Origin of the sequence: Candidatus Pantoea gossypiicola (assembly GCF_008632075.1) — a bacterium.
Lineage (GTDB): Bacteria > Pseudomonadota > Gammaproteobacteria > Enterobacterales > Enterobacteriaceae > Pantoea > Pantoea gossypiicola.
Genome location: NZ_VWVM01000008.1, coordinates 115344 through 230686 on the forward strand (window position 1 = coordinate 115344; position 115343 = coordinate 230686).

General features: G+C 55.6%; 111 protein-coding genes, 1 tRNA gene, 1 other RNA gene and 1 riboswitch (2 of these 114 cut by a window edge). Of the genes, 51 read left to right on the forward strand and 62 right to left on the reverse strand.

Annotation, left to right across the window (positions count from 1 at the left end; translation table 11 throughout):
- The 4 genes in view from yqiA to nudF are tightly spaced (at most 42 nt apart) and all read right to left on the reverse strand, a layout consistent with a single transcriptional unit that may run on beyond the window.
- Nucleotides 1–156: the 5' portion of an esterase YqiA gene (gene yqiA, locus F3I20_RS12380; RefSeq protein ID WP_150037706.1), read on the reverse strand. It extends 426 nt beyond the left edge of the window; only the first 156 of its 582 coding nucleotides appear in the window; it begins with the start codon at nt 154–156; its stop codon lies beyond the left edge, outside the window.
- A gap of 3 nt (nt 157–159) precedes the next feature.
- Nucleotides 160–987, reverse strand: coding sequence for a 3',5'-cyclic-AMP phosphodiesterase (gene cpdA, locus F3I20_RS12385; protein ID WP_150014772.1), 828 nt, complete (start codon nt 985–987; stop codon nt 160–162).
- Nucleotides 988–1029: 42 nt separating this feature from the next.
- Entirely contained in the window at nt 1030–1455 is a 426-nt protein-coding gene (locus tag F3I20_RS12390) for a DUF1249 family protein (RefSeq protein ID WP_008925735.1), read from the reverse strand.
- On the reverse strand, nt 1452–2087 hold the full coding sequence (gene nudF / locus F3I20_RS12395) for an ADP-ribose diphosphatase (protein ID WP_033734725.1): 636 nt from the start codon (nt 2085–2087) through the stop codon (nt 1452–1454). Before nudF ends, F3I20_RS12390 begins: the two co-directional genes overlap by 4 nt.
- A gap of 213 nt (nt 2088–2300) precedes the next feature.
- On the opposite strand from nudF, the gene tolC reads away from it, so the two are divergent.
- The 3 genes from tolC (at nt 2301) to F3I20_RS12410 (ending at nt 5749) form a co-directional block, all read left to right on the forward strand.
- Nucleotides 2301–3767, forward strand: coding sequence for an outer membrane channel protein TolC (gene tolC, locus F3I20_RS12400; RefSeq protein WP_150014774.1), 1467 nt, complete (start codon nt 2301–2303; stop codon nt 3765–3767).
- A gap of 142 nt (nt 3768–3909) precedes the next feature.
- On the forward strand, nt 3910–4581 hold the full coding sequence (locus F3I20_RS12405; RefSeq protein ID WP_150014776.1) for a DUF1190 family protein: 672 nt from the start codon (nt 3910–3912) through the stop codon (nt 4579–4581).
- A gap of 7 nt (nt 4582–4588) precedes the next feature.
- Nucleotides 4589–5749: a glutathionylspermidine synthase family protein gene (locus tag F3I20_RS12410; RefSeq protein WP_150014778.1), complete on the forward strand. Its 1161-nt coding sequence runs from the start codon at nt 4589–4591 to the stop codon at nt 5747–5749.
- A gap of 52 nt (nt 5750–5801) precedes the next feature.
- Here F3I20_RS12410 and ygiD read toward each other — a convergent pair whose 3' ends face one another.
- Together ygiD and ribB are read right to left on the reverse strand one after the other, a co-directional pair.
- The gene (ygiD, locus tag F3I20_RS12415; protein WP_150037705.1) at nt 5802–6587 is read right to left on the reverse strand and encodes a 4,5-DOPA-extradiol-dioxygenase; all 786 of its coding nucleotides are present in this window, start codon (nt 6585–6587) and stop codon (nt 5802–5804) included.
- Between the two features lie 234 nt (nt 6588–6821).
- Complete coding sequence (gene ribB / locus F3I20_RS12420; protein WP_150014782.1) at nt 6822–7478, reverse strand: 3,4-dihydroxy-2-butanone-4-phosphate synthase; 657 nt, start codon at nt 7476–7478, stop codon at nt 6822–6824.
- A gap of 110 nt (nt 7479–7588) precedes the next feature.
- Nucleotides 7589–7746: riboswitch (FMN riboswitch) on the reverse strand.
- 171 nt (nt 7747–7917) lie between these two features.
- On the opposite strand from ribB, the gene ubiK reads away from it, so the two are divergent.
- A complete protein-coding gene (gene ubiK, locus F3I20_RS12425) occupies nt 7918–8307 on the forward strand; it encodes a ubiquinone biosynthesis accessory factor UbiK (protein WP_150014784.1) in 390 nt (129 codons plus the stop codon).
- Nucleotides 8308–8344: 37 nt separating this feature from the next.
- Here ubiK and hldE read toward each other — a convergent pair whose 3' ends face one another.
- The 3 genes from hldE to F3I20_RS12440 form a co-directional block, all read right to left on the reverse strand.
- Nucleotides 8345–9769, reverse strand: a complete 1425-nt coding sequence (hldE, locus tag F3I20_RS12430) for a bifunctional D-glycero-beta-D-manno-heptose-7-phosphate kinase/D-glycero-beta-D-manno-heptose 1-phosphate adenylyltransferase HldE (protein WP_150014786.1) — start codon at nt 9767–9769, stop codon at nt 8345–8347.
- 70 nt (nt 9770–9839) lie between these two features.
- On the reverse strand, nt 9840–12692 hold the full coding sequence (gene glnE / locus F3I20_RS12435) for a bifunctional [glutamate--ammonia ligase]-adenylyl-L-tyrosine phosphorylase/[glutamate--ammonia-ligase] adenylyltransferase (protein ID WP_150037704.1): 2853 nt from the start codon (nt 12690–12692) through the stop codon (nt 9840–9842).
- Between the two features lie 33 nt (nt 12693–12725).
- On the reverse strand, nt 12726–14036 hold the full coding sequence (locus F3I20_RS12440; RefSeq protein ID WP_150037703.1) for a CYTH domain-containing protein: 1311 nt from the start codon (nt 14034–14036) through the stop codon (nt 12726–12728).
- 271 nt (nt 14037–14307) lie between these two features.
- On the opposite strand from F3I20_RS12440, the gene F3I20_RS12445 reads away from it, so the two are divergent.
- Together F3I20_RS12445 and F3I20_RS12450 are read left to right on the forward strand one after the other, a co-directional pair.
- Nucleotides 14308–14928, forward strand: a complete 621-nt coding sequence (locus F3I20_RS12445; RefSeq protein WP_150037702.1) for a TIGR04211 family SH3 domain-containing protein — start codon at nt 14308–14310, stop codon at nt 14926–14928.
- Between the two features lie 158 nt (nt 14929–15086).
- On the forward strand, nt 15087–16319 hold the full coding sequence (locus tag F3I20_RS12450; RefSeq protein WP_150037701.1) for a multifunctional CCA addition/repair protein: 1233 nt from the start codon (nt 15087–15089) through the stop codon (nt 16317–16319).
- Nucleotides 16320–16334: 15 nt separating this feature from the next.
- Here F3I20_RS12450 and bacA read toward each other — a convergent pair whose 3' ends face one another.
- The gene (bacA, locus tag F3I20_RS12455; protein WP_003848438.1) at nt 16335–17153 is read right to left on the reverse strand and encodes an undecaprenyl-diphosphate phosphatase; all 819 of its coding nucleotides are present in this window, start codon (nt 17151–17153) and stop codon (nt 16335–16337) included.
- A 191-nt stretch (nt 17154–17344) separates the two neighbouring features.
- Nucleotides 17345–17704 carry a bifunctional dihydroneopterin aldolase/7,8-dihydroneopterin epimerase gene (gene folB, locus F3I20_RS12460; RefSeq protein ID WP_013359068.1) on the reverse strand — a complete coding sequence of 120 codons (360 nt, stop codon included), beginning with the start codon at nt 17702–17704 and terminating at the stop codon, nt 17345–17347.
- 108 nt (nt 17705–17812) lie between these two features.
- On the opposite strand from folB, the gene plsY reads away from it, so the two are divergent.
- A complete protein-coding gene (gene plsY / locus F3I20_RS12465; protein ID WP_150014794.1) occupies nt 17813–18412 on the forward strand; it encodes a glycerol-3-phosphate 1-O-acyltransferase PlsY in 600 nt (199 codons plus the stop codon).
- Nucleotides 18413–18447: 35 nt separating this feature from the next.
- On the opposite strand, the gene tsaD is transcribed toward plsY, so the two are convergent.
- Complete coding sequence (gene tsaD, locus F3I20_RS12470) at nt 18448–19461, reverse strand: tRNA (adenosine(37)-N6)-threonylcarbamoyltransferase complex transferase subunit TsaD (RefSeq protein WP_150014796.1); 1014 nt, start codon at nt 19459–19461, stop codon at nt 18448–18450.
- 277 nt (nt 19462–19738) lie between these two features.
- Here tsaD and rpsU point away from each other — a divergent pair, with 277 nt between their 5' ends.
- The 3 genes from rpsU (at nt 19739) to rpoD (ending at nt 24145) form a co-directional block, all read left to right on the forward strand.
- Nucleotides 19739–19954 (forward strand): 30S ribosomal protein S21, encoded by a 216-nt coding sequence (gene rpsU, locus F3I20_RS12475; RefSeq protein ID WP_001144069.1) that lies wholly within the window; start codon nt 19739–19741, stop codon nt 19952–19954.
- A gap of 118 nt (nt 19955–20072) precedes the next feature.
- Nucleotides 20073–21818 (forward strand): DNA primase, encoded by a 1746-nt coding sequence (gene dnaG, locus F3I20_RS12480; protein WP_150037700.1) that lies wholly within the window; start codon nt 20073–20075, stop codon nt 21816–21818.
- 485 nt (nt 21819–22303) lie between these two features.
- Complete coding sequence (rpoD, locus tag F3I20_RS12485) at nt 22304–24145, forward strand: RNA polymerase sigma factor RpoD (protein WP_013359071.1); 1842 nt, start codon at nt 22304–22306, stop codon at nt 24143–24145.
- Between the two features lie 73 nt (nt 24146–24218).
- Here the strand turns inward: rpoD and mug are convergent, their stop codons facing one another.
- Nucleotides 24219–24737: a G/U mismatch-specific DNA glycosylase gene (mug, locus tag F3I20_RS12490; protein ID WP_150014800.1), complete on the reverse strand. Its 519-nt coding sequence runs from the start codon at nt 24735–24737 to the stop codon at nt 24219–24221.
- Nucleotides 24734–25318, reverse strand: coding sequence for a TetR/AcrR family transcriptional regulator (locus F3I20_RS12495; RefSeq protein WP_150037699.1), 585 nt, complete (start codon nt 25316–25318; stop codon nt 24734–24736). The genes mug and F3I20_RS12495 overlap by 4 nt, the downstream gene beginning before the upstream one ends.
- Before the next feature lie 138 nt (nt 25319–25456).
- Here F3I20_RS12495 and F3I20_RS12500 point away from each other — a divergent pair, with 138 nt between their 5' ends.
- The 8 genes from F3I20_RS12500 to ddlA all read left to right on the forward strand — a co-directional run bounded on the left by F3I20_RS12500 (nt 25457) and on the right by ddlA (nt 33151).
- Nucleotides 25457–26248, forward strand: coding sequence for an SDR family NAD(P)-dependent oxidoreductase (locus F3I20_RS12500; protein ID WP_150037698.1), 792 nt, complete (start codon nt 25457–25459; stop codon nt 26246–26248).
- Nucleotides 26249–26450: 202 nt separating this feature from the next.
- Nucleotides 26451–26526 (forward strand) — tRNA-Ile (locus F3I20_RS12505).
- Nucleotides 26527–26603: 77 nt separating this feature from the next.
- Nucleotides 26604–26930 carry a hypothetical protein gene (locus tag F3I20_RS12510; RefSeq protein WP_150037697.1) on the forward strand — a complete coding sequence of 109 codons (327 nt, stop codon included), beginning with the start codon at nt 26604–26606 and terminating at the stop codon, nt 26928–26930.
- 672 nt (nt 26931–27602) lie between these two features.
- Nucleotides 27603–28289 (forward strand): DUF1120 domain-containing protein, encoded by a 687-nt coding sequence (locus F3I20_RS12515; protein ID WP_150013495.1) that lies wholly within the window; start codon nt 27603–27605, stop codon nt 28287–28289.
- A 3-nt stretch (nt 28290–28292) separates the two neighbouring features.
- Entirely contained in the window at nt 28293–29033 is a 741-nt protein-coding gene (locus F3I20_RS12520) for a fimbria/pilus chaperone family protein (RefSeq protein WP_150037696.1), read from the forward strand.
- Nucleotides 29034–29051: 18 nt separating this feature from the next.
- Entirely contained in the window at nt 29052–31415 is a 2364-nt protein-coding gene (locus F3I20_RS12525; RefSeq protein WP_150037695.1) for a fimbria/pilus outer membrane usher protein, read from the forward strand.
- Nucleotides 31412–31963 carry a DUF1120 domain-containing protein gene (locus tag F3I20_RS12530; RefSeq protein WP_150037694.1) on the forward strand — a complete coding sequence of 184 codons (552 nt, stop codon included), beginning with the start codon at nt 31412–31414 and terminating at the stop codon, nt 31961–31963. Before F3I20_RS12525 ends, F3I20_RS12530 begins: the two co-directional genes overlap by 4 nt.
- Nucleotides 31964–32053: 90 nt before the next feature.
- Nucleotides 32054–33151, forward strand: a complete 1098-nt coding sequence (gene ddlA / locus F3I20_RS12535) for a D-alanine--D-alanine ligase (RefSeq protein ID WP_150013503.1) — start codon at nt 32054–32056, stop codon at nt 33149–33151.
- 20 nt (nt 33152–33171) lie between these two features.
- On the opposite strand, the gene F3I20_RS12540 is transcribed toward ddlA, so the two are convergent.
- The 4 genes from F3I20_RS12540 to F3I20_RS12555 all read right to left on the reverse strand — a co-directional run bounded on the left by F3I20_RS12540 (nt 33172) and on the right by F3I20_RS12555 (nt 38359).
- Nucleotides 33172–34593 (reverse strand): GGDEF domain-containing protein, encoded by a 1422-nt coding sequence (locus F3I20_RS12540; RefSeq protein ID WP_150013505.1) that lies wholly within the window; start codon nt 34591–34593, stop codon nt 33172–33174.
- Between the two features lie 269 nt (nt 34594–34862).
- Nucleotides 34863–36338, reverse strand: coding sequence for a SulP family inorganic anion transporter (locus F3I20_RS12545; protein WP_150013507.1), 1476 nt, complete (start codon nt 36336–36338; stop codon nt 34863–34865).
- Entirely contained in the window at nt 36335–36970 is a 636-nt protein-coding gene (locus F3I20_RS12550; RefSeq protein WP_150013509.1) for a carbonic anhydrase, read from the reverse strand. Before F3I20_RS12550 ends, F3I20_RS12545 begins: the two co-directional genes overlap by 4 nt.
- Nucleotides 36971–37549: 579 nt before the next feature.
- Nucleotides 37550–38359, reverse strand: coding sequence for a 5'-nucleotidase, lipoprotein e(P4) family (locus tag F3I20_RS12555; protein WP_150037715.1), 810 nt, complete (start codon nt 38357–38359; stop codon nt 37550–37552).
- Between the two features lie 106 nt (nt 38360–38465).
- On the opposite strand from F3I20_RS12555, the gene F3I20_RS12560 reads away from it, so the two are divergent.
- A complete protein-coding gene (locus F3I20_RS12560; RefSeq protein ID WP_150013511.1) occupies nt 38466–39173 on the forward strand; it encodes a purine nucleoside phosphorylase YfiH/LACC1 family protein in 708 nt (235 codons plus the stop codon).
- Nucleotides 39174–39371: 198 nt separating this feature from the next.
- Nucleotides 39372–41390 carry an NADPH-dependent 2,4-dienoyl-CoA reductase gene (locus F3I20_RS12565; protein WP_150013513.1) on the forward strand — a complete coding sequence of 673 codons (2019 nt, stop codon included), beginning with the start codon at nt 39372–39374 and terminating at the stop codon, nt 41388–41390.
- On the opposite strand, the gene rlmG is transcribed toward F3I20_RS12565, so the two are convergent.
- Complete coding sequence (gene rlmG, locus F3I20_RS12570) at nt 41391–42509, reverse strand: 23S rRNA (guanine(1835)-N(2))-methyltransferase RlmG (RefSeq protein ID WP_150013515.1); 1119 nt, start codon at nt 42507–42509, stop codon at nt 41391–41393.
- Nucleotides 42510–42592: 83 nt separating this feature from the next.
- On the opposite strand from rlmG, the gene F3I20_RS12575 reads away from it, so the two are divergent.
- Nucleotides 42593–43096: a M48 metallopeptidase family protein gene (locus F3I20_RS12575; RefSeq protein ID WP_013359120.1), complete on the forward strand. Its 504-nt coding sequence runs from the start codon at nt 42593–42595 to the stop codon at nt 43094–43096.
- Here the strand turns inward: F3I20_RS12575 and F3I20_RS12580 are convergent.
- The gene (locus F3I20_RS12580) at nt 43093–44781 is read right to left on the reverse strand and encodes a chloride channel protein (RefSeq protein WP_150013517.1); all 1689 of its coding nucleotides are present in this window, start codon (nt 44779–44781) and stop codon (nt 43093–43095) included. The two genes, F3I20_RS12575 and F3I20_RS12580, sit on opposite strands and share 4 nt — an antisense overlap.
- 146 nt (nt 44782–44927) lie before the next feature.
- On the opposite strand from F3I20_RS12580, the gene F3I20_RS12585 reads away from it, so the two are divergent.
- From F3I20_RS12585 to sstT, 3 genes are all read left to right on the forward strand, one after another.
- Entirely contained in the window at nt 44928–45914 is a 987-nt protein-coding gene (locus tag F3I20_RS12585; protein WP_150013519.1) for a Gfo/Idh/MocA family protein, read from the forward strand.
- 256 nt (nt 45915–46170) lie between these two features.
- Nucleotides 46171–47139: a TerC family protein gene (locus F3I20_RS12590; RefSeq protein ID WP_150013521.1), complete on the forward strand. Its 969-nt coding sequence runs from the start codon at nt 46171–46173 to the stop codon at nt 47137–47139.
- Nucleotides 47140–47374: 235 nt separating this feature from the next.
- Nucleotides 47375–48607 (forward strand): serine/threonine transporter SstT, encoded by a 1233-nt coding sequence (gene sstT, locus F3I20_RS12595; protein WP_033784084.1) that lies wholly within the window; start codon nt 47375–47377, stop codon nt 48605–48607.
- Between the two features lie 342 nt (nt 48608–48949).
- Here sstT and F3I20_RS12600 read toward each other — a convergent pair whose 3' ends face one another.
- The 5 genes from F3I20_RS12600 to uxaC all read right to left on the reverse strand — a co-directional run bounded on the left by F3I20_RS12600 (nt 48950) and on the right by uxaC (nt 54135).
- Nucleotides 48950–49258 (reverse strand): CcdB family protein, encoded by a 309-nt coding sequence (locus tag F3I20_RS12600; RefSeq protein ID WP_150013523.1) that lies wholly within the window; start codon nt 49256–49258, stop codon nt 48950–48952.
- The gene (locus F3I20_RS12605) at nt 49258–49497 is read right to left on the reverse strand and encodes a type II toxin-antitoxin system CcdA family antitoxin (protein WP_150037693.1); all 240 of its coding nucleotides are present in this window, start codon (nt 49495–49497) and stop codon (nt 49258–49260) included. Before F3I20_RS12605 ends, F3I20_RS12600 begins: the two co-directional genes overlap by 1 nt.
- 276 nt (nt 49498–49773) lie before the next feature.
- Nucleotides 49774–51264, reverse strand: coding sequence for a UxaA family hydrolase (locus F3I20_RS12610; protein WP_150013527.1), 1491 nt, complete (start codon nt 51262–51264; stop codon nt 49774–49776).
- A gap of 4 nt (nt 51265–51268) precedes the next feature.
- Nucleotides 51269–52717: a tagaturonate reductase gene (locus F3I20_RS12615; protein ID WP_150037714.1), complete on the reverse strand. Its 1449-nt coding sequence runs from the start codon at nt 52715–52717 to the stop codon at nt 51269–51271.
- A gap of 2 nt (nt 52718–52719) precedes the next feature.
- A complete protein-coding gene (gene uxaC / locus F3I20_RS12620) occupies nt 52720–54135 on the reverse strand; it encodes a glucuronate isomerase (RefSeq protein WP_150037692.1) in 1416 nt (471 codons plus the stop codon).
- Nucleotides 54136–54534: 399 nt separating this feature from the next.
- Here uxaC and F3I20_RS12625 point away from each other — a divergent pair, with 399 nt between their 5' ends.
- The 10 genes from F3I20_RS12625 to F3I20_RS12670 all read left to right on the forward strand — a co-directional run bounded on the left by F3I20_RS12625 (nt 54535) and on the right by F3I20_RS12670 (nt 61300).
- Nucleotides 54535–55839, forward strand: coding sequence for an MFS transporter (locus F3I20_RS12625; protein ID WP_150037691.1), 1305 nt, complete (start codon nt 54535–54537; stop codon nt 55837–55839).
- An 86-nt stretch (nt 55840–55925) separates the two neighbouring features.
- Nucleotides 55926–56702: a transcriptional regulator ExuR gene (exuR, locus tag F3I20_RS12630; protein WP_150037690.1), complete on the forward strand. Its 777-nt coding sequence runs from the start codon at nt 55926–55928 to the stop codon at nt 56700–56702.
- Nucleotides 56703–57024: 322 nt separating this feature from the next.
- Complete coding sequence (locus F3I20_RS12635) at nt 57025–57699, forward strand: DedA family protein (RefSeq protein ID WP_098052313.1); 675 nt, start codon at nt 57025–57027, stop codon at nt 57697–57699.
- Nucleotides 57699–58046, forward strand: a complete 348-nt coding sequence (gene mzrA / locus F3I20_RS12640) for an EnvZ/OmpR regulon moderator MzrA (RefSeq protein ID WP_150013535.1) — start codon at nt 57699–57701, stop codon at nt 58044–58046. The genes F3I20_RS12635 and mzrA overlap by 1 nt, the downstream gene beginning before the upstream one ends.
- Before the next feature lie 190 nt (nt 58047–58236).
- Nucleotides 58237–58611 (forward strand): DUF1090 domain-containing protein, encoded by a 375-nt coding sequence (locus tag F3I20_RS12645; protein WP_150037689.1) that lies wholly within the window; start codon nt 58237–58239, stop codon nt 58609–58611.
- 35 nt (nt 58612–58646) lie between these two features.
- Nucleotides 58647–58952, forward strand: coding sequence for an ElaB/YgaM/YqjD family protein (locus tag F3I20_RS12650; protein ID WP_089414886.1), 306 nt, complete (start codon nt 58647–58649; stop codon nt 58950–58952).
- A gap of 2 nt (nt 58953–58954) precedes the next feature.
- On the forward strand, nt 58955–59350 hold the full coding sequence (locus F3I20_RS12655) for a phage holin family protein (RefSeq protein WP_033733987.1): 396 nt from the start codon (nt 58955–58957) through the stop codon (nt 59348–59350).
- A complete protein-coding gene (locus tag F3I20_RS12660) occupies nt 59350–59634 on the forward strand; it encodes a YqjK-like family protein (protein WP_150013541.1) in 285 nt (94 codons plus the stop codon). Before F3I20_RS12655 ends, F3I20_RS12660 begins: the two co-directional genes overlap by 1 nt.
- 201 nt (nt 59635–59835) lie before the next feature.
- A complete protein-coding gene (locus F3I20_RS12665) occupies nt 59836–60249 on the forward strand; it encodes a DoxX family protein (RefSeq protein WP_150013632.1) in 414 nt (137 codons plus the stop codon).
- A gap of 76 nt (nt 60250–60325) precedes the next feature.
- The gene (locus F3I20_RS12670) at nt 60326–61300 is read left to right on the forward strand and encodes a glutathione S-transferase family protein (RefSeq protein WP_150037688.1); all 975 of its coding nucleotides are present in this window, start codon (nt 60326–60328) and stop codon (nt 61298–61300) included.
- Between the two features lie 295 nt (nt 61301–61595).
- Here the strand turns inward: F3I20_RS12670 and rnpB are convergent.
- Nucleotides 61596–61974, reverse strand: an RNA gene (rnpB, locus tag F3I20_RS12675) — RNase P RNA component class A.
- A gap of 33 nt (nt 61975–62007) precedes the next feature.
- On the reverse strand, nt 62008–62874 hold the full coding sequence (rsmI, locus tag F3I20_RS12680) for a 16S rRNA (cytidine(1402)-2'-O)-methyltransferase (protein WP_150013545.1): 867 nt from the start codon (nt 62872–62874) through the stop codon (nt 62008–62010).
- Between the two features lie 62 nt (nt 62875–62936).
- Between rsmI and F3I20_RS12685 the strand changes: the two genes are divergently transcribed.
- From F3I20_RS12685 to dolP, 4 genes are read left to right on the forward strand one after another with little or no spacing between them, the layout of a single operon-like run.
- On the forward strand, nt 62937–64976 hold the full coding sequence (locus tag F3I20_RS12685; protein WP_150037687.1) for a penicillin-binding protein activator: 2040 nt from the start codon (nt 62937–62939) through the stop codon (nt 64974–64976).
- Nucleotides 64934–65329, forward strand: a complete 396-nt coding sequence (locus F3I20_RS12690) for a YraN family protein (RefSeq protein ID WP_033784093.1) — start codon at nt 64934–64936, stop codon at nt 65327–65329. Before F3I20_RS12685 ends, F3I20_RS12690 begins: the two co-directional genes overlap by 43 nt.
- A 14-nt stretch (nt 65330–65343) precedes the next feature.
- A complete protein-coding gene (gene diaA / locus F3I20_RS12695) occupies nt 65344–65931 on the forward strand; it encodes a DnaA initiator-associating protein DiaA (RefSeq protein WP_003855538.1) in 588 nt (195 codons plus the stop codon).
- Between the two features lie 14 nt (nt 65932–65945).
- The gene (gene dolP / locus F3I20_RS12700; RefSeq protein ID WP_150013549.1) at nt 65946–66518 is read left to right on the forward strand and encodes a division/outer membrane stress-associated lipid-binding lipoprotein; all 573 of its coding nucleotides are present in this window, start codon (nt 65946–65948) and stop codon (nt 66516–66518) included.
- A gap of 53 nt (nt 66519–66571) precedes the next feature.
- Here the strand turns inward: dolP and F3I20_RS12705 are convergent, their stop codons facing one another.
- Complete coding sequence (locus tag F3I20_RS12705) at nt 66572–67276, reverse strand: pirin family protein (RefSeq protein ID WP_150013551.1); 705 nt, start codon at nt 67274–67276, stop codon at nt 66572–66574.
- A gap of 129 nt (nt 67277–67405) precedes the next feature.
- Between F3I20_RS12705 and F3I20_RS12710 the strand changes: the two genes are divergently transcribed.
- Complete coding sequence (locus F3I20_RS12710; protein WP_013359142.1) at nt 67406–68305, forward strand: LysR family transcriptional regulator; 900 nt, start codon at nt 67406–67408, stop codon at nt 68303–68305.
- Nucleotides 68306–68327: 22 nt separating this feature from the next.
- On the opposite strand, the gene F3I20_RS12715 is transcribed toward F3I20_RS12710, so the two are convergent.
- From F3I20_RS12715 to pmbA, 11 genes are all read right to left on the reverse strand, one after another.
- Complete coding sequence (locus F3I20_RS12715; protein WP_150013553.1) at nt 68328–70238, reverse strand: BglG family transcription antiterminator; 1911 nt, start codon at nt 70236–70238, stop codon at nt 68328–68330.
- 107 nt (nt 70239–70345) lie between these two features.
- Complete coding sequence (gene dagF / locus F3I20_RS12720) at nt 70346–71086, reverse strand: 2-dehydro-3-deoxy-phosphogluconate aldolase (protein ID WP_150037686.1); 741 nt, start codon at nt 71084–71086, stop codon at nt 70346–70348.
- Nucleotides 71083–72204, reverse strand: coding sequence for a DgaE family pyridoxal phosphate-dependent ammonia lyase (locus tag F3I20_RS12725; RefSeq protein WP_150037685.1), 1122 nt, complete (start codon nt 72202–72204; stop codon nt 71083–71085). The genes dagF and F3I20_RS12725 overlap by 4 nt, the downstream gene beginning before the upstream one ends.
- Nucleotides 72188–73318, reverse strand: a complete 1131-nt coding sequence (locus F3I20_RS12730; RefSeq protein WP_150037684.1) for an amidohydrolase/deacetylase family metallohydrolase — start codon at nt 73316–73318, stop codon at nt 72188–72190. The genes F3I20_RS12725 and F3I20_RS12730 overlap by 17 nt, the downstream gene beginning before the upstream one ends.
- A 43-nt stretch (nt 73319–73361) precedes the next feature.
- The gene (locus F3I20_RS12735; protein ID WP_033734006.1) at nt 73362–74003 is read right to left on the reverse strand and encodes a DUF4310 family protein; all 642 of its coding nucleotides are present in this window, start codon (nt 74001–74003) and stop codon (nt 73362–73364) included.
- Nucleotides 74004–74014: 11 nt separating this feature from the next.
- A complete protein-coding gene (locus tag F3I20_RS12740) occupies nt 74015–74791 on the reverse strand; it encodes a DUF4311 domain-containing protein (RefSeq protein ID WP_008925780.1) in 777 nt (258 codons plus the stop codon).
- A 127-nt stretch (nt 74792–74918) separates the two neighbouring features.
- Nucleotides 74919–75218, reverse strand: a complete 300-nt coding sequence (locus tag F3I20_RS12745; RefSeq protein WP_013359149.1) for a DUF4312 family protein — start codon at nt 75216–75218, stop codon at nt 74919–74921.
- Between the two features lie 2 nt (nt 75219–75220).
- Nucleotides 75221–75577 carry an SFCGS family glycine-rich protein gene (locus F3I20_RS12750; protein WP_010256477.1) on the reverse strand — a complete coding sequence of 119 codons (357 nt, stop codon included), beginning with the start codon at nt 75575–75577 and terminating at the stop codon, nt 75221–75223.
- Between the two features lie 13 nt (nt 75578–75590).
- Entirely contained in the window at nt 75591–75926 is a 336-nt protein-coding gene (locus tag F3I20_RS12755) for a glycine dehydrogenase (protein ID WP_150013565.1), read from the reverse strand.
- A 294-nt stretch (nt 75927–76220) separates the two neighbouring features.
- Complete coding sequence (cybC, locus tag F3I20_RS12760) at nt 76221–76607, reverse strand: cytochrome b562 (protein ID WP_150013634.1); 387 nt, start codon at nt 76605–76607, stop codon at nt 76221–76223.
- Nucleotides 76608–76670: 63 nt separating this feature from the next.
- Nucleotides 76671–78011, reverse strand: a complete 1341-nt coding sequence (pmbA, locus tag F3I20_RS12765; RefSeq protein WP_150037683.1) for a metalloprotease PmbA — start codon at nt 78009–78011, stop codon at nt 76671–76673.
- Between the two features lie 115 nt (nt 78012–78126).
- Between pmbA and yjgA the strand changes: the two genes are divergently transcribed.
- Nucleotides 78127–78672 (forward strand): ribosome biogenesis factor YjgA, encoded by a 546-nt coding sequence (gene yjgA / locus F3I20_RS12770; protein ID WP_150013569.1) that lies wholly within the window; start codon nt 78127–78129, stop codon nt 78670–78672.
- Nucleotides 78673–78710: 38 nt separating this feature from the next.
- On the opposite strand, the gene F3I20_RS12775 is transcribed toward yjgA, so the two are convergent.
- Both F3I20_RS12775 and mpl read right to left on the reverse strand, forming a co-directional pair.
- Complete coding sequence (locus F3I20_RS12775) at nt 78711–79451, reverse strand: oligogalacturonate-specific porin KdgM family protein (RefSeq protein ID WP_150013571.1); 741 nt, start codon at nt 79449–79451, stop codon at nt 78711–78713.
- Between the two features lie 346 nt (nt 79452–79797).
- Nucleotides 79798–81150, reverse strand: coding sequence for a UDP-N-acetylmuramate:L-alanyl-gamma-D-glutamyl-meso-diaminopimelate ligase (gene mpl, locus F3I20_RS12780; protein WP_150013573.1), 1353 nt, complete (start codon nt 81148–81150; stop codon nt 79798–79800).
- Nucleotides 81151–81318: 168 nt separating this feature from the next.
- On the opposite strand from mpl, the gene fbp reads away from it, so the two are divergent.
- Complete coding sequence (fbp, locus tag F3I20_RS12785; protein ID WP_150013575.1) at nt 81319–82326, forward strand: class 1 fructose-bisphosphatase; 1008 nt, start codon at nt 81319–81321, stop codon at nt 82324–82326.
- A gap of 61 nt (nt 82327–82387) precedes the next feature.
- Here fbp and F3I20_RS12790 read toward each other — a convergent pair whose 3' ends face one another.
- Complete coding sequence (locus F3I20_RS12790; RefSeq protein WP_150013577.1) at nt 82388–83947, reverse strand: methyl-accepting chemotaxis protein; 1560 nt, start codon at nt 83945–83947, stop codon at nt 82388–82390.
- A gap of 169 nt (nt 83948–84116) precedes the next feature.
- On the opposite strand from F3I20_RS12790, the gene F3I20_RS12795 reads away from it, so the two are divergent.
- The 3 genes from F3I20_RS12795 to ppa all read left to right on the forward strand — a co-directional run bounded on the left by F3I20_RS12795 (nt 84117) and on the right by ppa (nt 85668).
- Nucleotides 84117–84527, forward strand: a complete 411-nt coding sequence (locus F3I20_RS12795; RefSeq protein ID WP_150037682.1) for a lysozyme inhibitor LprI family protein — start codon at nt 84117–84119, stop codon at nt 84525–84527.
- A gap of 60 nt (nt 84528–84587) precedes the next feature.
- Nucleotides 84588–85037, forward strand: a complete 450-nt coding sequence (locus F3I20_RS12800; RefSeq protein ID WP_013359160.1) for a DUF441 domain-containing protein — start codon at nt 84588–84590, stop codon at nt 85035–85037.
- A gap of 100 nt (nt 85038–85137) precedes the next feature.
- Nucleotides 85138–85668, forward strand: coding sequence for an inorganic diphosphatase (gene ppa, locus F3I20_RS12805; protein WP_003855519.1), 531 nt, complete (start codon nt 85138–85140; stop codon nt 85666–85668).
- 59 nt (nt 85669–85727) lie between these two features.
- Here ppa and F3I20_RS12810 read toward each other — a convergent pair whose 3' ends face one another.
- The 3 genes from F3I20_RS12810 to tamA are packed head-to-tail and all read right to left on the reverse strand — an operon-like array spanning nt 85728 to nt 91563.
- A complete protein-coding gene (locus tag F3I20_RS12810) occupies nt 85728–86081 on the reverse strand; it encodes a gamma-glutamylcyclotransferase family protein (RefSeq protein WP_150013581.1) in 354 nt (117 codons plus the stop codon).
- 2 nt (nt 86082–86083) lie between these two features.
- Nucleotides 86084–89851, reverse strand: a complete 3768-nt coding sequence (gene tamB, locus F3I20_RS12815) for an autotransporter assembly complex protein TamB (protein WP_150037680.1) — start codon at nt 89849–89851, stop codon at nt 86084–86086.
- Nucleotides 89848–91563, reverse strand: coding sequence for an autotransporter assembly complex protein TamA (tamA, locus tag F3I20_RS12820; RefSeq protein WP_190285960.1), 1716 nt, complete (start codon nt 91561–91563; stop codon nt 89848–89850). Before tamA ends, tamB begins: the two co-directional genes overlap by 4 nt.
- A 516-nt stretch (nt 91564–92079) precedes the next feature.
- Here tamA and paeA point away from each other — a divergent pair.
- Nucleotides 92080–93402, forward strand: coding sequence for a polyamine export protein PaeA (paeA, locus tag F3I20_RS12825; RefSeq protein ID WP_013359164.1), 1323 nt, complete (start codon nt 92080–92082; stop codon nt 93400–93402).
- An 82-nt stretch (nt 93403–93484) separates the two neighbouring features.
- Here the strand turns inward: paeA and F3I20_RS12830 are convergent, their stop codons facing one another.
- Nucleotides 93485–93691 (reverse strand): DUF1107 domain-containing protein, encoded by a 207-nt coding sequence (locus F3I20_RS12830; protein WP_003855513.1) that lies wholly within the window; start codon nt 93689–93691, stop codon nt 93485–93487.
- A gap of 315 nt (nt 93692–94006) precedes the next feature.
- Between F3I20_RS12830 and F3I20_RS12835 the strand changes: the two genes are divergently transcribed.
- Nucleotides 94007–94564 (forward strand): YtfJ family protein, encoded by a 558-nt coding sequence (locus F3I20_RS12835; protein WP_150013587.1) that lies wholly within the window; start codon nt 94007–94009, stop codon nt 94562–94564.
- A gap of 66 nt (nt 94565–94630) precedes the next feature.
- On the opposite strand, the gene cysQ is transcribed toward F3I20_RS12835, so the two are convergent.
- Nucleotides 94631–95374 (reverse strand): 3'(2'),5'-bisphosphate nucleotidase CysQ, encoded by a 744-nt coding sequence (gene cysQ, locus F3I20_RS12840; protein WP_150013589.1) that lies wholly within the window; start codon nt 95372–95374, stop codon nt 94631–94633.
- 292 nt (nt 95375–95666) lie between these two features.
- Here cysQ and F3I20_RS12845 point away from each other — a divergent pair, with 292 nt between their 5' ends.
- Complete coding sequence (locus F3I20_RS12845; RefSeq protein ID WP_150037679.1) at nt 95667–97610, forward strand: bifunctional 2',3'-cyclic-nucleotide 2'-phosphodiesterase/3'-nucleotidase; 1944 nt, start codon at nt 95667–95669, stop codon at nt 97608–97610.
- 45 nt (nt 97611–97655) lie between these two features.
- Here the strand turns inward: F3I20_RS12845 and bamJ are convergent, their stop codons facing one another.
- The gene (gene bamJ, locus F3I20_RS12850) at nt 97656–98276 is read right to left on the reverse strand and encodes a BamJ family beta-barrel-assembly machinery protein (RefSeq protein ID WP_010256433.1); all 621 of its coding nucleotides are present in this window, start codon (nt 98274–98276) and stop codon (nt 97656–97658) included.
- Nucleotides 98277–98496: 220 nt separating this feature from the next.
- On the opposite strand from bamJ, the gene F3I20_RS12855 reads away from it, so the two are divergent.
- The gene (locus F3I20_RS12855; protein ID WP_150013593.1) at nt 98497–99174 is read left to right on the forward strand and encodes a LysM-like peptidoglycan-binding domain-containing protein; all 678 of its coding nucleotides are present in this window, start codon (nt 98497–98499) and stop codon (nt 99172–99174) included.
- Between the two features lie 82 nt (nt 99175–99256).
- On the opposite strand, the gene rplI is transcribed toward F3I20_RS12855, so the two are convergent.
- From rplI to rpsF, 4 genes are read right to left on the reverse strand one after another with little or no spacing between them, the layout of a single operon-like run.
- On the reverse strand, nt 99257–99706 hold the full coding sequence (gene rplI, locus F3I20_RS12860) for a 50S ribosomal protein L9 (RefSeq protein WP_150013595.1): 450 nt from the start codon (nt 99704–99706) through the stop codon (nt 99257–99259).
- A gap of 39 nt (nt 99707–99745) precedes the next feature.
- Nucleotides 99746–99973: a 30S ribosomal protein S18 gene (gene rpsR, locus F3I20_RS12865; RefSeq protein WP_002210155.1), complete on the reverse strand. Its 228-nt coding sequence runs from the start codon at nt 99971–99973 to the stop codon at nt 99746–99748.
- Nucleotides 99974–99977: 4 nt separating this feature from the next.
- Nucleotides 99978–100295 (reverse strand): primosomal replication protein N, encoded by a 318-nt coding sequence (gene priB, locus F3I20_RS12870; protein WP_013359169.1) that lies wholly within the window; start codon nt 100293–100295, stop codon nt 99978–99980.
- Nucleotides 100296–100301: 6 nt separating this feature from the next.
- Nucleotides 100302–100697 carry a 30S ribosomal protein S6 gene (gene rpsF, locus F3I20_RS12875; protein ID WP_003855334.1) on the reverse strand — a complete coding sequence of 132 codons (396 nt, stop codon included), beginning with the start codon at nt 100695–100697 and terminating at the stop codon, nt 100302–100304.
- Nucleotides 100698–101101: 404 nt separating this feature from the next.
- Here rpsF and F3I20_RS12880 point away from each other — a divergent pair, with 404 nt between their 5' ends.
- A complete protein-coding gene (locus tag F3I20_RS12880) occupies nt 101102–101308 on the forward strand; it encodes a hypothetical protein (protein WP_013359170.1) in 207 nt (68 codons plus the stop codon).
- A gap of 49 nt (nt 101309–101357) precedes the next feature.
- On the opposite strand, the gene yjfP is transcribed toward F3I20_RS12880, so the two are convergent.
- Nucleotides 101358–102107 carry an esterase gene (gene yjfP / locus F3I20_RS12885; protein WP_150037678.1) on the reverse strand — a complete coding sequence of 250 codons (750 nt, stop codon included), beginning with the start codon at nt 102105–102107 and terminating at the stop codon, nt 101358–101360.
- Between the two features lie 159 nt (nt 102108–102266).
- On the opposite strand from yjfP, the gene F3I20_RS12890 reads away from it, so the two are divergent.
- Both F3I20_RS12890 and bsmA read left to right on the forward strand, forming a co-directional pair.
- Nucleotides 102267–104198, forward strand: coding sequence for a methyl-accepting chemotaxis protein (locus tag F3I20_RS12890; RefSeq protein ID WP_150013599.1), 1932 nt, complete (start codon nt 102267–102269; stop codon nt 104196–104198).
- Between the two features lie 56 nt (nt 104199–104254).
- A complete protein-coding gene (gene bsmA, locus F3I20_RS12895) occupies nt 104255–104581 on the forward strand; it encodes a biofilm peroxide resistance protein BsmA (protein ID WP_150013601.1) in 327 nt (108 codons plus the stop codon).
- Here bsmA and F3I20_RS12900 read toward each other — a convergent pair.
- The 9 genes from F3I20_RS12900 to hflX form a co-directional block, all read right to left on the reverse strand.
- Entirely contained in the window at nt 104555–106183 is a 1629-nt protein-coding gene (locus tag F3I20_RS12900; protein ID WP_150013603.1) for an isovaleryl-CoA dehydrogenase, read from the reverse strand. The two genes, bsmA and F3I20_RS12900, sit on opposite strands and share 27 nt — an antisense overlap.
- Before the next feature lie 220 nt (nt 106184–106403).
- Nucleotides 106404–107138: a 23S rRNA (guanosine(2251)-2'-O)-methyltransferase RlmB gene (rlmB, locus tag F3I20_RS12905; protein ID WP_150013605.1), complete on the reverse strand. Its 735-nt coding sequence runs from the start codon at nt 107136–107138 to the stop codon at nt 106404–106406.
- 81 nt (nt 107139–107219) lie between these two features.
- Nucleotides 107220–109715 carry a ribonuclease R gene (rnr, locus tag F3I20_RS12910; RefSeq protein ID WP_150013607.1) on the reverse strand — a complete coding sequence of 832 codons (2496 nt, stop codon included), beginning with the start codon at nt 109713–109715 and terminating at the stop codon, nt 107220–107222.
- 16 nt (nt 109716–109731) lie between these two features.
- Nucleotides 109732–110175: a nitric oxide-sensing transcriptional repressor NsrR gene (gene nsrR, locus F3I20_RS12915; protein WP_013359177.1), complete on the reverse strand. Its 444-nt coding sequence runs from the start codon at nt 110173–110175 to the stop codon at nt 109732–109734.
- Nucleotides 110176–110393: 218 nt separating this feature from the next.
- Nucleotides 110394–111692 carry an adenylosuccinate synthase gene (locus tag F3I20_RS12920; protein WP_031592738.1) on the reverse strand — a complete coding sequence of 433 codons (1299 nt, stop codon included), beginning with the start codon at nt 111690–111692 and terminating at the stop codon, nt 110394–110396.
- A gap of 165 nt (nt 111693–111857) precedes the next feature.
- Entirely contained in the window at nt 111858–112058 is a 201-nt protein-coding gene (locus F3I20_RS12925; protein ID WP_010256126.1) for a DUF2065 domain-containing protein, read from the reverse strand.
- A 59-nt stretch (nt 112059–112117) separates the two neighbouring features.
- Entirely contained in the window at nt 112118–113122 is a 1005-nt protein-coding gene (gene hflC, locus F3I20_RS12930; protein ID WP_013359179.1) for a protease modulator HflC, read from the reverse strand.
- 3 nt (nt 113123–113125) lie between these two features.
- Nucleotides 113126–114364, reverse strand: coding sequence for an FtsH protease activity modulator HflK (hflK, locus tag F3I20_RS12935; RefSeq protein ID WP_150013609.1), 1239 nt, complete (start codon nt 114362–114364; stop codon nt 113126–113128).
- 227 nt (nt 114365–114591) lie between these two features.
- Nucleotides 114592–115343: the 3' portion of a ribosome rescue GTPase HflX gene (hflX, locus tag F3I20_RS12940; RefSeq protein WP_150013611.1), read on the reverse strand. The gene runs 529 nt beyond the window's last position; 752 of the gene's 1281 nt are visible here — the last part of the coding sequence; its start codon lies off the right edge, out of view; the stop codon is at nt 114592–114594.

Consider the following 115343-nt stretch of genomic DNA (forward strand, 5'->3'; position numbering starts at 1 on the left):
TTCCAGCATGGCCGCGGCATCGGCCGGAAAAGTCGGCAACTGAGGCACGAGCATCTCGATCCCGGGGTGCTGCGCCTCTAACCATTGCCGGAACTGCGTTGCCTTCGCCGACTGCGGCGAGCTGTTAAAACCGTGCAGATAAAGCAATGCCGCCACGCGTCAGTATCCTTCTGAGTCTAAATCGGGACGAAAAGCGTCGGTGTCGAGCCGGTTGACCTCGGTCTCAAGGCCGCCATCCGGATGCAGGGTAAACCAGCGCCAGCCAGGTGCCACGGTGTCAATCGTAAAGCTGGTGCAGTGCGGTTTGAACTGGACGCAGGTTGACGGCGTCGCCAGTACGCGACGGCCATGCCACTCCAGATCCAGCTCCTGATGAATATGACCACAAACCAGCGTCCGGGCTAACGGGTAGCGCTGTAACACTGCATCGAGCTGATGGGAATTGCGCAGGCTGTGCTGATCGAGCCAGGTACAGCCCGAGGCCAGCGGATGGTGATGCAGCAGGATCAGCGTATGGCGTTGCGGAAAGCGAGCCAGCGCGTTGTCGAGCCACTCCAGCTGATAATCGCTCAGCATCCCATGTGGGACACCGTAGACCTGGCTGTCGAGCAACACAATCTGCCACTGCTCGCCCATCAGCACCTGTTTGTGGGCATTGATGTGCGCTGCCGCCAGCGTGTCGACCATCGCGGGCTGAAAATCGTGATTACCAGGCAGCCAGACACAGGGTCGCGGTAAACGTGAAATACCCTCAGCAAAATGCTGATAGGCTTCAACAGAGTGATCCTGGGCGAGATCGCCGGTGGCGATGATCAGGTCATAGTCGCGCTGTTGCGCAATAATCGCATCCAGCACCGCGTCATAGCTCGACCAGGTGTTCACCCCCAGCAGTGATTCATGTTTTCCCGCGAACAGGTGGGTATCCGTGATTTGCAAAATCCTGATTTCGGAACTGTTCGCTGCAGGAAGAGTTAGCAGGCTATCCAAAGCGTTTCCTTCGTCTCCACGCCATTTACTGCATTATACGCATCAGCAGACCGGAACTGCCATTGCGCCATGCGCCAGGCAGTAGCGCAGCCAGTCTGCAAGAAACTGGTTTATCTGATGCTTTTCATCGCGCTGATGCAATTTTTTATTAGGATAATCATAGCGCGCTTTGAAGCGATAGATCTGTTGAGTTGAACACACTTCGGCGACCATCGCATCGTGATAGAGCCGGACCGACATTGAAGGCAGGCTCCAGTAACTCACGGCAGGCGCGACCTGGCGGATCTCCACCAGCGTGGTGTAGCGCGTCGACTCCTGAATCGTCAACTGATAACGGGCACCACTCACCTGATAAATCACCGATTCGCCCGCCTCATCGTTGCGCGGCAGCAGGCGGCGTAACTGGGCGAAGTTGGTTTCGCAGAGCCGCATCATTTCGGGAAAGTCAGGGGTATAGCGCTGTTTCATTTTTGTATCCACTCTTCGCGTAGTTTTTCATGGTGCAACGCCAGCCATTGCAGGGCGATGACAGACGCCGCATTGTCAATTATCCCCTCTTCCACCCAGCGATAAGCCTGTTCGCGGCTCACCACATGCACAAGAATATCCTCATTCTCTTCCTCCAGACCATGGCATCCCTCTGCCTGGCTGGCATCCACTTCCCCAATCAGCACCGACAGACGTTCGCTGGTGCCACCAGGGCTGGCCAGATAGCTAAGCACAGGCTTAACCCGACCAACGTCTAATCCTGCTTCTTCAACGGCTTCACGGCGCGCGACCTGCTCAACCGATTCGCCGGGTTCGATAATGCCGGCGACCATCTCCAGCAGCCAGGGTGAAGCACTGCTGTCATAAGCCGGGATGCGGATCTGTTCAATCAGCACCACTTCATCGCGTAAGGGATCATAAGGTAGCAGCACGGCGGCATGTCCGCGCTCAAAAACTTCACGCTGCACTTCCCCACTCATTTCGCCATTAAACTGGCGGTGGCGGAAGCGGTAACGTTCGACGGAAAAAAAACCATCATAGACGGTTTCGCGTGCAATAATTTCTACATCGTTTTTTGTGAAAGTCACAGGGGATTTTTTTTCTTCCGGCATCATCAGGTTCCTTGTGCAGATTGGGGTGGAGCGAAAAAACCGTGTAACTGTGCTCCATGTAAGTAGTTCTTTCTGAATTATTTACGTAAATTAGGGGGAGAAGGCACGTTCAGCCAACTTATCTCACAGTTGCCCTCTGCTAGAATCGGCGATAATTTTTTGGCTTACCCGGCAGCGCACCCACTGCAATTTGCTGCAACAAAAGGAATGCAAATGAAAAAACTGCTCCCATTTTTTATTGGGCTGAGCCTGGGCGGTTTCAGCTTCGCCAGCCAGGCCGAAGACCTGCTTCAGGTTTACCAGCAAGCGCGTCTGAGCAACCCGGATCTGCGCAGCGCCGCTGCCGATCGCGATTCTGCTTTTGAGAAAATCAACGAAGCGCGCAGCCCATTATTACCCCAGCTCGGCCTGGGTGCAGACTACACCTACAACAGCGGGTATCGCGACAATAGCGGACTTCATTCCAACACGACCAGTGGCTCGCTGCAATTAACCCAGACTATTTTCGACATGTCGAAATGGCGTGCGCTGACCCTGCAGGAAAAAGCGGCCGGTATTCAGGATGTCACCTATCAGGTCGCACAGCAGGATCTGATTCTGAACACCGCCACAGCCTACTTCAATGTGCTGAAAGCGATTGATACGCTTTCTTACACCGAAGCGCAGAAACAGTCGATCTATCGCGAGCTGGATCAGACCACCCAGCGCTTTAACGTTGGCCTGGTTGCCATCACTGACGTACAGAACGCCCGCGCCCAGTATGACAGCGTGCTGGCCAACGAAGTCACCGCGCGTAACAACCTTGATAATAACGTAGAAACGCTGCGTCAGATTACCGGCATGGATTACATGTCGCTGGCTTCGCTGAGCATTGATCGTTTCAGAACCGATAAGCCTGAACCGGTCAGTGCGCTGCTTAAACAGGCGGAAGCCCGCAACCTGTCGCTGCTCTCCGCACGTCTGAACCAGGATTTAGCCCGTGAGCAGATCCGCCAGATGGAAGCGGGTCATATGCCTACTCTTGGTCTGACTGCCTCTACCGGCCTGTCAAACAGCAAGTATGGCGGCAGCCGTGCGAACCAGAGCGCAGGCTCTACCGACTCTATCACCGGTTCAAATCAGGTTGGCCTGAGCTTCTCTCTGCCACTCTATAGCGGCGGCAGCGTCACCTCTCAGGTGAAGCAGGCGCAGTACAGCTTCGTCAGCGCCAGCGAACAGCTGGAAAGCGCACATCGCTCAGCGGTTCAGACCGTGCGTTCATCGTTTAACAACGTGAATGCGTCTATCAGCAGCATCAACGCCTACAAACAGGCCGTCGTTTCTGCGCAAAGCTCTCTCGATGCGTCAGAAGCCGGTTATCAGGTGGGTACACGTACTATCGTCGATGTGCTCGATGCGACTACCGTGCTCTACAACGCGAAGCAGCAACTCTCTGATGCACGCTATAGCTACCTGATTAACCAGCTGAATATCAGCTATGCGCTGGGTACGCTCAATGAGCAGAGCCTGCAGAAACTGAACAGCCAGCTGGGTAAAGAGATCCCGACGTCACCGGAAACCGTGGCACCGGAAAATGCCCAGCAGACCGCACGTGTGGATAGCGGTCCGGTGGCAACCGGCTCTTCTGAGGCAGCGCGTCCTGCGGCTCGCCACAGCAGCGGTAATCCATTCGGTAATTAATCAGCAGGCGGGCTGCTTTGCGGCCCGCCTCTCTGTTGAACGTATAACTAAGTAAAGATCCCTGTTGCATCAGGCCTCCAGCTTCAATTTTACCCCCCCATCCCCTATTCTATGCGCTACCTTTGGGCACAGGATAATCATAATGAAACGCACAAAATCTATTCGCTATGCCGCTTTTCGTAAGAGCTGGCAGGCACGCCATTTAACGCCCGTAGCTATCGCCGTTTCGGCGGTATTTATGCTGGCTGGCTGTGAACAGAACGATGAAACGGTTTCGATGTACCAGAACGCCGATGACTGTTCGAAAGCCAATCCGGGCCAGAGTGCGCAATGTACCACCGCATTCAATGAGGCCAAAAAAGAGGCGGAACGCACCGCGCCAAAATATGCCACCCGTGAAGATTGTGTCGCTGAATTCGGCGAAAACCAGTGTCAGCAGACACCGGCTCAGGCAGGCGTGGGCACCACCAATGCGGAATCACAGCAGAGCGGCGGCAGCTTCTGGATGCCGCTGATGGCGGGTTACATGATGGGCCGCATGATGGGCGGTGGCGCAGGTTTCGCACAGCAACCGCTCTTCTCGTCGAAAAACCCGCGCAGTCCGGCCAATGGTCAGTTTGTTGATGCATCAGGCCGTAACTATGGCGCAGCGACCTCTGGCAAAACCATGACCGTGCCGAAAACGGCGCTGGCACCAAAACCGGCGACCACATCGACCATTACCCGTGGTGGCTTCGGTGAAACCGTCGCGAAGCAGAACAGCATGCAGCGCAGCAGCGCCACCGGCACCTCCAGCCGCTCAATGGGAGGCTAACGCCCCGATGGAACGCATTGCCATTTCAGAGCGCCCGGGCTGGCGCGAAAAAGCCACCGAGTTCGGTTTTCGATTTCACACCATGCATGGCGAGCCCTACTGGTGTGAGGATGCTTATTACCAGTTCACGCTGGCGCAAATCGAGCATCTGGAAGAGGTTACCGCTGAGTTGCATCAGATGTGCCTGCAGGTGGTGGAAAAAGTGGTCAACAGCGAAGCGCTGCTGACTAAATTCCGCATCCCTAAGCACACCTGGGATTTCGTGCGCGATTCCTGGCATCAGCGTCAGCCATCGCTTTACTCTCGTCTGGATCTCGCCTGGGATGGCAAGGGTGATGTAAAGCTGCTGGAGAACAATGCTGATACGCCGACCTCGCTGTATGAAGCGGCATTTTTCCAGTGGCTCTGGCTGGAAGACCAGCTTAACGCCGGTCAGCTCCCCGCTGGCAGCGATCAGTTTAATAGCCTGCAGGAAAAGCTGATTGAACGCTTTGCCGCATTGCATCAGCAGCACGGCTTTAACTGGCTGCACTTCGCCTGCTGCCGCGACACCGACGAAGATCGTGGCACCGTGCAGTATCTTCAGGATTGCGCCACCGAAGCGGGCCTGCCGAGTGAATTTCTCTATATTGATGAGATTGGCCTGGGCGAAAAAGGTGAATTCACCGACGCCCATGATCAGGTGATTAGTAACCTGTTCAAGCTCTATCCATGGGAGTTCATGCTGCGTGAAATGTTTTCAACCAAGCTGGGCGATGCTGGCGTGCGCTGGCTGGAACCGGCATGGAAAAGCATCATCTCGAACAAAGCTCTGCTGCCGCTGCTGTGGGAGATGTTCCCGAATCACCCTAACCTGCTGCCCGCCTGGTTCGCGGAAGATGACGTTCCGCACATGGACAAATATGTGGTGAAGCCGCTGTTTTCACGTGAAGGCGCTAACATCCGGATCGTAGAGAATGGTCAGGAGATTGCCCGCGTTGATGGGCCGTACGGCGAAGAGGGAATGATCGTCCAGCAGTTCCATCCGCTGCCAAAATTTGGCGACAGTTATACGCTGATTGGTAGCTGGCTGATTGACGATCAACCAGCCGGGATCGGCCTGCGTGAAGATCGCGACCTGATCACTCAGGATCTTTCCCGTTTCTATCCGCACGCCTTTATCGGTTAACGGACGCGATAATAACAGGCCAGCTTCTGGCCTGTTTTCTCTCAGCTCCGCCCTAACCCACCTGAACCGATAACATGCTGATGGCACCCATCTCCATGCCATCAACCGGAATAGTGATGGCCTCATCTGGCTGACGTGCGCCAAGCACATAGAGCAGCGGCAGATAGTGCTCAGGCGTCGGGTTAGAGAGCGCCGCGCCAGGATGCTCCATAAAGTTGACCAGCGGATGAGAAGCCGCATCGCTCTGTACCGCCAGGTTATCGCGGACGTACTGTTCAAAACTGCTGGCCCACGGATAGACTTCACTGTTGCCATCCCAGCGCACTTTACGCAGGTTATGCACCACGTTGCCGCTGGCGACAATCATTACGCCCTGATCGCGCAGTGCTGAAAGTTTCTGGCCCATCTCAAAGTGCCATGCCGCAGGTTTAGTGCCATCAATGCTGAGCTGTACCACTGGAATATCGGCATCCGGGTACATCTTAATCAGGACGCCCCAGGATCCATGGTCCAGTCCCCAATCCTGATCCAGCTTCACCTCAACGGGCGCTAACTGCTCTGCCAGCTGCCGAGCCAGTTCAGGCGATCCCGGTGCCGGGTAGCGCGTATCAAATAACGCCTGTGGGAAGCCACCAAAATCATGAATCGTCTTCGGCTGTGCCATTGCCGTCACGGCGGTGCCACGCGTATACCAGTGCGCCGAAACCGCAATAATGGCGCGTGGACGTGGCAGCGTGTCGCCTGCGTGACGCCATGCGGCGGTATAGCGGTTCTCTTCAAGGGCATTCATCGGGCTGCCATGGCCTAAAAACAGGGCTGGCATGCGTAACTGGCTCATTCGTACTCTCCGGCATCCGGTTGTTTAATAGCCACTACGATACGCGCATTCGCCAGGTTAGCACGCGGATAAGTATGATGATCATCACCAGGAAATTTGAATGAAATTCGACATGGCAGATGGCACAGGCATTCAGCAGAGAGAAGTGAGGAAAAGCGAGAGTTGAGCCCGCGTCATGGGGGTGAGACATAAATGAAACAGGCCCTGATCGGGGCCTGTTTATTGCAGCAGAGATTAGCTGGCGTGGCGCGTTTCGTGTTCGCGACGCCAGGCGATCAGATCTTCGATGGTGACTACCGGCATGTTGTGCTGACGCGCAAACGTAATCGCTTCAGGCGCATGAGCCATTGTGCCGTCGTCGTTGGTGAGTTCACACAGCACACCGGCAGGCTTGAAGCCGGCCAGAGTGACTAAATCGATAGTCGCTTCAGTATGTCCGCCACGGGTCAATACACCCCCTTCGCTGGCACGCAACGGGAAGACATGACCTGGGCGATGCAGATCGGCAGGTTTAGCATCATCGGCAATGGCCGCGCGAATGGTAGTGATGCGATCCTGCGCGGAGACGCCGGTAGTGACGCCTTCAGCCGCTTCAATAGTCACGGTGAAGCCGGTGCCAAAGGAGCTGGTGTTGTTTTCCACCATCATGGGAAGGTCAAGCTGCTGGCGACGCGCTTCGGTCAGGCAGAGGCAGACAATGCCGCTGCCGTGACGAATAGTCAGCGCCATCTGTTCAACGGTCATGGTTTCTGCGGCGAAAATCATATCGCCTTCGTTTTCACGATTTTCATCGTCGAGTACCATCACACCGCGTCCCTCACGCAGGGCAGCGATAGCACGTTCTACACGCTGTTCAGGCGTGCCAAATTCAGAAAGTAGCGTCTGATTCATGGTAATAAAAACCTTAAAATGTATGGGTTACCAGAATCAGGGCGTGCTTAGGAGTGACGTCAAAAAGACGTGGCAATAACGTGATGCAGACACAATTGTCCGACAGATGTCGTTACCCTCTCCCATCCGGACTGTAACCGTCGGCCCCGGAATTACACCGGATCTGCTGACCTTTACCTCTCTTTTCATTAAGGTAAAGCGCTCGCGGGCTTTCAGCCGAAGCTGATTTACCGCCGGTGGGGAATTGCGCCCCGCCCTGAGAATAAGCCTTTCAACTATAACGCCGATCGTTTGAGGCGGCAATCATCAATAGCGCAATTGCTTTTGCATTTACTGCGTTACCGATTTGAGGTTTATCCTTTTCATTTCTGGCATTACACTTAACACTTATTACGTTGGTAAACACGCTGACACAGCTCCCCGTAACCAGGAAATCATCATGATCGACACGAAAAAAATTGAACAACTTGCCCGTCAGGTTCACGAAGCGATGCCTAAAGGTGTTCGTGAGTTTGGTGATGATGTCGAAAAGAAAATTCGTCAGGTCCTTCAGGCGCAGCTGACCCGGATGGATCTGGTCAACCGTGAAGAGTTTGATGTGCAGACGCAGGTATTACTGCGTACGCGGGAGAAACTGGCGGCGCTGGAGCAGCGTCTGGCCCAGCTGGAAAGTCAGGGTTCATCAGCGGGTACGCCTCCGACGGCAACCGCACCGACAACACCTGTTGCAGCGGCTACACCATCCGCTGCAGTAGCCACCTCACCCGCCGTTTCACCGCCACCGGTTGCTGATGTCGTGAAACCTGTTCCGGACAACAAGTCAGAATAAGCGTTAAGCGGGAGCCAGACTCCCGCTTACTTTCTGCTTAGCTGCCGCGAATGGTTTTGATGATGTTGGTGGTGGAGATACCATCTTCGAAGTTCAGCACCTGCACGTCGCCGCCATTTGCCCAGACTTCTTTGCTACCCGCAATATCTTCCGGCTTATAATCGCCGCCTTTGACCAGCAGGTCTGGCAGAATGCCCGCAATCAGCCGCTGCGGCGTATCCTCTTCAAAGACGACCACCCAGTCGACCGCTTCCAGCGCACCCAGCACGATCATGCGGTTTTCCTGCGGATTGACCGGACGGCTCTCCCCTTTCAGACGCTTAGTGGACGCATCGCTGTTAACCGCGACAATCAGCCGATCGCCGAGTTTGCGGGCGTTCGCCAGGTAAGAGACATGTCCGGCGTGCAGAATATCGAACACGCCGTTAGTCATCACCACTTTTTCGCCACGACGGCGGGCCATCTCAACGGCGGCTTTTAACTGCGCTTCCGTCATGATGCCAAAACCCTGTTCCGGGCGGGCATGAATCGCATTTTCCAGCTCAACGGTGCTGACGGTCGAGGTACCGAGTTTACCCACCACGACGCCCGCCGCCGCGTTAGCCAGGAAACAGGCTTCTTCCAGCGAGTCGCCCGCAGCCAGTGCTGCTGCCAGCACGCCAATCACCGTGTCACCGGCACCGGTCACGTCATAGACCTCCTGCGCCTGAGTCGGCAGATGCAGCGGCGCTTTGCCTGGCTGCAGCAGCGTCATGCCATTTTCTGAACGGGTCACCAGCAGTGCGGAGAGGTCAAAATCCGCGATCAGTTGCGTGCCGCGCGCCACGATCTCCTCTTCGTTTTTGCATTTGCCGACCACGGCTTCAAATTCGGAGAGATTCGGCGTCAGCAGCGTTGCGCCACGGTAGCGCGCAAAATCGGTGCCTTTTGGATCGATCAAGACCGGCACGCCCGCTTCGCGCGCAAGGGTAATCATGGTCTGCACGCTGGAGAGCGCGCCTTTGGCATAATCGGACAGCACCAGCGCACCCGCAGCAGCCAGTGACTCACGCATCTTCTGATGAATCGGCTCCGGATCGACCTGTTCAAAGCCCTCTTCAAAGTCGAGGCGGATCAGCTGCTGATTGCGGGAAAGCACGCGCAGTTTGGTAATGGTCGGATGGCTTTTGACCGCCACGAAGTCACAATGAACGTTGACGTCTTTCAGCGTGTTACTTAACACGCGCGCCGCATCATCTTCACCGGTCAGGCCGATTAGCCGGGACGCGGCACCGAGTGCTGCAATGTTCATCGCCACGTTTGCCGCGCCGCCAGGGCGCTCTTCAACCGTGTCCACTTTCACCACCGGAACCGGGGCTTCAGGGGAGATACGGCTGGTTGGGCCATACCAGTAACGATCCAACATTACATCGCCAACAACCAGCACTGCGGCTTGGCCGAACGCGGGCAGAGTCACTTTCATTCCAGACACTCCAGACTGCATTAAAAATAGTGCGCGGATGATAGCACAGTTGCGATTTATGCTATCAGCATCACGCCAGGATAGACGCAGGCGTTATCAGCCAGCGCTGCCAGCTGTTCAGAACCGTCTGCCGCTCCGCTGTGTAAGCCTCTGGCTCAACGTGGCCCGGCAGCGCCTGCAGGGCGCGATGATGCAGAGCGTCGCGCAGCGTGACATAAGCCTGCGTCAGCGCCTGCGCTTCATCGGCGGGCATTTTATGGTACTTCGCCATCAGCTCAAAAATGCGCACATTGTCAGACCAGCGTGTCAGTTCGGGCTGCTCAGCGGCGTAGCGTAAGACAAGATATTGGGCGATGAATTCAATATCGGTGATGCCGCCCGCATCGGCTTTGATATCCCAGCGACCTTTATGCTTGTTGCTGAGGTGAACACGCATCTTTTCACGCATCTCACGCACTTCGGTTTGCAGCACATCTGCAGGACGTGGCAGCGACAGAATCGTTTGACGAATCGCGTTGAAACGATCACCCAGCGCTGCTTCGCCAAATACCACGCGCGCCCGGACCAGCGCCTGATGCTCCCAGGTCCAGGCCTCACTGCGCTGATACTCTTCAAACGCGTCAAAAGTACTGACCAGCATGCCCGCCGCACCGGAAGGACGCAGCCGCGCATCTACTTCGTAGAGAATGCCGGAGGCGGTACGGGTACTGAAGAGATGCATAATGCGCTGAGCAAGACGCAGATAGAACTGACGACCATCAATGCTACGCTCCCCTTCTGTCATGGCGTCTGCCGGACAGTCATGCAGGAAGACTAAATCGAGGTCAGAACTATACCCCAGCTCCCAGCCACCCAGCTTGCCGTAACCCAGTACGGCAAAACCGCGTTCATGTTCATTGCTCAGGTGAGAGGGACGACCATAGCGCTGCACCATCATGTTCCACGCCTGACGCACCACAGAGTCGATGATTGCTTCAGCCAGCCAGGTGAGATGATCGCTGACTTTCATCACCGGCAGTGTGCCCGCGATATCAGCGGCGGCAATACGCAGATGCTGCGCCTGCTTAAACTGCCGCACCGCTTCCAGCTGCTGCTCCTCATCCTCAGTGGGTATGCGCAGCAGATACTGTCGCAGCTCATCGCGATAAGCGTCGGTGGCGGTTGGCTGATAGAGCGTGGCGGGATCGAGAAGTTCATCCAGCAACAGGGGGTGACGCGCCAGCTGGCTGGCTACCATTGGTGAGGCCGCGCACAGGCGAATCAGGTGACGCAGGGCACCGTGATATTCGGTCAGCAGCTCCAGATAGGTGCTGCGGGTCAGCACGCCGAGCAGCAGCGGCGTCAGACGGCTCAGCGTCACCGCCGCATCTTCACGCGGGCAGACTTCGCTCAGCAGACGCGGCATCAGTTGATCCAACGCCTGACGGCCACGTGGGCCGATGGTACGCCGGCTGATGTCCTGACGAAACGCCTCCAGCTTCTGATGCAGCCTAAGCCGATGATCGTCACTGAGCTGCGGCACCAGCGGTGCCAGCTCGTTATCCTCCAGCTGGTCCTGCCACAGCACCTGAAACTCCCCCAGCTCACGCTGATCGCCAATCTCAGGCGTATCTTCCCCAATCAGCTCGTCAAAGATTGTCCGTACCGCTGCCATCTGAGCATCGAGTTGGGTCATCAGCGCAGGCCAGTCGATACAATTCATCGCCCACGCCAGCCGGACACGATGCAGCTCATCTTCTGGCAGCGTCTGGGTCTGCTCGTCGCCCAGGCTTTGCAGCAGATTCTCCAGCCGCCGCAGGAACAGATAGGCATCACGCAGCGCATCCACCTGCTCAGTTGGCAGCAGGGCCAGTATTTTTATTGCCTCCAGCGTCGGCAGCAGGGCACGTAACTGAAGCGAGCGCTCACGCCCGCCGCGAATCAGCTGGAACACCTGTACGATAAACTCAGTTTCACGGATACCGCCCGCGCCCAGTTTGATATTGTTTTTCAGCCCGCGACGCCGTACCTCGCGGCTGATCATCCCTTTCATGTTACGCAGCGACTGGATTACGCTGAAATCGATGTAACGCCGGTAAACGAAGGGCCGCAGCATCTGCTGCAGCTCCAGGCTCCAACGGTCGTGGTCATCGCCCATCAGTCGCGCCTTGACCATAGCGTAACGCTCCCAGTCGCGTCCCTGCTCCTGGTAGTAATCCTCCAGCGCAGCGAAGCTCATCACCAGCGGACCGCTGTCGCCAAACGGCCGCAGCCGCATATCCACACGATAGACAAAGCCATCCATGGTGGGTTGATCCAGTACTTTGATCAGCCGCTGGCCCATACGGGTAAAGAACTGAGCATTGTCGAGCTCACGCCGTCCGCCGCGCGTGGTGCCGTTTTCCGGCCAGGCGAAAATAAGGTCGATGTCAGACGAGAAATTGAGTTCGCCGCCGCCCAGCTTGCCCATGCCCAGAATCAGCAGCGGCTGCGCGTCGCCGTCGGCATTACAGGGCGTACCAAAATCACGGCAGCAATCCTGATATACCCAGTCACGCGCCCTGCTGATCAGCACTTCAGCTAAGACGCTGAGCTGTTGCAGGCTCTGTTCGGTCGTGGCGTGTTGCAGCGCCTGCATCCAGGCAATACGCACCAGCATACGGCGGCGAAACAGCCGCAGTTCGCGCATCAGGCTCGCTTCACTGTCGATGCTGCTGAGCACCTCATTTAGCCACACAGCGTAGTGCTGCCACTCATCAGGCTGCGGCGGCTGATCGAGCATCGTCTGCCACCAGTCGGGATGCTGTTGCAGGTTTTCCAGCACAAAGTCGCTGAAAGCCAGCCCGGCGGCCTGCTCCGGGCTGAGCGAAGCCAGTGGAACGCCAAGCTGTCGGGCGGCCTCTTCAGCCTGATCGCGTAGCAACGCGGGAAGTGCTGCCAACATAACTCCCTCCTTGATGGCGGTACGAATTACTCGTTAGCGGCCAGCGCCGCTGGTGAGCCAGAATGGCTGCTGTTTCAGAGCCTGCGACGTCAGCCAGGCTAAGCCGGATGACTGCTTTTCATAAATCGCCGACAGCAGTTGCTGCCACGGTTCCAGCCAGCTCATCACCGTTTCTGCAGGATAGGATCCGGCCAGCAGATGCACCGTGAGCAGCTGACGCGCCAGACGCGTGGCTTTGTCCTGATATTCGTTGGGCTGCCTGACCGTGACGAACGTCTCTCTCAGGTCAGCATTGACGCGGCTCAGCATGATGTCGCTGAAGCGCTTAAATGAACCCTGCAGCTTGGCCTCCCCTTTGGCATCGATCCACTGACGCCACTGAGACTCAGCCAGCCAGTGGGTCAGCGCAAGCTGCGTTTTAACCGAGAGAGAAGATAAGCAGAACGTCGCCGCCACCTGCTCTTCGTTCACCAGCGTCTCTTCCAGCGTAGTCAGTTGCTGGCGCAGGGCGCTGCTGGCTTTGCGTGGTACCAGCGCACCAAACAGGCTGAACGCCTGGCGCAGCAGATCCAGCGCTTCGCGCACCGCATCCTGCGCCGCCGCGTTGCCTCGCAGCCAGACTTCTTCATGATATTGCCAGTGACGCAAGCCAGCCGACATCGCAGCGACCATGCCCTGCTCTATCGTCGCTTTAGCGCCAGCTTTCAGCAGCGGGAAAGCCTCAATCTGGCGTGGCGGATTACCCTGCGCCAGTTGATAACCGCGAGCGGCTTTGCTCAGGCTGCCCATACGCAGGCCACCCAGCGCCGCCAGCTGCTGCGCAAAAGCCAGCAGATCCTGGCGTTCGCCGCGCTTCAGCTCGAGTTCTATCTCGCAAAGCGGTTCGCTGAGATCACCCGCCGTAACCTCGCCCTGATCAAACGCCACTTCAATTTCACTGTTGCCCGTCGTGACGAGCCAGATTTCACGCTGGAAATGGGTGGTGAATAACGGCTGTAATCGCTGTTGCAGCACCGCGACATCGGTGCCCTGCGGCCAGATGTCTGCAGGAAGGCGAGCAATATCCAGCACCGGCTCGCTGAGTTCAACGTTGTATTCCGGACGCTGATGCAGCCCGCCAAGCGTCTGGCCCGCCGCTTTCAGTGTCATTTCATACCGCTGATCGACGCCACGGATACGCAATCCCATGTCCCAGCGCCGAAGCTGGTTGTCGTCGGTTTCGAAGTAGATGTTGGTCAGCTCGCGAGCAGCCTGATGCTGATGCGGCAGAGTGGAGAGCAGTTCAGCCAGTTTCCCGGCCGCCTGTGGAGTTGCAATGAACTTTAGTTCGATTTCGATGGTCATAATTTTTTATTCACTACGCCGCTGGCACTTAAGAGGGGTTTTCCTGCATATTTCAGGCGATTATCAGCAGGTTACTCACGCTGTCGCCTGGAGGGCAAGGGGTTATCAGGCGAAGATTAATGCACAGAAGCCGCGCTGTCTCTGCTTTCTTTGCTCTTTCGCAGACCTTTTCGCACTCTCATGAGACCAGGATAGTTCTCATTCAGATTTATGCGAGGCCTCTCCAGACTGTGCCGGTAAATTTTAGTCAGACTAAGCCAAACGAAATCGAATGAAAAAAATCACACTCGCTGGACTCACTTTGCTGGCCCTCAGCACCCTTGCACCTGCCCACGCCGACGAAAAACGCTATGTTTCTGATGAACTCTCAACCTGGGTACGCAGCGGGCCAGGCGATCAGTTCCGCCTGCTCGGTAAGCTGAACGCCGGGGAAGAGGTACAGCTGTTACAGACCAACAATGACACCCATTATGGCCAGATCCTTGATTCGGAAGGCCGCACCACCTGGATCCCCCTGTCGCAACTGAGCGCCAATCCGAGCCTGCGCACCCGGGTGCCGCAGCTTGAGCAGCAGGTAAAAGATCTGACAGCCAAGCTGGATAACATCGACAACAGCTGGAACCAGCGTACCGCCGAGATGCAGAACAAAGTCGCCAGCAGCGATGGCGTGATCAACGGGCTGAAAGGCGAGAACCAGAAGCTGAAAAATGAGCTGATCGTCGCCCAGAAGAAAGTCAGCGCCGCTAACGTTCAGCTGGATGACAAGCAGCGCACCATCATCATGCAGTGGTTTATGTATGGCGGCGGCGTGCTGGGTGTTGGCCTGCTACTGGGACTCTTATTGCCGCATATGCTGCCGCGCCGTAAGAAAAGCGATCGCTGGATGAACTGACTCCCTTCTGTCGGGTTTGAGCAGGGGATCGCAGGATCCCCCCTTTGGCATGTCTGCAATCCGAAGAATCTGTGCAACAATAAAATGAGATGCACCGCTGATTTCAGGCGCGGGATACGCCCGGCGTGCAGGTTATTTCTTTTTCTCTGGAGTTTTGCGTGAAGACGTTTCTTGTTGGCGGTGCGGTGCGTGATGCGCTGCTGAATCTGCCGGTTACAGACAAAGATTGGGTGGTGACAGGTTCCACGCCCGAAGCCATGCTTGAGCGGGGTTATCAACAGGTCGGTCGCGATTTTCCCGTTTTTCTGCATCCCGTCAGTCGCGAAGAGTATGCGCTGGCCAGGACTGAGCGGAAAAACGGGAAAGGCTACACCGGCTTTGTCACCTGGTCCGCACCCGACGTGACGCTGGAGCAGGACTTACAGCGCCGCGATCTGACCATCAATGCCATCGCCCGGGATGAAAACGGCGAGCTGGTTGATCCCTACAACGGCCAGCGCGATATTGCCCAGCGCCTGCTGCGTCACGTCTCGGAAGCCTTCAGTGAAGATCCGCTGCGGGTATTGCGCGTCGCGCGCTTTGCTGCGCGTTTTGCCCATCTCAACTTTCGTATTGCCCCCGAAACTCAGCGACTGATGCAGCAGATGGCCACAAGCGGTGAGCTGTCGAATCTCACTGCCGAACGGGTGTGGAAAGAGACGGAAAAAGCGCTGAATTCACGTAATCCGCAGGTCTATTTTCAGGTGCTGCGCGACTGCGGTGCGTTGCAGGTGCTGTTTCCTGAGCTGGATAATCTGTTTGGTATTCCTGCACCGATTAAATGGCACCCGGAGATCGACACCGGTGTGCATACGCTGATGACGCTGGCGATGGCCGCCGCGCTTTCCAGCGAAATCGATGTGCGCTTTGCTACGCTGTTCCATGACGTCGGTAAAGCGCTGACACCCCCTGAGCTGTGGCCAAGCCATCACGGTCATGGCCTGGCAGGCGTTCCACTGGTCGAGGCGCTGTGTCAGCGGCTGCGGGTGCCCAACGCAATTCGCGATCTGGCGCTGATCGTGACCGAATTTCACGACATGGTGCACACCATTGAACGGCAATCTGCGGCGTCGCTGGTGGCGCTGTTTGACCGCATCGATGCCTGGCGTAAGCCACAGCGTGTTGAGCAGATGGCGCTGACCAGCGAAGCAGATGCGCGTGGGCGTGCCGGGCTGGAGAGTATGCCTTATCCGCAGGGCGACTATTTGCGTCGTGCTTTTGCGCTGGCACAGGCGGTGCCAACTAAAGCTGTTGTCGAAGCGGGCTTTAAAGGGATGGAAGTGCGGGAAGAGATGACGCGACGGCGAATCGCCGCCGTCGCGCAGGGTCTGGCGATCGGGCAGCCTGACTAGCAGGCTGCCACGGGTTTACATGAAGACCATGTAAACCGCTGCCGCCACGATGAAGCGGTAAATGGCGAACGAGACAAAAGAGATGCGTTTGATCAGCTCAAGGAAGGCTTTAATCGCAATCAGCGCCACGATAAACGCCGTGACAAAACCCACGGCGAACATCGGAAAGTCGGCCATGGTCAGGAAGCCGATGCTCTTGTACATGTCCAGTACGGTCGCACCCATCATCATTGGCACAGCCAGGATGAAGGAGAACTCTGACGCGGCATAGCGGCTCACCCCCATCAGCATCCCGCCGGAGATGGTTGCACCGGAACGTGAGAAGCCCGGCCACAGCGCTAAGCACTGGAAACAGCCAATCATAAACGCCTGGCGATAGGTAATATCATCGACGCCTACGGCTTTCGGCTGTTTTGGCTTGAGATACTCTGCGGCCAGCAGCAGAACCCCTCCCACGACCAGCGCGTACATCACGTTGATCGGATTGAACAGCGTTTTGATCTGATCGTGCAGCACCAGGCCCACTACCACAGCCGGAACCATGCCCAGCAGGATATGGATCAGCGACAGACGACCGGTGCCGACACCTTCATGTTTGACTTCGCCAAAGTGAATGCCGATCAGGCCAAACAGACGACGCCAGAACATCACTACTACAGCCAGAATCGATCCTAACTGGATCACAACTTCAAAGGTCTCGGCTTTTTCACCTTCAAAGCCCAGCAGGTGACCCACTATAATCATGTGCCCTGTGGATGAGACCGGTAAAAATTCGGTCAGCCCTTCCACAACGCCCAGGATTGCAGCTACCCAAAGCTGATGAATATCTGCCATCAAATGTTTCCTCTATCCGTTTCAAAACCATTAAAAAGGCGGTAGCGCGTTGCTATCGCCTGAAATCATGCCGCAATTAGCCTGAATTAAACCTTAAGTTCCGCTCCGTTTCGCCTGCTGTAACGAAACGGTCCACGCTATGACAGACAGTAATTTGGTTTGGTTTCATTGTGATGGCAATCACATCGTATTTATTTAGGAATAGTCCCGCGCTCAATTCGCACGCCAACCTGCGCAGCCTGGGCTACAGCGCCCGGTTTGCTTACCTTTATGCGTACGCCAGGCGAATTGAAACGGTTCATCAACAGATCCGCGATTTCTTCAGCCACCCGCTCAACCAGGGCAAAACGCCCCCCGTTCAGATGGGTAAGAATCGCCGAGGAGACATCGGCATAGCTGAGACAATCTTTCACATCGTCGCTGCTGGCTGCCAGGCGGTTATCCCAGGCCATTTCGACATCGAGCACCAGCTTCTGCTGTATACCCTGTTCCCAGTCGTAAACGCCAATGGTGGTGAACACCGTGAGTTGTTCTATAAATACGATATCCATGATGAGGGTCTCTGTTTTTGGCTAAGCCGGATACCACTTCCGGCGGATTATGCGTATTATCCACAGTTGATGAGATCAAAACGACCCTAAAGGGAACGGTACGGTGTTATGAGTGCTTTCGCGCTTGGTATGATTATTTTCGCGTATCTTTGCGGTTCGATTTCCAGTGCGATTCTGGTTTGCAAACTCGCTGGCCTGCCCGATCCCCGCACACACGGTTCCGGTAATCCGGGTGCCACCAACGTACTGCGTCTGGGCGGTAAAGCCGCAGCAGCCAGCGTATTGGTGTTTGATGTGCTGAAAGGGATGGTACCGGTCTGGCTGGCTTATCTGATGCACGTGACGCCGCTCTATCTTGGCCTGACCGCCATTGCCGCCTGTCTCGGTCATATTTATCCGGTGTTCTTTCACTTTCGCGGTGGCAAAGGCGTCGCAACGGCATTTGGCGCGATTGCGCCGATTGGCTGGGACTTAACCGGGCTGGTCACCGGCACCTGGCTGCTCACAGTTCTACTCAGCGGCTATTCCTCGCTGGGGGCGATTGTCAGTGCACTGATCGCGCCATTTTATGTCTGGTGGTTCAAACCGCAGTTCACCTTTCCGGTTTCCATGCTCTCCTGTCTGATCCTGCTGCGTCATCACGATAATATTCAGCGGCTGTGGCGCGGTCAGGAAGGCAAGATCTGGAAGCGCAAAAAGAAATCTTAGCCATAAAAAAAGCCGGCAAGCCGGCTTTTTTTATTTCAGATGGCGGGCAACTCCGCCAGCGGCCAGCGCGGTCGCACGCTGACGCTTAACTCGCCCCGTGTTCCGCCTTTTAACCGCACCATGCCCGCGTACGCGATCATCGCACCGTTGTCAGTACAGAACTCTGGACGGGCGTAAAACACTTCCCCGCCGCGCTTTTGCATCATGATCGCCATCTGCTCGCGCAATGTGCGGTTAGCGCTGACGCCACCGGCAATCACCAGACGCTTAAAGCCGGTCTGATCCAGCGCGCGCTTGCATTTGATCGACAGTGTATCCACCACCGCATCTTCAAAGGCGCGGGCGATATCAGCACGGGTCTGCGCATCATCAGGGTTGGCACGAATGGTATTAGCGGCAAAGGTTTTCAGGCCGGAGAAGCTGAAGTCCAGGCCCGGACGATCGGTCATCGGCCGCGGGAAGGTAAAACGCCCCGCCGTGCCCTGCTGCGCCATCTTCGACAGCATCGGCCCGCCCGGATAATCCAGACCGAGCAGCTTCGCCGTCTTATCAAAGGCTTCGCCCGCAGCATCATCGATCGATTCACCCAGCAATTCATATTCACCGACGCCGGTGACGCTAATCAGCTGGGTGTGTCCGCCGGAGACCAGCAGTGCGACAAACGGAAACTCCGGTGGATTCTCTTCGAGCATTGGTGCCAGCAGGTGGCCTTCCATATGATGAACCGGCACGGCAGGCACTTTCCATGCAAACGCCAGCGCGCGACCAATGGTGGCACCGACCAGTAGCGCGCCGACCAGTCCGGGACCGGCAGTGTAAGCGACGGCATCAATCTGCTGCGGCTCAAGCCCCGCTTCTTTCAGCGCCGCCTGAATCAGCGGCACGGTTTTACGCACGTGATCGCGTGAGGCCAGTTCCGGCACCACCCCACCATAATCAGCGTGCAGTTTTACCTGGCTGTAGAGCTGGTTAGCCAGTAATCCAGCCTCGTCATCATAGATTGCGATGCCGGTTTCATCGCACGACGTTTCAATACCCAGAATTCGCATTGCATCACCTCATTCTTGCGGCGCGCAGTTTATCACAGCAATGGGAGGTGCAGCGCGGACATCCCGCGTAAAAAGTCATTTTCTGTCGGCTAAAGAGTGCGCTATACTCCCGCCCCTGGAAAAACCGGCAGCCGCACAGGCAAACGCTCCTGTTGGTTTCAAATTATCCATGGTGCTTTACAAACCAACATGAGTTGGAGTAAAATGCTGCACCATTTTGAAATGTGCTGGCGCCGCAGTCAGCAGCAAAACCGAATTTTATCGAGGTGAGAGTTACATGCCGGTAATTAAAGTACGTGAAAACGAGCCATTTGACGTAGCACTGCGTCGCTTCAAGCGTTCATGCGAGAAAGCAGGCGTTCTGGCTGAAGTTCGTCGTCGTGAGTTCTATGAAAAACCGACTACCGAACGTAAGCGCGCTAAAGCGTCAGCAGTTAAGCGTCACGCCAAGAAACTGGCTCGCGAAAACGCACGCCGCACTCGTCTGTACTAAGTCGTTCCGGAGGTCCGCCTCCACCGCGTGATTCACGCAGACAGAGTCAAGTAAAAGGCCGTGCTTTCCGAAAGGAAGCGCGGCTTGTTGCCGTTTATGAGCTGAAAATCTGGGGCGTATGGCTGGACGAATTCCACGCGTATTTATCAACGATTTACTTGCCCGCACGGATATCGTGGATCTTATCGATGCCCGCGTTAAGCTGAAAAAGCAGGGTAAGAATTTCCATGCGTGTTGTCCTTTCCATAATGAAAAAACGCCCTCTTTCACCGTAAACGGCGAAAAGCAGTTCTATCACTGTTTTGGCTGTGGTGCACATGGCAACGCTATCGACTTTTTAATGAACTTTGATCGTCTGGAGTTTGTTGAAAGTATTGAAGAGTTAGCCACTTCCCACGGTTTAGACGTGCCTTACGAAGCAGGCAGCGGGCCAAGCCAGATGGAACGCCATCAGCGCCAGAGCCTGTATCAGCTGATGGAGAGCCTGAACGGTTTTTATCAGCAGGGTCTGCAGCAATCCAGTGCGCAGCCAGCACGCGACTATCTTGATCGTCGTGGTCTGAGCGCCGACATCATCAATCATTTCGCCATAGGTTATGCGCCAGCCGGCTGGGATAACGTTCTCAAGCGTTTTGGTAAGCAATCGGAAGACCGTGAATCGTTGATGGAAGCGGGCATGCTGGTCAGCAATGACAAAGGCCGTACCTATGACCGGTTTCGCGACCGCGTCATGTTTCCGATCCGCGATAAGCGTGGCCGCGTCATCGGTTTTGGCGGACGTGTCCTGAGTAACGAAACGCCGAAATACCTGAACTCGCCGGAAACACCGATTTTCCATAAAGGCCGCCAGCTCTATGGCCTGTATGAAGCAGTAAAAAATCATCCTGAACCCGCCCGCCTGTTAGTGGTCGAGGGATACATGGATGTGGTTGCGCTGGCGCAGTATGGCATCGATTATGCCGTCGCGTCGTTAGGCACCTCGACCACGGCCGAACACATTCAGTTGCTGTTTCGCAGTACCGACACCGTGATCTGCTGTTATGACGGCGACAGGGCGGGTCGTGAAGCGGCATGGCGTGCGCTTGAGACCGCATTGCCTTACATGAATGATGGTCGTCAGCTACGCTTTATGTTTTTACCCGATGGCGAAGACCCGGATACGCTGGTACGTAAAGAGGGTAAAGCCGCTTTCGAAGCGAGGATGGAGCAGGCGATGCCGCTCTCTTCGTTTTTGTTTGATAGCCTGTTGCCGCAGGTAGATCTGAGCTCACGCGACGGAAAAGCGCGTCTGAGCACACTGGCTTTACCGCTGATTACCCAGATCCCTGGTGAGACCTTACGTATTTATATGCGTCAGGAACTGGGGAACAAGCTCGGTATTCTTGACGACAATCAGCTTGAAAAGCTGATGCCGAAGCAGGCTTCAAGCGGAACGGCACCAGTTGCGCCAACGCTGAAACGGACCACCATGCGTGTGCTGATCGCCCTTCTGATTCAGAACCCGCAGCTGGCTACTATGGTACCTTCGCTTGATGGGCTGTCTGAGTCAAAAATGCCGGGTTTACCGCTATTTATTGAGTTAGTGGGTCGTTGTACTGAGAATCCTGGATTGACCACCGGACAGCTACTAGAGTTATATCGCGGAACAAATTTTAGTCAGACGCTTGAAACGCTGGCGATCTGGAACCACATGATAGTAGATGAAGAAGCCGAAGCGGTGTTTCAGGACTCGCTGGCCAGCATCTACGACTCTGCTCTTGAAGAGCGCCTGGAATTTTTGATTGCGCGTGAGCGCACCCAGGGACTGAGCGCCGATGAGCGTCGTGAACTCTGGACACTCAGTCAGGCGTTTGCCAGGAAGTAATTTATCACGCTGCCCGTTCTGACGAAGGGCAGCGTGGCTGTTTTAAGGCCGGGAGCGTTAAGCCAGGCCATCAGCACAGGAATCAAAGGCCGTTGGTCTGGTTACCACCAGCGCACAGCTCCCGCAGCGTACTAAAGTACGTGAGGAGAGCGAGCACTGCCGGGAAGCAGAATGGCGAGTAAGCCAGGCCGTCAGCACAGGAATTAAGGGCCGTTGGCGTCGAAGCCAGTCTGGTTACCGCCAGCGCACAGCTCCCGCAGCGTACTAAAGTACGTGAGGAAGCGAGCACTGCCGGGAAGCAGAATGGCGAGTAAGCCAGGCCTGTACCACCAAAAATTTATACAAGCGGCTTAAGTGCCGATTACTGTTGGGCAAAGCCCACGCCGCGACGAAGGCAGCGGCAAGAATTAAACGCCTTCACTGCTATTGTTGGCGCGCTGCCGACCGACACCAATCTAATTTAACAGAAGTGTGGATACCGTCTTATGGAGCAAAACCCGCAGTCACAGCTCAAGCTTCTTGTCACCCGTGGTAAGGAGCAAGGCTATCTGACCTATGCTGAGGTCAATGACCATCTGCCGGAAGATATCGTCGACTCCGATCAGATCGAAGACATCATCCAGATGATTAACGACATGGGTATTCAGGTGGTTGAAGAAGCCCCCGATGCCGACGATCTGATGCTGAATGAAAACAGCTCCGATACTGACGAAGATGCCGCGGAAGCTGCCGCTCAGGTGTTATCCAGCGTTGAATCTGAAATCGGGCGTACCACTGACCCGGTTCGCATGTATATGCGTGAAATGGGTACCGTTGAACTGCTGACGCGCGAAGGCGAAATCGACATCGCCAAGCGTATTGAAGACGGTATCAACCAGGTTCAGTGTTCTGTAGCCGAATACCCTGAAGCGATTACTTATCTTCTCGATCAGTACGACAAAGTTGAAGCAGGTGAATCACGCCTCTCCGATCTGATCACGGGTTTCGTCGATCCTAACGCAGAAGAAGATCTGGCCCCGACGGCAACGCACGTGGGTTCCGAACTTTCTGAAGCCGATCGTAACGACGACGATGAAGAAGATGAAGAAGATGATGACAGCTCCGACGACGATAATTCTATCGACCCGGAACTGGCACGCGAGAAGTTTTCTGACCTGCGTAAGCAGTATGAAACCACCCGCGACGTGATTAAAAGCAAAGGTCGCAGTCATGCTGCCGCCGTTGCCGAAATCCAGAACCTCTCCGACGTCTTTAAGCAGTTCCGCCTGGTACCGAAGCAGTTCGATTACCTGGTAGGCAGTATGCGCACCATGATGGAACGTGTCCGTACCCAGGAACGTCTGATCATGAAGCTCTGTATTGAGCTGTGCAAAATGCCGAAGAAAAATTTCATCACGCTGTTTACCGGCAACGAAACCAACGAAAGCTGGTTCAAAGCCGCATTGGCAATGAACAAGCCCTGGTCTGAGAAGCTGCTGGAAGTGCAGGATGACGTGATGCGTTCCCTGCAGAAACTGGCACAGGTTGAAGAAGAGACCGGCCTGACCATTGAACAGGTTAAAGACATTAACCGTCGCATGTCGATCGGTGAAGCCAAAGCCCGTCGCGCCAAGAAAGAGATGGTGGAAGCGAACCTTCGTCTGGTTATTTCGATTGCCAAGAAATATACCAACCGCGGTCTGCAGTTCCTCGACCTGATTCAGGAAGGTAATATCGGCCTGATGAAAGCGGTAGATAAGTTTGAATATCGCCGTGGTTACAAGTTCTCGACCTATGCGACCTGGTGGATCCGTCAGGCGATCACCCGCTCTATCGCTGACCAGGCGCGTACCATCCGTATTCCGGTGCATATGATTGAGACCATCAACAAGCTCAATCGTATTTCGCGCCAGATGCTGCAGGAGATGGGCCGTGAACCCACGCCGGAAGAGCTGGCTGAGCGTATGCTGATGCCGGAAGATAAAATCCGCAAAGTGCTGAAAATCGCTAAAGAGCCGATCTCGATGGAGACGCCGATTGGTGATGATGAAGATTCACATCTGGGCGATTTTATCGAAGACACCACGCTGGAGCTGCCGCTGGATTCTGCTACCTCAGAGAGCCTGCGTTCTGCTACCCACGATGTGCTGGCTGGCCTGACCGCGCGTGAAGCGAAAGTACTGCGCATGCGTTTCGGTATCGATATGAACACGGACCATACGCTGGAAGAAGTGGGCAAACAGTTTGACGTTACGCGTGAGCGTATTCGTCAGATTGAAGCGAAAGCCCTGCGTAAACTGCGCCATCCGAGCCGTTCGGAAGTGCTGCGTAGCTTCCTCGACGATTAAGTCCGACAAGACCCCGGTTCGCCGGGGTTTTTTATGCCTGCCTGTTAGCGCCTTTCCCCTGCCCTTCGCAGGTTCAACTGCTCTCCGGATGCAGTGCCAGCCAGAGCTGACGATACGCCTCAACCATTTCGTCCAGTGATGCGCGATTCAGGCCGCTGGGATTCGGCAACACCCACACCTGCGTTTTCCCCATACAGATCGGCTGTTTTCCCCATTCGACTTTGCTCTGCTTAAAGGCGCGACGAAACGCATCTTTACCCAGAATCGCCAGCGCGGCGGGCTGGTAATCCAGCACCTTCTGCATCAGGCGTTTACCGCCGTCCCTCAGCTCATCAGGGGCTAACTCATTCGCCTGCACCGTGGGCCGCTCGACCAGCATCGTGATGCCGCAGCCGGTTTCTGTCAGGCGCAGCTCCTCTTCGGGTTTCAGCTGTTCCCGGGTGAATCCCGCCAGATGGATCACTTTCCAGAAACGATTACCAGGATGCGCAAAGTGGAACCCATGATGGGCCGTTGACTGGCCTGGATTAATACCGCAGAACAGCACATCAAGACCGGAACTGATGATGTCGCGGATAGCATGTTCACTCATGCAGCGACCTCCAGCGTGCGCTGCTTCAGCGCTGCACGACTGCGTTGCAGCATCAGGCTGGCCTGCTCCGCATCCGGACAGGCTCGCGCCAGCGCCAGCGCACCAATCATCTCTGCCATCATGCTTGAAGCCAGCGCATCCGCTTCTGCCCACCCCAGCTCACTCAGCAACTGCGTCAGACTGGCATGCATCGTATTGAAACCCTGGGCGAAGATTTGCCGCGTAGGTTGGGGAAGATGCGCCACTTCGCTCACCAGCGCTGCCAGCGGACAGCCCTGTGCTGGTGCATTACGATGCGCCTCGGATAGGTAGCTATCAATAAAGTCTGCCAGCTGCTGCGCTGGCTGAGTCACGGACTGAGCGGGCTTAAAGATATCGGTTTCAGCAAACATATGCTTCAGCACCTCCTCAACCAGCTCCTCACGTGACGCAAAATGCGCATAAAAACCGCCATGCGTCAGCCCTGCCCGCTTCATCAGCGCCGCTACACCGATTCCTTCGGTGCCGGTTTCACGCATCACACGCGCCGCCTCATCAAGGATACGCTGCCGCGTTTGTGCTTTGCTGCTCTGCTTCTCCATCTTATTTCCTTCGATTTCTGCCCGGTAGCGTCTGGCTATTATAGTAATTATTACGGTCATCATATTCCAGCTTGACGGCTGATATGATGGTCGTCATATTTGTAGCTATTATGACGATCATCATACGAGGAAGAAAAGATGTCAAAATCAGGCACAGCATTAATCACCGGCGCATCCAGCGGTATCGGCGCGACTTATGCAAAACGACTGGCAGCACGCGGTTATGATCTGATCCTGGTCGCCCGTGATCAGGCGCGACTCACCACCCTGGCGGATGCACTGGCACAACAGCACGCTATCCGGGTGACAGTCATGAAGGCTGACTTAACGGAGGAGCAGGACCTGAAGCGCGTGGAGTCGGAGCTGGCGAACAACCCAGAGATTACGCTGCTGCTGAACAACGCGGGCATGAGCGTGGAAGGCGAGTTTCTGGAGGCAGACATCACACGCATCAACAGCATGCTGGTGTTAAATATTCTGGCCCCAACCCGTCTGGCACAGGCGGCTGGTCGGGCATTCAAAGCACGCGGTCACGGCATCATTATCAATATCGCCTCGGTGCTGTCGCTAATGCACGAAATGTTCAATGGTGCCTATAACGCCACCAGGTCTTATGTGCTGACTCTGACGCGCGGCATGCAGCGAGAACTCGCCGGGAGCGGCGTGCAGGTACAGGCCGTCTTACCCGGCGCGACGCGCACCGAAATCTTTGACCGTGCAGGTCAGTCAATTAATGAAATCCCGGCTGAGATGCTGATGGACGTTGATGAGATGGTCGACGCCGCGCTTGCCGGTCTCGACAGCAAAGAGGCGGTAACCATTCCGGCACTGGAAGATCTTCTGATGTGGCACGATTACGATCAGGCGCGTGGTGCAATGGTTCCTCACCTTTCACGGGACAAATCGGCATCCCGCTATCGTCAGAACTAAGCCAGCGTTAACTTATCGCGGCTGAAGTGCGGTTTCGTTCACGGCACGGAGAAGCATTGTCCGTGCCGTTTTGCGACTGCAGCTTCAGACGTTGCCAGATTTGTTATAGAAATCAGCAGCTAAATCGCTGCTGCTTATTTCAGCAACCAGTGGCGGAGTGCTGGATTGCCCTGAAGAGATACTTTATAATCCCCGCTCCGCTGGCCCCTTAGCTCAGTGGTTAGAGCAGGCGACTCATAATCGCTTGGTCGCTGGTTCAAACCCAGCAGGGGCCACCAAATTTTAAGGACTTACGTTAACAGCGTAGGTCCTTTTTGTTTTCCGCGAAACATGGGAGCAGCCTGGATTCAGATCCATGGCGCGCAATATATCAAAGGTGCTGCCAGGTTCATGCAGCCAGCTGATTATATTGTCAGACAGCAGTAAGCCCTTATGCGTGGGCCAGCGTGTGTATGAACTGGAGAAGGTGATTGAACGCGCCGTAATACTGCCCCGTGACACGGTACTGACTTTACAGCTTCCTGAATACAATTATCCGCTGCCGATGACACAGCCCATGAGCGTTGGCGTCAGGCATGAAACACATCTGATCCCTCATTTGAATGAAGAAGATGGGCGCAAACATAGAAGCGGGTTCTGCCACATATCTCTTCTGAGCCAGGCGCTGGCATGCCGCCAGTAATGCATCACGCACTGAGAGCCTTTTCATCTGAATGAAAAAACGGACAAGCCGGTTCTTACCGAAACGCTGCTTTGAAAATAAGATCTCTTATCGAGATTATTTATTTTGCCCGTTTTAACAGTACATCCTGAAACTCAACAACAGCGTCGCCCTGTTTTTCCAGCAACAACCTCGAAAAATAAGTCATCAAATGATGATAAAATAACTTTAAATAAGCCTGTGATAGAAAATAATTTGATCCTTTCCGTTTATGTGAATAGCATTACCTACCATAACACGCACATAACATCGTTTGTTAATTATTAAATCATATGGCACCGCCCTTTCTGTTACCTCTCTACTTTATCGCTTAATGGCCAGGTTACTCATTACTGCATTTCAAAAAAACAAAACCTCCTATCAACAACAATCACCAAATGATGATAAATTTACTTATTACTAACCTGAACCATTAATAAACGAATATGTTAGCCTACCCATCCTGAAATAAATCCCACAAATCAGGGAAATCATTATTTGAAATCAATGTCTCATCTTAATGAGTAAAGATGCATTGCGCCTCACGTCTGTTATTCATACTGGCATTGCGTTCGAATTAATGAAACTAACCGAAGAGCCAAATCGGTATGTTTAGTTCGGCTCTTTACTTAAATCACTAAACAGAGAACTATTATGCGTAAATTACTGTTAAGCACAGCCGTTGTCGCCGCGATGGCTTCTGTCAGCTTTGCGGGTCAGGCTGCTGAATCCGCGACACTTGCAATCACCGGTACGATTACCCCAGCCACCTGTGATGTGTCGCTGAGTTCAGCAACTGTTGAATTCGGTAACATCGCCGCGTCTACGCTGACCACAGCTTATAATATCAAAGCGGGTAATGATGTGACCCTGAATGTGGATTGCGACGCTGCTGCCGCAACCGCAATCCAGACCACTGACAACCGCACAGCCAGCGCAATGACGCTGGCTGAGGTCGAAGAGCAGATGAAGTTCTCTTCTAGCTTCCTCAGCACCAACCTGTTTGGTCTGGGTACCGACAGTGCGCAGGGCAAAGTGGGTCTGATGGCTATAGGTATTACGGCTGCAACGGCTGATGGTACGGCTAACACCCATGTGCTAACCAGCACCGACAAGGCGACCTGGACCGCAACCACACTTTCAGCGACGAGCACTGCAGTTCTGGAAAAAAATGGCTATTTTGCTCTGGCTTCTGATGCTGACACAGCTGCACCCGTTGCACTGACCAAATCAACCTACACCCTTTCTCCACAAATCATTCTGAAGAACGCCAGCCTCTATCCGACTGGTGAAGAAGTACCCATCGACGGCAACGTAACTTTCTCCGTTGTTTATCTGTAATTTTTGATTGTTCCAGCGAAGGCTATCGGGCCTTCGCTTATTAGAGCTTCGGATATGAATACATTGATCAAAGCATTCTCTCTCAGCGTTCTGTTTTCATTATCTGCCTCTGCGGTATACGCAGCCGGAATGAAACCCGAGGTACCGGTATTATTCCTCGACGATCAAAATCGTGAAGTCACCATCAATGTGCTGAATACCGATAACAGTACCGCACTGCTGCACAGTAGCCTGCAGACCATTCCTGAAGATCCGGAAAATAAGCTGATTATTACGCCACAACTGGTGCGTGTCGATGGTGGAAAAAAACAGCAGATCCGTGTGGTATTAAAAGATGGCGTGAAGCTTGATAAGCAAAAAATGCAGCGCATTGATTTTGTTTCTATCCCCCAGGATGATGGCAAGAAAAATCGCGCCCGTATTCTGATTGGCCAGAATATTCCGGTCATTATTTCTCCCGCTGATCTGCCTTTAAATACTTCGCCCTGGACTGGTCTGACTTTCCAGCGCACAGGTTCATCCCTGAGCGTTGAGAACCCTACGCCTTATATTGTCAGACTGACCAAACAGGTGGACCTGCTGCCCGGTAAGCAGTCGGTTGAGCTGAAAAACACCTACATTCTGCCCGGCGAGAAATTTTCTGTGTCTTTGCCTGCGAGTGCAGCAGACAACGTGACATCAGTTCGTCTGCACCCTGTTACCCGGTACGGAATATTGACCACGCCGTTCGATGCGAAGTTATAAGTACGACTGCTGTCAGCCATGAAACCATTTTTACTATTCGGCCTTTTTATCACTTCAGCCAATGCGCTGGCGGCAAACGGTTATGACCAGGAGATGCTGAAAGCACTCGGCTACGACGCCAGTGCCGCAGAACTGCTTGATGCAGGCACGCATTTTCTTCCGGGCGAACAACCCGTCAATATTGTCGTTAATGATCAGAGTAAAGGCGTACATATCCTGACGTTCGATCAGGCTGGCAATCCCTGCTGGTCAGTCGAACTGTTGCAAACGCTGGGTGTTAATCCTGAACGCTTTCGTCGCGTGGATCACGCTGCCTGTCTGCAACTGCCGATAGAAAGCCCGATCCTGATGGAACAACAGGTCGATCGCAGCAGCCTTTTGCTCAGGGTTCCGGCCAGCGATCTGTTAAATGAACAGCACTATTCCAGCGGGGGTAACGCCCTGATTGTTAACTACGATGGCCGACGCTATCAGTATCAGACGCGCGCCGGAGAGAACCACGACTCCCAGACGCTGACCTCTGAGATCGGTGCCAACATCAATAACTGGATTTTCCGCAGCGGGCAGAGTTACGCCAGTCAGGATGAAAAGCATCAGTTGACCCGGCTCTACAGCTATGGCCAGCGTTCCGTTCCCGGCTGGGCTTCGGTGATACAGATTGGTGAGATCACCGCGGGTGATTCATTGTTCTCAGGTATCAATCTGCTGGGCGCACAAATAGTGCCGGAGCGCGGGTTACAGAATGGCGGAAACGGTGGTGTTTCGCTGGATCTGCTGGTGTCACAAGCGGGTAACGCTGAAGTCTGGCAGGCTGGCATTTTGCTGAAGACCTTTCAGGTTAAAGCCGGTATGAATACACTCGCGGACATCCCAGCCATCAATCAGTCAGACGATTTTGAGATCATCAGCCACGATCAGTCCGGCAATCGTCAGCAGCAGACTATTCCCTACATTCAGGCGAAAGCCAACCTTACACTGGCAGATGCCGGAACCTCTCTGGCTGTTGGACGACTGCGTTTAACCGATGAGCAGTTCCCTCTGGTGGTCGGTTCCACCAGTGTTTATCAGAATCACTTTATGGCGGTAATGGCGGGCGGACTGGTTAGCGAGAATTATCAGGCCGCTTCCTGGCGCACCACGCTGCGGCTTACCGAACGTCTGATGGTCTCTGTGACACAGACCGCATCGCGCGCGCAGGATGCGGCGGAGAGTGAAGATAAAAAACAGGGATTAAATCATCAGATCAGCGTCAGCGCAGGCGTGACGCCCCGTTTGTCAGTGACCTCTTCTGCTGGCTTTCGTAGCCGGGACTATATGGACCCGGGCAGTTCATGGAGTTCAAAAAAAACCAGTGAGCAGAATGGCCAGACCAAATCTCAATATGCTGTCGGGCTGAGCTACAGTCAGCCGCAGCTTGGCGTGCTCTCATTTTCCGGCAGCCTGTCGCAGAACTGGCAGGGATCAGAAAACGTAGGCTATATCTTCAGCTGGGGCCGCGCCTTCGGGAAAGTGAACGTTAACCTCGGCATCCAGAAAAACCGGCTGACGCTGGATCAGCGTCGTACCGATGACCGTTACGTTTACCTCAACCTCTCTGTTCCACTGGGTAACAGCAGCAGCATGCGCAGTTGGGTCAGCGAGACTAATCATAAAACCCGGACGGGAATCGGCTTTGACAGTACCCTGAATGACAAATTTGCCTGGAGCCTGTCGGGAGAGAAAAGTCAGCAGGAAGATGCGTCGATTGCCGGTTCCGCGACCTGGACCACCAAATATAGCCAGTTCAGCGGTGGCGCGTCACGCACTGAAAACACCACCAGCTATAATCTGGGTGCGCGCGGCGGTGCCGTCTTGCACGGCGAGGGGCTGACCTTTACGCCCCGTAAAGTGGGCGATACTTTTGGCATTATTTCACTCAACAGTCCGCAGTCGGATGTGAAGATTCGCACCCCTGGCGGCACGGTGTGGAGCGATCGCAGCGGCCATGCCATCGCCTCATGGACCCCGTGGCAGAAGAATACGGTGCAGATTGAAAACCAGAGCCTGCCAAAAAACGTTCAGATTATTAGCGGCATTGCCGACATCACGCCTTACCGCGGTGCGGTGGTGCCGGTTATTCTGCCAGCCTTCACCGTACGCCGTGCACTGGTGAGCTTCCCGGCTAATGAAGGCCCGACGCCGGGCGCACCGGTAAAAAATGGCAAAGGAACGCTGATCGCTTTTGTTAATGAAGATGGCACGCTGTTTTTCGACGACCTGCCGGACGAGCCGCTGTTTAGCCTGCGCCACAATGGCTCCCAATGTGAACTGAAACTTACCACGCCCTGGTATGACGAGCCTGGCACCCTTTATGCTTCACTTTCTGCGAGATGCGTCCTATGAAACAGCAATCCATTCTGTCACTGCTGCTGGCTATCAGCGGCCTTTTTACTGCCACAATCCTTCATGCAGAATGCGAGGTTCAGCTCAGTGAGCCTCACATAAATTATGGCGAAATGACTCGCGGCGAATTGCTCTCACGTCCCGGAAATGCACTTTCCGCCGCAGAGCTGCGCATGGGTGACGAACGTGAATCAGAGATCACCGTGATCTGTGACCGTCCGACACCGCTGACTCTGACATTTACCGGACCGCCTAAAGATAACCAGAACTATCAATTTGGTGAGCAGGGTCGGGCAACGCTGACCTTACATGATGTAACGATTGACGATCGCCCGGTAATGATCGAAAGCGCAGGAAATGAGGCTGCGAAAATGGCGTTTACGGCCAGCAATCCGATGCGGTTCCGGAAAGAGGGCCAGATTGTCTCGGGCAGTACTTTACGTGCGAAGGTGACGATTGCGACATGGCTGCCCTCCAGCGCCACCCGCGTTAGCGATCGTCAGCACTGGCAGCTGAACGGCAGCTTTCTGGTCAGCAGCGACGGATAATCTTCCCGCCCACAATTCCCACCCCACCCTATTCCCCCGCGCAGGCCCCATGCTATCTTGTGGTTTTGATTTTTTCAGTGGGCAAAACAGATGACAAAGTTGCGGGTAGGGATCGTATTTGGCGGCAAATCGGCTGAGCATGAGGTGTCGTTGCAGTCGGCCAAAAATATCCTTGAGGCGATCGACAAAACCAGGTTTGACGTGGTGTTGCTGGGCATCGACAAACAGGGACACTGGCGTCTGCATGATGCGTCGAACTTCTTACTGAACGCTGAAAATCCGGCGCTGATCGCGCTGAATCACGCCGCTGAAGATGTGGCACTGGTGCCGGGTAACACGCAGCAGCAAATCATCACCCGCCACAACGCCCATCCGCTGTCGCAGATCGACGTTATCTTCCCTATCGTGCACGGTACGCTGGGTGAAGATGGTTCCCTGCAGGGTCTGCTGCGCATGGCCTCGCTACCCTTCGTCGGTTCCGACGTGCTGGGTTCTGCAGTCAGCATGGATAAGGATTTCACCAAACGTCTGTTACGCGATGCTGGTCTCAACGTCGCGCCATGGCTGAGCGTCACTCAGGCACAACGTGCCCACCTGGACGCCGAAGCCGTGATAGCCCGCTTTGGCCTGCCGCTGTTTATCAAACCTGCCAACCAGGGTTCATCAGTTGGCGTCAGCAAAGTGGATAGCATTGAAGAATTTGATGCTGCGCTGACACTGGCCTTCTCCTTTGACCGCAAAGTGCTGATTGAGCAGGGTATCAAAGGCCGGGAGATTGAGTGCGCAGTGCTCGGCAACGATGCGCCCGAAGCCAGTCCCTGCGGCGAAGTGGTGGTGCATGACGCCTTCTACTCTTATGACACCAAATATATCTCTGAAAGCGGTGCACAGACGGTAGTGCCGGCAGCCATTGCAGCGGAAACCAGCGATGCAATCCGTGACGTCGCTATCAAAGCCTTCTCCGCGCTGGAGTGCTTTGGCATGGCGCGCGTCGATGTGTTCCTGACCGATGACGGCAAGATTATCGTCAATGAAGTGAATACTCTGCCCGGCTTCACCAATATCAGCATGTACCCGAAGCTGTGGCAGGCGGCCGGACTCAGTTATCAGGGTTTGATCAGCCGTCTGATCGACCTGGCGATTGAACGCCATCAGCAGGCCAGCACCCTGAAAAGCAGCGTCAGCTGACCGAACCCGGTGACGTGGTGTTATGCCACGTCGCTGGTAATCGTGCGGTAGTTAACCGGCGAAGTCTGATTACGGCCATTGCGCTTCGACAGATAGAGATTTTTATCCGCCGCAGAGATTAGCCGGTTGATCACGCGATGCCATTCCGTCACCTCATCGGCACTGCCATGGGCCAGCCCCAGGCTGACGGTCACCGTAGCCGTGCTACCCTGCAACCAGAACTTCTCTTTCGCCATCTTCTGCCGAATCGCCTCCGCCAGAAAATAGAGCTTTTCCGCGTTCTGGTCGAACAGCACCACCACAAACTCCTCTCCGCCAAAGCGACAGATGCGCCCCGCTTTACCCACCACCCGCTGCATCCGGCGGGCGATCTCTTCCAGAACGCTATCACCTGCATCGTGACCAAAATTGTCATTAATGGCTTTGAAGTAATCGACATCCAGCAGGATCACGCCCACTTTACGATCCGGGAAAATCGGCTCAGCACGCAGGCTTTCATATAAACCGGAACGTGACAGCAGGCGGGTCAGGAAATCATAATTCGCGCGCAATGCCAGACGCTGATTAAGCTGGCGGATTGCATCCATACTTGCGGCCACGATCAGCGGACTGATCGCGATGGTCGCCACGCCCAGCCGCGCAGAGGTCAGATGGCTAAGCGGCAGCAGATTGTCATCGCCCTGAATGTTCATCACACCATGAGAAACCAGAATGATTTCGGTAATGCCGGTCAGCAGGATCACCAGGCTGGTCAGCGGCATCGGCAACACAATGGCGCACCAGACCAGCGCCGGAACCGGCAGCGTCAGGCTGCCCGCGCCGCCCATCATCGCACCGATCATCAGCGAAACCACCACGGCGATGACCGGTGCCAGCTTGCGGATTTGCAGAAACTGGCGGGGCGACAGTGACGACCAGTCACGCGTCAGCAAAAAGGGCAGCAGCATCAGCCCGGTTGAGAACTGCTCGCTGAACCAGTCACCCCATGCTACCGCCAGTCTGGAATCAAAATCAGCCTGCTGTGCCAGCGCTCCCCAGCTGGCACAGGCTAGCGCAGCCAGCAGACAGGCAGGAAAAATACGCAGCACACTGGTAATACGCTCGCTGCCGGAGTCGTGCTGAAGATGCTTTACCAGCAGCGTGGCGGCCACCAGCACAAACAGAAGATTTGCCAGGTTGAGGGTAAATGCAGAGAGTGCCCAGCCGGAAAATACGGTGTCGTTAAACACCATTGCGGCAAAGATGGCCAGATAAGAGCGGGTCTGATGCAGAAAAGGATTACGGACGATAACGCCAGTGACGATCGCGTTGACTGGCCAGAACAGAGACAGCTCCTGAGGGAAACGGAGGTGTCCGCCGATAAAGCAAAACAGCAGCGTGATCAAAAACAGCAAAAATGCGTTCGTCTTAGCGTTGTGCTCTTCAAACAGCTGTATGCGCATACATCCGGACCTTGTCGCAGAGAGGCTGGCTGTCCACGCCAGCCTGAACAGGCGCGTGGTGTCAGAATGATTAAATCCTGCATACCCTCAATGTCATCCGGCGATAAAACCTCATTTCGTGGGCTGATTCAGGAAAGTTATCCTGCAGAGGCTAAACCCATCAGATGACAGCAGAAATTGGGAACTTATTATGCCTCGCAAATAAAAAAATCGGATATCCGAGATATCCGATTCTTGCCTTTTAAACGACTTTACCGTTGCGCTAAGCGCTATTTTACCGCAACCGGCCACTGACTCAGGCGAATGCCGCGTTTATCGGCGTTATCACCAAAATCTTTCAGCACCGCTTTAACGTCCGGATCGATATATTCCGCATTGTCGTTATCCACGATGACCACGCTGTTCTCCGGAATCTCGTCCAGCAATCCCTGCAACTTTGGATTGTGCATAAAGGTCAGGTTCTGCTGGAAACGCAGCACGTAATGGTCATCATAGCGGGTAAGCTGCAGTGCGTTGCGATGGCTCTTATAGATGCTGTAGAGGATTTGCGTGGCGATACCGATGCCAATACCAACCAGCATACCCAGCGTGATAATCCCGACGATGGTGGCCAGAAACGGCACGTACTGCTGTGCCCCCATCCGGAACTGCTCAACAAAGAGTTTGGGTGTCGCCAGCTTATAGCCCGTATAGAGCAGCACGGCAGCCAGGCTGGCCAGCGGAATGGCATTCAGCATCTCGCTGAACCACATGCCGCAAATCAGCAGCAGCACGCCGTGGATGAAGATTGAGAGCTTCGTCTGCGCGCCTGCACTGACGTTAACCGAGCTACGCACAATCACTGCCGTGATCGGCATCGCCCCAAAAAAACCGGCCGCCAGGTTACCGATACCCTGCGCGAACATCTCTTTGTTGGGCGACGGCGCGGGCGTCTGAGGGCGCAATTTTTTCAGCGCCTCCTGACTCAGCAGCGTTTCCAGACTGGCAACCAGTGCTAAAGTCACCGCCACTACCCAGACCTGTGGATTCTGCCAGGCCATCCAGTCGGGCGTTTCCAGTTCAGCCACCAGTGCGGAAACGCTGTCAAATGCAGGCAACGAAATGCGCGCCAGCCCCTGCGTCATTTCAGGGAAGAGCCGCCCTCCTGCTACCGTCGCCAGACAGCCGATCAGCACCGCAATCAGCGGGCCAGGGATCCAGGCCAGCGCTTTGATCCGTTTTACTGGCGCGGTCGTCCAGAGACAGAGAATGGCCAGGCCGACACCCGCCACCAGGATTGCGGGCAGCGAGAAGGTCATCTGGCCGGTCACCAGGGACACCAGCTCCGCATCGCCAGCGGCACCCAGCGCTACCGGAATCTGCTGCATAATCAGCAGCAGGCCAATCGCCGCCAGCATTCCTTTTATTACGCTACCTGGCACCAGCGAAATAAACCGCCCGGCGCGCAGCAGGCCGAACAGGCATTGCAGTGCCCCAGCGATAATCAGCGCAGTGAGAAAAGCAGAGAAGCTGCCCAATGATGCCATTGAGGCGACAACGATGGTGACGAGTCCCGCCGCCGGCCCACTCACAGCAAACCGGGATGGGCTTAGCGACGTCACCACCAGACCGCCAATCACACCGGTCAGCAGACCGGCAAACGGAGGTAATCCGCTGGCCTGTGCGATGCCAAGGCAGAGCGGCAAGGCGACCAGGAAAACCACCAGACCCGCAGGAATATCGCGACGCAGGGTATCGAGGTTCATAATGAAGGCTCCTCTGCAGATTGATGAATCAGCTCTTTGAGATGGCCGGAGCGCAGGTCATAAACGCAACCAAACACCTCCAGTTCCTGGCCCGATTGCCAGATTTGCCTGACCGGTTCAGATTTCACCAGCCGGGCGAATTGCGCCTTAACATTGGCCTCAACCAGCCGATCGAGCTGTTCACCCGGCGGCGCGTCTGAGAGGGAATTTTCTGTCAGACCCGCCTGTATATCATCACGCAGGGTCTGAATGCGTCTCGCCAGCGCGCTCACCTGCCCGTCCAGCACGCTGCCCGGCAGATTTTGCGCGGCTTCTACACCGCCGCAGCCATAGTGACCGCTTAATACAATGCGTTTAACGCCGAGAAAGAAGAGTGCGTATTGCAGTACGCTCAGTAAATTGTCATCGTCCTCAATCACCATGTTGGCGATATTGCGATGCACAAAGAGTTCGCCAGGATGGGAGCCGGTTAAGACTTCTGCCGGAACGCGACTATCAGAACAGCCAATCCAGAGTGAGTGCGGCTTTTGCTGATGAAGAAATTTATTAAAATAATCCGGATTACGCTGGCGGCGCTGTAAGGCCCAACTGCGATTTTTCGCTAATAAGGGTTTAAGTGTCGTCACAATCATCTTCTCTCTACTACCGGGATGTCGCATCCTGGCTAACCACAAAGTGTATCGGCTCACAAATAAAGCGTGAGCCGCCAGGTTAATAAGAACTGAGTCACAGAAAAAGGTTATAGACGTTAACCAATTTCAATGCACGCGTAATATTTCACAGCGATTTAACAACGCCGCTATTGTCAGTAAACAGTCAGTAAAGGTCAGGGTTAAGTAAATTTAATTCAGCGACAGAAATGAGGATAAATAAATAAATCGCCTTATTATTTCATTAAAATCAACTATCTAAAATTAAAAGCAAAATAAACTAAAATTAACGCTGACAAATAAATACAATCAGTAAATGAGGGGATATTAACTGCCATACCAACCGGTGGGCCTTTTACCAGGAATACTCTTAATTAAAAAATTAACCATTAGCACAATCCACCGGCTTAATTGCTGACAGGCAGTTAAATATGCCTGTAATACGAGAGGAATGAAGCAAGAGATGATTAAATTGATTTGCAGCAGAATAGTGACGGCAGTAAGTAAATCAGGACCATTTCTGAACAGAGCCTGAACGAGCAGGCTCTTTTTCTTGACGAATTATTTACCGTTCCAGCTTTGCAGCCGTGATTCCCGCACCGACAACTGCTGTTCCGGTGTCAGTTTATTGTAGTTTTCCGCCATTCCGCTCTCCCAGTCGCCGTAGAGCGGATTCGGCAGCACGATGAACTGCGTACCAAACTGCTGGTGATTAAGATTCACAAAATCGCGACGCGTCTGATTACCCTTATGCCAGGTCGAGCCACCGAAATCGTTGAGGTTGTCGCCGACATAGAGCACCACGTTGTAGCCCGCGTTTTTGATGGCATCAAAACGCGCCTGCTTGTTGGAGCTGTCGGTATTCAGACGTACCGTTTTATCGCTGACGTCAGGGAAGCCGAGCTGCTGCATATTGGCAACCGTGGCGGCGTAATCTTTCTGATCGCGGTTCGACACATAGAACAGCGTGCCGCCGTTCTGCGTGACGTGACGTGCGAACTCTACTGCACCCGGCACTGCTTTCGCCTGACGCGCCTGCGTCCAGGCTGACCAGGTTTTGCTGCTGAACGGCTGGCCGTTCTTCGCCTGCCATGCACTGTAGGCGCTGTTATCCAGCATGGTTTCATCCAGATCGACAATCACCGCTTTAGGTTTGCCGGTCAGCGAGGGTGCCTGATCATACGCCATACGCGCGGTGTTAAACGCCTGCCAGGTCAGCGCCTGATATTCGCCTGACTGCTGGAACCAGTTCAGCGCCAGTACCGATTGCTGGCCAAGTTGCTGTTGCGCAGTCTGATGTGACGACGAGGCGCAGCCGCTCAGCAGCAGCGCGACCAGTCCGGATGCAGCGAGTTTTACGGAGGTATTCATCATTTCATCCTTAAGGTGATAAAGGTCTGAGGAGAAGCTTCAAAAATGTAGCAGTTAACGTAAGCTGTGGGCAGCCCAACGCACGCTGTTATAACAGGAGATTCTTATGGCCGTGATTCCGCGCTCGCCGTTGCTCGATTCGCTGGAGTGGCTCGATTATGCGTTTCAGCCCGCCGGTGAGCCGCCTCCCGCCGATGCCGCCTGGGGACATCAGCGCCACAGCGCGATCGTGGTCACCGACATTGAGAACATCCCGCCGAAAAGCTGCGAATCGGATGGCGTGATCGGCAGCGGGACGCGTCCGGTGGCGGTCTACACCGCTGACTGCCTGCCAGTGTTGTTCGCCGACCGCAATAAGCGAATCGTGGCGGCAGTTCATGCGGGACTCAAAGGGACACTGGCGGGCGTGCTGACCCGTGCCGTGGAAAAACTGGGCGAGCAGGGCTGTAAGCCGCAGGATCTGGTGGTGGCCATCGGTCCGGCAATGGGGCCCTGCTGCTATGAACTGGCCGAACCGCAACTGGGGGAGATAGCGCAGAACCCGGCGTTTGCCCGCGGGCTGCGCTGGCACCGCAAGCAGCCAGTTAACCCGCTGGCGCAGCGTACTCAGGCCTCTGCCCACCAGCAGGGCGTCTGGTTCGATTTGCCTGCGCTGGCGACGCAGTTGCTGGTGAACGCGGGTGTGCCGGCCGCACAGATCGATAACGTGAAAGTCTGTACCTACTGCATGGCTGAGAGCGGATCAAGCTACCGCTTTAATACTCACCATGGCAGCGGCTATCGCTCACGCTATTCGTGGATCCGACGGCGTTAAGCGTTTCAGAGCCAGAAACATGAAAGGACAAGGATAGGATAGTTGTGCTGCGTAAGGCACAACCTCCCTGCTCCCGCTCATCAGCACTTCCCCGCAGATGTTTATGATTTCACTCACACCCTGACATTCTTTCACTTTTTTTTAACGCAGAAGTAGCTAGAGTGAACTCATCCGACCACTTAACTGTGAGTGACTATCATGTCCGTCAATCCTGCTTATCCTGCGCTGTTTACGCCGCTGGATCTTGGCTTTACCCAATTGAAAAACCGCTTTCTGATGGGGTCGATGCACACTGGTCTGGAGGAGCATCCGGATGGCGCAGCGCGGCTGGCGGCGTTCTACGGCGAGCGGGCGCGTGAAGGCGTCGCATTGATCGTCACCGGCGGCATTGCGCCTAATGCTCAGGGTGTCACCACCGCGCATGGCGCGATGCTCATCGACGAGGCGCAGTGCAGCTGGCATCGGCAGATCACGGCGGCGGTGCATCAGCATCAGGGCAAAATCGCCCTGCAGATCCTGCATACCGGCCGTTACAGCTATCAGCCCGATCTGGTTGCACCTTCGGCACGTCAGGCCCCGATTAACCCGTTTACGCCACAGGCGATGAGCGAGGCGGCGATTGAACAGACCATTGATGACTTTGCCCGCTGCGCCCGTCTGGCGCAGCAGGCGGGCTACGATGGTGTGGAGATTATGGGTTCCGAAGGCTACCTGATTAATCAGTTTCTGGTGAAGCACACCAATCAACGCAGTGACCGCTGGGGCGGCGACTTCCGCCAGCGGATGCAGTTCGCGCTGGCGATTACCCACGCGGTACGTGCCGCAACCGGCGACGCCTTTATCATCATCTTCCGGCTGTCGATGCTTGACCTGATCGAAGAGGGCAGCACGCTGGAGGAGACGCTGCTGCTGGCGGGCGAGCTGGAGCAGTGTGGCGTCACGCTGTTCAATACCGGGATTGGCTGGCACGAAGCGCGCATCCCGACCATCGCTACCTGTGTGCCACGCGCGGCCTTTGCCTGGGTGACGCAGCGCCTGCGCGCGCATGTGTCAGTGCCGGTGATCGCCACCAATCGCATCAACCACCCCGCCGTTGCCGAAGAGCTGTTGCAGTCGGGCTGCGCCGATATGGTCTCGATGGCGCGCCCTTTCCTCGCCGATCCTGCTTTTGTCAGCAAAGCACAGCGCGGCGAACCGGACAGCATCAACACCTGCATTGCCTGTAATCAGGCCTGCCTCGACCAGGTGTTTGCCGGTAAGATCACCTCCTGTCTTGTTAATCCGCGCGCCTGTCATGAGTCGCTGATGCCGGTCATCGCCAGCACCGCACCGCGCAGGCTGGCGGTGGTGGGAGCCGGTCCCGCCGGAATGGCGTTTGCGCTGCAGGCGGCGCAGCGCGGCCATCAGGTGACGCTTTATGAGGCTGAGCCCGATATTGGCGGTCAGTTCAATATTGCCCGGCAGATCCCCGGAAAATCAGAATTCAGCGAAACCCTGCGCTATTTCCGCAATCAGCTGGCGGCTGCGGGCGTGACGGTTAAAACCGGCTGTCGGGTCACGGCAGATCAACTGAGTGACGCCGAGGAAGTGGTGCTGGCGACCGGCATTCAGCCACGTACGCCCGATATTCCGGGCATCGATCATCCCAGCGTGCTCAGCTATCTTGAGGTGCTGCGCGATAAGCGTCCGGTGGGTAAACGGGTGGCGATTATCGGCGCGGGCGGCATTGGCTTTGATGTAGCGGAGTATCTGTCACAGCCTTCACATGACGAGGATCGGGCAGCTTTTTACACCGAGTGGGGCATCGACCATAGTCTGACGCAGCGCGGCGGCATCGTGAAACCTGAGCCGCCTGTCGCGTTACGGCAAATCTGGCTGCTGCAGCGCCGGGCGGGAAAACCCGGTGCCGGGCTGGCAAAAACCACTGGCTGGATCCATCGCGCCAGTCTGCAGGCACGCGGCGTGGATATGTGGGGCGGCGTGGAGTATCTGGCGATTGATGACAGCGGCCTGCATCTGCGGCGTAATGGCGAAATGCTGCTGCTGGCGATCGATAACGTGATTATCTGTGCCGGACAGGAGCCGCAGCGCGAACTGGAAGCCGCGCTGCGTGCAAAAGGACAGGTAGTGACGGTAATAGGCGGCGCAGATGTAGCGCAGGAGCTGGATGCGCGCCGCGCGATTGCGCAGGCGACGCAGCTGGCTTTAACGGTCTGACTAGCGCATTTTCACCGCGCGCAGCACCACAAACTTCTGGTTAGAGGCGATCAGCGTACAGTTGCCGAACAGCTTCTTCAGCTTGTGGTGATAATCGAGGTGGCGGTTGCCGACAATGCGCAACTCGCCACCATACTGAAGGCAGCGTTTGGCATCGCGGAACATCTGCCATGCCAGATGATCGGTGACGGCGTGCTGCTGATGGAACGGCGGATTACACAGCACCGCGTGTAGCCGATCTGACGGATAGCCGCTCAGCACGTTGTTCACCAGGAACTGACAGCGCGACAGATCGTCAGGACGGTTCACTTCCACGTTAAGCTGGCTGGAGGCGACCGCCATATAAGACTCATCAAGAAAATGCACCTCGGCCTGCGAATTCTGCTCCAGCGCCACCAGCCCTACCACACCGTTGCCACAGCCCAGATCGACAATCTCACCCTCAATATTTTCCGGCAGATGCTGCACAAACAGCCGTGCGCCGATATCCAGCGAAGAGCGCGAGAAGACGTTGGCGTAGTTGTGAATCTGATAAGGGGTGCCATCCAGCGGCCAGACCAGTGTTGGCGTGGCCTCACGCAGTGCAGGTTTGCTGAACTGGCTGAAGATCAGACGCGCTTTTTTCCACGCCAGTGAGGTTTTGGTTTCACCGATAATCTGTTCGAACAGCTGAAGGGTAGAGGTATGGATCTCTTTTGCGCGCGCCGCCGCCAGAATCACCGTATCGGGAGTGACCACGTCGCGAATGGCACGCAGCTGATGCTCCAGCAGCGCCAGCGTTTTCGGTACCTTAATCAGCACCGCCGCCGGAGCCGCCGGCAGTTCCGCCAGGCTATCAACAAAGTGTACGTCGCTGTCATCCAGCCCATTAAAGGAAAGGTTCTGACGCGCGGCCTGCTGGCTGAGCCAGGAGTCGCTGACGTGCCAGACGGTGCGTGGACTCAGGGCGCAGGTTAATGCCCCGAAACTGTCGTTGAAGACCAGCACCGGCCCTTCCGGCAGCGCCTGCTGTAACAGATATTCATCAGCCGCATCCCAGGCTTGTAATGGACTTTCGTCACGCATCTGCGGGAAGCGATGCAGGATCAGTGTGCGATCGTTCAGTTCAAGTTGGCTCATGAATTCTCCGGCGTGGTACACTTTGGTTGATTTTCGCCCCAAAAACGGGGGCGCAGTATACTGTCTTTCGCCTGGAATCCCTAATGTCCTCACTGATCTACCTTCAGGGTTATCCTGCCCCCCTTCTTGAGCAGGTGCAGACGCTGATTACCCACCAGCGCTTAGGTGCGTTTTTGCAGGAGCGTTATCCCGACACTCACGACGTGATGAGTGATAAAGCGCTGTATGACTACACTCAGGCGCTGAAAAACCGCTACATGCGCAACGCACCACCGATCAGCAAAGTGATGTGGGATAACAAGATTAAGGTGATGAAGCACGCACTTGGCCTGCACACGGCCATCTCACGGATTCAGGGCGGCAAACTCAAGGCGAAAGCAGAGATCCGCATCTCGACCTTTTTCCGCCTCGCGCCGGAGCCGTTTCTGCGCATGATTGTGGTGCACGAACTGGCGCACCTGAAAGAGAAAGATCACGATAAGGCGTTTTACCAGCTCTGCTGCCATATGGAGCCGGATTACCACCAGCTCGAATTTGATGCGCGACTCTGGATGACTGACCAGGCGATGCGCGGCAACGCGGCTTAAAGAAACTCCTGCGCTTTCTGAATCAGACTGGTTTTAGTCAGCGCGCCCAGAAAGCGTCGCTCCTGGGGATTGTTCAGCACCGGCAGTCGCTCCAGCGTAACCGCCGCAAAGGCTTCCCAGCCTTCACGCATACTCTGATTCTCAAACACCACCGGGAAGTCCTGATCCATCACGCACTGTACCGGTGAATCGAGTGTGATCTCCTGCGCCAGCACCCGGCGCGAAATCTCATGAATCGAGACCACGCCGAGGAAGGCACCCGCAGCGTTGATCACGTAAACATAGCGTTCACGCTTCAGCGAGCTGACCGCCAGCGCCTGCCCCACGGACTCCGCCGGCTGGAGGGCCGCACCGGGAATGATCAGCTCGGCAATGCGCATATTATCGAAATCATATTTCGCCTCTGAACGGCTGAAGTGATGACTCACAACCGGGTAAGTGCTGGCCGATTGCAGGCGATAGACCACCATCGACGCCAGCACGGTAGCAATCATCAGCGGGAACAGCAGGCTGCTGTTGAGCGTCATCTCCAGCACCATCAGCATCGCCATCAACGGCGCCTGACTGACCGCTGCCAGCACTGCCGCCATGCCAATCGCGGCATAAAGCAGCACATTACCCAGCGGCAGATGCAGTGCTGCCCCCACCGTTGCGATGATGACGCCAAGCAGTGCGCCAATCAGCAGCGAAGGCGTAAAGAGTCCGCCGACCGCGTTCGACCCTACCGACAGGCTGGTGGCAAGGGTTTTCAGCACCAGCAGCAGCAGCAGACCTGGCAGCAGATAGTCGCCTGCCATGACTTTGACGATGACTTCGTAGCCGTTGCCGAGGATATCGGTGGAGATCAGCGCCAGTAAGCCTACGGCGAATCCGCCCACGCCCAGACGCATGGGCAGCGAGGCGACCCGGCTGAACAGCATTTTGCTGCGGGCAATGCACTTAATCAGCATCCAGCCCGCCAGACCGGCGCTCAGACCGATCACCACCGTCATCAGCAGGCTGCTGAGATCCATGGCGAAGCTCGCGTCCGCCAGCGGATAGAGCGCGCTGCGGAAGCCCAGCGTCCACATAGTCATCACCGCCGTCGCCGAGGCGATAATAAGAGGGATCAGCCGCTGCAACGCGGAAATACCGAAGGCGATCTCCGCGACGAAAATCGTCGAGGCCAGCGGCGCATGGTAGACCGACGAGAGTCCCGCCGCGGCCGCCATCGCCACGACGTCACTGTTTTTCAGGTTAAGCGAGGACGGTAACAGGCGGCCAATCGCGCTGCCGCACAGTGCTGAGAGCTGCACCATCGGCCCCTCTTTACCGATCGACGCGCCGCTGCCGATACTGGCAATCGACGATAAGGCACGGAACAGCGAGGTTTTGGTCGGCACCGCATCGAGCCGGGCGTTGATCACTTCAAGGTAATCCGTTTTCACCGTCTGCTGCTGCTCAATGGCAACCGCATAACGCAGGAAAAAGCCCGCCAGCACGCCGCCCGCGCCCACCAGCAGCGGCCAGAAGATCCACGGCCAGAGATGCAGGGATTCGGTAATGTCGCCACTGCGGGCAAACAGCAGATGGTTGATCAGTTCAATGACGCCACGAAAAGCCAGCGTCACCAGCGACGCCGCACACCCGACCGGAATAGCAATCAGCAATGTGGTCCAGTTTAATGCGTGCTTACTTGCTTTCACCTGTGCTCCCTGGTTGATGCCTGTTTATTCTCGCTTCCGCATAGTATTGGAATGCGGATCGCAGGATCAATCCCTGCCTGCCCGGCGCGCTTGCACCGCGTCGGTGAGATGTTACTCTGCCGCTTTACCGCTGCCGGAGAGATGACGTGATTCGTTTTGCCATTGTGGGAACAAACTGGATTACACGCCAGTTTATTGATGCCGCTCATGAAACCGGGGCGATGAAGCTCTGCGCGGTCTATTCACGCAGTCAGCAGCAGGCTGACGCCTTTATCGCCGATTATCCCTGCAAACAGACCTTCACGTCACTGGACACCCTGGCCGCCAGCCCAACGATCGATGCGGTCTATCTTGCCAGTCCCAATGCCCTGCACTGCGAGCAGGCGCTGCTGTTTATGTCGCACGGCAAGCATGTCATTTGCGAAAAACCGCTGGCCTCGAATCTGGCCGAAGCAGAGAAGATGATCGCCTGCGCTCGTGAGCATCAGGTGGTGCTGTTTGAGGCATTTAAAACCGCCAGCCTGCCGAATTTTCTGCGGCTACAGCAGGCACTGCCTGACGTGGGTAAACTGCGAAAAGCGCTGCTGAATTACTGCCAGTACTCCTCACGTTACCCGCGCTATCTCAACGGCGAGAACCCCAATACCTTTGATCCGCGCTGGTCGAATGGCTCGGTGATGGATATCGGGTATTACTGCCTGGCCTCGGCGGTGGCGCTGTGGGGCGAGCCAGATAGTGTGCAGGCCACCGCGACATTGCTGGCGAGCGGCGTGGATGCGCATGGCGTCGTCGTGCTGAGCTACGGCGATTTCGACGTAACGATTCTGCATTCAAAAGTGAGTAACTCCAGCCTGCCCAGCGAGATTCAGGGTGAGGCGGGCGCACTGGTGATTGAAAAGCTATCGGAGTGCCAGCAGCTGACCTTTATCCCTCGCGGTGCGGAAAAGCAGGCGCTGAGTCAGCCGCAGCATATCAACACCATGCTGTACGAAGCGGCCGCGTTTGCCCGGCTGGTTGAGCAGCGCCAGGTGGACCATCCGGGACTTGAGGTTTCGCGCATTACCGCCGCGCTGCTGACCGAAATCCGCCGTCAGACCGGCGTGATCTTCCCGGCCGATCAGACTGCTGTGTAAATATTTCTAAATATGTCTGCGAGGAGTTGCTTCCTGTGCGGCTAAACCGTAACTTACCTTCCTGCAAAGGGGAGTAACTTGTAAGCTGATTGATCGTCACTACGATGCACAGGCATCCGGTCATCAGGCAACCCGGAATCCATTTCTGAGTTGTAAGTGAGACCTTGCCGGAAGGCGAGGTTTGCTTACACAAAAATAAGCGGCTGACGTCTTCTGACTTCAGCCGTTTTTTTATTTTTTAAGACAGGATACGAATATGCAAACTGTGGGTACGCCTTTACTGTGGGGCAGCTTTGCGGTTGTGGTGCTGATCATGCTGGCTATCGACCTGCTGTTGCAGGGACGCCGTGGCGCACAGACCATGTCTTTCAAGCAGGCGGCTGTCTGGTCGCTGATCTGGGTTTCCGTCTCACTGCTGTTCAGCGCCGCCTTCTGGTGGTATCTCGAGGGCAGCGCAGGACGTGAAGTGGCTAATACGCAGACGCTCGCCTTTCTGACCGGTTACGTGCTGGAAAAAGCGCTGGCGGTGGATAACGTCTTCGTCTGGCTGATGCTGTTCAGCTACTTCTCTATTCCGGCCAACCTGCAGCGACGTGTGCTGATCTACGGCGTACTAGGCGCTATCGTACTGCGTACCATCATGATCTTCGCAGGTAGCTGGCTGGTCACGCAGTTCAGCTGGATCCTCTATGTGTTCGGTGCCTTCCTGCTGTTTACCGGGGTGAAAATGGCGCTGGCGAAAGAGGATGACGGCGCGGTAGGTGATAAGCCGGTGGTGCGCTGGCTGCGTAAGCATTTACGCATGACCGATGACCTTGATGGCGAGAAGTTCTTTACCCGCAAAAACGGCGTGCTGTTTGCAACGCCGCTGCTGCTGGTGCTGATCATGGTGGAACTCAGCGACGTGATCTTTGCCGTCGACAGTATCCCGGCGATTTTCGCCGTCACGACCGACCCGTTTATCGTGCTGACTTCAAACCTGTTCGCGATTCTGGGTTTACGTGCCATGTACTTCCTGCTGGCGAACGTGGCAGAGCGCTTCTCTATGCTGAAGTATGGCCTGGCGATTGTGCTGGTGTTTATCGGCTTTAAGATGCTGATTGTCGACTTCTACCATATCCCGGTTGGAATCTCACTGAGCGTAGTCGGTGCCATTCTGGCGTCTACCCTGCTGATTAATGCCTGGGTTAACCGCAAAAGAGACCAGAAAAAGCTCACACCATAATTACCTGCAGGGGCAGCGGATGCCCCTGTTTTATTTTGCGACAGCCTGCCACGCCATTTCATCTCTCTGTCACACTTCCACTATTCAGCATAATAAAAACCTGACCTGTGCCACAGCGACAGAACTTTCTCTTTTCTCAGCCTGTCATTTCCTTATACTCCGCCGGGCAAACCGTTTTAGCCGATGCAAAACATCGCGTCTGAAACTACATCCGCGACAAAATATAGAAAATATTATGCAGAAAACTCTCTCCGCACGTCTGGGCACGCTGCTCGCCGGAAGCCTGGTGAAGCAAATCATGATTGGGCTGATCGCCGGTGTGGCGCTCGCCTGGATTTCACACGATGCCGCGCTGGCGGTCGGTCTGCTGGGTGAACTGTTTGTCAGTGCGCTGAAAGCGGTTGCGCCATTGCTGGTTCTGGTACTGGTTATTGCCTCAATCGCTAACCATCAGCAGGGCCAGAAGACTAATATCCGGCCAATTATTATGCTCTATCTGCTGAGCACCTTTTTCGCGGCGGTCGTCGCGGTGGTCTTCAGCCATCTGATCCCGCAGACGCTGACGCTGGCGGTAGGCAGTACGGAAATCGTTCCCCCTTCCGGCATTACTGAGGTGTTACGCGGACTGCTGATGAGCATGGTGTCGAATCCGATCACGGCCCTGATGCAGGCTAATTACATCGGCATTCTGGTGTGGGCGATTGGCCTGGGTCTGGCGTTTCGTCACAGCAGTGACAGCACCCGTGCCTTTCTCAATGATGCTTCTGAGGCGGTAACCTGGCTGGTGCGCTGCGTCATCCGCTGTGCGCCTGTCGGTATTTTCGGTCTGGTGGCGTCGATTCTGGCCTCAACCGGCTTTGGCGCGCTGTGGCAATATGCCCATCTGCTGGCGCTGCTGCTGGGCTGTATGGTGCTGATGGCGCTGGTGGTGAACCCGCTGCTGGTCTTCTGGAAAATCCGTCGTAACCCCTATCCGCTGGTCTTCACCTGCCTGCGTGAAAGCGGCGTGACCGCCTTCTTTACCCGCAGTTCTGCCGCCAACATTCCAGTGAATATGGCACTGGCGAAACGTCTGGATCTGGATGAGGATACCTATTCGGTGTCGATTCCGCTGGGCGCGACCATCAGTATGGCGGGTGCGTCGATCACCATTACCGTGCTGACGCTGGCAGCGGTGCATACGCTGGGGATCAGCATTGATGTGCCGACCGCGATTCTGCTGAGTCTGGTGGCGTCACTCTGTGCCTGTGGGGCATCGGGCGTGGCGGGCGGTTCGCTGCTGCTGATCCCGGTGGCCTGCAACATGTTTGGTATTCCAAATGATCTGGCGATGCAGGTGGTGGCCGTGGGCTTTATTATCGGCGTTCTGCAGGATTCAGCGGAAACCGCGCTGAACTCCTCAACCGATATTCTGTTTACCGCCGCCGTCTGTCAGGCAGAAGCGGAGCGCGAAACCAGTCGGGCCTGATTCAGTAATACAAAAAGACGATTAGTCGGTATATAGCCCTGGACGGCTCACAGTAAACCTTTGCGCCTTGCCTGAACCAGTACCGACTGAATTCGATAACTGATGACATTTTTGAATTCTGATTTGGGTCTTACGCCTGTTTCAGGCCTGATAAGCCGATAACAAGAAGGTCGCTTAAATACCTGAATCACCAGGCAATGGGGAGCCGGGCGCGACCTGACGTTTTTGGTATACTGCCCGTCCTTTAAAGCGGGCAGGATTTCAAATGGCGGACACCTCAGGGTGTTATAAACGCGACATGGTTTAACATGTGTCTTAAAACCAGCCCTTTCAGTCAGGTTTTCAGATACCATCAAACAGAAAATCGAGGGCAGATTTTATCACCACCGCCTGACCGCTGATGTTCTCCACGTCTTCTCGTAGCGCCTTTTCCGGTACACTCGCCATTTCGTGGGTCATCATCACGTATTTTTGACCCTCTATGATCAGAATTGGCGTTAGCCGGTCAGCACGTGGCCCTTTGTAGTTCTCATGCGGGAACAGAGGAATAGCCATCCGGGTTTTCCGCCGGCCAATGATGTCGCTCTGAACGTCCAAAACTAATGGGTATATCTCCGCCTTCCCGGTGTTCCTGTAAACGTCAAACTGCATCAGAACGTCCTGTGTTCGTCAGAGAAAAGGCCATGCTCGTCACTGAGCTGGTTCAGATAGTCGATAGCTGCCGCGTTTTCATGTTTCCAGCGTTCTGCTGCGAGAGATTTCAGCTCTGCGCGCACCGCTTTAGCAAGTGTCTGAGAGAAGTTAATCCCTGCTTCACGCGCTTCCAGGGCCAGTTTCGTGTCGATAGTGACGTTGATGTTTTTCGTTGGTTTTGTGGCTACTTTACCCATATAAACCTCCAGCGTGCGTATTGATGTGGGTAGACTACGCACATCAATAGCTCGCAAACAAGGAAAATTGAGCCCAGGCGATCGAAAAGACGTTCCTTTGTGTCTGACATTCTCTTCGCCTTAAAGCGCAGGGAATACGGGCAGAGCAGGAAAGCGGCCCGCCCCCCGGATAAAACGCTATGAGTATTTTTTGAACAACGCAAAGCATGGGTCCTGCAACCGGCCAGATTTTATCAACGATTTGAAACGACCCGCACTCTGGCGGGTCGTTTTTGTTTAGAGCGTTACACCGCTTTTGAAAATCGCCAGCTCGCGGAAATCGTTCTTTTCGTTGTTGGTCGGCTGACCGCTGGCAATCGCCACAATACTGTCGACAAAATCTTCCAGCATCGCCTCCATGCTCATCCCCTCGATCAACCGTCCGGCATTAAAGTCGATCCAGTGCGGTTTCTTCTCCGCCAGCGGCGTGTTGGTCGCCAGCTTCACCGTCGGCACAAAACCTCCATAGGGCGTGCCGCGTCCGGTACTGAACAGCACCATGTGGCAACCGGCTCCGGCCAGCGCACTCGTAGCGACCGCATCATTGCCCGGCGCACTCAGCAGATTCAGCCCCGGCGTTTTTAACCGCTCGCCATACTTCAGCACATCGACCACCTGGCTCTGCCCCGCTTTCTGCGTACAGCCCAGCGACTTCTCCTCCAGCGTGGTGATACCGCCCGCTTTGTTGCCCGGTGAGGGGTTCTCATAGATCGGCTGCTGATGATCGATAAAGTACTGTTTAAAGTCGTTGATCATCGCCACCGTTTTGCCGAAGGTCTCTTCGTCGCGACAGCGGCTCATCAGGATGCGTTCTGCGCCAAACATCTCCGGCACCTCGGTCAGCACGGTGGTGCCGCCATTGGCGATCATCTGGTCTGAGAAACGCCCCAGCAACGGGTTGGCGGTGATACCAGACAAACCATCCGAACCGCCGCACTCCAGACCAAACTTCAGCTCGCTGAGCTTGCCCGGCTCACGCCGGTCATGCCGCATTTTTTCATACAACGCATGCAGACGTTCCAGCCCGGCTTCCACTTCGTCGTCATGCTGCTGGCAGACCATAAAGTCGACCCGGTCGCTTTCAAACGCGCCGAGGGTGTCCCTGAAGGCATCGACCTGATTGTTTTCACAGCCAAGACCAATCACCAGCACTGCGCCCGCGTTGGGATGACGCACCATATTCTGCAGCATGGTGCGGGTGTTTTCGTGGTCCTGCCCCAGCTGCGAGCAGCCGAAGGTGTGGCTGAACAGGAATGCACCGTCAATGCCTTCTGCGTCCTGGGTCTCTTTCAGAAAACGCTGCAGAATCTGACGTGCAATCCCGTTGACGCAGCCAACGGTCGGCAGGATCCACAGCTCATTGCGGATGCCGACTTCGCCACTGGCACGACGGTAGATCTGCACCTCCCGATCACCCGGCTGCGGTGGCAGCGTCGCAAAATCGGGCTGATACGCATACTGATCCAGATCGCTGAGATTAGTACGGGCGTTCTGCGAATGGATGACCTCACCGGCGGCTACAGGCTGTGTGGCATGGGCAATCGGCAGCCCATATTTGATCACCAGCTCATCCTGCGCGATAGGCTGCAGGGCAAATTTATGCCCGCGTCCCACGGCCTGTTGCAGCGCCACGCTTAATGGCGGCAGCTCAATCGTGGTGCCCGCGTCCAGGTCACGTAACGCCACGGCGACGTTGTCGCGGGGATCAATTTTAATTGCGTCTTGCATAGCGTTATCTCAGTTGGCTCAGCGCCTCACGCATTCCGTAGGCGATGATATTTTGCAGGTGTTGGGTGAGCACCGCAGCCAGTCCGGGCTGACGGGTTAAATCTTCGCCCCAGTGTTGCGCGTCGCTGAGCACAGCATGCACCAGCTGTTGCGGCGACATCTGGTCCGCATCAACTGCTTTCCAGGCATCAGCGTAGCGCTGTAACCACCGCGGCTCATCCTGTAATGGCCAGTTTTTTCCGGCTGACTCACCGCGGTAAAAAGCAATCAGCGCCGCCAGCGCAAAGGTGATGTGTGTCGGCCATTCGCCGGTTTGCTGATGCGCGGCAAGCAGTGGCGTCAGCAGACGGGTGCGGAACTTGGTCATGCCGTTGAGAGCAATCGATAGCAGCGCATGACGGATAAACGGATTGCGGAAGCGGCGCTGAACCGCATCGGCAAAGGCGTGCAGTTCGTTTGCGGGCAGATCCAGCGTCGGGATCACGTCGTGACGCAGCAGGTTATCGACAAATCCGGCAATGATCGGATCGGCCATTGCCTCGCCGACGCTTTCAATCCCGGCAAGATACGCCACCGGCACCATCGCGGTATGCGCACCATTGAGGATGGCCACTTTCTGCGCTTTATAGGGCGCAATATCATCCACATGCCGGATCTGTGGCGACAGCGCCGCCAGCTTCAGTTCGCTGAACAGCGCCGAAGGCCCTTGAATCACAAACTGGTAGTAGACTTCGCCCGCCACCAGATAGCGATCTTCATAACCCAGCTCACGTTGCAGCTGCTCACTTTCCGCCGGGAAGCCGGTGACAATGCGGTCCACTAACGTGTTGTAAAATGCACAGTGCTGATGGATCCAGGTTTTAAATTCGGATGGCAGATGCCAGTGGTCGGCATAGCGCAGCACCAGCTCGCGCAGCGTGTCGCCGTTATGGTCAATCAGCTCGCACGGCACCACCAGCCAGCCCCGATCGCTGGCCCCATTGAAGTGTGAATAGCGCCCCCACAGCAGCTGCGTCAGTTTGCCGGGAAAGCTGCTGGCGGGCTGATCGGTGAGCTGGTCTGTGCCGACAAAGGCGATGCCCGCTTCAGTGGTGTTGGAAAAGACCATACGCAGATCGGGATTACGGGCCAGCGCCATAAACTCGCCGAACTGCTGCCAGGGCTGGATTTCACGGTTAACGCTGCGGATCAGCCGTGTTTCGCTGACCTGCTCGCCCTGATCGTTTAGTCCGCGGATCAGCGTGGTGTAGAGACCATCCTGCTGATTCAGGCTGTCGCTGACTTCACGGTTGCGTGGCCGCACCACCACGATACCGGCGTCGATGCCCTGATGTTCATTCAGCCAGTCAATCTGCCAGTCGATAAAGGCGCGCAGGAAGTTGCCTTCGCCGAACTGGATCACCCGGTCACGATAGAGTGCACCCGGAAAGTCGTGGCGGTTTAGCCTTTTCATCATCAGGCTCCCAGCTCGATGCCGAAGTAATCGCGGGCATTGTTGAAGCAGATGTTCTGTACCATCTGGCCTAACAGCGCTTCATCGGCTGGCGCTTCACCCTGCTCCACCCAGCGGCCAATCATCTGACACAGCAGCCGACGGAAATATTCGTGGCGGGTGTAGGAGAGGAAGCTGCGGCTGTCGGTCAGCATTCCGACGAAGCGGCTGAGCAGGCCAATCTGCGCCAGCTGCGTCATCTGACGCTGCATGCCATCCAGCTGATCGTTGAACCACCAGGCTGAACCGAACTGCATTTTGCCCGCCTGGCCTTCGCCCTGGAAGTTACCCGCCATCGTCGCCAGCACTTCGTTGTCGCGCGGATTCAGGCAGTAGAGAATGGTTTTTGGCAGCGCGTTATTGAGATTCTGCGCACCCAGCAGCCGTGCCAGCGGTTCCGCCAGCGGCTGATCGTTGATGGAATCAAAGCCCACATCCGGCCCCAGCAACTGATACTGGCGCGGATTAGTGTTGCGAAGTGCGCCAATATGATACTGCTGCACCCAGCCACGGCGGGCATATTCGCTACCCAGCCAGACCAGTACTGCCGTTTTAAACTGGGCCGTTTCCTGCGGGTTCGGCGCGGCACCACTGCGACGACGCGCCAGGATTGCATCCAGCGTGGCGTCATCCGCCTCGGCATAACAGACGACATCCAGCGCGTGATCGGAGACTTTACAGCCGTGATCCGCAAAGTGATCCAGCCGCTGATGCAGTGCACGGCGCAGATCGTCAAAACGCTGCACGCTGATGTCGGTCAGCTGCTCCAGCGTCGCGATCCACGGCAGGAAGGTTTCGGCTTCGATATTAAAGGCTTTATCCGGACGCCAGCTCGGCAGCACCTTGACACTGAAGCTGGCATCGTCTGCCAGCGCGCGGTGATGGCGCAGATCATCCAGGGGATCGTCGGTGGTGCCGACCATTTTCACCTTCATCTGCTGCATGATGCCGCGCGTGGTAAAGCTATCCTGTGCCAGCAGTTCATTGCAGCGATGCCAGATGCTGTCGGCGGTTTTCTCAGAAAGCAGCGTATCGGTGATGCCGAAAGGCCGGCGTAATTCCAGATGGGTCCAGTGATAGAGCGGGTTGCCGATGGTGTGCGGCACGGTGCGAGCCCAGGCGTCAAATTTTTCACGATCGCTGGCGTTACCGGTACAGAACGCCTCAGCCACACCGTTGGCGCGCATTGCCCGCCATTTGTAGTGATCGCTCTTCAGCCAGATGTCATAAAGGTTAGCGAAACGATAATTTTCGGCAATCTGCTGCGGTGGTAAGTGGCAGTGATAGTCGAAAATCGGCTGATCCTTTGCATAGTCGTGATAGAGACGACGGGCGAATTCGCTATCCAGTAAAAAATCCTCGGTCATGAAACGTGACATACCTGCTTCCTCTTCGACTGAACCCTGAAGGCTAAAAGTTATCATACCAATTTTGATGCATAACGGATTTATTTGCGATCCTGCTCACATAAACGGCGGTAACTGACTGCCGTTATGGACGTTTCTGTCGCCCGCAGCACGCTAAATGGCTGTCATTACGCAGGTTTCCAGTATCCCACAGCGCAGAAAGGGTTTTTGTGATGGCTCTCAACTTTTAAAGTTGTATAACAAGTTAGGCTTTCGCTCCATCATGAGATCGTTAGTGACTCAGATAATGGCAAGGTCATAACAGGGTTGCTCAGACAGAACCTGCGGGCGTGAGCAGAGCTGCATCACGTGCTGTCCCGCTCCAGATAACAACAGCGGCAAAACCGCATACAGAACTGGAAGAGGTAGAGGATGCGTAAGATCAAAGGGTTACGCTGGTACATGATTGGACTGGTGACACTCGGCACGGTATTAGGGTATCTGACCCGAAACACTATTGCTGTGGCGGCCCCGACATTAATGTCAGAGCTGCATATCACCACGCAGCAGTACTCCTACATCATTGCGGCCTATTCAGCCTGCTACACGCTGATGCAGCCGGTAGCAGGCTATGTGCTGGATCTGCTCGGCACTAAAGTCGGCTACGCGGTATTTGCCGTACTGTGGGCGATCTTCTGTGCTGCCACGGCGATGGCGGGCAGCTGGGGCGGCCTGGCTCTGGCGCGGGGTGCCGTCGGTGCGGCTGAAGCGGCGATGATCCCGGCCGGACTGAAGGCGAGCAGTGAGTGGTTTCCGGCCAAAGAGCGTTCGGTCGCGGTAGGCTACTTTAACGTCGGTTCGTCTATCGGTGCGATGCTGGCTCCACCGCTGGTCGTCTGGGCAATCGTGGCGCACAGCTGGCAGATGGCCTTTATCATGACCGGTGTGCTGAGCATGGCGTGGGCACTCTGCTGGCTGGTGTTCTATAAGCACCCGAAACAGCAGAAGAAGCTGAGTGATGAAGAGCGCGACTATATTATCTCCGGTCAGGAAGCGCAGCATCAGACCGGCAACACCCGCAAAATGTCGGCCCTGCAGATTATCCGCAACCGCCAGTTCTGGGGCATTGCGCTGCCGCGTTTTCTGGCAGAACCGGCGTGGGGAACCTTCAACGCCTGGATTCCGCTGTTTATGTTCAAGGTGTACGGCTTCAATCTGAAAGAGATTGCGATGTTCGCCTGGATGCCGATGCTGTTTGCAGATTTTGGCTGCATCCTGGGTGGTTATCTGCCGCCGCTGTTTCAGCGCTGGTTTGGTGTTAATCTGATCGTCTCCCGCAAGATGGTGGTGACAATGGGTGCGGTATTAATGATCGCGCCAGGCACCATCGGGCTGTTTACCAGTCCCTATGTTGCTATCGGTCTGCTGTGCATCGGCGGCTTTGCGCATCAGGCTCTCTCTGGCGCGCTGATCACCCTGTCGTCAGACGTTTTCGGCCGCAATGAAGTTGCGACCGCTAACGGCTTAACCGGCATGGCCGCCTGGACCGCCAGTACTATGTTTGCGCTGGTTGTCGGTGCCCTGGCCGATAAGCTGGGCTTCAGCCCGCTCTTTGCCGCGCTGGCAGTGTTCGATCTGCTGGGTGCTGTCGTTATCTGGACGGTCCTGAAAAATAAACCTGTTGCAGAGCTGAATACTGAAGCGGTTATTCCGCCAGCCAGCGCCGTTCGCAGTTAACCCGCCGGGCTGGCTTACACCAGCCCATTTCCTCGCACGCCCTGAAGTGGTATAACAACTTATCTGTCTGCTACCAGGATTGTGCAATGGACATCACTGAATCCCGTCGACTCTATCAACAGCTTGCCAGCGAGCTGAAAAGCCGCATTGAAACCGGGATCTACCCGGTGGGTGAAAAATTGCCTGCAGAGCGCCTGATTGCCGAAGAGATGGAAGTGAGCCGCACCGTCGTCCGCGAAGCGATCATCATGCTGGAAGTTGAAGGCTATGTTGAGGTTCGCAAAGGATCGGGCATTCATGTTATCGCCAGCCAGCAGCAGAACCGCATCGCCGCCACCAGCAGCCAGCTTGAGTTTGCCACTTTTGGTCCGTTTGAATTACTGCAGGCGCGCCAGCTGATTGAGAGTAACGTGGCGGAATTCGCTGCCACCCAGGTAACGCGTCAGGACATTATCGATCTGATGGCGATCCAGGAAAAAGCCCGCCAGGAGGATCACTTCCGCGACTCCGAATGGGACATGCAGTTTCATGTGCGAATTGCACAATCCACCCAGAACAGTGCCTTAGCCGCCATCGTTGAAAAAATGTGGCTGCATCGTCTGCACAATCCCTACTGGCTTAAACTTCACGAACATATCGACCAGCGCAGCATTCTCAGCTGGTGCGACGACCACGATCAGATTCTTAAAGCCCTGATGCGTAAAGATCCCGCCGCCAGCAAACTGGCAATGTGGCAACATCTGGAAAATACTAAGCAGATGCTGTTTAACGCGACGGCGGATGATTTTGAATTTAACGTGGATCGTTACATGTTTGGTGAAAATCCGGTCATCCTGCCTGATGGGGCCAATAACGCCCGCTAAAAATGCCTGAAAAGACCCTGAGATGGTCAGTTAATCTGCAATAGTGTCAGGTCATGTAAAGCTCCTTTTTACACGCCGTTTCACAAGGTAAAACTCCTGTTTGCCAGAGAGTTTTCCTGTCTCAGACAGGCGATTTTTGTTACAGTTATCGCCCTTTTATTACCCTTTGCGACAGGGTTTTATAAAGTCGCTGATTTAACAATCAATTCTGGAAGGATCCGGAAACCCCCGCCAGGCTGCGCTCCTAAAATTTATAACGACATGCCAGTCTGCGTTTAAGTCCCTGTGGGACATGTTTAACAATGATGTTCAGGAATGATTGATGGATATTTTGCAAGCGTTGCTGCATGCCCTGTGGCAACAGGACTACGAAACTCTCTCTGACCCCACGCTGGTATGGGCCATTTACGGCGTGCTGTTTATGATTTTGTTTTTAGAAAATGGTCTTCTTCCTGCCGCATTTCTGCCAGGTGACAGTCTGCTGATTCTGGTCGGCGTTCTGATTGCCAAAGGCACCATGAGTTTCCCGTTAACGATTCTGGTTCTAACCACCGGAGCCAGCCTTGGCTGCTGGGTGAGCTACATTCAGGGCCGCTGGCTGGGCAATACGCCCACGGTACAGAAATGGCTCTCTCACCTTCCCGCCCAGTATCATCTACGCGCGCACAGTCTGTTCCATCGCCATGGTCTGTCTGCCCTGTTGATAGGCCGCTTTATCGCCTTTGTGCGAACGCTACTGCCGACCATCGCCGGGTTATCAGGCCTCAGTAATGCCCGCTTTCAGTTCTTCAACTGGGTGAGTGCTTTCCTATGGGTGGTCATTCTGACCGTTATCGGCTTTGCGCTGGGTAAAACCCCCATTTTCCGTCGTTACGAAGATGAGATGATGTTCTTCCTGATGATGCTGCCACTGGCGCTGCTGGTCTTTGGTCTGGTGGGATCGCTGGTCGTGTTATGGCGTAAGCGTCAGGCGAATCAGAACGGGAAAGCCGAGTAATGAAACTGCTGCAGGCTATTCCTAAACGGTGGATACCGTGGTTGATTGCTGGCGCGCTTGCGCTGACCGCGCTTTCTGTGGTTCCTCCTCTGATGCAGCACGAGACAGTCGTGCAGATTCGGGTTTCTCATGCTGGCGCAACGCTGCCTGATGGCTTTTATCTCTATCAGCAATTAAGCGCGCAGGGTATTCGTATCAAAAGCATTACTCCTGCCGGTGACGCACTGATTATCCATTTTGACAGCGAAGAGCAGAGTCTGGCCGCACAAAAGGTATTGCGCCGCCTGTTGCCGCAGGGCTTTATCGTGGCCCAGCACGATCACGCTCAGCACCTCTCTCTGGCGTAATCAGCCCCTCTCTTTGCTTTCAGGCCGCCGCGACAGGATGTGGCGGTCTGAAAGGCGCTCTATCTCCCGGTCTTCTTTGAACTTTTTACTATCGATGTCTATGCTTAACTGAGAGTCGATTCTTAGCATCCGCAGGCATAACATTACGCGTATGATGAGCAATCAGGTCGCAATGGAAGGTTCAGGACCGATGAAATATCAAGTATTACTGGGCGTCGCGCTGCTTTCGCTGTCGGGTTCGCTGCTGGCGGCAGAATCGCTTTGTGAACAAAAAGAGCAGGATATTCAGCGTGAAATCGGGATGGCACAGAAGCATAACAACCAGCGCCGGGTTAACGGCCTGGAGCGCGCCCTGACTGAAGTCCGGGCTGATTGCAGTGATAAAAAGCTGGAAGCGGCCCATCTGGAAAGAATTAATGCTCAGAAGCAGAAAGTGGCGGAGCGTGAGCACGCACTCAGGGAAGAGCGTGAAGAGGGCCATGACAGGGAGAAGACTGCCAGGCAACAACAAAAACTGGATGAAGCGCGCCGGGAGCTGAAAAAGTTACAGGCGGAGCCCTATTGATCGGAATTAACCAACTGATGTTAAAGGAGTATTTTATGTCTAAAGACACATCATCGGAACATTTGCGTGCTGAACTGAAAAACCTTGCCGATACCCTGGAAGAAGTGCTGAGCAGCAGCACCGAAAAATCCAAAGGCGAGCTGGATAAACTTCGCAATAAAGCGCGTGTGGCGCTGGATAGCTCTCGTGAGCGTCTGGGCGAATCAGGCGAGCGCATCGCTGCAACTACGCGCGAAGCCGCGCAGAAAGCCGAAGGCTACGTGCGTGAAAATCCATGGCATGGTGTGGGTATCGGTGCAGCGATTGGCGTCGCACTCGGCATGCTCATTTCGCGTCGCTAACCATGGCTGACTCACAGCAGAACCACGGCCCGGCAAAAGGGGTCATTAACATCGGCCAGCGTATCGTTACCACCCTGGTTGGCATGGTTGAGACACGCGTTCGTCTGGCAGTGGTGGAACTGGAGCATGAGAAAGCGAATCTGATACAGATGCTGTTGATGATTGGCCTGACCATGTTGTTCACTGCATTTGGTCTGATGAGCCTGATGGTCCTGATCATCTGGGCAGTGGATGCACAATATCGTCTGATGGCGATTGGCATCACGACCGGTACGCTGTTTTTGCTGGCGGTTATTTTCGGGCTCTGGACGCTTCACAAATCACGTCAGTCCACGCTGTTGCGCCACACGCGCAAAGAGCTGGAAACAGATCGGAATTTGCTTGAGGACCAGCGCTGATGAGCCGCCGCGAGCGTGAAGAACGCATCCATGAACTGCTTAAGCATGTGCAGCAGCAGCGGCTGGATTTAAGCGCTGCGCGGCGTGACTGGCTGGAAGGCACCGCCCACTACGATCGCGGCTGGTTTACTTTCCTCAGCTTACGTCGCTATCTGGCCATCGGCAGCAGCGCCCTGGCTGTTTACTCCATTCGCAGTCCCAACAAGCTGTTACGCTGGGCTAAGCGGGGATTCGGTGCCTGGAGCACCTGGCGCATGATCAAGTCTGCTCTGCCCCCGCGTTAATCCTGTTTAAAGCCGGTCCTGAAAAAGCCGGCTTTCTTCATCAGAATTTCTGAAGAACACTGACAGTATATCTCGCTTACAACCTTTCCACGCCGCGATTATCATCTCCAGCTATCAACCCAATGAATGCAGAACTGCTTTCAGCGGGCATAAACCCTGCGGGCAGCCTGCCCTGCATTCCTGATAGCGCTGGAGTAAATGATGAAAAAATTCGAAGACGTTGGTTTATTAGTGGCTCGCATCCTGATGCCAATCCTGTTCATTACGGCCGGCTGGGGCAAAATCACCGGTTATGCAGGTACTCAGCAATATATGGAAGCGATGGGCGTCCCTGGCTTTATGCTGCCGCTGGTTATCCTGCTGGAGTTTGGCGGCGGTCTGGCGATTCTGTTCGGTTTCCTGACCCGTTTTACTGCCCTGTTCACCGCCGGCTTTACTATCCTGACCGCGTTTCTGTTTCACAGTAACTTCGCAGAAGGCGTAAACCAGCTGATGTTCATGAAGAACCTCTCTATCGCCGGTGGTTTCCTGGTGTTAGGTCTGGTGGGCCCAGGTGCATACAGCCTTGATCGCCTGATCAGCAAAAGAAAACCACAGGCAGCAATTGCGCGCTAGTCTCACATAAAGCGTATTGCCACATATAATTAACAGGGCGGGGACATTTCCCCGCCCTGTTTGCATTGGAGCCATTATGGGACAGTTAATTGACGGTGTCTGGCATGACACCTGGTACGACACCAAATCTACCGGCGGACGTTTCAAGCGTTCAGAATCGGCTTTTCGCAACTGGGTAACGCCGGATGGCAGCGCTGGTCCGGTAGGGAAAGCGGGATTTGCCGCTGAGCGCGATCGCTATCATCTCTATGTCTCGCTGGCCTGCCCCTGGGCGCACCGCACGCTGCTGATGCGTCAGTTGAAAGGTCTGGATAACATGATCGACGTCTCCGTGGTGCATCCGCTGATGCTGGAGAACGGCTGGACCTTCGATGATACTTTTCAGGATGCCACTGGCGATAAGCTCTACCAGAATGAGTTCCTCTATCAGCTCTATCTGCACGCCGATCCGCAATACAGTGGTCGCGTGACCGTGCCGGTATTGTGGGACAAACAGCAGAATACTATCGTCAGCAATGAGTCGGCGGATATCATCCGCATGTTCAACAGTGCGTTTGATGCAGTGGGTGCCCGTGCCGGTGACTACTATCCCGAAGCGCTGCGCGAAAAGATTGATGAGCTGAATGGCTGGATCTACGACACCGTGAACAACGGCGTCTATAAGTCAGGCTTCGCCACGTCGCAATCCGCGTACGATGAGTCCGTCACGGCGCTGTTCCATTCGTTGTCGCGGCTGGAGCAGATCCTGGGCCAGCATCGCTACCTCACTGGCGATCAGCTGACCGAAGCGGATCTTCGCTTGTGGACCACGCTGGTGCGCTTTGATCCGGTCTATGTGACCCACTTCAAATGTGATCGTCACCGGATCGGTGATTACAGAAACCTCAGCGGTTTCCTGCGTGATATCTATCAGATGCCGGGCATTGCTGAGACGGTCAACCTGCCGCATATCCGCCATCACTACTACTGCAGCCACAAGACCATCAACCCGAATGGCGTGATTTCGCTGGGCCCGGCGTTTGACTGGGATGAGCCGCACGGCCGCGGCTAAAGCCTCTCTGTTGTTAGCTTCCTCAACCTGAATCTGGTCGCAATGACCAACTCAACACGCTGGGAACAGGGTCAGAAGAGGAAAGCGTCCCGCGCCATGGACGGCGCGGGCCGAGCGGCCAGGGATTGGCTTAAGCGACTTTCCGATCTGACCCTGTTTCCTGCGCGTGCGCGATCTCAAAGCTAATCATCCATCGCACTCTTATATAATAATATGTGTCGTGGACAGTCATTCATCGCTATCCGCACGTTGACCACAAAGCAAAAACCCCGCCGAAGCGGGGTTTTTGGTAAAAAGTCGAAGCTGACCGTTAAGCCGGGTTCTGTCGTGGACAGTCATTCATCTAGGCCAGCAATCGCTCACTGGCTCAAGCAGCCTACCCGGGTTCAGTACGGGCCGTACCTTGTGAACCCCTATTTGGCCTTGCTCCGGGTGGAGTTTACCGTGCCACGAACTGTTGCCAGTCGCGCGGTGCGCTCTTACCGCACCCTTTCACCCTTACCTGATCCCATTTCTGGGCCATCGGCGGTTTGCTCTCTGTTGCACTGGTCGTAGGCTTGCGCCTCCCAGGCGTTACCTGGCACCCTGCCCTATGGAGCCCGGACTTTCCTCCCCTCTGCCCGTCTCCCCACAAGTGAGGACGACGACAAAGCGGCGACTGTCTGGTCAGCTTCGGCGCAGGATAATAGGCGATTCGCCAGCGTTTGTCACGCCTCTTGCTGCTCCAGCGCATACTTATAAAGAGCGTTTTTCTTCACGCTGTGGATCTCAGCGGTCAGCGCAGCCGCGCGCTTCAGTGGCAGCTCTTTTTGCAGCAGCGCCAGCGTACGCAGCGCATCGGCCGGTAACGCGTCTTCGTCATCGACCTTGTGCCCTTCAACAATCAGCACCATTTCGCCTTTACGTCGATTCTCATCTTCTTTAACCCAGGCCAGCAGTTCGCCAACCGGTGCACCGTAAATTGACTCCCAGGTCTTGGTCAGCTCGCGCGCCAGCACAACGTACCGTTCAGCACCCAGTTCACTCACCATATCCTGCAGACTGTCGATCAGACGATGGGTCGACTCATAGAAAATCAGCGTGCGTGGCTCCTGCACCAGCGCCCGCAGCGCATCGCAGCGGCCTTTGGTTTTAGCGGGCAGAAACCCTTCGTAACAGAAACGATCGGATGGCAGTCCTGCAGCACTTAACGCGGCAATGGCGGCACAGGCACCGGGCAGCGGCACGACGCGGATGCCCGCTTCACGGCAGCGACGCACCAGATGGTAGCCCGGATCGTTGATTAGCGGCGTGCCAGCATCGGAAACTAAGGCTATGCTTTGACCCTCCTTCAGCTTCGTTAACAGCAGTTCAGCCTTGTGCTGCTCGTTGTGGTCATGAAGTGAGAAGAGTCGCGCATTGATGGCGAAATGTTGTAGCAACAGCCCGGTATGACGTGTATCTTCCGCAGCGACCAGATCGACGCTCGAAAGCACCGTCAGCGCCCGCTGGGTGATATCACCCAAATTACCAATCGGGGTTGGAACGATGTAGAGCGTGCTGGCAGAAATCTCTGCCCGATCGAGTTGTTTCATTGTTTCATCCGAATTGCCGATTTAATATTGAGCATCTTGAAAAAAACATCACTGGATACAGTATGCTTCCTTCAAAAGTCGTTCGTCATAAAGCAGGACGCTTTCTGCCTGTCATTCTTGCTGGGCTGATTTTAGCCGCATGTAGCGGTCAGGGGCCGCAAACCTCAACCGTCAATATTCAGGGGCCAGTCACCGCCAGCTCCGCTTACTATCTGCAGCAAGCGCAGCAAAGCAGCGATGATAGCAAGACCGACTGGCAATTACTCGCAATCCGCGCCCTGTTGAAGGAAGGAAAGTATCCTGAAGCGACTCAGCAACTGAGTCAGTTACCGCAGCAGCTCTCAGAGACGCAGCAACAGGAATCCCTGCTGCTGAAAGCGCAATTACTGATTTCACAGCAGAAAACCAAAGAGGCTGAACCCCTGTTAGCACAGGTGAAAACCGGTTCGCTGTCGCAGGATCAGCTGGCACGTTATTACAGCCTGCAGATCGCCAGCGCCCAGGGTCGCCCTTCACTCTCACTGCTGCGCACCTATATTGCGCAGGAGCCGCTGCTGAAAGGCACCGATCATCAGGCCAACATTGACGCCACCTGGCAGACACTGACGCAGATGTCGCCACAGGAGGCTAGCAACCTGGTGATTAATGCCGACGAAAATGTGCTGCAGGGCTGGCTCGATCTGCTCGCGGTCTGGCGCGCCAATGCCCAGGATGCGGAGATGCTGAAGTCAGGCATCAAAGACTGGCAGACCCGCTATCCACAGAACCCGGCGGCCAAAACGCTGCCGACGCAGCTGAGCCAGATGCAGAACTACACCAAAGCCTCTACCAGCATCATCGCGCTGTTGCTGCCGCTGAATGGTCAGGCGCAGGTGTTCGCGAATGCGATTCAGAAAGGCTTTAACGACGCGAAGAATGGCGTAACCGCGCCGGTCGCCCAGCCAGCTGCTGCAGATGCGACGGCCAGCACGCAACCTGCCGCTGTAGCGGGATCGGCGGCCGATCCCATCAGCGCGCCGCAGCAGTCTGCTGACACCACAACACAGCCTCAGTCACAGCCCGAGTCACAGCCCGAGTCACAGCCCGAGTCCCAGCCAGCTGCAGCCGCACCGGCCAGCAACGCCCAGATCAAGGTTTATGACACCAGTAGCCAGCCTATTGAGCAGGTTATGCAGCAGGCCCAGCAGGATGGCGCAACTATCGTGGTCGGCCCGCTGCTGAAGAGCAACGTTGAGAAGGTCGCCAACAGCCAGACGCCACTGAATGTGCTGGCGCTTAATGAGCCGGAAAAGATCCAGAACCATCCGAATATTTGCTACTTTGCGCTTTCTCCTGAAGACGAAGCGCGCGATGCCGCGCACCATATCTGGGATCAGGGCAAACGCCAGCCGCTGTTGCTGGTGCCGCGCAGCGGACTGGGCGATCGCGTGACCAACGCTTTTGCTCAGGAGTGGCAGACGCTGGGTGGCAGCACCGTCATGCAGCAACGCTTTGGCTCGACATCTGAGCTGAAACAGGGCATCAACAGCGGTGCGGGCATCAGCTTATCGGGTACGCCTGTGAACACGGTACCTGCCGAGCCGCAGGGTGTTTCAATTGCAGGCCTGACCATTCCGGCACCACAACAGAGCACGCCAGATGTGGTCAGCACCAGCAGCGGTGGCGGCGTCGATGCGGTCTACATCGTCTCTACGCAGGATGAACTGCAGCTGATCAAACCTATGATCGCCATGCGCACCGGTAGTCGCAGCAACATTTCGCTCTATGCCAGCTCGCGCAGCGCGCAGGCGGGTGCCGGCCCGGACTTCCGTCTGGAAATGGATGGCCTGCAGTTCAGCGATATTCCGCTGCTCTCCGGCAGCAACCCTGGCCTGATGCAGCAGACGTCGAAGTCATTCAATAATGACTACTCACTGGTGCGTCTCTATGCCATGGGTATGGATGCCTGGATGCTGGCGAATCACTTCAACCAGATGCGTCAGTCTCCTGGCTTCACGCTGGATGGCAATACCGGCAAGCTCAGCGCCGACACGGATTGTGTGATCAACAGGAAGTTGACATGGAACCAGTATCGTCGGGGCGAAATCGCACCGGCCAACTAAATCGCCGTCAGATTGGTGCCGGGCATGAAGAAGATGCCCGGCGCTATCTGGAGCAGGCAGGCCTGATATGGGTCGCCAGCAATGTTCACTTTCGTAATGGTGAACTTGACCTGATTATGCGTGACGGGCACTGTTGGGTGTTTGTTGAAGTTCGCTACCGGCGCGATGCGCGTTATGGTGGCGCACTCGCCAGCGTTACCCGGAATAAACAACAAAAGCTGCTGCGCGCTGCCGCTCTCTGGCTGGCGCAACGCGGCGGCAGTTTTGAAACAGTGAATTGCCGTTTCGACATCATCGCCATTACCGGCACGGCGCTCGAGTGGCTGCCGAATGCCTTTAATGCAGACGTTTAGAACCAGGTGGTCGTGTGCAGGAAAGAATTAAAGCGTGTTTTACCGAAAGTATTCAAACCCAGATTGCCGCAGCCGAGGCGTTGCCCGATGCTATCTCACGCGCGGCCATGACGCTGGTGCAGTCGCTACTGAATGGCAATAAAATCCTGAGCTGTGGTAACGGCGCTTCATCCGCCAATGCCCAGCACTTCGCCGCCAGCATGATCAACCGTTTTGAGACCGAACGCCCCAGCTTACCGGCGCTGGCCTTAAGTGCAGACAACGTGATGCTGACCGCGATTGGTAACGACCGTCTGCATGACGAAATTTATGCCAAGCAGGTTCGCGCACTGGGACACGCAGGCGATGTATTACTGGCTATCTCAACCCGGGGCAACACCCGCGATATCGTTAAGGCCGTCGAAGCGGCGGTAACACGCGATATGACTATCGTTGCGCTGACCGGGTATGATGGCGGAGAGCTCGCCGGACTGCTGGGGCCGCAGGATGTGGAAATCCGCATTCCGTCGCACCGCAGCGCCCGTATCCAGGAGATGCATATGCTCACCGTAAATTGCTTATGCGATCTGATCGATAACACTCTCTTTCCCCATCAGGAATGACCGAAGGAGCACGAATGAAAGCATTGAATGCTGTAGCTATTCTGTTAACCGCCATGCTGCTGCAGGGCTGTGTTGCGGTTGTGGCTGGCGGCGCAGCCGTTGCCACCAAAACGGCGACCGATCCCCGCTCGGTAGGTACGCAGGTTGATGACGGCACCCTGGAGCTGCGCGTCACTAACGCGCTGGCGAAAGATCAGCAGATTAAAACCGATGCACGCGTCATCGCCACGGCTTATCAGGGCAAAGTGCTGCTGACCGGTCAGGCACCTTCGCAGGAGATCGCCAATCGTGCCAAACAGATCACCATGGGCGTCGATGGCGCAACCGAAGTTTATAACGAGATCCGTATCGGCCAGAAAGTGACGCTGGGCACCACGTCGTCCGACACCTGGATTACCACTAAAATCCGCTCGCAGCTGCTGGGCAGCGATCAGGTGAAATCCTCCAACGTGAAAGTGACGACAGAGAATGGCGAAGTGTTCCTGCTGGGTCTGGTGACGCAACAGGAAGCGCAGGCCGCGGCGGATGTTGCCAGCCGCGTTAGTGGCGTGAAGCACGTCACTACGGCCTTCACCATGCTGAAGTAACCGGTAAAAACGCAAAAAAGGCGGCCCTGGCCGCCTTTTTTATTGCCCGATTTTCAGACCGGAATGTCGATAACCAGCGCGCGGGTCGCGGTTTTTGCGGTCAGCTGCAACTGCTTCTCTTCCTGTAAAAAGGCACCATCGCCACAGCCCAGCTTCTCCTGATGATCCGTGCCGGACATCGCCTCCAGCGAACCATGAATCGACTGCAGATAGGCTCGTGGCCCCTGTATCGGCAGCGAGTAATGTTCGCCCGGTGCCAGCTCGATCTGATGGATCCACACCTGCTGACGCAGTTGCAGACTGTCGTCCACGCCATCCGGCGAGGCGATTAGCTGAGACACGCGACCTTCCGTCAGGGCTATTTTCTGCATCCGCAGATTTTCACGCTCCGGACAGGCGGCCAGCCAGAGCTGCATGCGTGTCAGCGGGCGCTCTTTGCTCAGATTAATTTCGGTGTAACTCACTCCGGGCTGAGCAGAGAGCAGCAGCGCTTCCCCTTCACGCACGCTGATGGTGTTGCCTTCGCTGTCGCGGTATTCAGCTTCACCCTGCAGCACGATATTCAGCACATCGACCTGAGGATAAGTGCGCGGCTGAAAAGCGGCACCCGGTGCCAGCACTTCCTGGTTCAGTACGCGCAGCGACGCGTAACCCATCAGTTTGGGATCAAAATAGTGGCCAAAAGAGAAACTGTAGCGGCCCTGCAACCAGCCGAAATCGGCCTGACCACAGGCGGACGCACTGCGTGTCGTTATCATTATTTACCTCCGGCATCCGGTGACAAGGATCGGCCACGGACTTTATGCACCCATGGTAAAAGTCTGGACGCCGGATTGTTAGCCAGTTAATCTGCCCGGCATGTTCAAATTTCCTGACAGAGAACCGGGATGGCTAAAGAGCGTGCGTTAACCCTTGAATCGTTACGCGTGATGGATGCGATTGATCGCCGTGGCAGTTTTGCCGCGGCAGCCGATGAACTGGGGCGCGTGCCTTCCGCCCTCAGCTACACCATGCAGAAGCTGGAAGAGGAGCTGGATGTGGTGCTGTTTGACCGCTCTGGCCACCGCACCAAATTTACCAACGTAGGGCGCATGCTGCTGGAGCGTGGCCGGGTACTGCTGGAAGCGGCCGACAAGCTCACCACCGATGCGGAAGCGCTGGCGCGTGGCTGGGAAACCCATCTGACCATTGTTACCGAAGCGCTGGTGCCCATTGATGCACTGTTTCCACTGGTGACCCGTCTGGCTGACAAAGCCAACACGCAGTTTTCGCTGGTCACGGAAGTGCTGGCAGGTGCATGGGAACGACTGGAACAGGGTCGCGCCGATATCGTGATTGCCCCCGATATGCACTTCCGCGCCTCCACCGAGATCAATACCCGCAAGCTCTACACCATGATGAGCGTCTACGTCGCCAGTGCGGATCACCCGATTCATAACGAGCCGGAACCGCAGTCTGAAGTGACGCGGGTGAAATACCGTGGCATTGCAGTCGCGGATACCGCGCGCGAGCGTCCGGTGCTGACTGTGCAGTTGCTGGATAAGCAGCAGCGCCTGACCGTGAGCAGCATGGACGATAAGCGCCGTGCGCTGCTGGCAGGTCTGGGCGTGGCAACCATGCCCTATTCATTAGTCGAGCAGGATATTGCTGAAGGTCGTCTGCGGGTAGTGAGTCCGGAGTATACCCGCGAGGTCGATATTATTATGGCGTGGCGACGTGACAGCATGGGCGAAGCCAAATCCTGGTGCCTGCGCGAGATCCCGCGCCTGCTGGCGAAGAAAAACTAATTTTCATGGTTTCAGGGCGAGGTTAAGACCGGCTCAGGCAATCCATCGCCACCGCCCTGAAGCTGTTAAAATCGCTGCTGTCCCGGAGACGGGTCATCGCCCGTTCACGCAGGAACGTCACAAACAGATCGTATATCGCCATCGCCTCTTCATATTCACTTTTGCTGATCGCCAGCAGGAAGATGACATAGGCGGTATCGTCTCCCCACGTGATGCCATGCGGTGCCAGTACGGTATAGACCACCGTTTTCTTTGCCAGCAGTCCCAGTGAGTGCGGCAGCGCAATCCCTTCGCCGAGCATGGTGCTGACAATCGCTTCACGCTCTTCAACCGACGGATAGAACGCCGCATCCACAAAGCCCTCAGTCTCCAGCTGATCGCACAGCTGACGGAACAGTTCAGACTGGGTCATCGGCCCGTCGACGATATGAAAGTGCTGGGCATCAAAAAATTTCGCCAACATGTAGGGCCGGGTCCGGTCAACCAGCACCAGCTTGCCAATTTGCTCCAGCTGAAAACCAGTGGGAAACGGTGACATCACCACCACCGGTTTCTCTTTTTCACTGAGCCGGATGGTCGAGATAACAAAATCCTCGTCAATACGGCTGCGCGCCTCATATTCGCGCTGTGACAGGCGTGCCGTGACCTGTAACTGCGGGTATTTACGCAGCAGCATTGCCTCAATCATGCGCAGCGTAGAGTTACCGCTGTCGCACACCAGCAGCACCTGCGGATGACGCTGATAGCCGACGTCATAGTGGCGCTCCAGCCCGACGCCAATATGCAGCACCAGAAAGCCGATCTCATTTTCGGAGATAACATATGGGGTATATTTCCCCCAGCTGGTTACCGCCGCTAAGGTGACATCGTAGGCCATCGGATAGTGCTGCTTGATGTTGCTGAGCAGCGGGTTGGGAATGTGGATCTGATAGCGCACCCGGGTAATCATGGTTTTGATGTGGGTAAGCAGATCGGCACGTAGCTGCTGATCAGCTTGCAGATTGAAGTTGTAATGCGTGTTGATAAAGCTGAGCAGGTAATCCACCAGCGCGTCGGCGTCATCGGCATTAATAGCGCTGGGGGCGATCGCCTGAATGCGCCGGGCTGCAATGTTGATCCGCAGCCAGTTCTCTTCTGCCGGTGAAATCGGTTTGCTGACCAGCGGGCGCATCAGATTAATCAGCTGATGCGCCGCTTCCCGAACGTCATCACCAATCTCCTCGGCACCCGAATCGTTAAGCGGGTAGCCTTCGCTGATGCGACGTACCGCCACTGCGCAGTAAAGCTGCAGATAGCGTTCACCCTCATCGCTAAGGCGGATAGTGTGTTCAGCAAAGCAGCGTTGCAGCAGCGGCTGGAGGGTTTCCAGCATGCCGCTGTTGAGCGCTTCAATGGTCAGCAGCGGACTCTCTGGCTGCGCCTGATCGATTTGCCATAGCAGATCGGTGAGACAGGTCCGAATCGCCACTTCGCTGCCGAACAGTTTCATGCCGTAGTGTGGCTTACTCTCGATAGTGAGGTGATAGCGCCCCAGCCATTCGCGTACTTCTGCCATATCGTTCTGCAGGGTGGCGCGGCTGACAAACCACTCTTCGGCCAGCTCTTCAAGTTTCAGCGAATAAGCCGCAGTGAGAAAGCGAGTGAGCAGGTAGCGAACCCGGTCTGGCGAGGTGCGTGGCACCCGCAGCGGCGACGCGGTGTGCTGCTGCAGATGCTGAAAGCGCTGAGCATCCTCAATCTTCAGCTGATAGCCCGCGCCACGGCTCAGGATAAACTGCGCGCCATGCTCTGCCAGCAGCGCATTCAGCGCCGTGATATCGGTGCGCACAGTGCGGGTCGAGACGGCAAAACGCCGCGCCAGCTCATCCTGAGGCAGCGTTTCGTTTTGCAGGGCATCGAACAGTTGCGCAAGGCGCTGATTAGGAAATCTCACAAGCGTTACCTGTTTGCAGACAGAAAGTGGAAAGAGCAGCCTACGGCGATCGTCACGCAACGTCCATGTCGCGCGATCGGCCTGCTGCAGGCTGATCGTGTCGTTCTCTACGCCAGCAGCGTTTTACAGATGGCCAGTAGCTGCTGCACATCTTCAATGCGGGTCTCTCCGCTGGCTTTGTCGATGATCGAACTATAGACGTGCGGGATCACTTTGCTGACGCCCGACGCCAGCGCAATGCGCACGATCTCGCCGAAATTGTCCAGATCGATACCGCCGGTGGGCTCCAGCCAGAAATCCTGTTTTGCACAGGCTTCCGCCACTGCGCGGTACTCATCCACCGCCTGCAGGCCGCCCATCGGGAAATATTTCACCGAGCTGCCGCCCATATCCTGCAGCATCGCAATCGCCGTTTCGATGGGCACGATCCCGTCCTGCTCTTTTGCGCTTCGCGGTCCGGTGGAAATTTTCACCCGGCCCGGCGTGCCGGTGGGCGAGATCAGACCGTTCACGATGGTCTGTGACTGGCCCAGCAGCGCCCGGCTGGTAGCCACGCCGGTAAAGACCTGATTCACATGCTGCGGTTGCAGCACCGCCGAGATCTCACTCACCATCTGTGACTGTTCAGGATCGCCCGCGCCCAGGCCTACCGAGAGTGCATTATCGATCAGCGCGGCATATTCACGCATATCAGCGATAGCGGCGTCATTGCTGGGGTAGTTTTTCGATAGCACGCCGACCAGCACGTGCCCTTCTGCTGCCTGCCAGATGGCGCGAGCGTTCTGTTTTGATCCCGCCAGGACGTTAAGGCAGATGCGATCCTGATAAAAGTTGGGGGTCAGCGTCATGCGTGTTTCTCTCCGTTCAACAGTGCCTGAATGCGGGTGAAAATAGTGTGCAGCTGTTCGGCGCTGACGCTGCGCACGTCCGCCTCAATGATTCCCTCGTTGGCTTTGTAGCCACGGAAGTAGATCGCGACGTCGCCCTTTTTCAGCGCCTGCACCAGATCGCCGGTGCGCTGCTGGATTGTGGCTTCATCGAACTTAATCTCAGCCCGGGCGATGTCGCGTCCGGCGGCATCCCACACGATGCGAGCCGTCACGCCATTCAGGCTATTGAGCTGCTCAATAAACGGCGTCATTTTTTCCACCATCTGCGCGCCGCTGATTTTTGGTTGTGTCAGATAGTTTTCGATTGCCTGGGTCAGGCCGAGAATGCCCTCTTTACCCACTTTCATCGCGCGGCCAATGCCGTTGGTCTGCCGTTTAACCCACTCAACGTAGTGGTGTCTGCCAATGACCAGCCCGCTGGTCGGTCCTTCAATCGCTTTCGCGCCGCTGTAGATCACCAGATCGGCACCCGCCTGGTAGTAGCATTGCAGATCCTCTTCCGCTGCCGCATCAACAATCAGCGGCACACCATGTTCACGCGCAACCGCCGCGGCCTGCGCCACATCGAGATGGCTTTTCTGCACGCAGTGGTGCGATTTCACATAGAGGATTGCCGCGGTCTGTGGCGTGATCGCCGCCGCCAGCTGGGCAGGTGAGCACTCGTTGCTGTACCCCGCTTCCACCAGTTGCCCACCTCCCAGTGCCACCATGCTGCCGACCGGTGCGCCATAGTTCACGTTGTGTCCTTTCGGCACTATAATCTGGTGCGGGATGGTCAGTGGTGCGGCGTGCAGGTTATCCACCAGCCAGTCATTGTCTTTCACAATCACCGCCGCCACGCTCTGGGCGATACCGGCCGAGGCGCAGGAGACCACCAGCGCGTTCTCCACCTTTAACAGACCGGCGATATAAGCCCCGGTCTTATCCACCAGATCTTTCATTTCGAAGTAGTGATCGAGACCATACTTCACCGTATCGATCACCTCACTCGACGGCGTCGAGACGCCGAGGATCGTCATACGGCCAGAGGCGTTAATTACCGGCTTCAGGCCATACTTTTCATATACCGAGTTCATGCACTTTTCCTTCTTCAGTCGCAATCCACTGACCCGCGACGACTGCCGCCAGCGGAACCAGATGCTTCTCACCGGCGACCTGTTCACCTTCTGAATCGATAAAGGGCCGGGTTTCCTCTTTGACGCTAAAAACAGTCAGGTCGGCGTCGTAGCCAACTTTCAGCTGGCCCTTACGCAGCAGGCGCAGTCCTGCAGCCGCATTGACCGTCACGCAGTCGATAACCTGCGGTAGCGTCATGCCGACGCTAAAAAATTTCGACATCACATGCGCCAGGCTATGAACCGGCCCCGTCAGGCGATTACGGCAGTAAATGTCAGAGCTGATGGTGTCGGGCAGACTGCCCTGCGCAATCGCCACGCGGGCGACCTCGAAGCTGAAGCTGGCGCTGCCGTGGCCGACATCGAGTTTTACACCCCGCGCAATAGCCTGTCTGACCGCCGCTTTAAGTTCGCCCTGCGGCGTCAGGATGCGGTTGGGTTTGCCATTAAAGCAGTGCGTGATGATGTCGCCCGTGGTGAGCAGATCGGCAATCTGATCGAGATTGGGCGGATTGTTGCCAATGTGAACCATCAGCGGCAGACCGCCGCTCTCCTGCTGAATTGCCTTAGCTTTTATCAGCGGCTGAACGCCGTTCTGACCGACCACGCTGCTGCTGATGCGCGCCTTGAGGCCGACAATAAAATCGGGCAGTCGCGCTACGGCCTGCTGCACCGCCTCGCCATCGATCTGCGTCATATCGGCCAGCTCATTCTGAGTGACGATGCCGGTACGGGCGATATTGATCAGCGCATAGACCTGGGTCTGCGCTGCGCGCGTCAGCTGGTAGAAGTCATCGATGTGTTCTGCGCCGGTGCTGCCCGCATCAACCACTGTGGTGACGCCATGCGCCACGCCAATCGCGTCCGCTTCATCATGATAAATAGGTGATTTGGGATAACAGTGAACGTGTGAGTCGATCCAGCCGGCGCTGAGGTAGTAGCGGCCCGCCAGATCGCGCTCACGCGGTGCGCTGCCCTGCACCTTGCCGATGGCAGCAATGCGGCCATCCTGCAACGCAATGTCGATCACCTGCTCATCGCTGAGGCGCGCATTGCGGATAATCAAGTCGTACATGGTTTCTCCTTAACGGCAGCCCGCTGCCGGGCTGCCGGTGAGATCAGAGAGCAATCGGGAACAGTGCACCCAGGATCATCGCGCCGAGGATGGCACCGCCGGTAATCGGCTTGTTCCAGAGATAGAACAGCAGCGCACCCAGCAGCGAGCCCAGACCAATCGGAATGGAGGCCGCCATGGCGGACAGGATGATCAGCGGCCCCAGAAAGCGGCCTGAAGCATTACCTGCACCCATCATCACGTCTGCGCCGTAGGTGGAGTCGCTCTGATTGATGGTGAATTTACGCGCCAGAATGATCAGGTAGCCAATCGCCACGCCAATCACCAGGCCCGTCGCCAGCGAAGCTGCGAAGTTCGCCACGGGGAAGATGATGCCCGCCCCCAGCAGCAGTGCCGGCACACCCAGCCCGACGCCGGTCTGGATCGCTCCGCCGATATCCAGAATCCCTACCAGCGAACCTTCAATGATGCGGGCAAACAGGAAGCTGGCACCAAAGGCGGCGACTGCACCGTAAACGCCGGTTTCCATCCCTGCGCGCAGCATCGAGACAAACGCCACTTCGTTAAACGCGCCGATGCCATAGAGGTAATACATGTGCGTCCCGGCGAAAACGCCCGAGGAGAGCAGGCCAACAAAGATCGGGAAAGACCAGTCGGCGTACCAGAAGCCTTTATTTTCGTTCATCGCATCGCCTCTTATTTGCCGCTGACGGAGTTGTGGATCATGTCGAGCCAGCCTGGAATGCCGAGCTGGAAGGACTGCAGCAGCTTCATGTCGAAACCGCGGAAGAAGCCGCTCAGCACAAACAGCAGCACGATGGCGGTCATCATTACTTTGGTGACCCGGTTCCAGCCGCTCTCTTCCACGCCTTTACCGATCAGGATACCCAGCACAAGACCTGGTACGGCGTTGCCCATGATCAGCTGCGCCAGACCGCCAAAAATGGTGGCCCAGAAGCCTGACTTTTTGCCTGCATCGATCGCCGCCAGCCAGAAGATGACCGGCATGACGGTATTCACCAGCAGGTTGGCGGCGGGCACCAGCACTTTGACCGCCGTCACCTGCAGCGCAGCCGGCACAGCAGAGGCAGTGGAGTTAAGGAAGGCGACCACGATCATGCCGATGATGCCGCAGGCGATGGCCATTTTTTTCGGATCGTGCAGCGTCTCCGCCACATTACGATTCTTCACCATCAGGGCAGCCGCACCCCAGTTTGGAATGATGCGATGGTCCACATCCTGCGTGAATGAACCGGCTGCGACAGACGATGCCCAGGCATTGAAAAAGAAGCCAAGACCAAAGGAGAAGTGAGATGCCGGATCGCCTTCACACGAGTTCAGCTCGCCCAGCGTACGAAAGGCCCCCATGCCCTGGGTGGTGGGCGCGTGGAACATACGTGCAGCCCCCGCGCCAACGCCGACGCCTACCAGGCCCCCAATGATCAACGACTTAAACAAAATGATTAAAAACATGTTGTTGTACCTTGTTGTCGTTTTTACCCGCTCTACCCGCGCCGCCGCATCGCCGCGGCCTGACCGCCGCGCTAACGCTACAGCAGTGGAATGGGCAAACGGCGGGCTGATGTAAACAGGTTCTGTTTTATGATGCCGCCGTGAACGTCACCTGTTCGGTGTCGAAAACGGTGACGCTGACGGTGATCTCCAGCGTCACGCTGAAGCTCCGCCGTTGGCGCGCCAGAAAGAAAAAGAGAAACTTCTCGGTTCTGACGCTCTCCTGCGCGCGCAGCACCCGGACATCCTGAGGTTCGATGCGCAGCAGAATTTTTTGCGTCGCGCGCAGAACCTGGTTCTGCACACGACTCAGGGCATCGGCAAAGGCTTTCGCTTTGGTGTCGCCTTTGCCCTCAACCGTCACCTGGGTAACGTAGTGTTCTTTCATAATCAGCTGCCGTGCTTCTTGTTCCAGGCCTGCACCAGCCGCTCGCCTAACTCTTCTTTATCCATAAAGCCGAAGCCCAGCACCGTGGCACCTTCATTGATGGCGGTGACGCCTTCGTCGACAGAACGCATGCCGTGTTTGGCTTTGTAGCCATATTTGTTCTGCGCGGTGATAGCACCCGCGCCGCCGCTGCCGCAAAACGAGATGCCGAAATCGGCGTTTTCTGCCTTCATCACGTCACCCAGCTTCATATCAGCGGCCACGCCTGGCACCACGACAGCACGACCACCCGCTTTCTCAATGCCCGCTGCCACTTTCTGGCCCTTACCTAAACGATCGCCAATCACTACTGTTACCATGTTGTGTTCCTCTCTAATTGTTTGATCGCGCGACTTCAATATGCACTGACAGCAGCCAGGCCTCTTCGCGGGGGAGATTGCCGAACAGGTCGACGACCTGCTGCGCCAGCGCGACCGTTTCAGGCGGAATATCCTCAAACAGCTCCGCTTCCACTTCCGGCAGCGGCTCCCCGCTCAGCGAGCGTGATGCCATGGCCCCGACATGCGATTGCAGCATCTGCTGCTGGACCGCATTGGGCTGAATGCCATGCTGCTGATAGATCGCCGCAATCTGCGTCATTACGCTATCAGTCAGCTGTTGCACTTTCTCCGGTGGCGCTTCATACACCGGGACGCCGTTATTGCTCACCTTGCTACTCCTGTTAAACCGGATAATTCGCGTTAGAAATAAATTAGCGGTCATCACCCCGGCTGTGGAGAGGCAACATTTCCAGCAGTAAGTGGAAATTGCAGTGAAGATCGTGCGTCGGATCGCAGGCTGCACGCTTAGTGCGATATGCGTCGCAAAATGCGCAAAATGATGGCGTTATCCTCGCAAGGCGGTGATGTTGTGCGGCAGCCAGACTGCCGGGCGGGGGTTTACGGTGCGGTGATAAGCAGAAGTGATGGTAAGAACCGCCGGTCAGGCTGACCGGCGGTCGGATTAGCGGAATTTCTTATGGTTGGTATTACGGATGTCATCAAATTTAGCGGCTTCGCGCTTTGCGCCGTCCACGTTGTTGGCTTTCGCCAGCGCGCTGACCACGTCAATCTGTGCGATGAGTGAGTCAAGGCCCGCGTGATAGTCTTTGAGCTGCGCACTGTCAGCAGGCTGACCTTCCAGCTTATCGGGCGTCGACTTTTTGGCATCCTGCGCTGCGACACGCATTTTGTTTAACGCCTGCTGCATCTCCTGCGCACTGTCCGTTTTCTTAACGATTTTCAGATTCGCATTGAGCGTGTCCATATCCTGCTCCAGATCTGCCGCATAGAGGCTGACGCTGGAGAACAACAGAGAAGCCGACAACATTGCAATCACATGCTTACGCATCATTACTTCCTTTTTATTGTGATGAAAAAAAAGCAGCCAACAGGCTGCTTCAGGAATTCATCTTTATTGTCCCGCTATCTTCATCTCAGGCAGTAACACGGAACCGCACTGGATATTACTGCGGGTTTCAATATCGTCACCGATGGTCACCATGTTGTGCCACATCTCTTTAAGATTACCGGCAATAGTGACTTCGCTAACCGGGTACTGAATGACGCCATTCTCAACCCAGTAACCGGCTGCACCGCGTGAGTAGTCACCGGTAATGGCGCTGACGCCCTGACCCATCAGCTCGGTCACCACTAATCCGGTTCCCATCTGCTTCAGCAGGTCGTCAAAGCTGTGGCCCTGACCCGCAATGCGCCAGTTATGAATACCACCAGCATGACCGGTGCTGGTCAGACCCAGTTTACGGGCGGAATAGCTGGTCAACAGCCAGGTCTGCAATACGCCATCTTTGATGATGTCGCGCGCCTGAGTACGCACCCCTTCACTGTCGAACGGCGTGGAGGCGAGCCCTTTCAGCAGGTGTGGCTGTTCACTGATGGTGAGCCACTCCGGCAGAATCTGCTGACCCATTGAATCCAGCAGGAAGGTCGATTTACGGTAAACGCTGCTGCCGCTGATCGCACCAACCAGATGACCAAACAAGCCGGTCGCCACTTCAGCGGCAAAAATCACCGGGGCTTTCATGGTCGGAAGTTTACGCGGAGCCAGACGGGAGAGTGTACGGCGTGCGCACTCTGCGCCCACCCATTCAGGGCTTTTCAAATCTTCAAATGCACGGCCAATGGTATAGGCGTAATCGCGCTCCATGTTGCCATCCTGCTCAGCGATAACGCAGCTGGAGAGCGAATGGCGGCTGGAGCAGTAGCTCTGCAACATTCCGTGGCTGTTGCCAAAGACTTTGATGCCGACGTGGCTGTTGAAACTACCGCCTTCGGTGTTGGTAATACGCTTGTCGGCACGCAGTGACGCCTGTTCCGCCTGCGCGGCCAGTTCAATGGCGCGGTCAGCGTCAATTTCCCACGGATGGTAAAGATCCAGATCCGGCGCATCATAGGCCAGCAGCTCTGCGTCGGCCAGACCGGCAAAGGGGTCGGGCGAGGTATAGCGGGCAATATCAATCGCCGCCTGCACGGTACGCTTGATCGCATCCGGGCTGAGGTCGGTCGATGAGGCACTGCCTTTACGATTCTGATGATAAACGGTGATGCCCAGCGCACCGTCGCTGTTAAATTCAACGTTTTCCACTTCGCCATAGCGGGTGCTGACCCCGATGCCGGTGGTCTTACTGACAGCCACTTCCGCGCTGTCAGTGCTTGCTTTAGCCAGTTCAAGTGCCTGCGCAATGGCCTGCTCCAGTACTTTTCGCTGTTCTGCAACCTGAGTAGATACGTTCATCGACCTGCCGTCTAATCTTATGTGTGAATGATTTGAGTCTATCAGAGTCAGAGAACAATTTCGCAGTCACCCGATAAACTGGTAGGATTAGCCTCTTTTTTTTGGGAGCCCGGAAATGACCAGACAGCCCGATGAGTGGCTCGACGATGTGCCAGATAATGACGAAGAAGAAGATGAAGAGATTATCTGGGTCAGTAAGAGTGAAATTAAACGCGATGCAGAAGAGTTAAAGCGCCTGGGAGCCGAACTGGTTGATCTGGGTAAAAACTCGCTGGATAAAATCCCGCTGGATGAGCGCCTGCGCACCGAGATCGAACTGGCACAGCGCATCAGGAAAGAGGGTCGCCGCCGTCAGCTGCAGCTGATCGGTAAACTGCTGCGCAGCATTGATGTGGAGCCGATCCGCATTGCGCTGGATAAGCTCAAGAATCGCCACAACCAGCAGGTTGCGCTATTCCACAAACTGGAAATGCTGCGCGATCGTCTGATTGAGCAAGGTGATGAGGCGATGAGCGACGTGATTGCGCTTTATCCCGATGCCGATCGTCAGCAGTTACGCAGCATGATCCGTAACGCGCAGAAAGAGAAAGCGGGCAACAAGCCGCCGAAGTCTGCCCGTCAGATTTTCCAGTATCTGCGCGAGCTGGCCGAATCGCAGTAATGCCATGGCGGGCAGTCTCGCCCGCCTCCCGGCAGCCCTTACCGATAGATATAGAGAATACCGGTGCGCAACCGCAACTGGCGTTCGCTCGATGTAGCAGAACGTCCGATATCGCCAAAGGTGACGTAAGGCACCCAGACGCGATCGTTGCCAAGCGCATAATCGAACTGTAATTCCTGTTCATAGTCGTCATGCTTATTAGCAAACAGTTTCGCATCCGCGTGCTTATACACCAGCTTATAGGTGGTGGTGAGGCGATCGGTTTTATTCCGCAGATAGAGATCAAAACGGTTAGCCGTGCGATGCCGGTCAGTATCGCAATAATCAATACCCCCGGTGCGGCATTGATCGTCATGGGCATAATCGGTCAGTTCAAGACGATATAATCCGCCAACAGACCAGCGATAATTAATTTTATACCAGGGTGCCACACCAAACTTCCATTCGGTACGCGAGGAGTTAAATTCCGGCTGAATAAACGGCGACAGCGTCCAGTTCCCCCAGTAATACGACTTCAGAAAGGTGACTTCCACCACATTTAACACGGTGTCGTTATAATATTTATCTTTTGGATCTGCGCCACCGGTTTTAAATTTGGTTTCGACGCCAAGAAACATATTATCCGGCAGCGTGGTACTCAGCCCCAGCTTGTCATAGTGCGTGCGGTCGCGAAGACGGTACTCATGCCGGTAATCCACCGTGGCCGTTGCCAGTGCTGTTGCAGAAGTGCATAACAGCGTGACGCCCAGAGCAAATGATCGTGTTGTACTTTTTCCCATAAAAATGTCCTTATTCTCAGTAATAAGGGCAATGAATTATCCGAATTCATTTAACCCAAATTTAACTTACATTTAAAACCTGTATTAATATAAAATGCCACATAAAGAAAACCTGTTAATTTTTTAACCTGAATTCTTCTGATTATTATTTATTTCTCAGTTAAAACAGAGATGATGCTAAAAATAACCGGCAGGTGTGGCCTTTCTGTTTCAGACACTAATAAAGAAAATATGGCAACTGAAGGAAGAGTGAGCAGATCGGATTCAAACTATGCGGGATTTATTCAGGAAATAATATTAACGGCAATACGCTTTAAAAAAAGCGCCCGAAACGGGCGCCTGATTTTCAGGCCAGCCTGTCCAGCAGCTTCTGGTGAATGCCGCCAAACCCGCCGTTGCTCATCACCAGAATCGAGTCGCCTGGCTGTGCGGCTTTCGCCACCATCTCGACCAGCGTATCGATATCCGCGCTCCAGTGCGCAGGCGGAATGCACGCTTCTGCTACATCAGAAACCTGCCACGGAATGTGGTGCGGCTGGAACAGAAAGACCTCATCCGCTCGCGCCAGTGACGGAGCAAGATCGTTTTTGCTGACGCCCATCTTCATGGTATTCGAGCGCGGCTCCAGAACAGCCAGAATGCGTGCTCTGCCACCCACTTTGCTGCGCAGGGCAGACAATGTCGCCAGAATGGCCGTCGGATGGTGAGCGAAGTCATCGTAGACTTTGATGTTATTCACTTCGCCACGCAGCTCCAGCCGGCGACGTGCATTGATAAAGGTGTTCAGCGCCTGGCCTGCATCTTCCGGCTTCACACCCACATGCCGCGCGGCAGCAATCGCCATCAGGCCGTTATGCATGTTGTGTTCGCCGACCAGCGCCCAGTTCACTTCACCGACTTTCTCGCCGTCGAGCCAGATTTCCCAGTGAGAGGCATCGGGCGTCAGCTTCTTCGCCTGCCAGCGCCCGTGTTCACCAACGCTCTCCTGCTCGCTCCAGCAACCCATCGCCATCACCTGTTTGAGGTTAGGATCATGCTCCGGCAGCAGGATCTTGCCCTGGCCCGGCACGATCCGCACCAGATGGTGGAACTGCTTCTGGATCGCCCGCAGGTCGTCAAAGATATCGGCGTGATCGAACTCAAGGTTGTTGAGGATCAGGGTACGCGGGCAGTAATGGACAAACTTGGAACGCTTGTCGAAAAAGGCGCAGTCATACTCATCCGCCTCAATGACAAAGAATGGACTTTTTCCTAATTTTGCCGAGACATCGAAGTTTCCTGGCACCCCACCAATAATGAAGCCTGGCTCCAGGCCGCAGGCCTCGAGAATCCACGCTGCCATGCCGGCTGTGGTGGTTTTTCCGTGGGTTCCCGCGACCGCCAGCACCCATCGGTCGCGTAACACGAAATCGTGCAGCCACTGCGGGCCGGAGAGGTAAGGAATGTTGCGTTCCAGCACCGCTTCCACACAGGGATTACCGCGCGTCATCGCATTACCGATAATCACCAGGTCAGGGGCCGGGTCGAGCTGGCTCGCATCGTAACCTTCTGTTAATTCAATGCCTTGCTGTTCGAGCAGTGTACTCATTGGCGGGTAAACGTTGGCATCTGAACCGGTCACCTGATGTCCCAGTGAACGAGCCAGCACCGCCAGACCCCCCATAAAAGTGCCACAAATCCCGAGGATGTGAATGCGCATAACATGATCCATTACTCAAAAGTTCGGCGCACAGTGTAACGCCGCTCGCAGACGGAAGAAACGGATTAGGACTATGGTTTTTGAAGTTCAATCGGCTAAACTGCGTACGCATCCGTTGGCAGACTGTTACGCGTGCTGCCACTCCATCGAAGATTCAGGGAATGTGTTATGAAAACGTTGGGCGAATTTATCGTCGAGAAGCAGCACGACTTTCCGCACGCCACAGGTGAACTGACGGCGCTGATTTCAGCTATCAAGCTGGGTGCCAAAATTATCCACCGCGACATCAATAAAGCCGGTTTAGTGGATATTCTCGGTGCCAGTGGTGTGGAAAATGTTCAGGGTGAACAGCAGATGAAACTGGATCTGTTCGCTAACGAAAAACTGAAAGCAGCACTGAAAGCACGTGGCATCGTCGCCGGCATCGCTTCTGAGGAAGAAGACGAGTTCGTTATCTTTGAAGGTGAGGAAAACGGTAAGTACGTGGTGTTAATGGATCCTCTGGATGGTTCTTCTAACATCGACGTTAACGTTTCCGTCGGCACCATTTTCTCTATTTATCATCGCGTCAGCGAGCCGGGTACGCCAGTGGTTGAAGCTGACTTCATGCAGCCAGGCAACAAGCAGGTTGCTGCCGGTTACGTGGTCTACGGCTCATCCACCATGATGGTTTACACCACCGGTGCAGGCGTGCATGCGTTTACTTACGATCCGTCACTGGGTGTGTTCTGCCTCAGCCACGAACGTATGACCTATCCACCCACCGGTTACACCTACTCGATTAACGAAGGTAACTACATTCGTTTCCCGCAGGGTGTGAAGAAATATCTGAAGTTCTGTCAGGAAGAGGATTTGCCAACGCACCGTCCTTATACCTCACGTTACATCGGATCGCTGGTGGCGGACTTCCATCGCAACCTGCTGAAGGGCGGCATTTATCTCTACCCAAGCACCGCCAGCCATCCTCAGGGCAAGCTGCGTCTGCTGTATGAGTGCAACCCGATGGCGTTCCTGGCGGAGCAGGCAGGCGGTAAAGCCAGCGACGGACAGAGACGTATTCTGGATATTCCACCGGTTACGCTGCATCAGCGCTGCCCGTTCTACTGCGGTAATGAGGCGATGGTGAACGACGTTGAGCGTTTCCTGGCCGAGTTCCCGGATTGCCGTCAGGGTTAATCCTGCGCGAGTATCAGCTGACAGATAAAGAAACAGGGCGCGATTTCGCGCCCTGTGTTTTTTACGCCGTCTGCAATCTGAACTGCGCCATCGTTGCCTGAAGCTGACCGGACTGTGCTTCCAGCGACTGGGTCGCGGCGCTGGCCTGCTCTACCAGCGCCGCGTTCTGCTGCGCTGTTGCATCCATCTGAGTGACCGCCAGGTTGACCTGCTCAATGCCACGGCTCTGCTCGTCGGAGGCCATCGAGATCTCTTTCATCAGTGCCGTTACGCGCATCACTTCACCAGAAATTTCATCCATGGTTTCCCCGGCGCGCGTCGCCATTTCCGTACCCTCTTTAACCCGTGACTGTGAATCACTGATTAACGTACGGATCTCTTTGGCCGCGTTAGCACTGCGCTGTGCCAGCGTACGCACCTCATTTGCCACTACCGCAAAGCCGCGTCCCTGCTCGCCTGCGCGTGCCGCTTCGACGGCGGCGTTAAGCGCCAGGATGTTGGTCTGGAAGGCGATGCCGTCAATCACGCTGAGAATGTCGCCGATACGGTTGGCACTGTCGGTAATCTCATGCATTTTTTCCATCACGTAGCAGACCACCTCAGCACCGCGATCGGCGGTATCAGAGACCGCGTTAGCCAGCTGATGCGCCTGCTGAGCGTTGCTGGCGTTAAGACGGACCGTGGCCGTAAGCTGCTCCATGCTGGCCGCCGTCTGCTCCAGCGAGGCAGCGGACTCTTCGGTGCGCTGCGACAGATTAACGTTACCCGCCGCCAGTTCACGGCTGCCGATGTCGATCTGTATACTCGCTTCACGCACCTGACTGACCGAGGTACGCAGTGACTGCTGCATCCCACTCAGTGCATGATTAAGCCGTCCCAGCTCGTTGTTGCTGGACGGTGGCAGCACCTGCGACAGGTCGCCTGCCGCGATCTGCTCCAGATGGACAATCGCGAGGTTCAGCGGCTGCAGCAGCATCCGGCGAAGCAGTTGCCAGGCGAGCACCAGCAGCAGCAGCGTTAATACGCCTGCCACAGCGATCAGGATTTTCATTTTGGTTTCGTTGTAGGCCGCCTGTGCGAGCTGGGCCTCGGTGACCTGTCCGGCGAACTGGCTGAAGTCTGTAACAGCTTTGTTATAGCTTGCCGCCAGCGTCGCCAGGTTGCCTTCCAGCAACTGGTAATATTCGTCAGTGTATTGCTTATCCAGCGCGTCCATCATCGGTTTGATGCCCTGGTCGAGATAGGCTTTGTAACTGGCTGAAATCGCGTCAGCCAGCATTTTCCCGTGCGCCGTCACCGTTCCGGCATCCACAAAGCGCTTCAGATTTTGCTGTGATGACACCACATCCGCCTGCGACAGTTTTGTGACTGCCGCGCCCTCTTCCAGCATACCGATTTCAATTTTACGCACCGCCAGCGCCGCATTCGCGCGGGCCCGCATCAGATCTGAATTACTCTGGTAAAGACTGTTCAGCTCGATCCCCTGAATGCGGTTGATCACATCCAGCGAGCGATTCCCTTTGTTAATTGCCACGATACCCATAAAACTCACCGCCAACAGCAGCAGTGTCATAAATGCCAGCAATGCCAGCAACCCCGTGCGAAGTGATATCTGTTTCATCCTGATGATTTCCATGTAAGAGAAAAGGCGAATTTTCCAGCGGCCCTAAAACGGAAGAGATATCGGCAGTAACCCTGCGAAACTTTAACCCTGATTAGAGTTAACAACTTGATCATCACGTAAACATCGCTCAATCTGATCGCCGCCTGCCCCCTATCCGGAGAAAAGAATGAAATCGGGATTACTTCTGATGCTGCTGTTCGTCAGTACGGCGACGATGGCAAAGCAACTGCCTTCCGACGCCGCACTGGAGCGCTGCCTCAATAACGCCTCTGCGACCCTTGCGATGAACCAGTGCTATGTTGAGGCCACAACGTTCTGGGATCAGCAGATGAATCAGCACTACAACACACTGATGAAAACCCTGACCGGCGACGCTAAAAACAGACTGCGTATTGCACAGCGCGCCTGGCTGAACTACCGCGACAGCTGGCTTGAGGCGAGCCGCAGTCAGATGGCGACGCAGGGTACGCTGGGCAGCGTAACGCTGAGTGCCCAGGGTCTGGGCCTGGTGCGCAATCAGGCATTGATGTTGCAGTCCCTCGGTAAAGGCAGTTGTGCCAACCCCGATGACTGCTGACCCATAACCCGCTTTTGCGCTGGCTGACGTCAGTGCGCTGTTAACCTTCAGGGAGAAAGCATGGCTGCTTACGCCTCGACATTGATTCTGATTGCCCTTGCTGTACTGAGCTATTTCGTTCACAACAACGCGGTCACTATCTCCATTCTGGTGCTGCTGGCGATTAAAATTACCCCGCTGGCGCAGTTTTTCCCCTATGTAGAAAAACAGGGCATTACCTTAGGCATCATCATTCTTACCGTGGCGGTAATGGCACCGCTGGCCAGCGGCTCACTGCCCGCCTCCGCACTGCTCAAATCGTTTGCCAACTGGAAGTCGATTGTGGCGATTGTGGTGGGGATTTTTGTCGCCTGGCTGGGCGGTCGTGGTGTGAATTTTATGAGCGTGCAGCCGTCGGTCATCGGGGGGCTGCTGATTGGTACAGTGATTGGCGTAGCCTTCTTCCGCGGTGTGCCGGTAGGACCACTGATTGCCGCAGGCATTGTTTCGCTGTTTGTGGCGGCTAAGTAGCGTTAGGGCGCATTCCGAAACGCCAAAAAGAGGGCATACTTTCAGAGTCAGTTGGCTATAATAGCCGACACTCAACATACGACTACTGAAGGAATGCCAGATGAGTTTGAACCAGGTGCCAGCAGGTAAAGACCTGCCAGAAGATATCTACGTTGTCATTGAGATCCCAGCGAATGCTGATCCGATCAAATATGAAGTTGATAAAGAGTCTGGTGCCCTGTTTGTAGACCGTTTCATGTCTACCGCCATGTTCTATCCGTGCAACTACGGCTACATCAACCACACCCTTTCTCTGGATGGTGATCCGGTTGACGTACTGGTTCCGACCCCGTATCCACTGGTCCCAGGCTCAGTGATCCGCTGCCGTCCGGTTGGCGTGCTGAAAATGACCGACGAGTCTGGCGAAGATGCCAAACTGGTTGCCGTTCCGCACACCAAGCTTTCTAAAGAGTACGATCACATTAAAGATGTGAACGACCTGCCAGAACTGCTGCGTGCACAGATCACCCACTTCTTTGAGCACTACAAAGATCTGGAAAAAGGCAAATGGGTGAAAGTGGATGGCTGGGATAACGCCGAAGCCGCTAAAGCCGAAATCATCTCCTCTTACGAGCGCGCACAGAAGAAGTAATTCTGCTGCCGGTTTGTGAGTCGAAAAAAAAACACCGTCCAACTGGACGGTGTTTTTGTTCAGGCCTCTGGCTCCGCATCGCGCTTCAGCCAGTCACCACTCATAATGCGCTGGCGTCCTGCCACTGAGCGTTGATAGACATAAAGCCATGCACTGCCAAACGGCGTCTGAGTCAGATAACGTTTGTACTCTCCCCCTTTGGTGCGAAGCGCATCCAGCTCCGCAAGGGTTGAGGCATCAATGCGGTACACTTCACACTGTACCGCTCCATTGCCCTCTATGACGCCGGGATAATGCCCCAGACTGTAAAGCTCAAAACCTTCAATCTGGTGATCACCCAGCCACTGCGCATTCGTCATCCAGTGACTGTTTCCCTGTTTGCGCCGTAAACTGCCGTAGACAATTATTCGCATTGCTAAAACTCAAACTGATAGAGCAAATCGAGAGCCTGATCCACACCGGACACGGCTTCCAGATAGAGTTTAGGCATCAGGCGGTAACGCAAGGTTAACGTCGCCAGTGAATCAAATATGCCAACACCGTATTTTACCTGCAGACCCGGTAGTACATAGCCACTGACCTGCACCTGCTGGCTGTCGCCAACCCCCGCAGTATCAACGGCCAGATTACTGACACCGAATGTCTCCCCGATTTTACCCACAACCTGCCCACTTTGTGCAACCCCTAAGCCAATAAGGGCCGAAGTAAGGGCGTTACTGTCGCCGTCACTGCCCAGTCCCTGACCGCGCAGCAGGTAGGAAAGCGCTTCCTGCTGCGACATCGCCGGGTCGGAGAAGACCTCCGCTTTCGGCTCATCGGCAAGGCCGGTGACGCGCAGACCGGCAGTGACGCCATCTTCCGTCGCATCCGGGTTACGGATGGCTTCCAGGTTGATATAAGGCTGATCCGGCGGGCCAGCAAACTGCAGTTCACCTTTGCGCACAATCAGATCCTGACCGTAGGCGTGGAAACGACCCGATGGAATGTTGATCTGACCGTTTAAGCCGAGTCCTGACCGATCCTGCACCATCTTCAGATCGCCATTCAGTTTCGCTTTCAGGCCAAATGCCGAGAGCCGCACATCGTTACCGACGTGGATCACCAGATTACTGTTAATCGGGATGGCGGCGGTTTGCGGTGCAATTGGCTTCAGCTGTTCATCCAGCATCACTTCATCCGACGAGACGCCAGTAGCGCTTTCCGGCACTTCCTGCACCGTGATGCGCGCCCACGGAATGTCGACCCGGCCATCAAGGTTAAAGGCGGCCGGCGTCGCTTCAAACACCAGATCCGGCGAGACGTCCATGCGCACCATTGGCGGCACGGTCACGCGAACCCGGCTGCCCTGCGCCGCAATGCGCGCACGCCAGTTATCAAGCTGGCTCCAGTCCGCGTTACCGCTAAGGTTGATGTTGCCCTGGCCGGTCTGCACCAGCCCGTTAAGGGTCGAGCTCATTCCGTTGAACAGCAGATTCAGATTGGCATTGGTCAGATCGACCGGCATAAAGTTGCCATCCACATCGACACCCGTCAGACCAAGCTGACCAAACACCTGTGGCTGCTGGATGCTGCCACCCAGACGCAGGCTGCTGTTCAGGCTGCCTTTGATCTTCTCACCCTGCATCAGGGCCGGATTGAGCATCGCCAGTGAGACATTGCGGATGTTAACGTTGCCGCCCAGCGTGCGGCGATTTTGCGGATCGTCGATCTGCACATTGCCATCCAGCTGCCCGTTATTGGCGATGCGGATCAGCCAGTCGAGCTGGGCGCGTCCGTTACGCAGCGCGGCATTGAGGTTTAGCGTATCAAAGGCGACAGGCAGGTTATTGCCCTGCACATCCTGCACCACTTTCACGCCGTTGCCTTTCAGCGCCACGGTTCCTGTCGGCAGCGCGCCGTCGGCCGTCCAGTTGACGCGCACATCACCGCTGAACAGGCCGCTGAGCTGGGTCGCATCCGGCATAAACGGCTTCACCATCGCCAGATCAAAGCGATTCAGCACGACATGTGCCTTGCCTGCTGGCCCGGCTTCTACCGGCTCTGGTACACAAATCTGTGCATTCGGGTTCTGCCAGCAGTGCGGCCCGATAGTCGCCGTCTGGCGGCTGTTAAGATAGTCGATGGCCATCGCGCGGGTCAGACGCCACTCGCCGACAGGCGTATCAAAGTGGGTATCGTTAAGCGAGCCTCTCCAGCGTTCGGTCTGGCGATCAAAACTGCCGTTCAGCGCCAGCTGGCCAGAGACCGGTTTGCCCTGCACATTCAGCTTCAGCTGATGCTGACGCTCGTTGCCATCCGCATTCAGCGTCAGCAGGCTGATGTTCAGCGCATCCTGCTTCAGCTGCTCGACGCGCAGTTGCAGTTTACCCGCCACCTGTTCGCCGGAACGCACGTCGCCATTCAGCGTAACGCGATTAATCTGCATCTGCTGCCAGCGCAGACCCCGACCGTTGAGATCGGCCAGCAGTTGCGGTGCCTTCAGGGTGCCACGCGCTTTGAGAGTGCCGTTGACGACACCGCCCAGACCGGGCAGCGCATTATCGAGCTGTGGCGCGTCGATGCTGGCATCAAGATCCAGACTGTCGCCCAGCGCCCCTTTAACATCCAGATGGTTGCGTCCCAGCGCCAGCTTAATGCCCGGCACCGTCCACTGGTTGTAGCTGTTACCGGTCAGTGAGCCGTCTGCGGTCACGGCGTTCTGCTTCACGTTTCCTTTCAGCTGAAGCTGCGGCACGCTCAGCTGCCAGCTGCCACCATAGAGACTGCCGCGGGTGGTGATCTTTCCATCCAGCCGCGCTGGCCAGTCAGGGTACTGTTTCGCGGTGTTGATCCCGGCCAGCGTCAGCTCACTGCGCCAGCTGATCGCCTTGCTCCAGTCCACCAGCGCGGTGAGGTCAATGTTGCCCTGCAGCGCGGCCACGCGCAGACGTTCCAGGCTGAACTGCTCAACATTGCCTTTACCCGTCAGCGAGATATTGGCTGGTGGGACGGACTCGCCCTTCACGGCTGTTTGCAGTGACATCACATAGTCGGTGGCTTTGCCTTTGAACTGATAGTCCAGGTTATCCGCCTGGTACTGTACCGGGCCGGTTAACGGCCAGCGCAGCTGCGGACTGGTCAGCTGCAGCGACAGCGGCAATCCCGCCACGGCCAGTTGAGTCGTCGCATCCAGCTGTGCTTTCACCGGACCGGAGAGGTTCAGCCCCAGCTTCAGTTCGTCGCGCATTGCACCATTAAGCTTCAGCGCCAGCTTTTCGCCTTTGATCGGGTCGGTGTTAACCGTGCCGTTCAGTGTGAAATCGACCGGCCAGTTATCCGCCAGCGTCGCCTGTCCGCTGCCGTTGAGGTTGCCAAGATTCGAGTCCACTTCCAGCGTGGTCAGTTGCATCTGACGATCGGCGGTTTTGGCCTTCAGCAGTAACCGGCTGACGGAGATATCGGTGTCGCCGGTAATGCGCAGCTGTTCTCCCAGAATCTGCTGCACCTCAATATCCAGTGGCAGACGGAAATCAGGCAGCGCTGGCAACAGCGGTTGGGCAAACATCGCCTGCAGCGTTTCACCCAGCGGTTTCTCCGCAGGGTGGGGTTGCTGAACTTTCGGCTCCACCACCTCTTCATTCACGACTTTCGCCGCTTTCGGCAGCGCAATCAGCAGGCTTTGAATATGGGTCGGATTCAGCGTCAGCGCGCGATCCTGCCATTGCAGGCCGGTAGTAAAGTCGAGCAGCGAGATCGCCGTGTCATCCACTTTGACATTGATGTTGTGCAAGCCAAGATGACGCAGCGTAATCGGGTATGGCGTGCTGAGATTAGTGCTGCCACTCTCCTCTTCCGGTGCAGGTGCAGCAGGTGTCATCTTCTTGCTGTCGACGACCACGCTGATATCACGCAGGGAGACATCGTTAACGCACACGGAGGAGTGCAGCAGGCAGTTGAGATCCACCGCCAGCTGGATCTGCCCGGCATCCACACTGACGCCTGGCATCTCAAAACGCAGACCGTTGAGTGTCAGATTACGCCAGCCGCCATCGACCTGTTTGATCGACAGACCTGGCACCCAGCGTGAAGCGCCCTTCAGCACTAAATGCAGCCCAGGCGTGGTACCGATTAAAAATGCCACGCCGCCCAACAGCAATACCAGAAAGATCAGAATACCGATCAGGACCTTTTTCCACAGCTTCATAGTTCTGGCCCCAGTCCTATATAAAATTGCAGTCCATGTGCTTCGTCATCCCCGATAGGCCTGGCGATGTCTAATTTGATGGGCCCCACAGGCGACGACCAGCGCACACCGACGCCCGCGCCGGTTTTCACGTTACTCTGCTTAATGTCGTTAACAGCTTCACCTGAGTCAACGAACACCGCGCCCCACCATTTTCCGCTGACGTTGTACTGATATTCCAGCGATCCGGTGGCGAGTTTGGATGCACCGGTGAGCTTGCCGTCGTCATCACGCGGTGAAATGTTTTTATATTTGTAGCCGCGAATACTGCGGTCGCCCCCGGCAAAGAAGCGCAGATCCGGTGGCACTTTGTCAAAGTCGTTGGTTTCGATCCAGCCAAGATTGCCACGCGCCACAAAGCGATGGCTGTCGCCCAGCGTGCGGATCCAGACGTTTTGCGCCTGCAGGATCAGGAAGTCAACGTCCGAACCCCAGGTCGTATCAGAGACGTCCACCGAGTAGCGCTGTGAATCACCCCAGGTCGGCATCAGACCGCCACGCGAACGGGTGCGGTTTACGCTGACGCCGGGATAGAGCAGCATCGTGGTGTTGGTCACGCTGCCCTGCGTAAAGTGGTCCAGGCTCCAGCGCAGGTTTACGGCCTTCTGCCAGCCGCTGCTGCTGTCCCAGTTGCGCGACATCGCCAGCGTCGTGGTATCGGCTTTCGTGTCGTTGAGGTCGGTGCGCTTCAGACCGCCAGAGAAGGTGTAGTACTGCTCCAGGGGGCTTTTAAGCAGCGGTACTTTGTAGCTGAGATCGACCTGCTGTTCCGGCGCAGAAACGTAGGCGCTGGCCGCCAGGCTGTGGCCGCTGTCGTTGATCCACGGTTTTTTCCAGGTGCCTTTCAGGCGCGGACCGACATCTGTAGAGTAGCCGACACCGGTTTCAATGGTGTTTTCGGTGCGGGGCGACATCACGGCATTCAGCGGCAGGACTTTGGTCTGGCGTCCCTTGCTGAATTCCGGCGCAACCACCACCGAATTAAACCAGCCGGTGGCGGAAAGGCGACGATTCAGTTCGGCTAAATCGCGGGAGCTGTAGTAATCCCCCTCTTTGAACGGCACCAGATTCTGCAGGTACTCTTCGCGAATCTGCGAACCCTGGAACGTGACGTCGCCAAAGCGATAGCGCTCGCCGCTGTCGTAGTCAATATCCCAGAAGGCTTCACGCCGCTCTACCGAGACGCCGAGCTGGCTTTTTTTAAAGGTGCCGTCGAAGTAGCCGTTACGCAGCGCAAGATTTGAGAAACCGCTTTTGAATCGGTCATATTGCCCGTGGTTAAGCTGCGTACCTACTTTGGGCCGTCCCTGCTTCACCCAGGCTTTGTAATCAGGATCATTGCGCGCATCACCTTCGACGACGATGGTGCTGCCGCCGATTTTGACAGGCTCGCCAGGGGTGACATGGGCCACTAATACCGGGCGACCACCCTGCGCAGGCGCGGGACGGGATTCAAAATCGATGGTGGGCTCATAATAACCGAGTGCGCGTAGCCCCTCTTTTATCGCAACAGAAACACGCGCGCGAAAACGGCCATCGTTAGAAACCTCATCGCTGCCGATGGTAGACAGACGCGCCCTGACATTTCTCTGAAGATCCCCGGTTAAGCCGTCTACCTGTAATCGCACTGTCGCCGCCTCAAGGGCGGGCGCGGCAAGCAGCAGGCCAGCCATGCAATAAACATAAAATCGTGGCACCTGTACTCCTGTTAATCATGCCGGCCCCTTTTCCGCGGGGCACTTATTAATCATCTTTGCCCGCACTACCGCACGGCAACACCCTCATCATAGCCGCACTTTATGGTAAACGGCGGCGCAACGCTGACATCTAAGTCAAATAACAGGCTATTGTCGGTAAATGGGTATCGCGATACAACTCCTGAGGGGTGGAATGATCAAATCCGGATGACTCACTCAGATAAATCCGAGTCAATAACCGGCCGCTCTGGACGCAGATGCTGTCTGATGCGGCGGTTTGCCCTCTGGCGGCACAATGAGCGCTCCTGCTATAATCTGCCACCACAGGCATTCCGCCTGTTTTCATTTCTGCCCCGACATCTTTTTTCCTGTCGAACAGGCGCAGACATTTTTGGCACGGATAGCTGTGTTTCACGGATAAACCAACTCTGTTTGCGCTTACCCACGCTGCCCAGGCCAAAAATGACAAGTGGATAACCCTTTGGATCTCATATGTTAGATAGCTTACTTGTCATTCTGTTGCTGATCGTAATCAGTGCCTTTTTTTCTCTGTCAGAGATATCGCTGGCGGCCGCTCGTAAGATCAAACTCAAACTTCTGGCCGATGAAGGCAATGTTAATGCGCAGCGTGTGCTTAAAATGCAGGAAACGCCGGGCATGTTCTTCACCGTGGTGCAGATTGGCCTTAACGCCGTCGCCATCCTGGGCGGTATTGTCGGCGACGCGGCCTTTTCACCGGTTTTCAGCGGCCTGTTTAACCGTTTTGTCTCGCCGGAACTGGCAGAGCAGCTCAGCTTTATCTGCTCCTTCACCATCGTCACCAGCCTCTTTATCCTGTTCGCCGACTTAACGCCGAAGCGGGTTGGCATGGTCGCACCGGAAACCATCGCGCTGCGCATCATCAACCCGATGCGTTTTTGCCTGCTGGTGATGCGTCCGCTGGTGTTTCTGTTTAACGGCCTGGCCAACGTCTTCTTCCGTATATTCAAACTGCCGATGGTGCGTAAAGATGACATCACCTCTGACGACATCTATGCCGTCGTTGAAGCGGGTGCGCTGGCGGGCGTGCTGCGTAAGCAGGAGCATGAGCTGATTGAAAACGTGTTTGAGCTGGAATCGCGTACCGTTCCCTCTTCCATGACCTCACGTGAGAATATCGTCTGGTTTGATCTGCATGAAGATGAAACCAGCCTCAAGACCAAAATCGCTGAACATCCACATTCTAAGTTTCTGGTCTGCAGCGGTGATATCGATCATATCGTCGGTTATGTCGACTCTAAAGAGCTGCTGCTGCGTGTGCTGGGCAATCAGAGTATGGCGCTGAACAGCGGTCTGCAGATTCGCTCTGCGCTGATTGTGCCGGACACGCTGACCCTCTCCGAAGCGCTGGAAAGTTTTAAAACCGCTGGTGAAGATTTCGCGGTGATCATGAATGAGTATGCGCTGGTCGTGGGCATCATTACCCTGAATGACGTGATGACCACGCTGATGGGTGACCTGGTAGGCCAGGGTATGGAAGAGCAGATTGTGGCGCGCGATGAAAATTCATGGCTGGTTGAGGGCGGTACGCCGATTGATGACGTGATGCGCGTGCTGGACATTGATGATTTCCCGCAGTCAGGCAACTATGAAACCATCGGCGGCTTTATGATGTATATGCTGCGTAAGATTCCGAAGCGAACTGATTTTGTGAAGTTTGCTGGCTACAAGTTCGAGGTGGTGGATATTGATAGCTATCGCATCGACCAGCTGCTGGTTACCCGCATCGACGAACGACCGCCGGTACTGAGCATGACGAAAAGCGAAGAAGAGTAGGATGACTCAGGGCCAGGTTCAGACTGTCGAATAAAATAGTCTGACGGGCCAGACACTAAGGGCGCCATTGGCGCCCTTGATATTAGTTGAACTCAAGCTTGAGACGAACGACCTGGCGGTTAATTTCTGACATCACGCTCAGATGCTGTTTGTCTTTGACGCGCGGGATTAAGACTTTCCCTTTATCGAACTCGAACGCGCCAACGTCCTTGATATACAACCTTCCTTTGAACAGCGTTTTTACATATTTCGCTATTTGTAGCGGATTATAGCGCTGGAAGATCTTCATACTGACTAACTCCTGTACATTTTTAAAGCACGCTTCGCCGTTTCCAAATTTGGTTCCAGCCCATGAAGCGCGAATTCGCGATAACTATAGAACACTAAAATCGACTGGTGTTCCGAAAAGTGAATTTTTTTACTGAATTGACACATCATTACAGAACACTCTGTTATCAGGGTCATACAAGACAGTATAAACCTTCATTGGTTAAGGAATTGTGGTGTCCATAGCAAACCTGACACCTTTCTATGACAGGCGCATCATCCCTGCTTACTATTGCAGTAAAATGACTGACTGGTCCGATCACTTAAGGAAATAGCAATGCGAAACATTCTGACCGCGGTGGCGTTGTCTTTGCTGATACCAGCAGGCGTGATGGCCCATGACCTCAGGCTGGGATCACGAGTCCCGGCCATTGGCGTCAACGATAAAGGCGAACTGTTATTACAGCAGGAGAAGTTTAGCTACAAAAACTGGAATAGCGCGCAGCTCAGTGGAAAAGTTCGCGTAGTCCAGCATATTGCTGGCCGCTCCTCTGCTAAAGAGATGAATGCGGCACTGATAGAGGCGATCAAAGCCGCGAAGCTGCCGCATGACCGCTATCAGACTACCACTATCGTGAATACCGATGACGCCATTCCCGGCACCGGCATGTTTGTGCGCAGCAGCGTTGAGACCAACAAGCAGCAATATCCGTGGTCGCAGTTTGTCATCGACAGCAAGGGCAATGTGCAGCATGCCTGGCAGCTACAGTCGGGCGGTTCCGCCATTGTGGTACTGGATAAACAGGGCAAGGTGAGATTTGTGAAGGATGGATCGCTGACACAGGATGAAGTGACAAAAGTGATGGCGCTGCTGGCCTCACTGCTGAAAGAGTAATCGCTGAAATCCCGGCGGTCACAGAGAGACCGTCGGGTTTTCATAAGCCTGCAAATTCAGACAGCATTAAAACAGTGAGACGCGGAAGCCAGGATTAAGGAAGGATTCGCGCGGCGCGTAGTCCAGGGTTTTACCCTGCCAGTCATGCACATGGGCACCTGCGGCCATCGCCACGGCATGACCCGCGCCGGTATCCCAGATGTTGGTTGGCCCGAAACGAGGATAGAGCTGGGCTTTCCCTTCCGCCACCAGGCAGAATTTCAGAGAAGATCCAGTGGCGACGGTCTGATGTTCACCCAGCTGTTTCAGGTACTCTTTCATCTCGGCGTCATCACCATGTGAGCGGCTTACCACCACCAGCGGAGGACGCGCGTCACGGGCATGAATCTGCTCACGCTGACCGCCCTCCTCTTTCCACGCTTTGCCGTCTGCTGCGGAGTACATTACGCCCAGCACCGGCGCGTAAACCACGCCCATCACCGGCTTGCCCGCTTCGATTAGCGCAATATTGACGGTAAATTCGCCGTTGCGCTTGATGAACTCTTTGGTGCCATCCAGCGGATCGACCAGCCAGTAACGCTGCCAGTGCTGACGCACCTCCCAGGCAGGAGGATCTTCTTCTGACAGCACCGGTATCTCAGGCGATAACTGCTTCAGGCCCTTCATGATGACGTTGTGCGCCGCGATATCCGCAGCGGTCACCGGTGAATCGTCCGATTTGTGAGAAACGTCAAGCGGCGCGGCACCGTTATAGACCTGCATAATCGCGTCGCCCGCTTCGCGTGCCAGTTGGCAGATTTGCTCTAACATTTTTCACCTCGTTGTGTCTGTCTGCTGCGGGATAGGTTCACCCCAGCTAGTGACATTTTAGCAGTTCAGCCTGCGGTGCTCATGCACAGGCAGCTGACCCATCAATTTTTAGATATATCAATACCATAGTTACACGCTTATCGCTACGCCTGTGCCGCTGCGCCTCCGTCGTATAAGAATCCGCCGCTGGCTGATGCGCCAAAACGTTATATCCATCACGATTTAAAATGACTATCTGTCATGCTTTTACATTATTTTGAGAGCCTGAATTTAATTTGCAGCAGGAGCAAGCATGTTTAAGCCCGGAATGATGTTACTGGCCCTGAGCGTTTCCGCCGCCACCCAGGCCGCAACGGTCGATCTGCGGATACTGGAAACCACCGATCTGCACAGCAATATGATGGATTTCGACTATTACAAAGACACGCCAACCGCGAAGTTTGGGCTGGTGCGAACCGCCACGCTGATTCACGCTGCGCGCCAGGAGGTGAAGAACAGTCTGCTGGTCGATAACGGTGACATTATCCAGGGCAGCCCGCTGGGTGACTATATGGCGGCGAAAGGGTTACGTGATGGCGAAATTCATCCGGTTTATAAGGCGCTCAACACGCTGGATTACAGCGTTGGTAACCTCGGTAATCATGAATTCAATTATGGCCTGCCCTACCTGAAAAAAGCGCTGGCAGGGGCACGCTTTCCTTATGTGAACGCCAACGTGATTGATGTGAAGAGCGGCAAGCCGCTGTTTACCCCCTATATCATCAAATCCAGCACGGTGGTTGATCGCGAGGGGAAAACACAGACTCTGAAGGTTGGCTATATCGGCTTTGTGCCGCCGCAGATCATGGTGTGGGATAAGGCGAATCTGCAGGGCAAAGTGCGGGTCGATGACATCACCGAAACGGCACGCCGTTATGTACCTGAGATGCGCGCCCAGGGTGCCGATCTGATTATCGCTATCCCCCACTCCGGCCTGAGCAGCGAGCCGTATCACACGATGGCGGAGAACTCGGTTTACTATCTCAGCCAGGTGAAAGGCATTAACGCCATCCTGTTTGGTCATGCGCATGCGGTCTTCCCCAGTAAGGAATTCGCCGCCATTAAGGGTGCAGACATCGTTAACGGAACGCTGAACGGGATTCCGGCAGTGATGCCAGGCATGTGGGGCGATCATCTGGGCGTGGTCGATCTGGTGCTGAGCAATGAAGATGGACACTGGCAGGTAAGCAGCGGCAAAGCACAGGCGCGGCCGATTTATGACGTCGCCGCGAAGAAATCGCTGGCGGCGGAAGATCCGGCACTGGTGAAAGTGCTCGCTGACGATCACCGCGCGACGCGGGAGTTTGTGGCGAAACCCATCGGCAAGTCCGCCAATGTGATGTATAGCTATCTGTCGCTGGTTCAGGACGACCCAACAGTACAGATCGTCAATAATGCTCAGCGCGCCTACGTGGAGCACTTTATTCAGGGCGATCCGGATCTGGGCCGACTGCCGGTACTCTCTGCGGCTGCGCCGTTTAAAGCGGGCGGACGTAAAAATGACCCATCGAGTTACACCGAAGTGGAGAAAGGCGCGCTGACCTTCCGTAACGCCGCCGACCTTTATCTCTATCCCAATACGCTGGTGGTGATGAAAGTCACAGGCGCACAGGTCAAAGAGTGGCTGGAGTGTTCTGCGGGCCAGTTTAACCAGATCGATCCACACAGCAGCAAAACGCAGTCGCTGATCAACTGGGATTTCCGCACCTATAACTTCGACGTCATTGATGGGGTAAATTACCAGATCGATGTGACTCAGCCTGCGCGCTACGACGCGGAGTGTAAACTGATCCACCCGGATGTTTCACGTATCCGCCAGCTTACCTGGCAGGGTAAGCCTGTCGATCCGCAGGCCACTTTCCTGGTGGCGACCAATAACTATCGCGCTTACGGCGGCAAGTTTGCTGGCACCGGGGATAAGTACATTGCTTTTGCTTCGCCGGATGAGAACCGGGCAGTGGTTGCGGCTTATATCAGCGCAGAAACCAAAGCACACGGTGAAGTGCAGCCGAAGGCGGACAATAACTGGCGTCTGGCACCCATTACTTCATCCACCCCGCTCGATATTCAGTTTGAAACGGCACCGGGTGATAAGGCGACCGGCTTTATTCAGCAGCATGCGCAATATCCGCTTCGGCCCAAAGGGACAGATGCGATTGGCTTTGCGCTGTGGCAGGTGAATTTACAGCAGAAATAAGACGGGAGAAAACGCTGCAACCGGGTTAGTTGCAGCGTCCGGGTATTACAGAATTTCCAGCAGCTCAACTTCGAAGATCAGGGTGCTGAATGGTGGGATAGAGGCACCCGCACCGCGCTCGCCATACGCGAGGTTCTGTGGTATCACCAGCTCCCATTTTGAGCCAACCGGCATCAGGGTCAGTGCTTCGATCCAGCCAGGGATAACACCGCTTACCGGGAATTCTGCCGGTTCGCCACGGGCAACCGAGCTGTCAAATACGCTGCCGTCGATCAGTTTGCCGGTGTAGTGAACGCGTACCCGATCCTGACGTGATGGGATTGGACCTTCGCCCTGAGTAATCACGCTGAACTGCAGGCCTGATTCGGTGCTGCTCACGCCTTCACGCTGCGCATGTTCCTGCAGGAACGCCTGACCTTCTGCTGCCATAGCTTCGGTGCGCTCACGACGTACGCCTTCCGCACGTTCGTGTACTTCACGCAGTGCGCGATGAACCACGTCAACCGGTACGGCCGGTGAGTTCCCTTCCAGCGCGTCGCGCAGACCCGCGAGCAGTGCTTCTGGTTGCAGACCCTGCAGACCAGATTCCAGCAACTGCTGGCCAACCTGTAAACCAATACCGTAACTTGCTTGTGCTTCGACGCTGTCGAAAGAAGGGGTAGTCATCTTCGTTCCTTTCACTCTCGGATAAATTCGAACCGGCAGCATAGCAGTGCAGGCCGCTGGCGTAAAATGCCCTGCGTCGCAGATGACTTTTACGGATGAAAGAGAAACAATAGAGCCGTCAGATTTATCAATGCTGGCAGGCACTTCGCGCCGGTATTGCCCATACTATAACTATCGATGGGGATCACCCCGTCTGTAGCACCTGAATAAGAGAGCAAACATGGGCCAGATTGCCCCACGCCGCCGCAGGATGCGTGCACAACATATCGTATCCCGGCTACAGACCTGGCTGGCCGCACGCAGGCCGCAGCAGCCTGCCGGAGAGGAGGAACCCCGAATGGCTTCAGACGCGTCATCCCGCCTGCCGAGCTGGCTACAGCGTATCTGGCATTTTACCGATCACATTCGCTGGATGGACCCGCTGCCAGCGCCGCACCGTCGGGGCATCGTAGCTGCCCTGCTGGTGATGCTGGTGGCGTTTCTCTGGCCCGCCAGTACATTGCGCTATCCGGTTGAGCAGCCTGTCGCACCCCAGGCTGAGAAGGAGGTGCCGATGCAGGCGGATATTTATGAAAACAACGGTACCCGTCAGCCTTCATCCTCGCAATCTCAGCAGACGCCAAAAGCCGATTCTCAGGGGGAATGGCGTAACCTCACCATCGCTTCCGGTCAGACGCTGGCGCAGCTGTTTCGTGACAACAGTCTGCCAGTTAATGATGTGTTTGCGATGGCGCGGGTGGAAGGCAGCGATCAGCCGCTCAGCACACTGAAAAGTGGTCAGCAGGTTAAAATCCGTCAGGATGCGCAGGGTGCAGTAACAGGTCTGACGGTGGATGGCGCTAACGGCCCGGTGCTGTTTACCCGTCAGCCCGATGGCAGCTTTATTCGCGCGCAGTAATGGGAACAGCGGATAAACAAAGGTATAAAAACAAAAACGCCGGCACAGGGCCGGCGTTGATGTCGTGCTTAGTTAATCAGGATTAACCAGCAACAACTTGCACGTTCAGTTTAGCGAAGACTTCGCTATGAACCTGGAAGCTTACTTCATGCTCACCGGTAGTGCGCAGAACGCCGTTCGGCAGACGAACTTCGCTCTTAGCAACTTCAACGCCTGCTGCAGTCACTGCATCAGCGATGTCGCGGGTACCGATTGAACCGAACAGTTTACCTTCATCGCCTGCTTTAGACGTGATGGTTACCGTGCCCAGTGCATTGATTTTCTCAGCGCGTGCAGTTGCTGCAGACTGAACGTCAGCCAGTTTGGCTTCCAGTTCAGCACGGCGTGCTTCGAAGAACTCAACGTTTTTCTTAGTAGCAGGAACAGCTTTGCCCTGTGGTACTAAGAAGTTACGAGCGTAGCCCGCTTTAACGTTAACCTGATCACCCAGGGTGCCAAGGTTTGCTACTTTATCAAGCAGAATAACTTGCATTACCTTATCCTCTTAAAGTCGTTAATGGACAGTTGCCGATTACTGATGACGATCAGTGTACGGCAGCAGAGACAGGTAACGCGCACGCTTGATGCAGCGAGCCAACTGACGCTGGTATTTTGCACGAGTACCGGTGATACGGCTCGGGACAATTTTACCGCTTTCGGTAATGTAGTTTTTCAACGTTGCGATGTCTTTGTAATCGATCTCAACAACGCCTTCCGCGGTGAAACGGCAGAACTTGCGACGACGGAAATAACGTGCCATTAGGCTAGTCTCCAGAATCTATCAATTCAATCTGCTCGGCATGGAACACCACTTTGCTCTGGCCATTTCGTGCCTGATGGCAACTAATGAAACCGTCGAGTGTGAGTTGCGTGCCGACCGTTATATGTTGAGTAATCACCTGATGGGCGCTGCCGCTAATAATAACAGGCATACGACACCAGGCTTGCCGGTGAAACCCGGCCTCCTCCTGCACTGAGCGGTGCTCAAGCACGAACTGACAGTGAGGAATTCCTGACGGGCTAACTCTTCGAACCGGTGTCCTGCACACAGTGCCTGACAGGCGAAGTCGATTGACCGTCACGATGGATTACTCTTCAGAATCCCCAGCATCTGACTCATCAGCGGATTCGTTAGCAAAATCTTCGCGACGATCACGACGCTCATCTTTCGCTTTAACCATCGGCGATGCTTCAGTTACCGCGTTTTTAACGCGCATAACCATGCTACGGATAACGGCGTCGTTGAAGCGGAAGTTCGTTTCCAGCTCATCGATCGCTTCCTGCGGCGCTTCAACGTTCATCAGAACGTAATGCGCTTTGTGCAGTTTGTTGATCGGGTAAGCCAGCTGACGGCGGCCCCAGTCTTCCAGACGGTGAATCGTGCCTTCTGCACCAGTGATAGCACCAGTGTAACGCTCGATCATGCCAGGAACCTGTTCGCTCTGGTCAGGATGAACCATAAATACGATTTCGTAATGACGCATCGAAATTGCTCCTTACGGATTATTCAGCCTCCTGTCGGGGTCAACCGCGGCCCATGGAAGCAAGGAACGTTATAGGCTGTGTCCCACAAAGGTTCGCTGTGACGAGCGCTTGTGGGACACAGCCTGAGAATGCGGCTGAAAAATTGACGCGTAATGATACTGGTGACGGCCCCTGAACTCAAGCGCACATTTAAACAAATTGCCGATAGCGTGCCAGATACCGTGGCTTTTTGTGCTAATGGCGTGAATACAGCGGGTTAATGCCGCTTTGTTCAAAAACGCTGACAGAGAGGTTCAGAGAGACGATTTGGCGATAATATGCTCAGTCGCTAAACTGAATAAAGACGCGACGGTTCGCTTAGTGGCGTCATTCAGAGTGTGTTCCCTGAAGTGAGGAGTCGGGCATGAAAACGTTCGTCATCGCCACTTTACTGGGTCTCTTCCTGTCTCCACCCGCTCTTGCCAGCTATGCTGACTGTGCGCAGCAGATGAGAAGTCACAGCAGCGAAGCGGCATCGGGTTATGTCTACGTTAACCGGCTGGATACGCCGGAAAGAAACCCGGTCAATGCGCCTGCCAGAACAGCAGAAAAATCGTCTGCACACTGGTAAGTGCCGGTAGGTTTACGGGCGGCAGAGTCATTCTCCGCCCGTTCATTGTTTAAAGCTGATGTTTAAAAAAGCTGACCAGCGCCGTTAAGGCAGATGGGGTGATCTTGTGCCCAATCTGCTTCTCCGAAAGTGAGGTCAGATGCTGCGCCAGCCCGTTTTCACGCAGTGCGCGCTCCAGTCGTACGCTCTCCGCCCAGGGCACCACCTCATCCGCCTCACCATGCCACAACAGCAGCGGTCGGTTTGCCAGTGCCTGCAGATGATTGCAGGGATCGTAGTCCGCCAGCGGTGCCATGCGGGCCGCAAACTGCGCCTTCTGCTCCGGCGTGTTGGCCACCAGCGGCGGAAAGAGCGACTCGCTGAGCTGCATAAAATAGCCCGATCCCATCATACAGGCGACACTCTGAATCTGCGGATAACGTGCCATCGCACCCAGCGCCGTCATCCCGCCCATCGACGCGCCTGCCACGGCGAAATGCCCGTCAGCGATCAGATTCTCATTGCGCAGCGCAGTTTCCAGCAGCGGCAGCTCATCAATGTTCTGCTTCAGTATTTCCCAGAAGCGGCCCAGGCGTACTTCGGCGTCACCGTGATAACGCGCGCCGTGCAGCTCGGCATCCGGCATGACTGCCCGAAATCCCGCCTGCGCCAGCGCAAAGGCGAAGTAGGCGTAGACCTCTTTTGATGAGGTGAAGCCGTGATAAAACAGTACGGTCGGCAGTGGCTGATTCCGCTGTCCGGCAGGCGTGGCGTGCAGGCATTCGATACCGGCCAGCGTTTCTGTGGTGAGTTCAATCATGGTCTCTCCTGAGCGGGGGCAAGGCGTGCCGTTCAAGTGTACGTTCTGCGGGTTAATTTGCGAAATTCCCCGCTGCGCTTAGTTATGCTATTCCACGCTAAACTTTTTTCGCAGTATGCCGTTGATCGTGTATTCCCCTAACTTGATCAAAGGTAATTTATGAAGCGTCTCTCTCTCAGCGGACTGAGTCTCGGAGTTAAGCTGTCTGTACTGACGTCTCTCAGCGTAGCGCTGCTGTTACTGGTACTGACCCTGACTCAAAGCCACAACGCCTCCCGCCAGCTGGAAAATCTCGCCATCGATGACATGCACAACCAGGTGCAGGGCATCTATGAAATGACTACCATGTTTAACGCCACCCTCACCGAAGAGGTGGCTCACTATACCGATCTGTTTACCAGTTTCCTGCCCAGGCGCTTTAGCCTGGATGAAAGCTCGCGAGTGCAGGTGGGTGCCTTTTCGACACCGGTGCTGCGTGCCGGGTTAAAAACGCTGAACCTCGATCAGACCGCGGTTGACGATTTCACCGACCGCACCGCCGCCGTGGCGACCATTTTTGTGCGCGATGGTGATGATTTTGTCCGTGTTTCAACTTCGCTGAAAAAAGAGGATGGCAGTCGCGCCATCGGTACGCAGCTTGACCGCACGGGCGCCGCCTGGAAGAGTGTTCACCAGGGCGAAGTCTACCGCGGCCTGGCCACGCTGTTCGGCCATCGCTACATCACCCAGTATCAGCCGGTAAAAGATGAGAGTGGCAAGGTCGTCGCCATCCTGTTTGTCGGTGTTGGCATTGATAAGCAGTATGCCCTGATGCGCGAGAAAATCCTGGCACGCCGGCTGGGCGACAGCGGCCATTTCTATGTGCTCAACGGTACGCCAGGCAAGAATCAGGGCGTGTATCTGTTCGATCTGCACAATGAAGGGAAACGTCCAGACTGGGATGACGCGACACTACAGCCCCTGCTGACGCAGCCGCAGGGTATGCAGCAGGTGGAGATCAACGGTAAACAGCAGATGCTGGCATGGCAGCAACTGCCGGGCTGGAACTGGGTGATTACCGGTGAAGTTAACCGTGCCAGCCTGCTTGCCCCGATTACCCACAGCCGTAACCTGTTCCTGATTACCGGACTGATTCTGGTGGTGATCTTCGCGCTGGGGTTTGTCTGGTACAGCCGTCGGGCGATTACCCGTCCCCTGCAGCAGGTGATCCATCTGGCGGAGCAGTATGCCGCCGGAAATCTGCAGGTCCATATGGTTACCCGCCGTCGTGATGAAGTCGGTCAGTTGATTATCGCGATTAACGGCATTGGCGATGGGCTGGAAAAAATCGTCGGCCAGGTGCGCGGCGCGGCGCAGGAGATCAGCGACGGCACGGACACCATCGCGGCCAGCAGCCATAACATCAGCGAGCAGATTGGGCGTCAGGCCAGCAGCGTGGAGCAGACCTCAGCCAGCATGGAGCAGTTTGGTGCCACGGTCGAACACACCGCTGACAGCCTGCGTCAGGCGATGTCACTGGTGGCCGAAGCCAGCGATATCGTCAGTCATGGCAGCCAGACGGTGGTGCGCTCGGTTAACACCATGTCGGCCATTAAGGTGTCATCGCAAAGCATTGCAGATATCACCCATGTGATTGAGTCGATCGCCTTCCAGACCAATATTCTGGCACTGAATGCGGCCGTTGAAGCGGCACGAGCCGGTGAACAGGGCCGTGGCTTTGCTGTGGTGGCTGCAGAGGTGCGTGCGCTGGCACAGCGTTCCGCGCAGGCCGCCAAAGAGATTGATGGACTGATTGCCACCTCTATCAGCAACGTGGCGGAGGGACACCAGCTCTCTGAGCAGACGCGCGATGCGATGACCGACATTGTGACCCACATCGAACAGGTGCAGGCGCTGATGGGCGAGATCAACGTGGCAGCGCAGGAGCAGGCGGCGGGTATCGGCCAGGTGAATCTGGCGATGAACCAGATCAGCCAGGCGACCCATCAGAACAGTGAACTGGTGGCGCAGGCAGAAAACAGCGCACAGAACCTGAGTGATAAAGGGCATCACCTGACTCAGCTGGTCAGCGTTTTCAGCCTTAAATCCTGACGTCATTCAGGACGATGACATACACTTACTGTTTCGTCCTGAACAGGGGTTTTGCTATGCGTTACGCTTACTTACTGATAATCAGTCTATTGCTGGCAGGCTGTTCCGCATTTGAAACCACGCCAAAAGCCCCGCCTGCGCCAACCCAACAGGCGCAGGAAATTTCACGGGCACAGAGTGGCGGTTTGCCGAAGCTGGGTAACATTACCGTTAACGTGCATGGCTCACCGGATGATGCCCAGCGGGCCATCGCCGCCCAGTCTAATCAGGCTGGCGCGGCTTACTATCAGATCGTGATGCTGAGCGAAACGGTGATGCCCGGTTTATGGTACGCCAGCGCAATTCTGTACGGTACCTCACCGGCCACAGGCGCGGGCCAGTAACCGGTCAGTCACTGCGGCCTCAAACGGGTGTGAACCCCGCTGGTCGAGCCACTGCTGGCACCACGCATCCGCCAGGGGTGGCTCACTGTATTTCAGTAGCTGAGCGCCTGTCGCCAGCTGCAGCAGCGCGTGGGTGACCTCGCGCGCCTGCTCTTCGGGAACGTTCTTAAGCCTCAGTCGCAGCTGACGCCAGCGCGTATCGAAATGCCGATTACTCCCTTTTACCGCCTCAAACTCCTGACTCAGCATCTCAGTCACCTCTGCGTGACGGCCGAGTACGCGCAGAACGTCAAGACACATCACATTGCCCGATCCTTCCCAGATGCTGTTGACCGGCATGTCACGATAGAGCCGCGGCAGCTCACTCGCTTCGCAGTAACCGATGCCTCCCAGCACTTCCATCGATTCCGCCACAAACGGCGCACCCGCTTTGCAAATCACATATTTTGCCGCTGGCGTAAATAAACGGGCAAAGGCGACCTCATGCGGTTTGGCCGGTTGTGACCAGGCACGAGCCAGCCGCATCAGCAGAGCAGTTTGCCCCTCAAGCTGCAGCGCCTGCTGTGCCAGAACCTGACGCATCAGCGGCTGATCAACCAGATTTTTTCCCATGACCTGACGCTGATGAGCATGCCAGAGCGCCACCGAGAAGGCGCGCCGCATCTGGCCATGACTGCCGAGCGCGCAGTCAAAGCGCGTCATACCGGCCATTTTCAGGATCAGCCGTACGCCTTCGCCCTCTTCCCCCAGCAGCCAGCCGGTCGCGTCGCGAAATTCCACTTCGCAGCTGGCATTTGAGCGATTGCCCAGCTTATCTTTGATCTGCTCAAGCTGGATGGCGTTGCGTGACCCGTCGGGCAACAGACGCGGCAGGAAAAAACAGCTTAATCCCTCGGGCGTCTGTGCCAGGACCAGATGCGCATCACTCTGGGGCACTGAGAAGAACCACTTGTGGCCGGTCAGCCGCCAGGCTTCTCCCGGGCCGCGCGCCCCCAGCGGCTCGGCACGGGTGGTGCTGGTAAGCAGATCGCTGCCGCCCTGCTTTTCTGTCATGCCCATCCCGATCAGCAATCCGCGTTTCTGGTCGCCGGGCTGTGCATGCGTGTCGTAGCGGTCGCTGAGCAGCGGATCGAGCCAGCTTTCAAACGCGGCGGGCAGATAAGCCTGCAGCAGCGGAATGGCGGCGTGCGTCATGGTCACCGGGCAGAGCGTACCCGCATCTACCTGCGCGTGCAGGATAAAGCGTGCAGCGCGCGCTACGCTGGCCTGTTCACGCACCGTAGGTTGCCAGCTGAGGTTGTGCAGACGACTGGCGCAGACGCCCTGCATCAGCAGGTGCCAGGCAGGATGAAAGCGAACCTCATCCAGGCGCACGCCACGGGCATCGTAGCGCAGCAGTTCAGGCGGTTCAGCATTGGCGAGCCGGCCCAGCTCCAGCGACTCGGCGCTGCCTAGCTGGCGGCCGACTGACGCCAGCCATTCCCCATCCCATCCGGCGCCTTCGCGTGACAGTGCCTCGCCAAGCGGCGTGTCAGACAGGAACAGGTTACTGTTGCTCAAAGGATGGGGCTGATTAAAAACGGTATGTGTTGTCCAGGTCATAACGACTCCTCACGGATGTCACTCAGTAAGTATACCCGTCGTCTTTCAAGCTGCATTTTTGTTGGCTGCGTTCACTCACCCGAATCACTTACTCATGTAAGCTCATCGGGATTTGTTCTCTTGCCGCCTCAATGCAACCCGAAATCTTTTGGGTATATACGAATGACGCGCAGTTATGCCTGGTACAGAAACTAATTTGTGGCGAGGATCACATCGGGGATCAGGCGTTGCGCTGACGCACCGCTTCAAACAGGCAGACACCGGTTGCCACCGAGACGTTGAGTGAAGAAACACTGCCCGCCATCGGAATGCTAATCAGCTCATCGCAATGCTCGCGGGTCAGACGGCGCATGCCTTCGCCTTCCGCGCCCATTACCAGCGCCATAGGACCGGTCATTTTGCTCTGGAAGACGGTATGGTCCGCTTCACCTGCGGTGCCGACCACCCAGATGTTGTACTCCTGCAGCAGGCGCAGTGTACGCGCAAGATTAGTGACGCGAATCAACGGCACATTCTCTGCCGCACCGCTGGCCACTTTTTTTGCTGTGGCATTCAGTGGAGCAGAGCGATCTTTCGGCACGATAATCGCGTGAACACCGGCCGCATCGGCGCTACGCAGGCAGGCACCCAGGTTGTGCGGATCGGTAACCCCATCCAGCACCAGCAGGAAAGGCTTCTCCAGGCCCTGCAGCAGATCCGGCAGGTCGCCTTCCTGATACTGACGACCCGGTTTTACCCGTGCCACGATTCCCTGATGCACACCGCCTTCAACCTGGCTATCGAGCCACTTACGCTCGGCCAGTTGAATCACGATCCCCTGAGCTTCCAGCGCGGCGACCACGGGTTGCAGGCGACGATCGTCGCGGCCTTTGAGGATAAAGACTTCCTGAAAACGTTGTGGATCACGTTCCAGCAGCGCCTGCACGGCATGGATACCAAAAATAATTTCGCTCATCGATCTGCTCAGTGGTTGGAAATGAATAAATGACCGCCCTTTCTGCGAAGAGAAAGGGCGGGTACGCGCACCCTATTACACTCAGCCTTCAGGCTCAGCTTTTTTTCTGGCGCGCTTCGCCCGGGTGGCGGCGGCGATTTTACGGGTTTTTTCCGAGACGTTTTTACTTTTTTTCTCGGTATTCGCCGTGGCAGGTTTGCCCTTGTCACCCCGGAATGCAGCATCCGGCTCGAAGTTGGACTTTTTGTTCACGTTACGACGACGCTTCGCTGGCGCATTGTCTTCACGCTTCGCCCGATCACGCGCGGTTTTACCTTCACCACGCACCTGGCGCTGGCTGGAGATAAGAGCAAAGTCGATTTTACGCTCGTCCATATGGACCGCCTCGACACGCACTTCAACGGTGTCACCCAGACGATAGGTGCGGCCGCCCGATTCACCAATCAGACGCTGACCTACCGGGTCAAAACGGTAGTAATCGTTGTCGAGGGTTGAAACGTGCACCAGACCATCGATGAACAGATCGCTCAGGCGGACAAAGAAGCCAAATCCGGTCACGCTGGAGATGACGCCGTTGAAGACGTTGCCGACCTGATCCTGCATGAAGTCACACTTGAGCCAGTCCGCGACGTCGCGGGTTGCTTCATCGGCGCGACGTTCGGTCAGGGAACAGTGCAGACCCAGTTGCAGCATCTCCGGCATCTCGTAGTGATAGCCACCGGTTGCTGTCGTCATATCTTTGGCGACGCTGCGCTCCTTCGGCATCAGGTATTTGATGGCGCGTTGTACCAGGCCTTTACCTTCATCCTGCTCTTTTGCCAGCAGATATTTGATGGCGCGGTGCAGCGTCAGATCCGGATAGCGACGAATTGGCGAAGTAAAGTGCGCATACGATGAGAGTGCCAGACCAAAGTGACCGCGGTTTTCCGGATCGTAAACCGCCTGCTTCATCGAACGCAGCAGCATCGTTTGCAGCATCTCTGCATCAGGACGATCGGCAACCTGCTTCAGCAGCGCCGCATAGTCGGCAGGCTGCGGTTTGTTGCCGCCTGGCAGAGTCAGTCCCAGCTCGTTGAGCACGGTACGGAAGCTCTTGATGCTCTCATCGGTCGGGCGATCGTGATCGCGGAACAGTGCCGGTTCCTGATTTTTCTCAACGAAGCGTGCTGAGGCGATGTTAGCCAGGATCATGCACTCTTCGATCAGCTTGTGGGCGTCATTACGTGACGCGCGCTCAACCCGTTCAATACGGCGCTCGGCGTTAAAGATGAATTTCGCCTCTTCCGTTTCAAACGAGATACCGCCGCGCTCTTCACGTGCAGCATCCAGTACCTGGTAGAGGTTGTGCAGCTCTTCAAGATCTTTGACCAGCGGTGCATACTGCTGACGCAACTCTTTGTCGCCCTGCAGGATGTTCCAGACTTTGTTATAGGTCAGACGCGCATGGGAGTTCATCACCGCTTCGTAATGCTTAAAGCCGGTGAGCTTACCTTTAGTCGAAATGGTCATCTCACACACCATACAGAGTCGATCGACCTGCGGGTTAAGCGAGCATAAGCCATTCGACAAGACTTCCGGCAGCATCGGCACAACCTGTGACGGGAAGTAGACTGAGGTGCCGCGCTGATGCGCTTCGTCATCCAGTGGCGTACCCGGACGGACGTAATAGCTTACATCGGCGATAGCGACCCACAGACGCCATCCGCCACCGCGTTTTTTCTCACAGTAGACCGCATCGTCAAAGTCACGGGCATCTTCACCATCAATGGTGACCAGCGGTAGTTTGCGCAGATCGACGCGGCCTTTTTTGGCCTCTTCCGGGACCTCCTCTTTCAGCTTGCTGACCTGAGCTTCCACTTCTGGCGGCCAGGTGTGCGGAATTTCATGGGTACGCAGCGCCATATCAACGGCCAAACTGGTGCCCATATCATCGCCCAATATCTCAGCCACTTTACCGATCGCTTTGGTGCGACGGTTCGGACGCTGGACCAGCTCAACCACCACCACGGAACCCATGCGGGCATTCATCGTCTCTTCAGGCGGGATGAGGATGTCAAAACTCAGGCGACTGTCGTCCGGCACTACAAAGCCGGCACCGGCATCGGTAAAGTAGCGGCCAACGATCTGATTGTTGCGCGGTTCCTGCACGCGGACCACGCGCGCTTCGCGGCGGCCTTTGCGATCGGCACCCAGCGGCTGCGCCAGGATCACGTCACCGTGCATACAGAATTTCATCTGCTCTGCGGAGAGGTAGAGGTCATCTTTCTGACCTTCTGCCCGCAGGAAGCCGTAGCCATCACGATGGCCAATGACTTTACCGCGCAGGAGATCAAGACGTTCTGGCAGCGCATAGCATTGACGGCGGGTAAACACCAGCTGACCATCACGCTCCATGGCGCGAAGGCGGCGACGCAGCGCCTCAAGGTGCTCTTCTTCGTGCAGATTCATCTCTTCAGCCAGCTCTTCACGGCTGGCTGGTTTTTCACGTTTTTCTAACAGAGCCAGAATAAATTCACGGCTTGGAATAGGGTTTTCGTATTTTTCAGCTTCTCTATCCTGAAAAGGATCTTTTGACATAGCGGTTCCTCCGATGTCATTTAATATTTATTTCCGCCGGCGATTTGGACAGGATGATTTCATAAAGTGGTGTATTACCTTCGACTAAATCTGCCAGCGTATAGCTATCCAGCTCCTGCAAAAAGCGCTGCACTGCATCGTGCAGTGCCTGCTTCAGACGGCAGGCTGGTGTGATGGAACAGGAGGCGCAGTCCACTAATTGTAGCGGTTCCATCTTGCGTACCACGTCGCCAATGACAATCTGACGAGGCGGCATACCCAGGCGAATGCCCCCATTTTTACCACGCGTTGCGGCAACGTAGCCCGCACGACTCAGCTGATTGATGATTTTGACCATATGATTTCGGGACAAACCATAGGTGTTTGTCACTTCCGTAATATTGGTCTGCTGACCTTCAGGCAACGCTGCCAGATAAATCAGCGCCCGTAAGCCATAATCAGTAAAACTCGTGAGCTGCACAGTAACCTCAGTGAACCTTCAGGCGTGGCATTGCATTATTCGCCCTGTTATTGATGTCAGGATTAAATCGGATTGCCATTCGATTAACTACGATGATAAACCAGAGTCTGATTTGCCGTGCGTTTTTTTAAGCCAGCACAAGGTTTGACAAGCGAAGGGAGGTAAAGTGGCATCAAAGAATGGAAAAACAAGGGCCGGACAACGTCCGGCCTGAATGATTATGCGTCAAATGGATCGCGCAGAATCATCGTTTCACTGCGATCTGGACCAGTGGAGATGATATCAATCGGCACACCTGTTACCTCTTCAACACGCTTAATGTAATCGCGTGCGGCCTGAGGCAAACCTTCCAGCGTCTTCACGCCAAACGTGGTCTCGCTCCAGCCTGGCAGGGTTTCGTAGATTGGCTCAATGCCTTCCCAGTTCTCTGCTGCCAGTGGCGTAGTGGTCACTTCGCGGCCATCAGGCATACGGTAAGCAACACAGATTTTCACCTCTTTCAGGCCATCCAGCACGTCCAGCTTGGTCATGCAGAAACCTGACAGGGAGTTGATCTGTACCGCACGGCGAACCGCGACCGCATCCAGCCAGCCGGTACGACGACGACGTCCGGTGGTGGCACCAAACTCATTGCCCTGCGCACAGAGGAATTCGCCAGTTTCATCGAACAGTTCGGTCGGGAACGGGCCTGCGCCCACGCGGGTTGAGTACGCTTTCACGATACCCAGCACGTAGTCGACATAACGCGGACCAATGCCTGAACCGGTTGCCACGCCACCTGCGGTCGTGTTGGACGACGTCACGTACGGATAAGTTCCGTGATCGATATCCAGCAGCGTACCCTGCGCGCCTTCAAACATAATCAGATCGCCACGCTTACGCGCAACGTCCAGCAGTTCAGAGACGTCTACTACCATGCCCGTGAGGATGTCAGCGACTTCCATCACATCGCTCAGCACTTTGTCGAAGTCCACTGCCGGTTCTTTATAGTACTCAACCAGCTGGAAGTTGTAGAAATCGACCACTTCTTTCAGCTTGGCTGCAAAGGTTTCTTTGTTGAACAGGTCGCTGACACGCAGTGCACGGCGAGCAACTTTATCTTCATAAGCAGGGCCGATGCCACGGCCGGTAGTACCAATCGCTTTGGCACCACGGGCACGTTCACGCGCCATATCCATCGCAACGTGATATTGCAGGATCAGCGGACAGGCTTCAGAAATCAGCAGACGTTCACGTACCGGGATCCCGCGCGCTTCCAGGCCTTTCATCTCTTTCATTAAGGCTTCAGGAGAAAGCACTACGCCGTTGCCAATAATGCTGGTTACGTTATCGCGCAGAATGCCAGAAGGGATCAGGTGGAGGACGGTTTTTTCACCGTTGATGACAAGCGTGTGGCCCGCATTGTGGCCGCCTTGATAACGCACAACGTAATTCGCGCGCTCAGTCAGAAGGTCTACAATCTTACCTTTACCTTCGTCACCCCATTGGGTGCCCAGTACGACGACGTTCTTACCCATTTCTCAAAATCACCGATTGCTTAAAAAAGGATTCTACCATCTGATCCTATGGTTTTCAGCACTTTTAGCATACGATTGCGCGCTTTTTTGTCTGAGTTTTGCTCACTACAACATGTTGGGGATAACGGCGCGAAGAGGCACAATTTAGCCGGTGTGAAACCCGATTCAGAGGTTGCCGTGCAGGCTGAGCATGCAGTAAATCACCATGCCTGCAACCACCAGCCCGCCACCAAAGCGATGCAGCAGGCGATCGGGTAAGCGGGTCATCGTCAGGATCATGCGTCGCCAGGCGCGTGGCATAAACATCGGTCCCAACCCTTCCAGCACTAATACCAGCGCCAGTGCCATCCAGATGCTTGTTTTCATTCTCAATCCTGAAAAAAAAAAGGCCGACAACATTGTCGGCCCACAGGTTATATCAGTTCTTAACGTGTCGCGTTAGAGGGCGCCTTCATATATCGGAAGAAGTCGCTATCCGGGCTTAACACCATGACATCCTGATTTTCATTAAAGCTGTTTTCATAGGCACGCAGGCTACGAATAAAGGCGTAGAAGTCAGGATCTTTGCTGAACGAATCTGCAAACAACCGTGCCGTTTCCGCATCACCGTCACCGCGCGTGATCAGGGCTTCACGCTGGGCTTCAGCCAGAGTACGCGTCACCTGGTAATCGGCCTGAGCACGCAGTTTTTCTGCCTCTTCCTGACCCTGTGAACGCTGACTACGCGCTACGGCTTCACGCTCAGCACGCATACGGTTGAAGATTGCATCGGAAACTTCGGTCGGCAGGTTGATCTGCTTGATGCGCACATCCACAACCTGAATACCCAGCGCTGCCATGCTGTTTGGATTCGGTGCTGGCTCGCTGCTGTTGGTTTCACGCTCTACACGGGCTGCTGCGCTGGCAATTGCATCATCAGCCGCAGGTGTGGCGATTTCATCGTCACTGCCCGCAGAACCGGTATTCAGCGCGTCACGGACATCGGTGGTCAGGCGACCACGGGAGTCTGTGACGATATCTTTCACATCAAGGCGACCCATTTCAGAACGCAAACGGTCACTGAACTTACGTTTCAGCAGCACTTCCGCCTGAGAGACATCCCCGCCACCGGTAGCCAGGTAGTAGCGACTGAAATCGCTGATACGCCATTTGATGTAGGAGTCCACGATCAGATCTTTCTTCTCTTTGGTAACAAAGCGATCGGCCTGGTTATCCATCGTCTGAATTCGCGCATCCAGCGTTTTAACCGTTTCCAGGAATGGGATCTTAAAATGCAGACCCGGCTCAAACACCTGGGGTTTGTTTTCGCCGTCGCGCAGGACTTTACCGAAGCGCAGAACAATGCCTCGCTGCCCTTCCTGCACCACAAACAGCGACGCATAGAGCGCCACCAGCACGACAATGATTAAAAATACTATTGGCTTACGCATCGATTACTCTCTCCCTTCGCGCTGGCTGTCGCTGCGCTGAGCATTCGCCCGACGCTGATCCATGATATTGTCCGGACTGTATGACGACGTGTCATTGCGGCTGGCGTTGCGATCGGAGATGGCTGGCAGCGAAGAACTGTTACCGCCTTTCTGACCATTCTGGCCTGGTGCAGCCTGACCGCCACGCATCAGTTGATCCAGCGGCAGCATCATCAGGTTGTTACCGCGATCGTTAACCAGTACTTTGCGGGTATGGCTCAGCACGCGTTCCATGGTCTCGATATAGAGACGCTCTTTGGTGATTTCAGGCGCGGCTTTATACTCCGGCAGAATCTTGGCGAAACGCGCCACTTCACCCTGCGCTTCCAGAACGGTACGCTCTTTGTAAGCGCGCGCCTCTTCCAGAATACGTTGCGCCTGGCCATTAGCACGAGGCTGAACTTCGTTGGCGTAAGCTTCTGCTTCACGAACATACTGTTCGCGGTTTTCACGTGCGGCAATCGCATCATCAAACGCAGACTTCACCTCTTCCGGCGGACGGGCAGCCTGGAAGTTGACGTCCAGCACGGCGATCCCCATGTTGTAAGGGCGAATTGTTTCATCGATTTCACGCTGGGTGTCGCTACGCACCACGGTACGGCCTTCGGTCAGAATGCGGTCCATGGTAGAACGACCAATCACGCCGCGCAGCGCACTGTCAGTGGCCTGACGCAGGCTGTCATCCGCGCTGGTCACTGCATAAAGATAACGTTCCGGATCGGTCACGCGATACTGCACGTTCATTTCCACGCGTACGACGTTTTCATCTGAGGTCAGCATCACGCCAGAAGCCGCCAGTTCACGCACTGCTTCAACGTTAACCGCGCGTACCTGATCAACAAATGTCGGTTTCCAGTTCAGGCCGGGTTCAACCAGGTGACTGAACTTACCGAAGCGCGTTACCACGCCACGTTCCGCTTCTTTGATGGTGTAGAAACCGCTTGCAGCCCAGATGACTACAGCAGCAACAGCCACGATGCCAACGATTTTGCCACCGCTGCCGGAGCCGCGCTGACCGTTATCGCTCTGTTTGCCACCGCCCAGTCCACCAAGCTTCTTGCTCAGCTTACGGAAGATATCATCCAGATCAGGAGGCCCGGATTCCCGTCCTCCCTTATTTCCCCCAGAGTTGCCGCCTTGATTATTGCTGCTTCCCCACGGGTCGCGGTCCTGTCCGTTATTTCCGGGCTGATTCCACGCCATGTCTCTACTCCATTTATTGTAATTACGGTTTTTACCCTTCATCTTTCGGATTGCAGCGGTACTGGCTGCCTGCGTTCACCCCGGTCACTCATCTGCGCAAGCGCCCGGGGATTCACTCAGTTGCCGCCTTGCTGAAATCCGAAATACCCGGGTAAATCCTGCGTATTCAGGCCTGCAACGAAAGTGCGACAATCTTCAATTTTAAAGGTAAATGCGTTTGGGCAATATCAAACAATGTAACTGGTCAGCGACGGTTCCTGCTTACATAAACGCATCCACTCAATAATGGGCATACGTATCTGCAATCCTACACTGCCGTCTTCTTCATTCCACTCTTTCTCAATCGCCTGCAACTGATAGAAACGGCTGCGAAGTCGCCCCGCCTCCGGTGGCAGACGTAACGCGTGCTGGGCAATTTCCCCTGACAGGCGCTCGGAAAGAGCCTGCCACAGCAACGGAATGCCTGCACCGGTCTGGGCGGAAAGCCAGACGCGGATGGGCAGGTTCTCTTCGTTGCGATCGATACGCGGTTCGAAGCCGTCCAGCATATCGATTTTATTCATGACCAGTAAGGTCGGAATTTCGTCCGCTTCAATCTCTTCCAGTACGGTATCGACGGCGGCGATATTTTCCGTAACGCGAAGATCGGCACCATCAATCACGTGCAGTAACAGCGTCGCCTGACGTGTCTCCTGCAGCGTGGCTTTAAATGCGGCAACCAGATCGTGAGGAAGATGGCGAATAAAGCCGACCGTGTCCGCCAGAACCACGTCTCCGACATCGGCAACATTCAGACGGCGCAGTGTGGGGTCAAGTGTCGCAAACAGCTGGTCTGCGGCAAAGACGTTGGCAGAGGTCATGGCGTTAAAGAGGGTCGATTTGCCGGCGTTGGTGTAACCCACCAGAGAAACAGTTGGCACATCCGCTTTAGCACGAGACTGTCGCCCCTGCTCACGCTGTTTTTCAACCCGCTCAAGAC

Coding starts and splice junctions, on each gene's coding strand:
- F3I20_RS12390 (WP_008925735.1), bottom strand. CDS start 1,455: ATGAAACAGCGCTATACCCCTGACTTTCCCGAAATGATGCGGCTCTGC.
- nudF (WP_033734725.1), bottom strand. CDS start 2,087: ATGCCGGAAGAAAAAAAATCCCCTGTGACTTTCACAAAAAACGATGTA.
- tolC (WP_150014774.1), top strand. CDS start 2,301: ATGAAAAAACTGCTCCCATTTTTTATTGGGCTGAGCCTGGGCGGTTTC.
- F3I20_RS12405 (WP_150014776.1), top strand. CDS start 3,910: ATGAAACGCACAAAATCTATTCGCTATGCCGCTTTTCGTAAGAGCTGG.
- F3I20_RS12410 (WP_150014778.1), top strand. CDS start 4,589: ATGGAACGCATTGCCATTTCAGAGCGCCCGGGCTGGCGCGAAAAAGCC.
- ygiD (WP_150037705.1), bottom strand. CDS start 6,587: ATGAGCCAGTTACGCATGCCAGCCCTGTTTTTAGGCCATGGCAGCCCG.
- ribB (WP_150014782.1), bottom strand. CDS start 7,478: ATGAATCAGACGCTACTTTCTGAATTTGGCACGCCTGAACAGCGTGTA.
- ubiK (WP_150014784.1), top strand. CDS start 7,918: ATGATCGACACGAAAAAAATTGAACAACTTGCCCGTCAGGTTCACGAA.
- hldE (WP_150014786.1), bottom strand. CDS start 9,769: ATGAAAGTGACTCTGCCCGCGTTCGGCCAAGCCGCAGTGCTGGTTGTT.
- glnE (WP_150037704.1), bottom strand. CDS start 12,692: ATGTTGGCAGCACTTCCCGCGTTGCTACGCGATCAGGCTGAAGAGGCC.
- F3I20_RS12440 (WP_150037703.1), bottom strand. CDS start 14,036: ATGACCATCGAAATCGAACTAAAGTTCATTGCAACTCCACAGGCGGCC.
- F3I20_RS12445 (WP_150037702.1), top strand. CDS start 14,308: ATGAAAAAAATCACACTCGCTGGACTCACTTTGCTGGCCCTCAGCACC.
- bacA (WP_003848438.1), bottom strand. CDS start 17,153: ATGGCAGATATTCATCAGCTTTGGGTAGCTGCAATCCTGGGCGTTGTG.
- folB (WP_013359068.1), bottom strand. CDS start 17,704: ATGGATATCGTATTTATAGAACAACTCACGGTGTTCACCACCATTGGC.
- plsY (WP_150014794.1), top strand. CDS start 17,813: ATGAGTGCTTTCGCGCTTGGTATGATTATTTTCGCGTATCTTTGCGGT.
- tsaD (WP_150014796.1), bottom strand. CDS start 19,461: ATGCGAATTCTGGGTATTGAAACGTCGTGCGATGAAACCGGCATCGCA.
- rpsU (WP_001144069.1), top strand. CDS start 19,739: ATGCCGGTAATTAAAGTACGTGAAAACGAGCCATTTGACGTAGCACTG.
- dnaG (WP_150037700.1), top strand. CDS start 20,073: ATGGCTGGACGAATTCCACGCGTATTTATCAACGATTTACTTGCCCGC.
- rpoD (WP_013359071.1), top strand. CDS start 22,304: ATGGAGCAAAACCCGCAGTCACAGCTCAAGCTTCTTGTCACCCGTGGT.
- mug (WP_150014800.1), bottom strand. CDS start 24,737: ATGAGTGAACATGCTATCCGCGACATCATCAGTTCCGGTCTTGATGTG.
- F3I20_RS12495 (WP_150037699.1), bottom strand. CDS start 25,318: ATGGAGAAGCAGAGCAGCAAAGCACAAACGCGGCAGCGTATCCTTGAT.
- F3I20_RS12500 (WP_150037698.1), top strand. CDS start 25,457: ATGTCAAAATCAGGCACAGCATTAATCACCGGCGCATCCAGCGGTATC.
- F3I20_RS12510 (WP_150037697.1), top strand. CDS start 26,604: ATGGCGCGCAATATATCAAAGGTGCTGCCAGGTTCATGCAGCCAGCTG.
- F3I20_RS12515 (WP_150013495.1), top strand. CDS start 27,603: ATGCGTAAATTACTGTTAAGCACAGCCGTTGTCGCCGCGATGGCTTCT.
- F3I20_RS12525 (WP_150037695.1), top strand. CDS start 29,052: ATGAAACCATTTTTACTATTCGGCCTTTTTATCACTTCAGCCAATGCG.
- F3I20_RS12530 (WP_150037694.1), top strand. CDS start 31,412: ATGAAACAGCAATCCATTCTGTCACTGCTGCTGGCTATCAGCGGCCTT.
- ddlA (WP_150013503.1), top strand. CDS start 32,054: ATGACAAAGTTGCGGGTAGGGATCGTATTTGGCGGCAAATCGGCTGAG.
- F3I20_RS12540 (WP_150013505.1), bottom strand. CDS start 34,593: ATGCGCATACAGCTGTTTGAAGAGCACAACGCTAAGACGAACGCATTT.
- F3I20_RS12545 (WP_150013507.1), bottom strand. CDS start 36,338: ATGAACCTCGATACCCTGCGTCGCGATATTCCTGCGGGTCTGGTGGTT.
- F3I20_RS12550 (WP_150013509.1), bottom strand. CDS start 36,970: ATGATTGTGACGACACTTAAACCCTTATTAGCGAAAAATCGCAGTTGG.
- F3I20_RS12555 (WP_150037715.1), bottom strand. CDS start 38,359: ATGAATACCTCCGTAAAACTCGCTGCATCCGGACTGGTCGCGCTGCTG.
- F3I20_RS12560 (WP_150013511.1), top strand. CDS start 38,466: ATGGCCGTGATTCCGCGCTCGCCGTTGCTCGATTCGCTGGAGTGGCTC.
- F3I20_RS12565 (WP_150013513.1), top strand. CDS start 39,372: ATGTCCGTCAATCCTGCTTATCCTGCGCTGTTTACGCCGCTGGATCTT.
- rlmG (WP_150013515.1), bottom strand. CDS start 42,509: ATGAGCCAACTTGAACTGAACGATCGCACACTGATCCTGCATCGCTTC.
- F3I20_RS12575 (WP_013359120.1), top strand. CDS start 42,593: ATGTCCTCACTGATCTACCTTCAGGGTTATCCTGCCCCCCTTCTTGAG.
- F3I20_RS12590 (WP_150013521.1), top strand. CDS start 46,171: ATGCAAACTGTGGGTACGCCTTTACTGTGGGGCAGCTTTGCGGTTGTG.
- sstT (WP_033784084.1), top strand. CDS start 47,375: ATGCAGAAAACTCTCTCCGCACGTCTGGGCACGCTGCTCGCCGGAAGC.
- F3I20_RS12600 (WP_150013523.1), bottom strand. CDS start 49,258: ATGCAGTTTGACGTTTACAGGAACACCGGGAAGGCGGAGATATACCCA.
- F3I20_RS12605 (WP_150037693.1), bottom strand. CDS start 49,497: ATGGGTAAAGTAGCCACAAAACCAACGAAAAACATCAACGTCACTATC.
- F3I20_RS12610 (WP_150013527.1), bottom strand. CDS start 51,264: ATGCAAGACGCAATTAAAATTGATCCCCGCGACAACGTCGCCGTGGCG.
- F3I20_RS12615 (WP_150037714.1), bottom strand. CDS start 52,717: ATGAAAAGGCTAAACCGCCACGACTTTCCGGGTGCACTCTATCGTGAC.
- uxaC (WP_150037692.1), bottom strand. CDS start 54,135: ATGTCACGTTTCATGACCGAGGATTTTTTACTGGATAGCGAATTCGCC.
- F3I20_RS12625 (WP_150037691.1), top strand. CDS start 54,535: ATGCGTAAGATCAAAGGGTTACGCTGGTACATGATTGGACTGGTGACA.
- exuR (WP_150037690.1), top strand. CDS start 55,926: ATGGACATCACTGAATCCCGTCGACTCTATCAACAGCTTGCCAGCGAG.
- F3I20_RS12635 (WP_098052313.1), top strand. CDS start 57,025: ATGGATATTTTGCAAGCGTTGCTGCATGCCCTGTGGCAACAGGACTAC.
- mzrA (WP_150013535.1), top strand. CDS start 57,699: ATGAAACTGCTGCAGGCTATTCCTAAACGGTGGATACCGTGGTTGATT.
- F3I20_RS12645 (WP_150037689.1), top strand. CDS start 58,237: ATGAAATATCAAGTATTACTGGGCGTCGCGCTGCTTTCGCTGTCGGGT.
- F3I20_RS12650 (WP_089414886.1), top strand. CDS start 58,647: ATGTCTAAAGACACATCATCGGAACATTTGCGTGCTGAACTGAAAAAC.
- F3I20_RS12655 (WP_033733987.1), top strand. CDS start 58,955: ATGGCTGACTCACAGCAGAACCACGGCCCGGCAAAAGGGGTCATTAAC.
- F3I20_RS12660 (WP_150013541.1), top strand. CDS start 59,350: ATGAGCCGCCGCGAGCGTGAAGAACGCATCCATGAACTGCTTAAGCAT.
- F3I20_RS12665 (WP_150013632.1), top strand. CDS start 59,836: ATGAAAAAATTCGAAGACGTTGGTTTATTAGTGGCTCGCATCCTGATG.
- F3I20_RS12670 (WP_150037688.1), top strand. CDS start 60,326: ATGGGACAGTTAATTGACGGTGTCTGGCATGACACCTGGTACGACACC.
- rsmI (WP_150013545.1), bottom strand. CDS start 62,874: ATGAAACAACTCGATCGGGCAGAGATTTCTGCCAGCACGCTCTACATC.
- F3I20_RS12685 (WP_150037687.1), top strand. CDS start 62,937: ATGCTTCCTTCAAAAGTCGTTCGTCATAAAGCAGGACGCTTTCTGCCT.
- F3I20_RS12690 (WP_033784093.1), top strand. CDS start 64,934: ATGGAACCAGTATCGTCGGGGCGAAATCGCACCGGCCAACTAAATCGC.
- dolP (WP_150013549.1), top strand. CDS start 65,946: ATGAAAGCATTGAATGCTGTAGCTATTCTGTTAACCGCCATGCTGCTG.
- F3I20_RS12705 (WP_150013551.1), bottom strand. CDS start 67,276: ATGATAACGACACGCAGTGCGTCCGCCTGTGGTCAGGCCGATTTCGGC.
- F3I20_RS12710 (WP_013359142.1), top strand. CDS start 67,406: ATGGCTAAAGAGCGTGCGTTAACCCTTGAATCGTTACGCGTGATGGAT.
- dagF (WP_150037686.1), bottom strand. CDS start 71,086: ATGACGCTGACCCCCAACTTTTATCAGGATCGCATCTGCCTTAACGTC.
- F3I20_RS12725 (WP_150037685.1), bottom strand. CDS start 72,204: ATGAACTCGGTATATGAAAAGTATGGCCTGAAGCCGGTAATTAACGCC.
- F3I20_RS12730 (WP_150037684.1), bottom strand. CDS start 73,318: ATGTACGACTTGATTATCCGCAATGCGCGCCTCAGCGATGAGCAGGTG.
- F3I20_RS12735 (WP_033734006.1), bottom strand. CDS start 74,003: ATGAACGAAAATAAAGGCTTCTGGTACGCCGACTGGTCTTTCCCGATC.
- F3I20_RS12740 (WP_008925780.1), bottom strand. CDS start 74,791: ATGTTTTTAATCATTTTGTTTAAGTCGTTGATCATTGGGGGCCTGGTA.
- F3I20_RS12745 (WP_013359149.1), bottom strand. CDS start 75,218: ATGAAAGAACACTACGTTACCCAGGTGACGGTTGAGGGCAAAGGCGAC.
- F3I20_RS12750 (WP_010256477.1), bottom strand. CDS start 75,577: ATGGTAACAGTAGTGATTGGCGATCGTTTAGGTAAGGGCCAGAAAGTG.
- cybC (WP_150013634.1), bottom strand. CDS start 76,607: ATGCGTAAGCATGTGATTGCAATGTTGTCGGCTTCTCTGTTGTTCTCC.
- pmbA (WP_150037683.1), bottom strand. CDS start 78,011: ATGAACGTATCTACTCAGGTTGCAGAACAGCGAAAAGTACTGGAGCAG.
- yjgA (WP_150013569.1), top strand. CDS start 78,127: ATGACCAGACAGCCCGATGAGTGGCTCGACGATGTGCCAGATAATGAC.
- F3I20_RS12775 (WP_150013571.1), bottom strand. CDS start 79,451: ATGGGAAAAAGTACAACACGATCATTTGCTCTGGGCGTCACGCTGTTA.
- mpl (WP_150013573.1), bottom strand. CDS start 81,150: ATGCGCATTCACATCCTCGGGATTTGTGGCACTTTTATGGGGGGTCTG.
- fbp (WP_150013575.1), top strand. CDS start 81,319: ATGAAAACGTTGGGCGAATTTATCGTCGAGAAGCAGCACGACTTTCCG.
- F3I20_RS12790 (WP_150013577.1), bottom strand. CDS start 83,947: ATGAAACAGATATCACTTCGCACGGGGTTGCTGGCATTGCTGGCATTT.
- F3I20_RS12795 (WP_150037682.1), top strand. CDS start 84,117: ATGAAATCGGGATTACTTCTGATGCTGCTGTTCGTCAGTACGGCGACG.
- F3I20_RS12800 (WP_013359160.1), top strand. CDS start 84,588: ATGGCTGCTTACGCCTCGACATTGATTCTGATTGCCCTTGCTGTACTG.
- ppa (WP_003855519.1), top strand. CDS start 85,138: ATGAGTTTGAACCAGGTGCCAGCAGGTAAAGACCTGCCAGAAGATATC.
- F3I20_RS12810 (WP_150013581.1), bottom strand. CDS start 86,081: ATGCGAATAATTGTCTACGGCAGTTTACGGCGCAAACAGGGAAACAGT.
- tamB (WP_150037680.1), bottom strand. CDS start 89,851: ATGAAGCTGTGGAAAAAGGTCCTGATCGGTATTCTGATCTTTCTGGTA.
- tamA (WP_190285960.1), bottom strand. CDS start 91,563: ATGGCTGGCCTGCTGCTTGCCGCGCCCGCCCTTGAGGCGGCGACAGTG.
- paeA (WP_013359164.1), top strand. CDS start 92,080: ATGTTAGATAGCTTACTTGTCATTCTGTTGCTGATCGTAATCAGTGCC.
- F3I20_RS12830 (WP_003855513.1), bottom strand. CDS start 93,691: ATGAAGATCTTCCAGCGCTATAATCCGCTACAAATAGCGAAATATGTA.
- F3I20_RS12835 (WP_150013587.1), top strand. CDS start 94,007: ATGCGAAACATTCTGACCGCGGTGGCGTTGTCTTTGCTGATACCAGCA.
- cysQ (WP_150013589.1), bottom strand. CDS start 95,374: ATGTTAGAGCAAATCTGCCAACTGGCACGCGAAGCGGGCGACGCGATT.
- F3I20_RS12845 (WP_150037679.1), top strand. CDS start 95,667: ATGTTTAAGCCCGGAATGATGTTACTGGCCCTGAGCGTTTCCGCCGCC.
- bamJ (WP_010256433.1), bottom strand. CDS start 98,276: ATGACTACCCCTTCTTTCGACAGCGTCGAAGCACAAGCAAGTTACGGT.
- F3I20_RS12855 (WP_150013593.1), top strand. CDS start 98,497: ATGGGCCAGATTGCCCCACGCCGCCGCAGGATGCGTGCACAACATATC.
- rplI (WP_150013595.1), bottom strand. CDS start 99,706: ATGCAAGTTATTCTGCTTGATAAAGTAGCAAACCTTGGCACCCTGGGT.
- rpsR (WP_002210155.1), bottom strand. CDS start 99,973: ATGGCACGTTATTTCCGTCGTCGCAAGTTCTGCCGTTTCACCGCGGAA.
- rpsF (WP_003855334.1), bottom strand. CDS start 100,697: ATGCGTCATTACGAAATCGTATTTATGGTTCATCCTGACCAGAGCGAA.
- F3I20_RS12880 (WP_013359170.1), top strand. CDS start 101,102: ATGAAAACGTTCGTCATCGCCACTTTACTGGGTCTCTTCCTGTCTCCA.
- yjfP (WP_150037678.1), bottom strand. CDS start 102,107: ATGATTGAACTCACCACAGAAACGCTGGCCGGTATCGAATGCCTGCAC.
- F3I20_RS12890 (WP_150013599.1), top strand. CDS start 102,267: ATGAAGCGTCTCTCTCTCAGCGGACTGAGTCTCGGAGTTAAGCTGTCT.
- bsmA (WP_150013601.1), top strand. CDS start 104,255: ATGCGTTACGCTTACTTACTGATAATCAGTCTATTGCTGGCAGGCTGT.
- F3I20_RS12900 (WP_150013603.1), bottom strand. CDS start 106,183: ATGACCTGGACAACACATACCGTTTTTAATCAGCCCCATCCTTTGAGC.
- rlmB (WP_150013605.1), bottom strand. CDS start 107,138: ATGAGCGAAATTATTTTTGGTATCCATGCCGTGCAGGCGCTGCTGGAA.
- rnr (WP_150013607.1), bottom strand. CDS start 109,715: ATGTCAAAAGATCCTTTTCAGGATAGAGAAGCTGAAAAATACGAAAAC.
- F3I20_RS12920 (WP_031592738.1), bottom strand. CDS start 111,692: ATGGGTAAGAACGTCGTCGTACTGGGCACCCAATGGGGTGACGAAGGT.
- F3I20_RS12925 (WP_010256126.1), bottom strand. CDS start 112,058: ATGAAAACAAGCATCTGGATGGCACTGGCGCTGGTATTAGTGCTGGAA.
- hflC (WP_013359179.1), bottom strand. CDS start 113,122: ATGCGTAAGCCAATAGTATTTTTAATCATTGTCGTGCTGGTGGCGCTC.
- hflK (WP_150013609.1), bottom strand. CDS start 114,364: ATGGCGTGGAATCAGCCCGGAAATAACGGACAGGACCGCGACCCGTGG.